The following is a 111,960-nucleotide window of genomic DNA, read 5'->3' as shown; positions in this document are numbered from 1 at the left end:
CCGGACCGGGCCGATGCCGGTGTAGTAGCGCAGGCCGAGCCCCGCGGCGAAGCGGATGCGCTCGTCGAAATCGGGCAGGCTGCCGGCGAAGGCCGTGCCGGCATCGACGAACGGCACGATCCCGATCGTGTCGGTGATCTTGATCCGGCCCTCGATCGAGCCTTCCAGCAGCGAACGGCCGCCGATGGGGAGCTGGAACGGCCCGATCGGCCCGACCGTGCGGTAGGAATAGCCGCGGATCGAGCCGCCGCCGCCGGCGAAGAACCGCAGCGAAGCCGGGATCTCGGCGAGCCCGGCGCCGCTGATCGAGCCGAAGCCGAGGCGGGCGGCGAGGATGTAACGGGCCTCGTCGTCGAAGGCGACGTAGGTCGAGCCCTGGGCCTTGGCGAGGAAGATCCCCGGATCGGAGCCGAGGAAGGCCGGGTAGGGCACCGCCGAGGCGGTCAGGCGCACGCCCTCGGTCGGGTCGAGCAGGTTGTCGGTGGAATCGTAGGCGACCGAGACCGGCAGGCCGACGAGCCGGTAGTCGACCCGCCCGAGGGCGTCGCGGGACGAGCCGACCTGACCCTCGATCCCGGCCTGGGCGGAAAACGTGTCGGAGAAGCGGTGGCGCAGGGCGATCGTGCCGCCGGCCGCATCGGTGAGGTAGGATTGCTGGACCTCGCGGCCGACGAAGGCGCTGACCAGGAGATCGTTGCGGGTGCCGAACAGGCCCGGCTTGACGAAGGTGGCGGCGAGCCGGCCGCCGAGGCCGTTGGTCTCGATGCCGGCGAGCTTGCGCCGGCGGGCGTAGAAGTCGTTGCCGAGGCCGAGATAGTACAGGTCGGCGTCGATGCGCAGGCTCTCGCCGCCACCGAACAGGTTGCGGTCGGCCCAGTAGGCGCGCACGCCCGGCCCGTCGACGGTGGAGTAGCGGGCCGAGACCCCGACGAGGTGGCGGGCGCGCTCGGCGACCTCGACGAAGACCGGCAGGTTGCCGTCCGGATCGAGCGCCGTGCCCTCGCGCACCCGCACCGAGCCCAGGGCCTCGATCCGCGACACCGAGCGGCGGATGCCGGCCAGCGCCTGCGGCGAGTACGGGTCGCCGGGCTCGGCGTAGATGAACGATCGGATCACCGCCGGGTCGACGCCCGGGGCGCCCGAGACCGTGACCGCGCCGATCCCGGCCTTCGGCCCCGGGTCGATCGCGAAGGCGACGTCCATCGCCTGCGCGGCGTGATCGACCACGGGATCGCGCCGCACGACCTTGACGAAGGGGTGCCCCTCGGCGCGGAAATGATCGACGAGCTTCGCCTCGCGGGCGAGCACGGTGGCGGAGCGGGCCGGCACGTCCGGGCCGACCCGGGTCAGCCGCTCGGGCAGGATGTCCGGCGGAAACGGGCGCCCGGCCGGATCGGTCACGGTGAGGCTGCGCAGGTGGTAGAGCGGTCCCTGCTCGACCGCGATCCGCACCGGAACCAGGACGCGGTTGCGCGCCGCCTCCGCCGCCCGCACCGCGGCGCGCGCCGCGGCATCGCCGCCGAGGCGCACGTCCTCGATGCGGATGCCGACGCTGCCGCCGTAATAGCCGTAGCCCCACAGCACCTCGGTCAGGCGGGCGGGGTCGGCCTCGGCCCGGCGCAGCAGGCCCTCGCCGTCCGGCGGCGGGTCGAGGCGCAGGCGGTAGAGCGAGGAGGCGTCCTGGAGCGGCCGCAGCAGATCCTCGTCCTCGACGCCCTGGAAGCGCAGGCTGTAGGGCAGGGCGGCCGGGCTCGGCGGCGGCGGCGCTTCCTCGCCGCCGAACAGCCCGAACAGGTCGAAGGCACGGGCGGGCGTCGATTCGCTCCCGAGCATGGCGCAGGCGAGCAGCGCCGCCGCGAGCCGGCGGATCCTCGGGTCACCCTGTTGCCGCCGCGCCGGCGGCGCGCCGTCCCCGTCCGTCCCCTGTCCCGCCATGCCCCCCGGCTGCCATCTGCCCCCGTCCTGCCCCGAGGGTCGGCGGAGTCGGTGTCCAAAGCGTGTCCGGGCCGCAGCGCGGCCCTGCGTCATTTAGGGAAGCTGAGCCGCCGAGGGCAAGTCCGGCGGCCTCCCTTCGTGGCGTTGCCCCCCGGCGCCTCCGACCGCTTCCGGGAGAGGATCCGCCGGCCGGCCGTCAAAGGGACAGCGGAGGAACCTCCACGCCGCCGGAGGCCGCGCAGGCTTCGGCGAGATCGATGGCACGGCCGATGGAGGACAAGCGATAGTGCTGGACCTCGACCCCGTCGTGATGGGCGAGTTCATCCGGATGAACGGTGATGAAATGGTGGTCGCACGCGGAAGCGAGTTTCTCCTGAACGTCGCTGATTCTCGACAGCGACACCACCACCGTACCCGGACCGGAGAAGACGGTGTTGTGAAGTGCCGACCCGCCTTCTCCCGCAACGATCCGGGCGTCGTCGAAGAGAGCGATCTGCTGGCCGAAACCGAGATCTTCGGGACGAACGATCTCGAAGCCCCGGGACACGAACAGCGCCTCGATGTCGGCTTCCCCGGCGAGCATGCGGCGGACGCTCCGGGAGCCCGCGCGATACTGCTTGCGGGACAGAAAGATCCTGCGCTCCCGCCGGCCTGCCGCGATGCGGAAGTGCCGCTTCATGTGGGTGACGAACCCGGCGAATTGCGGATGCAGGCAATAGCTGTTGTGCAGCAGGGACGGCGCGATCAGCGAGGGCGACGTGACCGCGTGCGTGTCGGCGTCGTAACGGACGACTTGTTGCGGCCCGACGCCGAGAACATCATGCAGCACGTCGAAGGCATAGGCGGGACTATCCTGCGGAACCAGAACCTTGTAGCGGCTGAAATGCTTGCCGAGCACCAGCCGGGCGCTCCAGCATCGCGGCCAGATGTCGAGCAGCCAATGTCCGTAGACCCAGCGCGAGATGCTGTTGAGGAGGATCGCAGGAGTGGACAAGGCGAGGAGGTTGGTGCGCTGCCGCCGTTCCGCAGCGACATCGAACGCACCGGAGGCGATTTCGGCGGCGATATAGATCGGCATCAGGTCGTGCTGGGTGAGCAGCTTTCCGGCGTGCTCGACGTACAATCCCCCATAGGCGAGACCGTTCGGCACGACGTAGAGCCCCGAGCTGTCCATGAGGAACGGCGGCTCCGCCGCTCCCGCCTCGCACCCCATCGAGCGCACGTCGATCCGGGCACCCTTGGCAGCAGCGGACCGAACCCGCCCGGAATGCGTCAACTTGAGAACGTCATCGAGTTGGACGGCCTGTCCGGATTTCAAGTCGAATTCGAGCATCACGCGGCCGAAATCACCGATTCGATGCGCATACTCTCTTGAGGTAGGGCAGAGCAAGGCTAGACAGGGATGCGTCCCCAGCGGCCGGGACTCGTGCGGTTCGACCATGCGCCCCCGCGGCGCGCGGTCGCGCCGGATATTTCCGGTGCTCGCGCGTTGGCGCCCGCGAGGAGACGCACAGCATGGTCCCGGTCGTGTTCCACCCCGCCTACGAGGCGGAACTGCCGGACGGCCACCGCTTCCCGATGCGCAAGTACGGGCGCCTCGCCGCGATCGTCGCCGAACGCGGCCTCGTGCCGGACGGGTTCGTGACGCCCGAGCCCGCCTCGCCCGACCTCGTGGCGCTCGCCCACGACCGGACCTACGTCGAGCAGGTCGCGACCCAGACCGTGCCGCGGGCGGTCGAGAAGGCGATCGGCCTTCCGGTCGACGCCTCGGTCGCCCGGCGCTCCTTCGCGTCGGCGGGAGGCACGTTGCGCGCCGCCCGGCTCGCCCTGGCGCACGGGCTCGCCGGCAGCACCGCCGGCGGCAGCCACCACGGGCGCCGGGCCGGGGGCGGCGGCTTCTGCGTGTTCAACGACGTCGCGGTGGCGGCGCTCGCCCTCTACCAGGAGGGCACGATCCGGCGGGCTCTGATCGTCGACCTCGACGTGCATCAGGGCGACGGCACCGCCGACTGCCTCGCCCACGAGCCCGACCTGTTCACCTTCTCGATGCACGCCGAGAAGAACTACCCCGCCGACAAGGTGCCGGGCGATCTCGACGTCGGGCTGCCGGACGGGCTCGGCGACGACGACTACCTCGCGGCCCTGGACCGCCACCTGCCCCGCCTGCTCGACGGCCTGCGCCCCGACCTCGTGTTCTACAATGCCGGCGTCGATCCCCATCGCGACGACCGCCTCGGACGCCTCGCCCTCAGCGACGACGGCCTGCGCCGGCGCGAGGCCACGGTGGTCGGCGAGGCGCACCGGCGCGGCATCCCGCTGGTCGCGGTGGTCGGCGGCGGCTACGCCACCGACGTGGAGGCGCTCGCAGTTCGCCACGCCCTGGTGTTCGAGGCGATGGCCGAGCGCGGCTGAGCCGGCGGAACGGCGAAGCCTGTCCGGCCGTTGTCCCGGCGATACGCGGCGTGCCGCCCCTCGCGAGACCCAAGGAGACCGCCATGAGCCTCATCGGCCGGATCGTCACCAAGATCCTCAACAACGACGACCCCGCGTCGCGCCGCGACGACCGCTACTCCCAGCCGCAATCGGGCAACCTCATCGGCCGGATCGTCACCAAGATCCTCGGCCGCTGACCGTCGGCGCTGCACCGCACCACGCGAGGACCCGCCCGGCATCGCAACGAAACCGGGATCGGGTCCTCGCACGCGTTCGCCTTTCGCCCGCGAACCCCGACCGAAGCGAAAGCGAAGAATTCCGGTCCGATGTGCGTTTTCGCACTTGCGAAATGATCCGGATCCGCTATCTCTGATCGTGCAGGGCGGCGATGGCGTCGCGGTCCTGCTGCCCTCCTTGGGCGTTTCCTCCCTAGACTTCGGGCCGCTCGCAAGAGCGGCCTTTTTTCTTGGCGCCGCCTGCATCCTCCCCTCGAGTCAAGCGTTGCCGTTGGGCCATGGCCCGAAGCGTGCATTGCGGTGCGGGATGCGGCTGCGGACGGGGGAGAACAGATGCGGCAATTCACCCTGCGGATCGAGGAGACGGGCAACGGCCTCGTCTGCATCACGAGCCCGGAGATCAAGAGCCTGTTCGTCGCCGACGAGACCCTCGACGGCGCGCTCGAAGCGGTGCCGAGCCTCGTCAAGGCGCTGACCGGCGACGAGGGCCGCGGGACCGAGGACGCGGCCGAGTAGAACCGGCTCAGCCGCGGGCGCGGGCCCGGATCATGAAGTTGTCGTAGGTGTATTCCGCCACCTGGAACCAGAGATATTCCTCGTTGCGGAACGCCTTGAGCGAGTCGTAGACCCGCTTGAAGTCGGGATTCTTGGCCGACAGCTCGGCATAGATCTCGTTGGCGGCCTTCAGCGCCGCTTCCATCACTTCCTGCGGGAACGGCTTGAGCTGGGCGCCGCCGCCGACGAGGCGCCGCAGGGCGCCGGGATTGCGGGCATCGTACTTGGCCTGGAGGTCGACATTGACCTGAGCGGCTGCCGATTGGGCAATCGCCTTGTAATTCTTGGACAGTTCGCCCCATTTCTGGGCATTGAACCAGAAGTGCAGCATCGCGCCGCCCTCCCAGAAGCCCGGATAATAGTAGAACGGAGCCACCTTGTTGAGGCCGAGCTTCTCGTCGTCGTAGGGACCGATCCACTCGGCGGCGTCGAGGGTCTTGGCTTCCAGGGCGGCGTAGAGGTCGGGGCCGGGGGTCGATTGCGGCGCCACCCCGAGCTTGGCCAGCACCTGCGCGCCGAGACCGGCGATGCGGAAGCGCAGGCCCTGGAGGTCGGCGACGCCCTTGATCTCGCGGCGGAACCAGCCGCCCATCTGGGTGCCGGTGTTGCCGCCGGGCAGGACGTAGAGCTGCTGGCGGGCGAAGATCTCGTTGAACAGGTCGAGGGCGCCGCCCTGCAGCATCCAGGCGTTCTGCTGGCGCGCGTTGAGGCCGAAGGGCGCCGCGGTCGCCAGTCCGTAGACCGGGTCGCGGCCGGCCTCGTAATAGGCCGGCGCGTAGGCCATCTCGACGCCGCCGGCCCCGACCGCGTCGAGGAGCGCGGGGGCCTGGCTGCCTGGCGCCGAGGTCTCGATCTGGAACCGGCCGTCGCTCGCCTCGCCGACGAGGCGGGCGAACATCTCGGCGGCGCCGTAGAGTGCGTCGAGGTTGCGCGGAAAGGCCGAGTGCAGCCGCCAGCGCAGTTCCGGCGCCGTCTGCGCCAGGGCCGGCGCGGCGAGCGGCAGGGCGGCGCCCACGAGGCCGGCGGTCAGAACGTCGCGACGCTTCATGCTCTCTCCCACGCCGGCATCCGGCACGCCGGCGGCCGGGGTGATCTAGCGCAGGGATCCCGCCAGGGTAAGCCGCCGGGGGGAATCCCAGCCTTCCGCCACCTCGAAACCCCGCCCGTCCCGTGCTACGACCGGCCGGTGAAGCCCGAACCGATCTCCCTCCACACCGTCTGCGGCCTCGAGGAGCTGGGTCACCACTCCGCGCGCGGCATCACCCACGTCCTGTCGATCCTCGATCCCGGCTGGCCGGAGCCCGAGGCGTTCGGCGGCTACGACGCCCATCACCGCACCACCCTGCGGTTCCACGACGTCACCGAGCCGGGGCCGAACCTCGTCCTGCCCCAGGCGACCCACGTCGAGGAGATCCTTGCCTTCGGGCGCGACCTCACGGCCGAGCGGGGCCGCGAGCGGACCCATCTGCTGATCCACTGCCACGCCGGCATCTCGCGCTCCACCGCCGCGATGACGATGCTGCTCGCCCAGGCCCGTCCCGACCTCGACGAGGCGGCGATCGTCGCGCGGGTCCATGAATTGCGCGAGAAGGCGTGGCCCAATGCCCGCATGATCGGCTTCGCCGACGCGGCGCTCGGGCGCGACGGCCGGCTGTCGGAGGCGGTGCGGCGGCTGCACGCGCTCCAGCTCAAGGTCCGGCCGCATCTCGATCAGCTCATGCGCGACCTCGGCCGGAGCGCCGAGGTCGAGGCCGCCCTGCGGCCCTGAGGGGTTTCGCTAACCGGCCTCGCCGAGGACGTGGCGGGCGATCGCCCGGGCGAAGCCGTCCTCGGCGTTGGAGGCCGTGACGGCGCCGGCCCGGCGTTTCACCGCCTCGTCGGCGTTGCCCATCGCGATGCCGAGGCCGCTGCGGGCGAACATCGCCACGTCGTTGGCCATGTCGCCGAGGGTCACGACCTCGTCGGTGGCGAGGCCGAGCTCGGCGGCGAGCCGCGCCACGAAGCGGCCCTTGTCCTCGCCCGGCGGCGTCACGTCGAGGTAGTAGGCCTGCGAGCGGTGCACCGCCGCCCCGTCGCCGATCTCGGCCGCGAGGGCCGTCTCGCAGGCGGCGAGCCCGGCATGGTCGCGGCTGACCCCGACGAGCTTGGCGGCCCGGCCGAGGAACGGCGCGAGGTCGGCGACCACCCGCGGCCCGGCGCCGATCGTGCGGCGCTCCAGGTCGGTATAGGGACCGTCGGGGTCGCGCAGGATCCAGTCCCCCTCGGCGAACACCCACAGGTCGATGCCCGCCGCCGCGAACCGCTCGGCGGCGGTCCGGGCGGCGGCTTCGGGAATGAAGCTCTCGCGCACCGGGGTCAGGTCCGGCCGCACCACGGTCGAGCCGTTGAAGGCTCCCATCGGCAGGGTGAGGCCGAGGGGCTCGACGAGTCCGCGCAGGCCCACCGGCGGCCGGCTCGACGCGACCGTGAAGGCGATGCCGCGCTCGCGCAGCCGCGCCACCGCGGCGATCGCCGCCGGCGTCAGCGCCTTGTCGGGCGTGACCAGGGTTCCGTCGACGTCGGTGACCACGAGACCGATCGACAAGGGCGCCTCCTTCGCGTCGCCCGCGCCGCGGATGCGGCGGGGCAGGGGCCGGGCGCGCGGGGCGGGCCGGCCGGGGATCCAGCGGTCTTGCCCGATTTCCGCCGCCGGCGCGACCGGGGCCGGCTCGCAACGGTCATGCGGCCTTCGATCGATCCGTCGGGGCTTCCTGCGGGATCGCTTCGCGATGCGAAAGCCGACGCGGCGGCGATCAGGGCGTCTCGGTCCTCAACCCGAGGGCGCGCACCGTGCCGCGGTCGAGGCTCGTCGCGCCGTCCTCGCTCACCAGCGCCATGCCGCCGGTGCCGCCGAGCGCCCAGAACGCCCACGCGAAGCCGCGCCGTTCCGCGGCCTCGCGGGTGTCGGAGAGCCACGCCTCGTAGGAGACCGGATCGGAGGCGCGGTAGCGGCCGTAGGTCCGGGTGGCGCCGAACTCGCCGAGAAGAACCCGCTCGGGCCCGATCCCGTGGCGGACGGCCCAGTCGCGGATCTCGTCGAAGGCCCGGGCGATGTCGGCGGGGCCGAATCGCGTCGCGAGGTAGGCCGAGGCCCGCTCGCGCGCCTGCGACAGGGCGCGCCGGCGCGCGAGCGGGTCGAGGCCGGGCGCGGCGGCGACGGCGGCCGCCACCCCGTCGAGGACGAGGGCGGCCGGAACGCTGCCGGCCGGGTAGGGCATCCCCGAGAAGTAGCGCCAGGAGGCGGCGTCGCCGTTCTCCGCGCTCACGCCCTGGTGGGTGAAGGCGTAGGGCTCGTAGTAGTGGAACGAGAACCGGACGCGGCTCGCCCGGAACGGCGCCGGATCGAGGGCGAGCAGCCCCTGCCGGCTGCCGCCGCGGGCGCCGGTGAGGACCAGCAGCATGTCGGGCGCGGCGGCGCGGGCCTCGGCGTGCATCGCCTCGCACATCGCCTGCCAGCGCCGGACGCTGCCCGAGTCGTAGCCGTAGGGCGGCTCGTTCAGGGGCTCGAAGGCGACGGCGGGGCTGCCGATCGCGGCCAGCACCCGGGCGGTGCGGCCGACGAGGGTCAGGAAGGCGCGGTAGGTCGGATCCTCGGTCGAGACCAGCCAGCGCACCGGATCATAGGCGGCGACCTGGCTGTTGGGGTGCAGGTTGACCAGCACCGCCAGCCCGGCGGCGAGGAACCGCCGCACGGTGGCGGCGAGGTGGCGGTCGAGGGCGTCCCGCGCCGCGCCGTCGAGCTGGAGGAACGGGCCGGGATCGACCGTGAGACGCACGAAGTCGAAACCCGCCGCCGCGACGTTGCGGATCGTCGCCTCGGGCAGGTCGTAGGACGGCCCGTCGAACGGCGCCGGCAGGTAGGCGGTGCGCTCCGGGTTGGTCCGGGCCCAGTTCAGCATCGTATGGACGCCGAGGCCGCGGCGGAAGCCGGTGCCGGGCTCGGGCGCTGCCCGGGCCGGCACGCCGAGCGCCAGGACGAGGAGGGCGAGGACGGCGGCGAGGCGGCTCACGCCGGGCGCGTCCCGGCGGCGGGCGACGGCGCCGGCGCCCTGGGCGCCGCGGTCTCCAGCGCGGCGACGTGGGAGCCGAACCGGGTCCGCAGGGCGAAGAACGGCCGCTCGACGACGCGGTAGGACAGGGCCGCGAACAGGAACGCCGCCACCCAGCCGATCAGCATGGCCGCGACGAAACGAAGCCCCGTGCCCGGCACCAGCGCCTCGCCGGCGGCGAAGCCGGCGAAGTGCCAGAGGTACAGGGAGTAGCTGTGCTGCCCGATCCACCGGGCGGCCGGCGCGTCGCACAGCCGCCGTAGCCGTCCCCAGCCCGGCGCGACCGTGGCGGCGAGGACGACGGGCGCGAGGGCGAGGCCCTGGAGCGTGTAGCGCAGGGTGTTGCGGAAGAGGTCGTCGCGCACCGCGAGGCTCGCCAGCAGCACGCCGAGGGCGACCGCGACCACGATGGGCCGCGTCGCCCGGGCGACGAAGGCGGGCCCGGCCGGGGAGCGCCAGACCAGGGCGGTCACCGCGCCGTAGAGAATCGCATCGATCCGGCACTCGGTGGCGATGCCGGTGTAGAGCGTCGCGAAGTCCACCGGCTGCGTCAGGCTCACGCCGATCCGCAGAAGGAGCGAGCCGGCGCAGATCGCGAGCAGGACCGGCACCGCCCATGGCCGCCGCGGCAGCAGCGCGGCGAGGAGGAGCGGATAGATCAGGTAGAAATGCTCCTCCACGGCGAGCGACCAGAGCTGGCCGCCGATCCCCGCCAGCGCCTCGCGGTGGAAGACCGCGAGGTAGTTGGTGAGGTAGGCCAGCGCTCCCAGGACCCCGACCGGGTCGAGGTGGCGCCCCTGGAGCACCCAGACCGCTCCGGTGATCGCGATGAACGCCACCAGCGGCGGGTACAGCCGCAGCAGCCGCCGGGCGTAGAACGCGCCGATCGCGATGCGGCCGCGTCCGGCCTGCTCGTCCACCAGCAGCGCCGTGATGAGGAAGCCGCTGATGAAGAAGAACACCGTGACGCCGAAGACGCCGGGAACGAGGGCGTGCAGGCCCGAATGCGACGCCATGACGACGAGGATGCTGAACGCCCGCAGGCCGTCGAGGCCGGGAATCCGGCCCGCCGGCCCGGTGCCGACGCCGCTCGTCCGGCGGGGCTGAGAGGAGAGCGTCATGGGGCGGCAGGGGTCCGTTCGGTCGGCGGCAACCTCGCGTCCACGACTCCCCGCAGCAATGCGTGAAGACTACGTGAGGATTCCGACGGCCGGTCGTCAGGCCGCGAAACTTGCCTGTGGCTTGCGGGGATGGCGGGGGCATCCGGGCGGTGCGCCGGCTCCCGGCGCGACTGTGACCGCCCGGCCACGGACAGGCCGACCGACACAGGATAGAGGCTCAGGTCAGAGTCCAGGACGAGCCCCCCTTGCGGATGCGCGCATTGCCGATCGCCCTCTGCACCGCCCTGGCGGTGTCGGGCTGTTCCAACTTCCTGCCGAGCGCGGGTCCGACCACCCGCGCCGTCGCCGAAGGCGCCGACATCCAGACCGATCAGGGCCTGCTGGCCCGCTACGAGATCATCGACGTCGATCCCACCGTCGTCGAAGCCCTGCGCGGCCGTCCCCTCGACAGCCTGCTGGCGTCGTTCGGCGACCGCCGTCCCTCGGTCGAGCCGCTGATCGGCATCGGCGACACGGTCTCGGTGACGATCTGGGAGGCGAGCTCCGGCGGCCTGTTCTCCGGCGCGCTGACCACCGACCGGTTCACCGCCGGCTCCAAGCAGGCGCTGATCCCGCCGCAGGTCGTGGCGCGCGACGGCACCATCATGGTGCCGTATGCCGGCCGGGTCCGGGTCGCCGGACGGCGGGCGATCGACGTCCAGACCCAGATCGAGGCGGAACTCGCCGGCAAGGCGATCGAGCCGCAGGTGATCGTCAACGTCGTGCTGCCGACCAGCACCGCCGTGACGGTGACCGGCGAGGTCACGGCGGGCGCCCGCATCCCGCTCTCGACCAAGGGCGACCGCCTCCTCGACGTCATCGCCAGCGCCGGCGGCGTCCGGGCCCCGGTCAGCGAGACCTTCGTGCGCCTGTCGCGCGGTCCGACCACCGCCACCGTGCCGCTCACCGCCGTGGTGTCGAACCCGCGCGAGAACATCTACCTGCGCCCCGGCGACACCCTGACCCTCGTGCGCGACCCGCAGACCTTCATGGCGACGGGCGCGACCGCGGCGAACTACGAGATCCCGTTCACCGGCGAGGGCATCACGCTGGCCCAGGCGATCGCCAAGGCCGGCGGCCTCGCGGACTTCCAGGCCGACCCGGCCGGCGTGTTCCTGTTCCGGTTCGAGCCGTCGTCGCTGGTGCGCCGCCTGCGCCCGGGCAGCCCGCTGCTCGCCGCCCCGCAGGTGCCGGTGGTCTACCGGCTCAACCTGCGCGACCCGAACAGCTTGTTCGTCACCCAAGCGTTCCGGATGCGCAACCGCGACGTGATCTACGTCTCCAACGCGCCGTTCACCGACGTGCAGAAGGTACTCAGCGCGTTCTCGACCGTCACCGGCCCGCTATCGGCCGGCGCCAGCATCTACGGCGCCGTCCGGTAGCCGGCGCGCGCGGTCAGGCAGCGGGCGGCGCCACCACCCGCACCGGCGCCCCCCGCCGCCACGCCGCGATCGCCTCGACGGTGTCGCGGTAGAAGATCCGGTAGGTGTCCTGCGTGACGTAGCCGAGATGCGGCGTCAGCACGGCGTTCGGCAGGCCGCGCAGGGGATGGTCGGCGGGGAGGGGCTCCGCGTCGAAGACGTCGAGCCCGGCGACGAGGCGCCCCTCGCGCAGGGCCGCGACCAGTGCCGCCTCGTCGACCAGCGGGCCGCGGGCGGTGTTCACCAGGATCGCGCCGGGCTTCATCAGGGCGAGTTCCGGCGCGCCGAGGATGCCCCGGGTCGCCGGCGACAGCACCATGTGCAGGGTCAGCACGTCGCTCCTCCGCAGCAGCGTCTCGCGGTCGACGAGGGCGGCGCCGCCGGCCCGTGCCCGCTCCGCGGTCAGGTTCGGGCTCCACGCGACCGGATCCATGCCGAGGGCGCGTCCGATCGCGGCCATGCGGGCGCCGATGCGGCCGAGGCCGAGGATGCCGAGGGTCGACCTGTCGAGCGAGCGGCCGACGCTCTCCTGCCAGCGGCCCTCGCGCATCCCGGCGAATTCCGCCGGCAGGTGGCGGGCGCAGGCGAGGATCAGCGCCGTGGCGAGTTCCGCCGTGGCCGGCCCGCCGCCGCCGCCGGTGTGGCAGACGGTGACGCCGGCGCGCGCGAGCGCGGCGGCGTCGAGCGACGGGTTGCGGGCTCCGGTGAAGACGACGAGCCGCAGGTTCGGCAGACGCGCGATCAGCCCGGCATCGAGGGGCATGCGCTCGCGCATCAGGCACAGCACCGCGTAGGGCGCCAGCCGCGCCGCGGCCTCGGCCGGGGCGACCGGCTCGTGCAGGAAGTCGACCGCGACCCCCGCCCCGAGGCCCGCCCAGTCGGCGAGTCCCTCCGCCGCCCGCTGGTAGTCGTCCAGGACCGCGACCCGGATCGTATCGTCATGCGTCATGCCCTGGCTCCCCGTGGCGCTGCGCCGCGACCGGTCTCGCACGGGCGCATCCCGGCTTCCAGGCGCGGATCGGCGCGGCGGCTGTGAGGAAACCGTGCAGGGGCCCGGGCCCGGCCTTGCGCCGGACGGGCGGCATGGCCAGGATGCGGACCGCCGCGGCCTGCCGTCTCGCTGCTTGATTTCGCCGCATTTCTGAGACGAACCGTTGCCGCCCCGCCGGGACATGCTCTAAGCGCCCGCGGGGGGCCGCGACCCAGAACGACAGGGAGCCGGTGGTGAAGCACGCGGGAAGGCCGAGGATGACGTCGCCGGATGCCGCGGAGTCGCCGACCGTCGCCCGCGCCACGCGGACGCGGCTGGCCGGCCCGGTGATCGGCGCTCTCCTGGCCGCCGCGGCGGCGCTGCTCGCCTCCGGCCCCGCCCGCGCCGACGTCGTGATCGGCGTCGCGGTGCCGCGCAGCGGCGCGGTCGCAGGCATCGGCGAGCAGGTGGTGCAGGGCGTGCAGGCGGCGGCGCGCGACGCCAACGCCCGCGGCGGCCTCGCCGGCGAGCCGATCGTGCTCGACATCCAGGACGACGGCTGCGATCCCGGACGGGCGGTGGAGGTGGCCGAGCGCTTCGTCCGGGCCGGCATCCGCCTCGTCGTCGGCCATGTCTGTTCCAGCGCCTCGCTGGCGGCCTCGGACGTCTACGCGGCGGCCGGCGCGGTGATGATCAGCCCGGCCTCGAACGCCGCCCGCCTCACCGACCGCGGCCTGCCGACGATCTTCCGGGTCTCGGGCCGCGAGGACGACCAGGGCCGCCTCTCGGCGACCGTGCTGGCGGAGCGCTTCCGCGACAAGAGGATCGCGATCCTCTACGACGACACCCCGCTGTCGCGCAGCCTCGCCGACTCGACCAAGGCCAATCTCAACAAGATCGGCCAGAACGAGGCGCTGTTCGCCGCCATCGTGCCGGGCCAGACCGACGACGCCGCGCTCATCAAGCGCCTCCAGGGCGCCGGGATCGAGGTGGTGTATTACGGCGGTCACTACCAGGAGATGGGCCGGCTGGTGCGCAAGGCGGCCGAGCAGGGCTACCGGCCGCAATGGTTCGGCACCTCGGGCATCGCGACCCGCGAGTTCGGCGCCCTGGCCGGCCCGGCGAGCGACGGCGTGCTGATGACCTTCAACCCCGACCTGCGCCGCAAGCCCGAGGCCGCCGCCGCCGTCAAGGCGCTCCAGGCCGACGGCGTCGAGCCGGAGGGCTTCACCCTCTACGGCTACGCCGCGCTCCAGGCCCTGGTGGCGGCGGGCAACTTCGCCAAGTCGACCGACCCGCGGGCGATCGCCGAGGCGCTGCACAGCGAGCGCTTCCCGCTCATCCTGGGCAATGTCGGCTTCGACCAGAAGGGCGACGTCACCGCCCCGGGTTACGTCCTCTACGTGTGGAAGGACGGCGGCTTCACCTACGCCAACTGATTCCGACGCGGGACGGTCAGGCGGTCAGCATCCGGGCGAACCAGGAGCGCGGGGCGACCCGGTCGCGGGTGTCGCGGGGCACCGGCGCGACCGCGCCGACGAGGCGCCCGAGGGCGGCTCGGGCCCGGGCGAGATGGTCGGGCGTCGGCTCGCTCCGGGCCCGCACCAGCGCGGCGGCCGCCTCGTCCCACAGGTGGCGGCAGGGTCCCGAGCGGGCGTCGCCGAGATCGTAGCGGTGGAGGGCGGCGAGCCCCTCGGCGACGGTGCGGATGTCGCGCAGCCCGAATTCCGGGTGCTCGGGATCGAGCCAGACGACCACCGGCTCGCTGAACCGCGTCTCCATCGGGACCTCCGGGCGGTTGCTCAACAGCCTGGAAAACCCGGGTCTTTCCCGAGGGTTGCGCCGTTCGCGGCGCCGGGAGCCGATGCGGTTCACAGGTCGTCAACGACGTTCGCGGCTTTTCTCGGATGGTTGCATTTCAAATGCAAATACAACCATAGGTCATTGTGCGGCGCAGCAAGCGGCGCCCGCTCAATAGGCGTTCTCGGTCTTGAACAGCGCGAACGGCGTCATGGCGAGGATCTGGATGTCGAGGAACACCGACCAGTTCTCGATGTAGTAGAGGTCGTGCTCGACGCGGCGCTGGATCTTCTCGCTGGTGTCGGTCTCGCCGCGCCAGCCGTTGATCTGGGCCCAGCCGGTCACGCCGGGCTTGACCCGGTGGCGGGCGAAGTAGCCGTCGACGACCTGATCGTAGAGGGTGTTGGCCGCCTTGGCCTGGACCGCGTGCGGCCGCGGTCCGACGAGGGAGAGGTCGCCCTTCACCACGTTGAGGAGCTGGGGCAGCTCGTCGAGGGAGGTCTTGCGGATGAAGCGGCCGACCGGGGTCACCCGCGGATCGCCCCGGGTGACCAGCCGCGACGCCGCGGCGTCGCCCTGGTCGGCATACATCGAGCGGAACTTGTAGACCTCGATCAGCTCGTTGTTGAAGCCGTAGCGCTTCTGGCGGAAGAGCACCGGGCCCCGGGACGTCAGCTTCACGGCGAGCGCGACCACGAGCATCACCGGCGCGAACAGCAGCAGGAGCAGGCCCCCGACGACGCGGTCGAACAGGCCCTTCACCACCACGTCCCAGTCGGCGATCGGCTTGTCGAACACGTCGAGCACCGGGACCGAGCCGAGATAGGAATAGCTGCGCGGACGCAGGCGCAGCTTGGTGGCGTGGGCCGAAAGCCGGATGTCGATCGGCAGCACCCACAGCTTGGCGAGCATCTGCAGGATGCGCGCCTCGGCCGAGATCGGCAGGGTGAACACGATGAGGTCGAGGCCGGTGTTGCGGGCGTAGGCGACGAGGTCGCTGACGGTGCCGAGCTTGGGGTAGCCGGCGACCACGCCGGCCGAGCGGGTGTCGCCGCGGTCGTCGAAGATGCCGACGATGCGGATGCCGGAATCGCTCTGGGCCTCCAGCGCCTTGATGAGGGTCTCGGCCGGCGGGCCGCCGCCCACGATGGCGGTGCGCCGGTCGAACCGGCCGCGGCGCATCTGCCCCGAGATGACGAGGGAGAGGATCAGCCGCTCGGCGAGCAGCACGACGAGGCCGGCGAGGTAGTAGCCGGCGAGCCACAGCCGCGAATAGTGGTCGCCGAGCTTGGCGAAGAACAGGATCGTGGCCGAGAGCAGGATCACCAGCGACCAGCCGAGCACGATCCGCAGTCCGACGCTGAAGAACGCCCGGAACGCGCGGATGCCGTAGGTGCCGGTCGCCTGGGCGACCGCGAGGTTGAGCCCGGCGAGAACCAGGATCGCGACGGCGTAGACCGGCTTGAACGGCACGAGGCCGTGCAGGAGCCACAGGTGCATGCCGAATCCGACCGCCGCAACCAGGAACGCCTCGATCAGCCGGACCGAGCCGACGAGCACGACCGGGGACAGCACCGGGCCCCGGCGCGGCGGCACGAGGTTCTCGGCCGGCGGCACGGCCGCGGGCGCAGCCCGGGACGGCTCGGCGGTCGCGGCGTCCGCCTGGGCCGCCGCACTCTTGAGGATGTCGCGAACGTCGAACGCACTCATGGCACGCCTTCTGGCACGCAGTCCCGGTTGGAGGTCGGCCGGCCTTGCGTCGGTGCGCGGGCCGGCGTCACGAACGCTTCACGCCTGCGCCGGCACCGGCGAGGGCGGGCGGGCCGCCGCGTAGCCGGCGAGCCCGTCGTCGGTCATCTGCCGCATCGAGAAGCGGCAGCGCACGAACGCGGACAGAGCCGCCGCCTCGCCGGCGCGGGCCTCCGGCGACTGGTCGAGCTTGCGGGCGAGCGCGCCGGCGAGCGCGATGAAGTCGTTGGGCGGCACCAGGGCGTCGGCGGCCGGGCCGAGGATCTCCGGGATGCCGCCGACGTCGGTCGAGACGAGGGGCTGGGCCGCCGCCACCGCCTCCAGCACGACGTAGGGGAGCGATTCGGCGAGGGACGGCACCACCATCACCGTCCCGCGGCTCAGCGCCTGCCGGATCGGCTGCGGCGGCTCGAACGTCACCGCGCCGTCGAGGCCGAGTTCGGCCACCCGCGCCTTCAGGGTCGCCTCGTCGGGGCCGGAGCCGACGACGAGGAGCGACAGCACGCGGCCGTGGTCGCGCAGGCGGGCGAGGGCGTCGAACAGCACCGGCACGCCCTTCGCCTCGCGCAATTCGCCGATATAGACGAGGTCGTGCCGTTCGGCCGCCGGGGCGATCGGGGCGAACTCGGCGGTATCGAGGCCGTTGTGGACGATCCGCACCAGCCGGTCGGTCGGGCCGACGAAGGCGCGGTGGCGCCCGGCGATGTAGGCGCTCTCGAACAGGAAGACGTCGGTGCGCAGGCTCAGCAGTCCCTCGACCGCCATGTAGAGCCGGTGCAGCGGCGTGCCCGGGTGGTAGTTGAAGCTGCCGCCGTGCGGCGTGTAGGCGCGCACCGGCGCCGCCACCCCGAACGGGCCGGGGACCAGCCTCGCGTAGAGCCCGCCCTTCGAGCCGTGTCCGTGCAGCACCGTCGGGCGGATCCGGCGCACGAGGCCGTGGAGCCGCACGAGCGCGGCGAGGTCGGTGGCGTGGGGGTTGCGCCGCATCGGCACCCGGGTCAGCCCGAGGGCGAGGCGCGGCGCGAGGCCGGCCAGGGCCGCCTCGGCCCGTGCGCCGCCGGTGAGCGAATCGCAGAACAGCCCGACCTCGTGCCCGGCCTCGGCCTGCATCCGGGCGGCATCGACGACGTGGCGGAACAGGCCGCCGACCGGCGCCCGGAAGACGTGGAGGATGCGCTGGCGCAGGACCGGCTCCGCGACCGGAACGGTCTGCGGCCGCGTCTCCGGAGGGGCCTCCGGAAGGGGCTCGGCGACGCGCAGTAGGGACACGGCCACGATGCTCTCCCTCGACCTCTCGGCGGGCGCTCGCCCGCGCCCCGGTCGTGGGATCTGGCCGCAAGAAGATCGCTGCAGGGTTAAGCCGGGCCGCCGCGGCCCGGGCGTCCGGTCGGGGTGGTTAACCTGGGCCGGCCGCGGCCGCTCGATTTGCGCCGATCTCGGCCGGGACGGCGCACCACGATGCCGCTGCGCGCGGGATCGCCGACGGGTCAGAACCAGGGCAATCGGGTGAAACCCGATTGTCGATCCGCCGGGCGCGAAGAGCGCCCCGCGCAGCGGGTCCGGGAGGACGAATGTCCTCTCGGACGCAGAGCGGAGCGAAGCCAAGTGAGCGGATGCGAACGCCGGCGCCTGAGGCCAGGCAAGAAACCCCGGGCAATCGGGTTTCACCCGATTGCCCGGGGCTCAGAACCAGCGTTCCTTGATGACCACGGTGTCGCCGGGCCGGACCGGATAGGTCATCGGCACGATGCCCGAGACGAGGCCGCCCGGCCCCTCGCGGGTCACCACGGCGTAGTCGCGGGCGGCCCGGGGCCCGAAGCCTGCGGCGATCGCCACCGCGGTCTCGACCGTCATGCCGTTGACGTAGGGGTACTGGCCCGAAGTCGTCACCTCGCCGAGGATGAAGAACGGCCGATAGCCGTCGACCTCGACGGTGACGTGCGGCTCGCGCACGAAGCCGTTGCGCAGGCGCGCCTCGACCGCCCGCGCCGCCTGGAGCGTCGTGGTGCCGCCGACCGACACCGCCCCGATCAGCGGCATGATGATCCGCCCGGCGCCGTCGACGGTGTAGATGTTGGACAGGTTGTCCTGGCCGAACACGATCACCCGCAGCCGGTCGCCGGCCGCGAGGGTGTAGGACGCCCCGACCGAGCCGGTTCCGGTCTCGTCGAGCAGGGCGGTGCGGTAGGCCGGACGCAGGCAGCCGCCGAGGGCGAGAGCGGCGGCTGTCGCGGAGAGGAGGGCGCGTCGGTTCATCGCTGCTGCCGGTCGGGTCCGATGACCGGGCAGTAAACAGAGATGGTTAAGGAAGCCTCACCGGTCCCGGCGGGGCACGCCGGGCGGCTTGCGGGCTTTAACCGACCGGCAATCTTAATGAGGTGTGTTCGGGGTCCGGGCCGCCCGCGGCTCCGCCTCCTCGAGACCGACGCCCCCATGTCCCGCGCCTTCTCCTCCGCCATGGACGACGCCGCTCCGGCCGGCCGGAGGGCCGGGCGGCTCCCGACGAGCCGCAGAGCCCCGGACGAGGAGGGCGCGCCCGGCGAGCCCGCACCGGAGGGGCTGGCGCTGGGCGATGTCGGCCGGCTCCTGCGCCGGCACTGGCTCGGCCTCGTGGTCCCGACCCTCGTCGCGGTCGGGCTGGCGGTGGCCTTCGTGCAGCTCGTGCCGCCGCGCTACACCGCCGAGACCAAGCTGCTGCTGGAGAGCCGCGACAGCGCGTTGACCCGGCCGCAGCAGGAGCGCGGCGAGGGCACGACGAACCCGATCGACGAGCAGGCGGTGGCGAGCCAGGTCCAGGTGGTGATGTCGCGCGACATCGCCCGCGAGGCGATCCGCCGGCTTCACCTCGTCGGCAATCCGGAATTCGATCCCCTGGTCGACGGCGTCGGGCCGGTGCAGCGGCTGCTGATGATGCTCGGCCTCGTGCCCAACCCCCTCGACCGCGAGCCCGAGGACCGGGTGCTGGAGCGCTATTTCGACCGGCTGCTGGTCTACGCCGCCGGCAAGTCGCGGGTGCTGACGATCGAGTTCCGTTCGCGCGATCCCGACCTCGCGGCCCGCGCCGCCAACACCATCGCGGACCTCTACATCGCCTCGCTCGCCGCCGCGAAGGTCGACACGGCGCGCTACGCCTCGACCTGGCTCGGCTCGAACATCGAGACCCTGCGCAGCCGCGTCGCCGAGGCCGAGGCCAAGGTCGAGGCGTTCCGCGCCCGCAACGGGCTGATCGGCGCCGGCGGCACGACGAACCAGCCCCTCGGCGCCCAGCAGCTCGCCGAGTTGTCGACCCAGCTCACCCAGGCCCGCGCCGCCCAGGCCGACGCGGCGGCGAAGGCCCAGCTCATCCGCGAGATGCTCAAGGACGGGCGCGCCTTCGAGATCCCGGACGTCGCCAACAACGAGCTGATCCGCCGCCTCGTCGAGCAGCGCATCACCCTGCGGGCGCAGCTCGCGCTGGAATCGCGCACGCTGCTGCCGCAGCACCCGCGGATCAAGGAGCTGAACGCCCAGCTCAACGACCTCGAGGGCCAGATCCGCGGCGCCGCCGACCGCACGGTGCGCACCCTCGAGAACGACGCCCGCATCGCCGGCGCCCGGGTCGACACCCTGCGGGCCGCCGTCGACAGCCAGCGCGAGGTGGTGGCCAAGGGCAACACCAGCGAGGTCGAACTGCGCGCCCTGGAGCGCGAGGCGCGGGCGCAGCGCGAGCAGCTCGAATCCTATCTCGGCCGCTACCGCGAGGCCTCGGCCCGCGATGCCGCGAGCGCGGCGCCGGCCGACGCCCGGATGGTGTCGCAGGCGGTGGTGCCGGAGACGCCCTCCTTCCCCAAGAAGCTGCCGATCGTCGCGCTGGCGGGGGTGCTGACCTTCCTGCTCGCCGCCGGCGTGATCGTCGCCCGCGCGCTGCTGTCGGACGGGCCGCCCCGCCGCGGCCAGCCGAACGGCCGCGAGCCGTCCGGCGGGGCCGACCTCTCCGGCCCGGTGCCCGCGGTCGCGGTCCGCCGGGCGCCCGCCGCCCCCCGGGTGCCCGCGGAGCCGGCCGCGGTGCCGGCCCCGCCCGAGACCGCGGCGGTCCCGGCAGGCCCGGCGGCACCGGCCTACGACCTCTCGGCGCTGACCGGACGGCTGCAGGGGCTGGCGACCGCCGGCGACGGCCGCCGGATCCTCGTGGTCGCCGACGGCGACGGGCTGGCCGACCTGGCCGCGAGCCTCGCCCGGGGGGCGGCGGCCTCCGGCGAGCGCGCGGTGCTGATCCGGCTCGGCCGCGGTCCCGCGGTCGGCGCCCCCGGGCTGACCGACCTCATGGCCGGGACGGCCTCGTTCGACGAGGCGATCCAGCCGGACGGTGCGTCGCGGCTGCACGTGATCGGCCGCGGGCGCGGCGGGACGGCGGCGCTGCTGGCGGAGGGCGACGGGCTCGGCCTGACCCTCGACGCCCTCGGCCAGACCTACGGCTGGGTCGTCTGTGCCCTCGACGGCCGCGATCCGGCCCGGCTGCGGGCGCTGACCACCGCGATCGGAACCTGGATGGACGCGGTCGTGATCGCCTCGAACGCGGCGGCGGACGATCCCGGCCTGCTCGCCCTGTTCGAGGCCGCCGAGGAGGCGGGCGCGCCCGAGGTGGTGGTCGCCCGCGACGGGGAGGCGATGCCCGCCGTGACGATGCCGGCCTATCCCCTGCGGCGCTCGGCCTGATCGCTCCGGAGGGCGGCGCTGCCGTCACCGCGGAGCCGTGGCATCGAACCGGACGCGGTAGGCCCGTGGCGACAGTCCGACGGCGCGCCGGAAATGCTTGCGCAGGTTGACGGCTTCACCGAACCCGGTCGCCCGGGCCACGGCCTCGATCGACAGGGACGTTTCCTCCAAGAGCTCCCGCGCCTGCCGGACGCGTTCGGCGATCAGCCACGCTCCGGGCGACAGCCCGGTGGCCGCCCGCACATGCCGGTGCAGGCCGGTGAGGCTGAGGCCGGCCTCGTCCGCCATGCGTTCGATCGTCCAGGCTTCGGACACCCGCAGTCGGACGCCGTCGAGGAAGGCGCCGAGCCGGGTTCCCGCGCGGACCGGCACCGGCCTGTCGATGAACTGCGCCTGCCCGCCCTCCCGGTGCGCCGACAGGACGAGGCGGCGGGCGACCCGATTGGCTGCCTTGGCGCCGAAATCCTTGCGCACGACGTGAAGGCACAGGTCGAGGCCCGCCGCACTCCCCGCCGAGGTGAGGACCGACCCCTCGTCGACGTAGAGAACGTCCTCCACGAGTTCCGTGTCCGGGCTCGCCGCCGCGAGGCGCCCGATATGGGCCCAGTGCGTGGTGGCGCGCCGGCCCCGCAACAACCCGGCGGCCGCCAGGACGAAGGCGCCGGCGCAAAGGCCGACCAGCCGGACGCCGCGGGCGTGGGCCGCCGCGAGGGCGTGCGCAAGGGCGGCCGGCACCTCGGCCGTCGGGCCGCGCCAACCCGGAACGACGATCGTCGCGGCTTCCGCCAGGAGTTCGAGCCCGCCATCGGCCTCGACCCGGACGCCGCCCAATCCTCGCAGAGCCCCGGCTTCGGCGGCCACCGTCGCGCAGCGGTACCAGTCCCGGCCCATCTCCGGGCGAAACTGACCGAAGACCTCGACGGCGCAACCGAACTCGAAGGTGCAGAGCCCGTCATAGGCCAGGATGGCGACCAGCGGCCGGTTTGGCATGATCGGAACGATAGTGGCCGTTTCTTCCACTGGCAACGCGCCGGGCCGGCCGCGATGCTGAGGCCGCCGCCCGGGCGGGTCCGGGGGCCCTCGATCGAGCCGGAGACCGTCATGCGACTGATCGGAATGCTGGATTCCCCCTACGTCCGCCGGGTGGCGATCTCGATGCGGATGATGGAACTGCCGTTCGCGCACGAGCCGCTGTCGGTGTTCCGCGACTCCGACGCGTTCGCATCCGTCAACCCGGCGGTGAAGGCGCCGACGCTCGTCATGGACGACGGGACGGTCCTGCTGGATTCGACGCTGATCCTCGAGGTCCTCGACCGCGCCGTCGCCCCCGACCGGCGCCTCGCACCGAATGCCACGGCCGACTTCCACCTCTCACAGCGTCTGATCGGCCTCGCCCTGGTCGCTTGCGAGAAGAGCGTCCAGATCGTCTACGAACGCAACCTCCGCCCCGCCGAGAAGCAGCACCAGCCTTGGCTCGACCGCGTCGAGGGCCAGCTGCTCGCGGCCTACGACCTCCTGGAGGCGGAGTTCGCCGGACCGGATGGCTGGCGGTTCGGCGGGCGTCCGATGCAGGCCGACGTCACGGCGGCGGTCGCGTGGCGGTTCACGCAGAGCGTATTGGCCGACCGTGTCCCGCCCGGCCGGCACCCGAATCTGCGCGACCTCTCCGGCCGTGCCGAGGCCCTGCCGGCCTTCGTCGCCTGCCCGATCGCTTGACAGCATCGTCGCGACCCCGACCGGCGGCGAGCACCGGCTCCGCCTCCGCGGAGACGGGGCAGGAGACGGGGCCCGCCGCGCCCCTCACCGAAGGATCCGGTCTCGCGCCGGCTGCGCCGGACGCATGACACCTCCCCGCCTGTCGAGCCCCGTGGGGCTTGATGCCGGAGAACCTTGCCGCCAGCCTCGGAGAAGAACGGAGCGGCGCCTTCCAGGAAGGGCCGCGGGACGCTATTTCCCGTGCTCCGCCGACGAGGAGAAGGTCGTTGTCGTCCAGTCCCGCCCCATCCGGCCGCCAGCCGGACCCGATCGCCGGCACGGTCGACCCGGTGTGGCGCCGCCTGCGCCAGGAGGCCGACGCCGTGGTGCGCGAGGAGCCGCGCCTCGCCTCGTTCATCATGGCGACGATCCTGAACCACGCCACGCTCGAATCGGCGGTGTCGCACCGGGTCGCCGCCCGGCTGGGCCATCCGTCGCTCTCGGCCGACCTCGTGGCGCAGAGCTTCCACGAGGCGGTCGCCGACGATCCGGGCATCGGCGGCGCCTACCGGGCCGATATCGGCGCGGTGCTCGACCGCGACCCGGCGACCAGCCGGGCGATCGAGCCGGTGCTGTACTTCAAGGGCTTCCACGCCATCCAGGCCCATCGGCTGAGCCACTGGCTGTGGACCCGCGGCCGGCGCGACCTCGCGCTCTACCTCCAGAGCCGGGCCTCGGAGGTGTTCCAGACCGACATCCACCCGGCGGCCCGGATCGGCCGCGGCATCTTCCTCGACCACGCCACGGGCCTCGTCGTCGGCTCGACGGCGGTGATCGAGGACGAGGTGTCGATGCTGCACGACGTCACCCTCGGCGGCACCGGCAAGCACGGCGGCGACCGCCACCCGAAGATCCGCCACGGGGTGATGATCGGCGCCGGCGCCAAGATCCTCGGCAACATCGAGGTCGGATCCTGCGCCCGGGTCGCCGCCGGTTCGGTGGTGCTCCAGCCGGTGCCGCCCTGCACCACCGTCGTCGGGGTGCCGGCCCGGGTCGTCGGTTCGGCCGGCTGCTCCGATCCGGCCCGCGCCATGGACCAGTTCGTCCACATGATGGAAGGCATCTGAGGGCGGCCCGGCCACCGGCGTCGGCGGCCCGCGGCGCCTTGCCCGTCGCCGGCCGCCGTGGCAAGGCGGGGCCTTCGACGGGCACCGGCGGCTCCGCGGGGACGCGGCCGCTGCCTCCCGACCTCCAGCCGAAGAGATCACTCGTGAACAAGACCGAGATGACGAAGGTCGAGGGCTACCTTCGCCGCACCTTCTCCAACCACTCGATCCGCCTCGTCGGCCGGCCGAAGAAGACGGACTCGGCCGAGGTCTATATCGGCGAGGAATTCGTCGGCGTCCTGTCGGTGGACGACGAGGACGGCGACCGGTCGTTCAACTTCTCGATGGCGATCCTCGACACCGATCTGGAGGGCTGAGCCCGCTCAGGGAGCGCCGCCCGGACGGCCGAAGATCCGCTCCAGCCCGGCCAGCGCCTCGTTCCAGAACGGCAGCCGGGCCTCGGCGAAGCGTACCCGCAGCGCGAGGTCGCCGACCCGGACCTCGCTGAGGCAGGCGCCCTGCGGATCTGGCAGGGCGGTGGCGCAGCGGGCGGCGAAGCGGTTGCCGTCCGGCTGGGCGAGGTAGAGGTCCTCGCCCTCGAACGGCGAGCCGGTCCGGAAGCGCCGCTGCATCAGCCCGTCCGGGGTCGCCCGGACCTCGGCGGTGAGGAAGCGGGCATAGCGCCGGGCGGGGCCGAGGGGCGCGGCGGTGTCGGGGGCGCGGGTCGCCGTGACGTGGAGGCGGTCGTCGCCGCCGGAGGCCGACAGGGCCGACCAGGGAATCGCGAGATCCAGCCGGTCGGGCGTCGCACCGGCTGCGGCCCCGGGCCGGACGAACCACGCCGCCGGCAGGGTCAGGGGTGCGCCGGAGAGAGTGCTCACGGTGCGGGTCTGCGCCGGGGCCGGCGGCCGGACCATCCAGGCGGTCGCGAGGCCGGTGAGGGCCAGGGAGCCGGCGAACAGGGCCGCCGCCGCGACGCCCGCCCGGCGGTCTATCGCCACCCGCCCGGAGGCCGCGCCCCGGGGCACCGCCGCCACTGCGCCGAATCCAGGCTTCATCTGCCGTGCCTCACCTGCGCCGCCATCGGGCCGCGGGGAGGATGATCGTGAGTGAGAGTTAAGGTTCGTTTAAGGGCCGGGCGCGAATCGCCGCGGAGTCCCGGCGCGGGACGCCAGAGCAAGGCCTGTGGATAACGCGTCGTTAACCATAACAGATCGTTACGGCTCGGGCAGAGTGGCGGGCGATGCTGGCGCATCCTCCGCCCGGACGACGGGGGAGGGGAGCGGCGGCGCCCCGACCGGAGACCTGTCGCGATGGCCCTGAGCCCCGCCGCCCTCGAAAACCTTCAGACGCTCGTCCTCGGGCTCGCCTTCGCGGGCCTGCTCGCCAGCGCGTTCGAGCTGCTCACCGCCCGCCGCGCGAGCTTCGGCCTGCTGCGGGACGGCGGCCTTGCCGCCTTCGCGTTCGTGCCGGTCCTGGCGTTCGTGGCGCCGTTCATCATCCTGCGCAACACCGTGCGGGGACGCCGGATCGAGGGCCGGCCGATCCCGTTCGTGATGCTGGCGACGATGATCGCGTGCGGCTGGAGCCTGGTCTCGGGGCGCGTGGTGCTCGACCTCGCCCACATGGTCGCGGGTGCCTGAGGGCGCCCCCCGCTCGGGGGCGCCGCCCGTCAGCGGTTGGCGGTCGTGACAGGGGAGGCGACGCCGTTGAGCGAGACCCAGGCGAGGCCGTCCTGGCCCTCGCGCTTGACGTAGGTGTAGCCGGTGCGCTGCCAGGGCAGGATCGCGTTGGTCTTGTTGTCGAGGATGTAGTCGCCGCGGTCGGTGCGGACCATCAGCACCGCGTGGCCCTCGCCGATCTCGTCGATGACCACGGTCATCCGCAGCGCCCGGCGCGGGATGCCGCGTTCGACCAGCATGCGCCGCTTGAGGAGCTGATAGTCCTCGCAATCGCCGTAGCCGTCGTCCGGGAAGTCCCAGCGGTCGACGACGCCCCAATGCGCCTGATCGACCATCGGCTTGATGCGGCTGTTGACCCGCCGGTTGACCGCCGTGAGGCTGCGCCACAGCGAGGGGGTCATCTCGACGCTGGCCGGCTCGCGGGTATCGACCGCGCATTCGGCCGGATTGCGGTTGCAGAAATCGGTCCAGGCGGTCACCGGCTTCGCGCTGCCGCCGCGTTCGATCGCCGCGCTCGCGTCGGGCAGGGCGGCGAGGGTCTGGGTCTGCGCCTGGGTGGTGGCGCCGCCGATCAGCAGCGTGGCGCCGACGAGAGCGACTTGCGCCACCCGGGCGCCGCGGGTGAGGACCCCGCGCCGATCGACATGGCTTGACCGGCCGAGACCGTCCAGAACTGCCCGCATTGCCCCATCGACCTGTGTGCTTGGTTCTTGCATCCAAGCTGCCACGGGCCCGGGCGGGGCTCAACCGAAAAATTTAAACCCCGATTAACGTCCACGCCAAACTTCGGTTCCAATTCGAGACGCAGAAATCGAAGGCCGCAAGCGCGGCCGATTCGAGGCCGCCCGCTACTGATTCGCCGTGACGGTCGGCGTGGTGGCGCGGCCCAGCGAGACCCAGGCGGTCGAGGTCTGGCCCTCGCGCTTGATGAAGGTGTAGCCGGTGCGGTGCCAGGGCAGGATCGCGCTGGTCTTGTTGTCGAGGATGTAGTCGCCGCGGTCGGTGCGGACCATCAGCACGGCGTGGCCCTCGCCCTTCTCGTCGATGACGACCGTCATCCGCATCGCGCGGCGCGGCAGGCCGGTCTGGGCCAGGAGCTTGCGCTTGAGGAGCTGGTAGTCCTCGCAATCGCCGGCGCCGTCCTCGGCGAGGTCCCAGCGGTCCGGCACGCCCCAGTGCTCCTGGTCGGTGACCGCGCGCAGGCCGGCATTCACCGAGCGGTTGACGTGGGTGATCGTCTGCCAGACCCGCGGCGTCAGGGCGATCGTGTCCGGCTCGGACGGGTCGACCGCGCACTCGCTCGCGTACTGGGCGCAGAAATCGACCCAGGCCACGATCGGGCGGGCCTCGCCCATCGCCGCCGCTGCCGCGGAGGGCGCTGGCAGGGCGGCGAGGGTCTGGGCCGCCGCCGGCCCGGCCACGAACGCCGCCGCCGCCGCGATCCCCGCCGCGATCCCCAGGGCGACGCCCCCGAACCCTGTCCCGCTCCCGATCCGCATCGCAACCATCCCCGTCGTTGGAGACACGATGGCCGCGCAACCGCTCGGCCGCCCTGAACCGGATCCGCGCAATTTTACGCAAAACGGGGCTCGCCCGGTCGGACCGCCGCCGATCGGCGCTCAGGCCCAAGACCACGCTCAACAAACCGGTCGAATTTCACCGATCGACTTCAGGAAGTCGAAACCAAGACCGGTGGAGTCTCCGCGCTCAGCCCCGGCCGCCGCGGTGGACGACGAAGCGGCGGCGGCGCTCCATGCCGGGATCGTTGGCCGGCTCGGGCGGGGCGGCGAGGGCGGCCTCGCCCTCGCCGGCGTTGAGGATCCGCAGCGACACGGTGCGCACCGCCCGGATCGGCCGCAGGCCGAGCCAGGACGGCACCACCCGGGGCGACAGGGCGCCGATCACCCGCGCCTGGGTCTTGCCGCGGTGGCGCAGCGGCAGGAGCAGCAGTTCGAGCTCGATCTCGTCGCCGGCCTCGGTCACCCCGACGAGCCCGACGACGACGCCGACGGTCTCCTGGACCACGACCTCGATCAGCCGCCAGGGATCGGCGGCGGGCGCGGCGCCCCACAGCCCGGCGAAGGGCTCGCCGCGCAGTTCGCCGCCGAACAGCGCGCACAGGCGGGTGCCGGCGAGCCGGATCGTCGCCCGGCGCCGGGGCACCTCGATCTCGAGGATGAGGCTGTCGGCGAGGACGTGCCGGATGTCGCCCGGCTCGATCTCACCGCGCTCGGGCGCGGCGCGGGCGCCGCGCAGGCCGTTCCAGTAGGCGTGGAGCATGCTGCTGGTCGGGTGCTTCATGGTGTCTCGAAATGGGCCAGTGCCGTGCGGCAACGTGTCGTTCCGGCGGTGATCCGTCCCATCCCGGGGGAGGTGCGGGACCGCCGTGATTCGATGAGCAGAGCCTATGCCGAGATCGCGAAACCGCGGAGCGCAACGTTCTATTAAGGTTACCGCGGCAAACTCGTTGCTTTTGTCACACGGCCGTTGAATTCTGCATCCGTCGATGATTTTCCGACTGGCGGAGCGGCCGACGCCGCCCTATCGCCGTCAGCCATCAGGGGCGAGGATCCTCAGCGGTCCGCGTCGTCACGGTCCAGACGTCGTTCGTGCCCGGTCTCCGGACCGGGACCGATCGCCTCGCCTCGGGGAGAGCGGTGACGCTCTCCCCATTTTTGTTCGACCCGACCCTGCCGCGGACGCCGCCGGGCGCGCCCGGCGGCTTGCGGTCCGGCCCTCCGCGCCGCCATGGTGGCGGCATGGACGCCACCCCCGACCTTCCCCGGCCGCCCCATGTGCCGGTCTTCAACATGCCCACCGTGGTCACCGCCTCGGTCGGGCTCCTCGTGCTCATCCACGCCGTCCGGGCGCTGGTCCTGCCCGACCTGTGGGACGTCACGCTGCTGGTGCACCTCGCGCTGATCCCGGCCCGGATCACCGCCTTCCTCGCGCCCGACAGCGCCGGCGACATCCTGCGGGAGGCGGCCTCGGCCGGCACGCAGCTCGAGATCGAGGCCCGCAGCGCCTTCGCCAACTACATCCTGGCCGACAGCCAGCCGATGCCCTGGACGCTCGCGAGCTACGCGCTGCTGCACGGCTCGTGGACCCACGTGCTGCTCAACAGCGTCTGGCTCGCCGCCTTCGGCACGCCGGTGGCCCGCCGCTGCGGCCCGTGGCGCTACGGGCTGATCGGCCTCGCGGCGACGGTGGCGGGCGCCGCCGTGCACGTCGCGATCGATCCCTACAGCACGATGCCGCTGGTCGGCGCCTCCGCCGGCGTGTCCGGGCTGATGGCGGCGGCGACCCGCTTCGTGTTCCAGCCGCCGGCCGATCCCGGCTTCGCCGCCGGCCTGCTGCCCTGGCAACGGCCGGCACCCGCGCGGCTGCAGACGATCCCCGAACTGATGCGCAACCGGCCGGCGATGCTGTTCCTCGTGATCTGGCTCGCGACCAATCTCCTGTTCGGATTGGCGGCGGTGCCGTTGGGAATGAGCGATGCGAGCATCGCCTGGGACGCTCATCTCGGCGGCTTCGTCGCCGGCTTCTTCCTGCTCCCGCTGCTCGACGGCCGGCGCCGGCACTGAAGAGTTGCGCTCGATAGTTGCGCCTGGGCCGCGTCGACTTCCGTCCGACTTGCCATCCCTCGGCGCCCGTCCCACACTGTGCAGCCACATGGACGCGCGCCGGGCTCCGCGCGGTCCGGGCGGGCGCGGTCGCCCGCCCGGCTGTCCCGCAGGGCCGGTTCGCTCGTCCCAAAACCCGGGAGGAACAGATGACCGTCGCTCGCATCCTGTCGCAGAAGGGCCGCACCGTCGTGACGGTCCAGCCCCACCGCACCCTGTCCGAGGCCGCCACGCTGCTGGCGGAGAAGGGCATCGGCGCCCTCGTGGTGAGCGATGCCGGGCAGACCGTGATGGGCATCCTGTCGGAGCGCGACATCATCCGGGCGGTCGCCCGCCACGGCGCCACGGCGCTCGACAACCCGGTCTCGCGCCACATGACCAGCCGGGTGCAGACCTGCACCCGCGAGACCGCGGTCGACGAGGTGATGGAGATGATGACCGACGGCCGCTTCCGCCACGTTCCGGTGGTGGAAGAGGGCCGCATGATCGGGCTGATCTCGATCGGCGACGTGGTCAAGACCCGCATCGAGGCGGTCGAGGCCGAGCATCAGGCCCTGCGCGAGTACATCGCCACCGCCTGACCGCAAGCACCCGGCGCGGACGGACGTGCCGTGCCGGGGCGCGAAGGCGGTTCGGACGACGCCGGGAGGGAGATGGTACGGACCTGCGACGTTCGGCTAAGGGGCGGAGCAAGCCCGGAAGGCACGTCCGGGCCGAGGGCCCTGTCGGGAATCGGAGGGCCCGGTCCGGATAGCGGCGATCCAAGTCTCCCGGTCCGCGTCCATCATGACCGACCGGCGCGACACGGGCGCGAGACGGGAAAACAGCCGACGATCGAAACGTGCAAAACGGGGGTCGGCGTCGTCGCCACCACCCTGGCGTCCATCCTGATTTCCTCTGGAAGATCAGGATGGTGCGGCCGAGAGGACTCGAACCTCCACTGGTTGCCCAACTAGCACCTCAAGCTAGCGCGTCTACCAATTCCGCCACGGCCGCGGAATGCTTCTTCGTCTTTGGCGCTGGGCCGGCGAACCCGGGGGTGAAACCCGCTGAAGCTGCGCAGCATCTAACAGATCGATTCCGGGGCCACAAGCGTCCGGTTCGGAAATTTTGGCCGCCCGGCGCCGGGCGCTCAGAAGCCGTCGAAACCGCCGCCACCGGCCGGGAGGACCGCGCCTTCCCCGATGGTGACGCCGGGCTCGCGCACCACCTCGGCCCGGCGGATCAGTTCGGTGACCTCGACGGAGATGCGGTTGCCGGTGACGATGATCTGCCCGCGGGCGATCGGGTGGTCGTTGGCGAGAATCTCGACCATATCGGTGTCGGTCGATTCGAGCTCGATCACCGCCCCGCGGCCCATCCGCAGCAGCATGTGGATCGGCATGCGGGTGCGGCCGAGGATGACCGTGAGATCCACCTTCAGATCGTCGAGTACCGCCACTTGGCCCGCCCGCTCCAACGCCGTCACGCCGCGCCGAACCCCGGCCGGCGCCTCCCGCAGCTTTCCGCCGTTATGGTGAAGCCTTGGTAAACGATCGTCTCGCCGTCGCGCCCGAGGACCTGCGGGCGGGCCCCGGGGCGGCGCCGGTCGCCTGGGCGGTGCACGAGGGGCTGCTCGACTACCGCGAGGCGGAGGCCGCCATGGAGGCGCGGGTGGCGGCGATCGCCGCGGGCGCGGCGCCGGAGCTGGTCTGGCTCGTCGAGCACCCGCCGCTCTACACCGCCGGCACTTCGGCCCGGGACGAGGATCTGGTCGCGCCGGACCGCTTCCCGGTGCATCGGACCGGGCGGGGCGGCCAGTTCACCTATCACGGCCCCGGGCAGCGGGTGGCCTACGTGATGCTCGACCTCGACCGGCGGCTGCCGGACTTGCGCCGCTACGTGGCGGCGCTGGAGGCGTGGCTGATCGCGACGCTCGACGAGTTCAACGTGATCGGCGAGCGCCGCGAGGACCGGGTCGGCGTCTGGGTGCGCCGGCCGGAGAAGGGAGCGGGTGTCGAGGACAAGATCGCGGCGATCGGCATCCGCGTCCGGCGCTGGGTGACGTTCCACGGCATCAGCCTGAACGTCGAGCCGGACCTCGGCCACTTCGACGGCATCGTGCCGTGCGGGGTGCGCGCGCATGGCGTCACCAGCCTCGTCGATCTCGGCCGGCTCGTCACGATGCCGGAGGTCGATTCGGTGCTGCGCGCCCGCTTCGAGGAGATCTTCGGGCCGACGGTGGCGGCCGGGTCGCCGGTGTGAGGCCGGGGCTCAGCCCCCGGCCTTCTTGGCCGTCACGTCGATGTCGACGCCGACCTCCACGGCGACCCACTGGCCCGAGGTCCACGGGCCCTGGCCGACGCCGAAATCGGTGCGCACGAGGTCGAGATGGCCGGTGGCGCGGGCCTCGTCGCCCGTGGTCGAGAGGCGGAACGGCAGGGTGACGTCGCGGGTGACGCCGCGGATCGTCAGCGTGCCGACCGCGTCGTAGGCATCGCCGCCCTTGGGCACGAAGCGGGTCGCCTCGAAGCGGGCCTTCGGGGTCTTCTTCGCGTCGAACCAGTCGGCCTGCGGCAGCGCCTCGTCGCGCTGCTTGTCGCCGGATTCGGCGCTGGCGAGGTCGACCAGGACGACGGCGCGGCCGGATTCGGGCTTGGCCGGGTCGAAGCTGATCTGGGCCTCGTAGCGGGTGAACCGCCCCTTGAACGGCGCCCCGACCTGGGTGCCGGAGAAGCCGATGCGGCTCTTGGCCGGGTCGACGGTCCAGTCGGCGGCGGAGGCCGCCGCGGGGGCGAGGAGCGCGAGGACGACGAGAAGGGGGCGGGCGGCGTTCATCGGGCCGATCCTGACGGCTGGGGGAGGGGGGCGGCCTGCGGTCGGCGAAGGCCGGGCAGCATGCGCCACAGGGTGTCGTCGCGCAGCACGAGGTGGTGGCGAAGGGCCGCCGCGACGTGGAGGACGACGAGGGCGCCCAGGATCCACGCGCCGTAGGCGTGGACGAGCTTCAGCGCGCCCTCGACCGCGGCCTTGTTCGACAGCTCGGCGAAGCCCGGCAGGTGCGGCCAGGGCACGACGCCGTAGAGCACGGTCGGGATGTTGAACGGCGAGGCCGAGACCAGGGCCCAGCCGACCAGCGGCAGGCCGAGCATCAGCCCGTAGAGCACGAGGTGGGCGGCCGACGCCGCCCGCCGCTCGGCCGCCGGCATCGTCGCGGGCAGCGGCGGCGGGCGGTGGAACAGCCGCCAGACGAGGCGCAGCAGCGCCAGCATCAGCACGGTCAGCCCGACGGACTTGTGCCACTGGTAGAGCTGGAAGCGCTGCATCGGCGGGATGTCGGCATGGGCCATGACGAGCCCCATCGCGATCAGCGCGAGGATGCCGAGGGCGATCAGCCAGTGCAGCAGGATCGCGACGGCGGTGTAGCGGCGGGGCGCGGCGGGGCTCGTCATCGGGGTCGTCTCCGGGGAGCGGGCGTTACTCCTTGCGCTCGAAGGCGCCCGCGATGGTGAGCTGCACGTCGTCGCCGATCATCGGCACGTAGGTCTTCACGCCGAAATCCGAGCGCTTGATCGTGCCCTTGGCGTCGAAGCCGACGGTGTAGCGCTTGTTGAGCGGGTTGGCGCCGGCGCCGACGAGGGTCACGTCGAGGGTCACGGGCTTGGTCACGCCGTTGAGGGTGAAGTCGCCGGTGACCTTGGCCTTGCCGTCGCCCTCGGGCACGATCTTGGTCGAGACGAAGGTCGCGGCCGGGTGCTTGCCGGCGTTGAGCCACTTGTCGTCCTTCAGCTCGCCGGTGAGCTTGGCGCTGGTGGTCATCACCGAGCCGACCGGGATCGAGACCTTCAGGCTGCTGGCCTCGGGCTTCTGCGGCTGCAACTCCAGGGTGCCGGACACCTCCGAGAACGAGCCGTAATAGTGCGAGAACCCGAAATGCGTCACCGCGAAGCCGACCTGGGTGTGGCCGGCATCGACCGCGTAGGTGCCGGCCTGGATCTGGGCGGCGTCGCGGGTCGGCGCGGTCTGGGCCAGGGCGGGAGCGGCGAGGCCGAGGGCGAGTGCCAGGGCGGGAGCGACGGACAGTTTCACCGAGGGCCTCCGAAGGTGGGCTTGAACCGGGGTAAGCTCGAAACGGGCCCCTCCGGTGCCGGAGGGGCCGGGCGGGACTTACGGCGGTTTCGCAACGCACAGAAGACGGTGATTTGGCGACCCATGGTTGCGAGTTCGGAAACCTTCCGCGGTCATCTCGGCGACGTGCGGGCGTTCTGCGCCATCGTCGACCTCGGCACGATCACCCACGCGGCGGCCTCGCTGCGGGAGACCAAGGGCAGCGTCAGCCGCCGTGTGTCCCGGCTCGAACGCGAACTCGGCGTGACGCTGCTCGCCCGCACGCCCCGGGCCGTCTCGCCGACCGCCGAGGGGCTGGCCTTCTACGCCCGGGCGCTGGAGGGGCTGGCGCTCCTCGACGAGGCGCTGGAGACCGCCCGCGACGGGCGCAGCCAGGCGAGCGGTCACCTGCGGGTGACCACCTCGATCGATTTCGGCATCGAGGTGATGCCCGACCTCGTGGCGGGCTTCCGGGCCCTGCACCCGCGTATCACCATCGAGCTCATCATCACCGACGAGCGGCTAGACCTAGCGGCGAACCGGATCGACCTCGCCCTGCGGCTCGGCGGGCGCGAGGCCGACGACGGCGGCTACCGGGCGCCGCTGCTCGCCGACCTCGTGATCGGCCTCTACGCGGCGCCGGGCTACCTCGCGCGCCATCCGGCGCCGGCGAGCCTCGATGCGTTGTCCGAGCACGACGTGGTGCTGACGCGCGAGCGCCCGGGCGGCGCGCCGATCCTGCTCTCGGACGGCGACGGGCGCGAGCACCCGGTGGCGGTGCGCCCGGCGATCCGCGCCACCGACTACGCCACGGTGCTGCGGCTCGCGGTGGCCGGGGCCGGGATCGGGCTGATCCCGAGCCTCGTCGCCGCCCGGGCGGTGCGCGACGGCGCATTGGTGCGCATCCTGCCCGACTGGGCCCGCCGCGGCGGCACCCTGCGGGCGGTCAGCCTCGCCGGGCGCGAACTGCCCGCACGGGTGCGGCTGTTTCGCGAGCACGTGCGGGGGGAACTGGCGGCGCGGGTCGCGGGGGAGGGGGCGTGACGGGCCCCGCCCTCACAACCCCGCCGCGACCTCCCGCACCACGTCCCAGGCCGCGAGCACGTCGTCGCGGGTGGTCGCGGTCTGGCCGACCTGGAACCGGATCACCGCCTGCCCGCGGTGGCGGGTCTGGGTCAGGTAGATCCGGCCGTCGTCGTTGAGCCGCTCGACGAGGCGCAGGTTGAGGTCGTCGAGGTCGTCGCGGCCGGCCGGCACGTAGCGGAAGCTGAACAGCGACAGCACCGGTGCGGTCACGACCTCGAAGCCCGGCTCGGCGGCGACGAGGCCGGCGAGTTCCCCGGCCCAGGCGACGTGGCGGCAAATCATCGCCCGCAGTTCCTCGACGCCGTAGGAGCGGATCACGAACCACAGCTTGAGGGCGCGGAAGCGCCGGCCGAGGGGCACCGACCACTCGTTGTAGTCGGTGACGCCCTCGCGCCCGAGGGTGCGCAGATAGCTCGGCTTGAGGCCGAGGGTGTCGGTGAGCGCCTTCGGGTCGCGCACGAAATGCGCCGAGCAGTCGAAGTGGGTGAACAGCCACTTGTGCGGGTTGAACACGAGGCTGTCGGCCCGCTCGGCGCCCTGCATCAGGCCGCGGAACTCGGGGCAGATCATCGCGCTGCCGGCCCAGGCGGCATCGACGTGGAGGTAGAGCCCGTGGCGCCCGGCCACCTCCGCCACGGCGTCGATCGGGTCGCAGGCGCCGATCCCGGTGCCGCCGAGGCAGGCGACGACCGCGGCCGGCAGGAGGCCGGCGTCGCGGTCCGCCCGGATCGCCGCGTCGAGGGCGGCGGGGTCCATGCCGTGAAGCGGCCCGGCGACCGGCACCCGCACGAGGTTCGCGTCGCCGATCCCGGCGATCCGCACCGCCTTGTCGACCGAACTGTGCACCTCGGCCGAGGCGTAGATTCGCACCGGCGCCTGCCCGGCCAGCCCCTCGGCGTTGCCGCGCCACCCGAGCGCCCGCTCGCGGGCGGTGAGCAGTGCCGCCAGCGTCGCGCCCGAGGCCGAATCCTGGATCACGCCGGCAAACCCCTCGGGCAGGCCGATCATCTGGCGCAGCCAGTCGAGGACCCGGGTCTCCAGCTCGGTCGCAGCCGGCGAGGTCTGCCAGAGCATGCACTGCGCCGCCAGCGCCGCGGTGACGAACTCGGCCACCACCGAGGGCGGGCTGGCATTGGCCGGGAAGTAGGCGAAGAAGCGCGGATGCTGCCAGTGGGTCATGCCCGGCAGGATGATGCGGTCGAGGTCGGAGAAGATCGCCTCCATCGCCTCCCCCCGGTCGGGCGGCGTCTCCGGCAACTGACGGAACACCTCGCCGGGGGCGACCTGGGCCCGCACCGGCCGGTCGGCGACGCCGGCGAGGTAGTCGGCCGACCAGTCGGCGGCGCGATGCGCCCAGGTGCGGAAGCTCTCGTCGTCCATGCCGGTCTCCTCCCGAATCGTCGTCGTGCAAGTCCTTATCGTAGAGGCCGGGATAGCATTCCGGCGGGCGCGAGGGGATCGGGCGGGCCGCCTGGGCTCAGAAGCGGTAGCCGAGGCCGGCGCCGACGATCACCATGTCGAGCGCCACCGTCGCGCTGCCGGGCCCGATGCGGGAGACCAGCGTCGGCAGGAAGAACCGCTTGATCTCCATGTTGGCGTACCAGCGGCCGCCGAGGTGATAGTCGAACCCCGCCTGGAGCATCGGCCCCACCTGCGGGTCGGCCTTCATCGGGGTCACGAGCGGCTTTGCGGGCTGATAGGCGATCGGCGCCGTGTAGCCCACGCCCGCGCCGAGATACGGGTTGAAGGCGGCGTGCGGCAGGACATGGACCTGCACGGCGCCGTTGAGGCTGGCGCTCCAGGTGGTGCCGACCGGCAGGTCGCCGACGCGTGAGCCCCGGATCGAGGTTCGGGTCGGGAGGATGCCGCCCTGGCCCGCGATCGCGATGCGGTCGGTCAGGAAGTAGGTCGCGTCCGCATCCGGCAGGGCGCGGGTCGGGGTGATGATCCGGCCCCCGATCGGCTCGATCCGGGAATGCTGTCCGACCGGGATCGACCCGATGAGCCGCCCGCGGATCAGCAGGCTCCCGGCGGTCAGCCCGCCGGAGGGCGCCGCGTCCGGCCCGGGCTCGGCCGCCCGGCCGGGCGAGGCGGGCCCGACGACCCAGAGCGCCGCCGCGAGCGCCCACGCGATCCGGGACGCGGCGTGGAAGAGCGAACGACGGTCTCTCGTCATGGTCTGGATCATCGTCCCGGCACTGTCCTGTAAAGCCATGAGGGCGTCCGGTCCGGCGCGTCCGGAACCCGCCCTGCGATCACGCGAAGTCGGAATGCGGCCGGGCGGCGGCGCGGATCGGCGCCACGGCGCTGCGTAGGCCGGCGGTCTGGTCCGCCCGGCGCCCGCCGGATTCCGGCTTCGAAGGCGGCCGCAGCACGACCCGGTCGCGGCCGCCGTTCTTGGCCGCGTAGAGCGCCGCGTCGGCCCGGGCGACGGCGGCATCGATCCGCGCCTCGTCCGCCGCCAGGACGGAGACCCCGAGGCTCGCCGTCACCACGAGCGCACCGCCGTCGATCGCGAACGGCTCGCCCGCCACCGCGACGCGCAGGCGCTCCGCGACCGCCACGGCCGCGGCGGCGTCGCCCGTGCCGAGAACGGCCAGGAACTCCTCGCCGCCCCAGCGCGCGACGACGTCTCCCGGCCGCAGCGCGCCGCGCAGCCGCTCGGCGACGCCGACCAGCACCCGGTCGCCGCTCTCGTGACCGTGGGTGTCGTTGATCGCCTTGAAGCGGTCGATGTCCACCAGCACGACGGCGCCGGCGACCGGGCGGCCGATGCCGGCTCCCCGCGCCAGCGCCGCGACGAGGCCGCGCCGGTTCGCCAGCCCGGTCAGCGAGTCGGTCTCGGCGAGGCGGCCGAGCCGCACCTGCGCCCGCTCGCTCACCATCGCGAGGTATCCGACCTGGATGAAGACGCCGCAGAACTGGTCGACCAGCAGCGAGTAGACGCCGCTCTCGGGCGCGGCGAGGCGGTCGCCCGCGAACTGGACCACGACGATCGACAGCAGGAAAACCGTGAGGTACCCGCTGAACCCCGACAGGACGACGTATTGGGTCCAGAGGCGGAACCGGGCGGGAGTCCGCAGGATCTCGGCGACGCAGAGCCCGGTGCTGACCGCGATCGACGCGAACACGGCCTGGAGGGCCCAGACCGTCGCCCCCTGCACCGACAGGCCGCCGAAGAGCAGGCCGGGGGCGGCGGTCAGCACGGCGATCCGCGCCGGAGCGACGGGCCGGCCGTAGAACAGCCGCAACCCGCCCCAGGACAGGGCCATGCTCGCACCATAGAGGGTGTAGACGATCATCCCCTTGCCGAGCGTCACGGCGAGTGCCGACGGATCTCCCACCGACGCCACGCTGGCCGTCAGCGAGCAGCACAGGGCCCCGGCCCAGAGCCCGAAATAGACCTCGCGCGGATCCCGCAGCAGCGTGATGAGGAACACGGACACGAACGCGACGCGGCTGACGATGCTGGCGATCTGGAGCGTGACTAAATCAAGCGCCATCCCGCGCATCCTCCCCCGTACCTGCCGCCCAGGCCGGGTGGGTCCTTCCAGCCGGTCCGGCGGAATCGTCCATCTCACGGCTCGTGCAGGCGTCGGGCCCGAACCGAGGTCGCGACCGGAAGGTTCACGGCGTCAATCGACGGGACACTCGCGTCGCCCGCTCGACCGCGGCAGGATCCTGCCTCGCCGATCCGTGGGTTCGAACTGTACGAACGAGATGCTAATGGATCGTTATCAACACGGATCGATTTCGTAGAGTTCGATTGCAATCGAGACTATTTTTGGTTGAGTACGCAAGTATATCAGGTTGTATCGACCGCGGACCGCGGTCGATGCCTCTGTTCCTGTAGTGGCATCGGCGATTGCTGCCGACACGCGTCCTGGCGGCAGGTCGGTGCCGGCACGGACCGCGACGATGGGAGGGTCCCGGTTCTCGGATCACCGGGTCTCCCGGCCGCAGGGTCGATCGCACGAGGCGCTCCTCCCCGGAACGGCATCCGCCGACGCTTCGAACGTTACGGGGGCGAGGGGCCAGGGTCATGCCGGACCCTGCCGAATCGGCGTCGTACGGTTTTTGAACGAACCGTCCAAAATCCGTATCATACGATTTCCGATTGATCGCTTCGCGATGCGGAAATCGACTCCGCTCAGGCGCCGCGCGGGCTGATGATACGGAATCCGGAAGCAATCTTCCGGATTCCGTATCACACGGGTGGTTCAGAACCGGGCCGCGGCCTCGCGACGGCCGGGCTCGGCGGTGTCGGTCACCGTGACGGCGTCGCCGCTGCGGCGGAGCACCACCGAGACCGGGGCGGCGCCGGGTTCGCGCGGCACCGACAGGGTCACGGCCTGATCGGGCGCGAGCACCGCCTCGACCCGGACCGGCCGGCCCGACGGTTCGGCGAGGGTGACGACGACGCGGTGGCCGGCGGGTTCGGCGGTGTAGTAGGCGACGCCCTCGAGGTCGCCGAGGCGCAGGCTGCGGCCGGCGGCGGGGGCGAGGGGTTCGGCGGTCGCGGTGCCGGCGAGGGCGGCGAAAATGGCCGCGAGCGAGAGAGTGAGACGTGTCATGATGCGGCTCGTTCCGATGTCGTCGGGGCCGCGCCGGCCCCGTTCCGACTCCCGATCTATTTTGCGTCGCAACATGAATCAAACCGATTGAATCGATAGTGACTATTGATCATGTCGATCTTGCTCGGGTCGATCTCAACCTTCTGGTCGCCCTCGACGCGCTGCTGACCGAGCGCAGCGTCACCCGGGCGGCGGCACGAATCGGAATCGGCCAGTCGGCGATGAGCAGCAGCCTCGGGCGCCTGCGCGGCCTGTTCGACGACGAGCTGCTGACCCGCTCCCCGGAGGGCATGCGCCCGACCCCGCGGGCGATGGCGCTGGCCGGGCCGGTGCGGGCGGCCCTGCGGCAGGTGCAGGCGCTGGTGCGCCGGGACGACGCCTTCGATCCGGCGACGGTCGAGCGGGTGTTCACCCTGGCGATGCCCGACAGCATCGAGGTGCTGCTCGGCCCGCGGCTGCTCGCCTTCCTGCGCGAGACGGCGCCGGGGGTGCGCCTGCTGCTGCGCTCGGTCGACCGCGACCGGATCCTGCCCGACCTCGACGCCGACCGGGTCGATCTCGGCCTCGGCCTCTTCCCGGACGGGCAGGCGCACCACAAGCGCCGGCTGCTCTACCGCGAGCACTACCTGTGCATGTTCAACGCCGCCCTGGTCGGGCTGGAGCCGCCGATCAGCCTCGACGACTACCTGCGCTTCCCGCACGTCCTGACCAGCCTGAAGGAGACCGCGCACGGGGTGGTGGACGACGCCCTGGCGCTGATCGGCCGCCGCCGGACCCTCGCGGTGACGACGCCGCGCTTCCTCGCGGTGCCGTTCCTGGTCCGCAGCGCCCCGGTTCTGACCACGATGCACGCGCGGCTGGCGACCTCGTTCGCGGCGGCGCTCGGCCTCGCGGTGAGCCCGGCGCCGGTGGCGCTGGACGAGGTCGCGATCTCGATGCTGTGGCACGCCTCCTACGACGACGACCCGGCCCATCGCTGGCTGCGCCGCACCCTCGTGCGCCTCGCCGCCGAGCCCGACGACGACCCCCTCGCCCTCGGGGCGCCGGGGTGAGTCCGGCCCTTGCCGAGGCGGGGCCGGCCGGTGTTGATGCGGGCATGCCCGACCTTTTCGCCTCAGCCGGGGGCGATGCGCCCCGCCCGCTCGCCGACCGCCTGCGTCCGACCCGCCTCGACGAGGTGGTCGGCCAGGAGCACCTGACCGGGGAGGGCGGGGCGCTGACCCGGCTCCTGCGCGGGCGCAGCCTCGGCTCGCTGATCTTCTGGGGACCGCCGGGCACCGGCAAGACCACGGTGGCCCGCCTGCTGGCGCAGGGCACCGACCTGCATTTCGAGCAGATCTCGGCGATCTTCTCCGGCGTCGCCGAACTGCGCAAGGTGTTCGAGGCGGCCCGCGGCCGGCGGGCGGCGGGCCGGGCCACCCTGCTGTTCGTCGACGAGATCCACCGCTTCAACCGGGCCCAGCTCGACGCCTTCCTGCCGGTGATGGAGGACGGCACGATCACGCTCGTCGGCGCCACCACCGAGAACCCGTCCTTCGAGCTGAACGCGGCGCTGCTGTCGCGCGCCCGGGTGCTGGTGTTCCGCGCCCTCGACGAGGCGGCGCTGGCCGGCCTGCTCCACCGGGCCGAGGCCGCGACCGGGCAACCGCTGCCCCTCGACGCGGAGGCGCGCGCGGCGCTGGTGCGGATGGCCGACGGCGACGGCCGGGCGATCCTGACCCTCGCCGAGGAGGTGTGGCGCTCGGCCCGCGACGGCGAGATCCTGGACGCGGCCCTGCTGCAGGATCTCGTCCAGCGCCGGGCGCCGGTCTACGACAAGGCGCAGGAGGGGCACTACAACCTCATCAGCGCGCTGCACAAGACGATCCGCGGCTCGGACCCGGACGCCGCCCTGTACTACCTGTGCCGGATGCTGGATGCCGGCGAGGACCGGCTGTTCATCGCCCGGCGGCTCGTGCGGGCGGCGGTCGAGGATATCGGCCTCGCCGACCCGCAGGCCCTGGCGGTGGCCAACGCCGCCAAGGAAGCGTTCGACTTCCTCGGCTCGCCGGAGGGCGAGTTGGCCCTGGCCCAGGCCGCCGTCTACCTCGCGACGGCGCCGAAATCGAACGCGCTCTACACCGCCTACAAGGCCGCGACCCGCACCGCCAAGGAGCACGGCTCGCTGCCGCCGCCGCGCACCATCCTCAACGCGCCGACCAAGCTGATGCGCCGGCTCGGCTACGGCGAGGGCTACCGCTACGACCACGACGAGCCGGACGCCTTCTCGGGCCAGGATTACTGGCCCGAGCGCCTCGGGCGGCAATCGTTCTACCGGCCGGGCGAGCGCGGGTTCGAGCGCCGGGTCGCAGAGCGGATGGCGTGGTGGGCCGAGGAGCGGGCCCGCCGCGAGGCCGACGAGGGGTGACGATGCGGCCCCGCCGCACCGTGACGCTTCCGTGACGAACGCCGAAACGACCGTTGACGCCGGCCTCGGACGGCCCGCACATTGGCCGCCATGACGCGCGTTGCTCGCCCTGTTCTGCCATGACCCGGGTTCTCTCCATCGCCAACTGCAAGGGCGGGACCGGGAAATCCACCACCGCGGTCAATCTCGCGGCCGAACTCGGGGGAAGGGGGCACCGGATCCTGGTGGTCGACCTCGATCCGCAGGGCCATGCCGGGCTCGGCTTCGGGATCACGGCGGATCCCGGCGCGCCCAACGCCCACACGCCGCTGCGGGGCCGGCGCGGCGCCTTGGGCGACGGGTTGCGCGCCACCGCCGCGGACGGCGTCGACCTGATCCCGGCCGACCGGCACTTCGACGGGCAGATCGTCGCCGGCGATCCGCGCTGCCTCGCCGAGGCGCTCGGCCCGCTCGCCGCCGGCTACGATCTCGTGCTCCTCGACGTGCCGCCCTCCGCCGCGGCGCTCGCGGTCTGCGCCCTGATGGCGAGCGACGGGGTGATCGTGCCGACCACCCTCGACCCGCTCGGGCTGGAGGGCGTGCGCCAGTTCGCCCGCGCCTATCACGACGTGATGCTGCGCTTCGACGCCGCCCGGCTCGGCCTCGCCGTGGCGCCGATGCGGATCGACCTGCGCACCAACGTCGAGCGTGGCGTGCTCGGCCGGCTGCGGACGGATTTCGGGCCCGGCCAGATGGTGCGCGGCATCCGCACCGACGTGGCAGTGAGCGAGGCCTTCGCCCTGCGCCGGCCCCTGCGCGGCGCGCGCCCGCGCAGCCGCGCGGCCGAGGACTTCGCCGCGCTAGCCGACGACGTGGTGCGCCGGTTCCAGATCGACCAGCGGGCGGCGCTGCCGGGCCCGCCGCGGGGGCGGGCGGAAGGGTTCTCACAGGTGATCTGGGCCTGACCGGCCTCGCGGCCGTTTGCCGCCGGGCGGGGCCGGTGCTACCAGCGCCGCATGACGGGCAAGCCTCCCCACCGCGGCGGTCCCGGGCGGTCGCGGACCGGCCCGGGCGGACGCTCCTTCGCACCCGTGGGACGCCGCGACGACGGCCGTGCCCGCACCGGGCCGCGCAATACCGCGCGCGACGCCGCCGAGCGCGCCGCGGCCGGGCGCGACCTCGGCGACGCCGCCCCCTGGGAGCAGGGCGCCCCCCCGGCCCCGCGCCCTCCCGCCGGGCGGCCGGCGGGTGCCAAGTCTGGGGGTGCCAAGCCTCAGAGTGCCAAGTCTGCGGGGACCAAGCCCACGAGGGACAAGCCGGCCGGCCTGAAGCCCGCCGGCCCGCGTCCGCCCCGGGAGTCTGCGGCCCCACGCCCTCGCGCGGCCCCGAACCCGGCCGCGCCCCGCCCCGAGGGCGCCCCGACCCGGCGCGAGGTGCGGGCGGCGACCGCCGCGGCGCTCGCCACCGGCGTCCAGACCCTCGAAGTGACGCCCGACGAGGCCGGGATGCGGATCGACCGCTTCCTCGCCGCCCGCTTCCCGCAACTGCCCTTCACCCGGATCCAGAGCCTCGTGCGCAAGGGCGAGCTGCGGGTCGACGGCAAGCGCGCCAAGGCCGCAGACCGGGTCGAACCCGGGGCGAGCGTGCGGGTGCCGCCGCTGAAGCTCGACCAGCCGCGTCCGACCGGCCCGAGCCCCGCCCGGGCCGAATCCGACCTCGCCTTCCTGCGCTCCCTGATCCTCTACGAGGACCGGGACATGATGGTGCTCAACAAGCCGTTCGGCCTCGCGGTCCAGGGCGGCTCGGGCACCACGCGCCACGTCGACGGCCTGCTGGAGGCGATGCGCGACGGCGACGGGCAGAAGCCGCGCCTCGTCCACCGCCTCGACAAGGACACCGCCGGCTGCCTCATCGTCGCCAAGACGCGGCTGGCCGCCGCGACGCTGGCCAAGACCTTCCGGTCGCGGGCGGCGCGCAAGATCTACTGGGCGCTCGCCGCCGGCGTGCCGCGGGTGCGCCAGGGCCGGGTCTCGACCTACCTCGCCAAGGAGGAGGTCGGGGAGGCCGACGCGCGGATGCGGGTGGCGCAGCACGGGGACGAGGGGGCGAGCCACGCGCTGACCTACTACGCCACCGTCGACCAGGCCGGCCAGAAGCTCGCCTGGCTCTCGCTCAAGCCGGTGACCGGGCGCACCCACCAGTTGCGCGCCCACGCCGCCCATATCGGGCACCCGCTGGTCGGCGATCCGAAATACTTCGACATCGAGAACTGGGAGCTGCCCGGCGGCATCCAGAACCGGCTGCACCTGCTCGCTCGGCGCATCGTCATCCCGCATCCGCGCACCGGTCAGCCGGTGGACGTGACCGCGCCGCTGCCGCCGCACATGGCGCAGAGCTGGAACCTGCTCGGCTTCGACGCCTCCCGCTACGACCCGATCGTCGAGGCGCCGGAGAACTGACGGCGCCCGGTGCCGCTTGGCAACCTGCGCCGTCGCCTTATTCTGGGGGCAGGCCGTCCGGCCGCGTCGATCCACCAACGAGAGCCCGCCCGATGAGACCTGTCGCGCTCGCCTGCCTCGGCCTGCTCGGCCTCGCCGGAACGGCCCTATTGGCGCCGACCTCCCGGGCCCAGCAGCCGGCTCCGGCGCCCGCCGCCGCGCCCGCCCCCGCCTCGCCGGCCGAGGCCGGGCGGGCGGGCGGAAAGCCCGCCGACCGGACGCCGGCCGAGCCGGGACGCGGCGCCGATGCGGCGCCTCCCCGCGGCGACGGCAAGGCGGCCGGCCAGCGGGTGCGACGGCGGACCTCCTACGCCGCCTGCAACCGGGCCTCGCACCGGCGCAACCTCCATGGCGGGGCGCGCCGCCGCTTCCTCACCCGCTGCCGCCTCGGCTACGAGCGGATCCAGCCGCCGGCCGGACAGCCGGCGCGGGGGCGCCCGTGACGGTGACGGGGAGCGTCAGGCCGTGATCCTCGTCGTCTTCGACATCGACGGCACCGTCGTCGACAGCCAGCACATGATCGTGGCCGCCCAGGCCGAGGCGTTCGCGTCCGTCGGGCTGCCGGCGCCGGGGCGCGAGCGGGCGCTGTCGGTCGTCGGCCTGTCGCTGGCCCAGGCCTTCACCGTCCTGGTCGGGCCGGACGGCCCGGTGGCGGAACTGGCCGAGGCGTACAAGGGCGCCTTCTCGCGCCTGCGCGCCGAGGCGGCGATCCGCGAGCCGCTGTTTCCCGGCGCGGCCGACCTGATCGCGCGCCTCCATGCCGGTCCGGCGGCCGTGCTGGGCATCGCCACCGGGAAATCCCGCCGCGGCGTCGACCACCTCGTCGCGACCCACGGCTGGGACGGCTGGTTCGCGACGATCCAGACCGCGGACGACGCGCCCTCGAAGCCGCATCCGGCGATGCTGGAACAGGCGATGGCCGAGACCGGGTCGAGCCCGGCCGACACCGTCATGATCGGCGACTCGACCTACGACATGGCGATGGCCCGCGCCGCCGGAGTCACCGCCCTCGGGGTGACCTGGGGCTACCACACGCCCGAGGCGCTGATCGCGGCCGGCGCCGACCGGATGGTCGCGTCCTACGCCGAGCTGGAGCGGGTGCTGGTGGAGCGGGGCATCTGATCCTCCCCGAGGACCGCCGCGGCGCGCGACGCAGGCCCTCCAACGAGGTCCCAGTCGACTCGCAACCAGAACTCTCGTTCCCTATCTCCCTCCCATGACCGACGCCCCCGCACCCACCCCCGCCGACGATCCCCTGCGCGTTGCCCGGGCTGCGGGACGGCCGAGCCTGCCGAAGCGCTTCTACGAGCAGGCCGGCGTGGCCGAGGAGGCGGGCGGGTGGCGCCTCGTGCTCGATGGGCGCGGAGCCAACACGCCGGGCCGGCGCGCGCTGCGGGTGGCGCAGGCGGCCCTGGCCGAGGCGCTGGCGGCGGAGTGGCAGGCGCAGGTCGCGGTGATCGACCCGACCCGGATGCCGCTCACCCGCCTCGTCAATTCCGCCCTCGACGGCGTCGCCGAGCGGCGGGCCGAGGTGGTGGACGACCTCGTGGCCTATGCGGGCAGCGACCTGCTGGTCTACCGGGCCGGCGATCCGGGGCGCCTCGTCGCCGAACAGTCGGCGGCCTGGGATCCCGTGCTCGACTGGGCCCGCGACGCGCTGGGCGCTCGCTTCATCCTCAGCGAGGGAGTGATGCACGTGACCCAGCCCGAGGGCACGATCGCGGCCCTGCGCCGGGCGATCGAGTCGGTGGAGAGCCCGACCCGGCTCGCGGCCCTGCACGCGATGACGACCCTGTCCGGCTCGGTGCTGCTGGCGCTCGCGGTCGTCCACGGCGCCGCGACACCGGAGGCGGCCTGGGCGGCCGCCCATGTCGACGAGACGTTCCAGGCCGGAATCTGGGGCCGCGACGCAGAGGCCGAGGCGCGCCTGGAGGCGCGCCGGGCCGAATTCGAGGCGGCGGCGCGGGTGGCGTCGCTCGGCTGACGGGGCGCCCCAGTGCTTGCCGGGGCGTGATCGCCCTACTTCATCGGCCGCACCGACCCGGTCGCGATATCGGCATTCGGGTCGAAGCCCGGCATCGTCGGCGCGAAGGCGACGAGGCCGCTGGTGTCGATGCTGCGCAGGTCGAGTTCGGCCCCGGGCGCCATCTTCGGTAGGGCCGCGAACATCGGCAGCCCGGCGGGAATCGCCGACTGGAACCCGACGACCTCGACCGGCATCAGGCCGGCCTCCTCCAGCGTCGCGCCGTCCCGGGCCGCGGCAGCGCCCGTTCCGGCCGCCAGCGCGCCAGCCACCAAGATCACCTTCAGCATGACCGTCTCCGGATCGTGAGCTTGTCCTTGCGTATCAATGCGTGAACCTGCGGTTGGTTCGCGGCTTACCGTCGCCGTCCGGATACGCGCGCGGCCCCGGAGGCGCCCAGGGCGCTCGAAGATCTTGAAAAGGTTCCTGGCCTTGCCAGAAAGTACAAGTCCGTCTTCGCCAGAAAGTACGACTTCGAAATTTCTGAATGTCCATCCAAGTTTTTTCAGTTTTCCTTCTCACCGGCGGGCTCGCATAGTCCGGCTCACGGTGATGCCGGGCCGCGAGCCGGGGCCGTCGGACGATCAAACGGGGCGAGCGGCGGAGGCTGCTCTTGCACGGACCGGCCGGACCACGCCGCGGACACGAGGGGTACGACGGCCGGCGGATCGCCGCCGCGCCGGCCCCCCGGTCACCCTCCCGCCGCCCCATCCCGGGCGCGGGCCACGAGACAGGATCTTTGGAGGACACCATGGCAGCTCCCTGGGCAGGATCGCGTCGGCCGGGCCGCAACTTCCTCTTCGTGCCGGGCCCGACCAACGTGCCGGACCGGGTCCAGCGCGCGATGGTGGTGCCGATGGAGGACCACCGCTCGTCGTCCTTCCCCGAACTGACCCTGCCGCTGTTCGAGGACCTGAAGAAGGTCTTCAAGTCCCGCGACGGACAGGTCTTCATCTTCCCGTCGAGCGGCACCGGCGCCTGGGAGGCGGCGCTGACCAACACCCTGTCGCCCGGCGACAAGGTCCTGGCCTCGCGCTTCGGCCAGTTCAGCACCCTGTGGATCGACCTCGCCCAGCGGGTCGGGCTCGACGTCGAGGTCCAGGACGAGGAATGGGGCCGCGGCGCCGATCCCGACCGGATCGAGGAGGCCCTGCGCGCCGACCGCGAGCACCGGATCAAGGCGGTGCTGGTCGTCCACAACGAGACCGCCACCGGCGTCACCAGCGACGTCGGCGCCGTGCGCCGGGCGATCGACGCCGCCGGCCACCCGGCGATGCTCTACGTCGACGGCGTGTCGTCGATCGGCAGCATCGACTTCCGGGCCTCCGAATGGGGCGTCGACTGCGCCATCACCGGCTCGCAGAAGGGCCTGATGCTGCCGGCCGGCCTCGGCATCGTCTGCGTCAGCCCGCGGGCGCTCGCCGCCGCCAAGACCGCCGAGTGCCGGCGCTGCTACTTCGATTTCGCCGACCAGGCCAAGGCCAACGCCACCGGCTACTTCCCCTACACGCCGGCGCTGCCGCTGCTCTACGGCCTGCGCGAATCGATGCGGTGCCTGTTCGAGGAGGGGCTGGAGCAGGTCTTCGCCCGCCACCGCTTCCTCGCCGACGGCACTCGGGCGGCGGTGAAGGCCTGGGGCCTGACCCTGTGCGCCCAGGACCCGAAGTGGAACTCGGACACGGTGAGCGCCATCATGGTGCCGGAGGGCATCAACGGCGCCGAGGTGATCGACATCGCCTATCGCCGCTACAACATGGCGCTCGGCGCCGGCCTGTCGAAGGTCGCCGGCAAGCTCTTCCGCATCGGCCATCTCGGCGACCTCAACGAGCTGATGCTGCTCGGGGCGCTGGCCGGGGCCGAGATGGCGATGTGCGACGCCGGCATCCAGGTCCAGCCGGGCAGCGGCGTCGCGGCGGCGCAGACCCACTTCCGCGGCGCGACGCAGACGGCCGAACAGCGCGCGGCGGCCTGATGAGGCGGGGACGGGCCGCGGATCCGCTCTGGACCCGTGGCCCGCAACCTGATGCTGTCGCGAACGGGCCGTCGTCGGCCCGGCCGGAGCCAGAACCGATGTCGCATCGTATCGTCTTCCTCGACCGAGAAACGCTGGACGCCCGCTTGAGGGCGCCCGGCTTCCCGCACGAGTACCGGGAATACGACGTGACCGCGCCGGGCGAGATCGTCGAGCGCCTGAAGGACGCCGACATCGCCGTCGTCAACAAGGTGCCGATGCGGGCCGAGACCCTGCGGCAACTGCCGAAGCTGAAGCTGATCGCGGTCGCGGCCACCGGCACCGACATCGTCGACAAGGCGGCGGCGAAGGAACAGGGCATCACCGTCGTCAACATCCGCAACTACGCCTTCAACACCGTGCCCGAGCACGTGGTCGGGCTGATCTTCGCCCTGCGGCGGGCGATCGTCCCCTACGCGAACTCGACCCGGCGCGGCGATTGGAACCGGTCGCGGCAGTTCTGCTACTTCGACTACCCGATCCGCGACATCGCCGGCTCGACGCTCGGCATCGTCGGCTACGGGGCGCTCGGCAAGTCGATCGCGAAGCGCGGCGAGGCGCTCGGCATGAAGGTGCTGGCCTACGACGTGTTTCCCCAGGACGGACTGGTCGATCTCGACACCATCCTGCGCGAGAGCGACGTCATCACCCTGCACGCGCCGCTGACGCCGGAGACCCGCAACATGATCGGGCGGGCCGAGCTCGCCAGGATGAAGCGCGACGCGATCCTCATCAACACCGCCCGCGGCGGCCTCGTCGACGAGGCGGCGCTCGCCGAGGCGCTCCAGAGCGGCACCATCGGCGGGGCGGGGTTCGACGTGCTCACCACCGAGCCGCCGGTCGAGGGCAACGTGCTGCTCGACCTCGACCTGCCGAACCTCATCGTCACCCCGCACGTCGCCTGGGCGAGCAAGGAGGCGATGCAGATCCTGGCCGATCAGGTGGTCGACAACATCGAGGCCTTCGTCGCCGGCCAACCCGTCAACGTGGTCGAGTAGCCGGCCGCCGTGCGAGACAGAGGCCGGGCGGTCCCGCCCTGGGCCCCGGCAGGCAGAGGATGCCATGAAAAAACTGCTTTTCCTGTTCGACACCGACCCGGTCCCGAGCGTGTTCGACACGGTCGTCGGCTACGACGGCGGCGCCGACAACATCGCCGGCTACGGCAACGTGACGCCCGAGAGCGTCGGCGCGCTGGTCGACGGCACGATCTACACCCGCGGCGGCTCCGAGAAGAAATCGACGGCGATCTTCGTCGGCGGCGGCAACATGGCGGCCGGCGAGGCGGTGTTCGCGGCGGTGCAGAAGCGGTTCTTCGGGCCGTTCCGCGTCTCCTCGATGCTCGATTCCAACGGCTCCAACACCACCGCGGCGGCGGGCGTCGCGCTGGTCGCCAAGGCCGCCGGCTCGCTCAAGGGCAGCCGCGCCGTGGTGCTCGCCGGCACCGGCCCGGTCGGGATGCGCTCGGCGGCGCTGCTCGCCCGCGAGGGCGCCAGCGTCGTGCTCACCGGCCGCTCCCGGGCCAAGGCCGAGGAGGCCGCCCGGGCGATCGAGACGCGCTTCGGCGTCGCCGTCGAGGCCCGGGAGACGCCGGATGCGGAGTCCCGCGCCGCCGCGGTGAAGGGCGCCGACGTCGCGTTCGCGGCCGGGGCGATCGGGCTCGAACTGCTGCCCGAGGCGCAGTGGCGCGACGAGCCGGCCCTGCGTTTCCTCGCCGACTACAACGCCCAGCCGCCGCTCGGCTTCGGCGGCATCGAGGCGACCGACAAGGGCAAGGAGCGTCACGGCAAGCGGGTGTTCGGGGCGCTCGGCATCGGCGGTCTGAAGCTCAAGCTGCACCGCGCCTGCGTCGCCCGGCTGTTCGAGAGCACCGAGTCGGTCCTCGACGCCGAGGAGATCTACGCGCTCGCGAAAGAGATGGCGTGATGACGACCGACACGACGCCGATGGAAACCATCGGACACTTCCTCGACGGCCTCGCCAGCGCCCAGCCGACGCCCGGCGGCGGCGGCGCGGCGGCGATCTCCGGCGCCATGGGGGCGGCCCTCGTCTCGATGGTGTGCAACCTCACCATCGGCAAGAAGAAGTACGCCGCGGTCGAGGACGAGCTGCGGCAGGTCCTGGCCCGGGCCGAGGACCTACGGGCGGCGCTCACCGGGATGATCGCCGAGGACGTCGCCGCCTTCGACGCGGTGATGGGCGCCTACGGCCTGCCGAAGGGCACCGACGACGAGAAGACGGCCCGCGCCGCCGCGATCCAGGTGGCGCTCCGGCAGGCGACCGACGTGCCGCTCGCCTGCTGCCGGGCCTGCCGGGCGGTGATCGACCTCGCCGAGATCGTCGCCGACAAGGGCAACCTCAACGTCATCAGCGATGCCGGCGTCGCCGTGCTGTCGGCCCATGCCGGCCTGCGCAGCGCCGCCCTCAACGTCTACGTGAACGCCAAGGCGATCGAGGACCGCGCCTTCGCGCAGTCGCGCCTCGACGAACTCGAGGATCTGCTCGCCGGTGCGGGCGATCTCAACGAGACGACCTACGCGGTCGTGAAGAACAAGCTGGTCTGAGTTCGGGACGGGGCGGACAGGTCTTTCACTGTCCGCCACCCGATCCGGACTGTACCGACAATCGACCCGGGACGCTCTGCGCCCCGGGAACGGGGAAGCTTTGCCCGGTCGGCTAGGGGCAGCAGCGCGAGTGGGCAACCCCGTCCGCGAAAGGATCTCCGCCCTTTTCCCGGACGACTGAAGCGTCAGCGGAAGGAGATCCGGGATCCAGCGAAAGAAGCGCCGAGAAGCGGCTCAGTCTGCCGGCACTGTTGTTCGATAGGGACGCTTCGCGACTTATTGTGCTGGATCCCGGATCTCCTTCCACTGCGTTTCAGTCGTCCGGGAAAGGGGTGCCGACCCGACGACACCCTCGAAACGGCATCGAACAAGTCCCGGTCGACACCGACTCCCGCATCGTGGGGCGAACGATCGGCCAATCACACGAGGAGGCATCCATGGACGTCCACGAGTACCAGGCCAAGGAACTGCTCGCGAGCTTCGGCGTGCCGATCCCGAAGGGCGCGGTGGCGTTCAGCCCGGATCAGGCGGTCTACGCCGCGACCGAACTCGGCGGCTGGCACTGGGCGGTGAAGGCCCAGATCCATGCCGGCGCCCGCGGCAAGGCCGGCGGGATCCGGCTGTGCAAGACCTACAACGAGGTCCGCGACGCGGCCAAGGACCTGCTCGGTCGCCGCCTCGTCACCCACCAGACGGGCCCCGAGGGCAAGCCGGTGCAGCGGGTCTACATCGAGACCGCCGACCCGTTCGACCGCGAGCTGTATCTCGGCTTCGTCCTCGATCGGAAGGCCGAGCGGGTGCGGGTCATCGCCAGCCAGCGCGGCGGCATGGACATCGAGGAGATCGCCGCCACCGAGCCGGAGGCGCTGCTTCAGGTCGTGGTCGAGCCGGCGGTCGGCCTGCAGCAGTTCGAGGCGCGCGAACTCGCGTTCCAGCTCGGCCTCGACATCAAGCAGGTCGGCGGCGCCGTGAAGACGATCATGAGCGCCTACCGGGCGTTTCGCGACTGCGACGCGACGATGCTGGAAATCAACCCCCTCGTCGTCACCAAGGACGACCGGGTGCTGGCGCTCGACGCCAAGATGTCGTTCGACGACAACGCGCTGTTCCGGCGTCGCGCCATCGCCGACATGCACGACCCGTCGCAGAGCGACCCGCGCGAGGCCCAGGCCGCCGAGCACAACCTCAACTACATCGGCCTCGACGGCGAGATCGGCTGCATCGTCAACGGCGCCGGCCTCGCCATGGCGACGATGGACATGATCAAGCATGCCGGCGGCGAGCCGGCGAACTTTCTGGACGTCGGCGGCGGCGCCTCGCCCCAGCGCGTCGCCACCGCGTTCCGGCTGGTCCTGTCCGACCCGAACGTGAAGGCGATCCTCGTCAACATCTTCGCGGGCATCAACCGCTGCGACTGGATCGCCCAGGGCGTCGTCCAGGCGGCGCAGGAGGTGAAGATCGGCGTGCCGCTGGTGGTCCGGCTCGCCGGCACCAACGTCGAGGCCGGCAAGGCGATCCTGGAGAAGAGCGGTCTCGACCTCATCACCGCCGACACCCTGACCGAGGCCGCCGAGAAGGCGGTCCGCGCGGTGGAAGCCGCGCGCACGACCCACTGAGGAGCGACGCCATGAGCATCCTGATCGACGAGACGACCCCGATCCTGGTCCAGGGCATCACCGGCGACAAGGGCAGCTTTCACGCCAAGGAGATGCTGGAATACGGTTCCAAGGTCGTCGGCGGCGTCACGCCGGGCAAGGGCGGGCGCAGCCATCTCGGCATCCCGGTCTTCAACACCGTGAAGGACGCGGTGCGGGAGACCGGCGCCACCACCAGCATCACCTTCGTGGCGCCGCCCTTCGCCGCCGACGCGATCATGGAGGCAGCCGACGCCGGCATCCGGCTGATCTGCTCGATCACCGACGGCATCCCGGCCCAGGACATGATGCGGGTCAAGCGCTACCTCAAGCGCTACCCCAAGGAGCGCCGCTCGATGGTGGTCGGCCCGAACTGCGCCGGCATCATCTCGCCGGGCCAATCGATGCTCGGCATCATGCCCGGCCACATCTACCTCAAGGGCAATATCGGGGTGATCTCGCGCTCCGGCACGCTCGGCTACGAGGCCGCCTCGCAGATGAAGGCGGTGGGGCTGGGCATCTCGACCTCGGTCGGCATCGGCGGCGACCCGATCAACGGCTCGTCGTTCCTCGACCACCTCGCGCTGTTCGAGGCCGACCCGGACACCGACGCGGTGCTGATGATCGGCGAGATCGGCGGCCCGCAGGAGGCCGAGGCCGCGGCCTGGATCCGGGACAACATGTCGAAGCCGGTGGTCGGCTTCGTCGCCGGCCTCACCGCCCCGAAGGGCCGCCGGATGGGACATGCCGGCGCGATCATCTCGGCCGCCGGCGACAGCGCCGCCGAGAAGGCGGAGATCATGCGCTCCTACGGCCTCACCGTGGCGCCGAGCCCGGGCGAGTTCGGCACCACCATGGCCGAGGTGATGGCGACCCGCCGCAAGGCGGCGTGACGCTGCCGTCGCAGTCAAATCCTCCCCCCACTGCGCAGGGTTGTCCGGGGAGATGAATAGCGCGGGTTTCCCCTCTCCCCGCGGGCGGGGAGAGGGCTGCGTCTCCGTTCAGGAGATGCAGCAAGCGCGATCCGTCAGGATCGCCGCGAGGGTGAGGGGGTGTTTCCGGAAGAGACTCCTCCGGCACCACCCCCTCACCCTCGCTCCGGCTTGCGCCTGCGCTCACTGCGGACCCGACAAGGGGTCCGCAGTCCTCTCCCCGCCCGCGGGGAGAGGAGAAATCCCGCGCGCTCCCTTCCCCGGACAGCCCTGCGCTGAGGGGGGAGGGTCACGCCGCCCCCGGCGTTCCATGCATCCCGCCACACGGGAATCCCGACCATGCAGATGCCCGCGCTCGACCTCGCCTTCGCGCCGCCGGTCATCACCGGCACCTCCTCGCGGGAGGCCACCGACATCCTGTTCGTCTCGCTCCTCGACGTGTGCCGGCGCCACGAGCCGGAACTGGAGGCGGTGCTGCACGGACGGGCCAACATCTCGGGCATGTCGCCCGAGCTGATGGCCCGCGCCCTCCAGGTCCAGGGGATCTGGTTCCAGCTCATCTCCATCGCCGAGCAGAACACCGCCATGCGCCGGCGCCGGCAGATCGAGCGCGGGCAGGGCCGCGACGCCCTCACCGGCTCGTTCAGCGCCGTGCTCGCCGAGGCGGTGCGCCGCCGCATCCCGGCCGGCGAGATCCACGCCCTGCTCAAGACCCTGCGCATCCGCCCGACCCTGACGGCGCACCCGACCGAGGCCAAGCGCGTCACGGTGCTGGAAAAATTCCGCCGGATCTACCTGCTGCTGCGCGAACTCGAACTGCCGCGCTGGACCGAGCGCGAGCGCACCGCCCTGATGGCCGACCTGCGCGACCAGATCGAGCTGGTCTGGATGACCGGCGAACTCCACCTCGAGAAGCCGAGCGTCGAGCAGGAGGTCGCCTGGGGGCTGCACTTCTTCGACGAGACGCTGTTCGAGATGCTGCCGGAGGTGCTGGTCTCCCTGGAGGAGAGCCTGCGGGCGCATTATCCCGACGAGACCTTCGAGGTGCCGGCCTTCTTCCAGTTCGGCTCGTGGATCGGCGGCGACCGCGACGGCAACCCGTTCGTCACCGCCGCCGTCACCCGCGCCACCCTGCGCCGCAACGCGCTCGCCAGCCTGCGCCGCTACCGCGACGGCGTCACGGCGCTCGGCCGCACCCTGTCGATCACCGAGCGCTCGCTGCGGGTGCCCGAGACCTTCCGGGCCGAGCTGGAACAGCGGCTCGCAGTGAGCGGCGATCCCCGCGGCATCGCCCGGCGCAATCCCGGCGAGCCCTACCGCCAGTTCCTCACCTGCATCCAGCGCCGGCTGGAGGCGACGATCGCCCGCAACGAGGGCGACGCCATCACCGGTGCGCCGGACTATTCCGACGCCGACAGCCTCATCACGGACCTGCGGGTGCTGGAGCAGGGGCTCGCCGCGGCGCGCTGCCCGTCGCTCGCCACCGACCTCGTGCGGCCGGTGCGGCGGATGGTCGAGATCTTCCGCTTCTCGACCGTGCGCCTCGACATCCGCGAGAACACCACCCGCACCACCCGGGCGCTCCAGGCGCTGTGGGCGCTCGGCCACGGCGACGACGCGCCGGCGCCCGACGTCGATTCGCCGGTCTGGCGCGCCTGGCTCGACGCCGAACTGGCCCGGCCGCGGGAGGGCGCCCGCTCGTTCCAGGCGCTGCCCGACGAGGCGCGCGAGACGCTGGAGACCTTCGCCCTCGTCGGGGCGATGCGCCAGGACCTCGACCGCGAGGCGTTCGGCGCCTTCGTGCTGTCGATGACCCACTCGGTCGCCGACATCCTCGGCGTCTACCTGCTGGCGAAGGAAGCCGGGCTGTTCCTCGACGCCGCCGGGGTCGAGATCTGCCCGCTGCCGGTGGTGCCGCTGTTCGAGACCATCGACGACCTGCGCGCCGCCCCGGCGATCATGCGCGAATTGCTCGCCGTGCCGGTGGTGCGCCGCTCGACCCGCTGGCAGGGCGGGGTCCAGGAGGTGATGATCGGGTATTCCGACTCGAACAAGGACGGCGGCTACGTCGCGGCGAACTGGGAGCTGGCGAAGGCTCAGGCCCGGCTGACCGCAGTCGGCGAGGCGGCCGGCGTGCCGATCGCGTTCTTCCACGGCCGCGGCGGCTCGGTCAGCCGCGGCGGCGCCCCGACCGCGCGGGCGATCGCGGCCCAGCCGCCGGGCTCGATCCGCGGCCGGTTCCGCACCACCGAGCAGGGCGAGGTGGTGTCGTTCAAGTACGCCAACCGCGGCACCGCCGCCTACCAGATGGAACTCCTGGCATCCTCGGTGCTCGCCCACGCGCTGACCTCGGAGCGGGACCGGGAGCCGCGGCCGGACTTCGACGACGCGCTCGAAGCCCTGTCGGGCGCCTCGCGGGCGGCCTACGTCAAGCTGATCGCGCACCCGGACCTCGTGACCTATTTCGGCGCCGCGAGCCCGCTCGACGAGATCGCGCTGCTCAACATCGGCTCGCGCCCGGCCCGGCGCTTCGGCGCCCGCAGCCTCGCCGACCTGCGGGCGATCCCGTGGGTGTTCGCCTGGGCGCAGAACCGCCACGTCATCACCGGCTGGTACGGCGTCGGCAGCGCGCTCCAGAGTTTTCTCGAGGTGCGGGGCGAGGCCGGCGAGGCGCTGCTGCGGCGGATGTTCGCGGAGTCGTGCCTGCTTCGGCTCATCCTCGACGAGGTCGAGAAGACGCTGCTCACCGTCGATCTCGCCATCGCCCGCGACTTCGCCGGGCTGGTCGAGGACGCCGGGGTCCGCGACGCGATCTTTCCCATGATCGAGGCCGAGTACCACCTCACCTGCGCGATGGTGTGCCGGGTCAGCGGCGACGCCACGGTGGCGGAACGCTTCCCCCAATACCGCGCCCGGCTCCAAAAGCGGCTGCCGGTGATCGATCAGGTGAGCCGCGAGCAGGTCGAACTGCTGCGCCGCTTCCGCCGCGAGGAGGATCCGGCCCGCCGCGAGGCGCTGAAGTCGGCCCTGCTCCTGTCGATCAACTGCACGGCGGTCGGGTTCGGGGCGACGGGGTGAGGGCGCAGCGCCCGACCCTCCCCCCTCTGCGGGCTACAGCATTCACACCTTCCCGAGAGAGGCGGGATCTCTCCTCGCCCCGCTTGCGGGGAGAGGGCTCTGCCGATCTTGTCGTCGGCTGAGCGAGGCGGCAGCCGAGGGTGAGGGGGCGAGGCCGGAGGAGCCTCTTCCGGCCTCGCCCCCTCACCCTCGCCCTGCGGGCTCCCTTCGCCCCCAACGAGGGGGACGAAGGCCTCTCCCCGCAAGCGGGGCGAGGAGAACCCGCACTACCCGTTGTGTGAATCTGCGAGCCCGCAAAGGGGGGAGGGTCCGCCCCACGTCTCCCCGCCACACCCGCCCCATATCCGTCACCGTGCGATCCGGCCCCGAACGCCGCATCCGTCACCTGGAGGAACCCCGATGAGCTTCACCCTGATCCAACAGGCCACCGCCCGGCTGCACCGCTCCGAGCTGGCCGTGCCCGGCTCCAACCCGACCTTCATGGAGAAATCGGCGCAATCGGCCGCCGACGTGATCTTCCTCGACCTCGAGGACGCGGTCGCGCCCGACGACAAGGAGCAGGCGCGCAAGAACATCGTCCAGGCGCTCAACGACCTCGACTGGGGGTCGAAGACGATGATGATCCGCATCAACGGGCTGGACACCCACTACATGTACCGCGACGTGGTCGACATCGTGGAGGCGTGCCCGCGCCTCGACATGATCCTGATCCCGAAGGTCGGCGTGCCGGCGGACGTCTACGCCATCGACGTGCTGGTGACGCAGATCGAGCAGGCCAAGAAGCGCAAGAAGCGGATCGGCTTCGAGGTGCTGATCGAGACCGCGCTCGGCATGGCCAACGTCGAGGCGATCGCCCAGTCCTCGAAGCGCCTGGAGGCGATGTCGTTCGGCGTCGCCGACTACGCCGCCTCGACCCGGGCGCGCTCGACGGTGATCGGCGGCGTCAACCCGGACTTCTCCGTGCTCACCGACAAGGATGCCGAGGGCCGGCGCGAAACCCACTGGCAGGACCCGTGGCTGTTCGCCCAGAACCGGATGCTGGTCGCCTGCCGGGCCTACGGCCTGCGCCCGATCGACGGCCCGTTCGGCGACTTCTCCGATCCCGACGGCTACCGCTCGGCGGCCAAGCGCTGCGCCGCGCTCGGCTTCGAGGGCAAGTGGGCGATCCACCCCTCGCAGATCGAACTCGCCAACGAGGTGTTCACCCCGAGCGAAGCCGAGGTGACCAAGGCCCGCCGCATCCTCGCGGCGATGGAGGAGGCGGCGAAGGCCGGCCGCGGCGCCGTCTCGCTCGACGGCCGGTTGATCGACATCGCGTCGATCCGCATGGCCGAGGCGCTGATCGCCAAGGCCGACGCGATGCGGTGAGGGCGGGGCGCCCCGCGGGAGACGGCGCTACGGCGCCTTCACCATCTGCCCGCGCAGCTCGCCGCCCGGATGGGCGGCGGTGTGGACGTTGAAGTAGACCCGGCCGCCGGTGAGTTCGGCGGCCTGGGCGTCGGTGAGGGTGGCGGTGCCGGAGAACGGGCTCTCGCCGGCGGGGGCGGGCACCATCACGCCGGCATTCTTGCCGGGCTCGGCCGGGCCGTGGAAATGGGACGCGGTGACAGGTCCGGTCAGTCCGGCATAGGTGCCGAGCCACGTCAGCGTCTTCGTTGCCGTGTCGTACTGCGCCTTGATCTCGCCCTTGCCGGGGCTGGTGTTCGGCGGCACCTCGCTCGCGCCGGTCAGCGGGCTCGCGAAGGTGAGGGTCTCGGCCCGGGCGGCGGGGGCCGCGAGCAGGACAAGGCCGGCGAGGCCGGCGCGAACGGCGTGCATCATGGCATCATCTCCCGTGCGCCGGCGCGGCACCGCGCGCCGGCTTCCCGCAAGATAGGGCGCCGCGCGCCCAAGCGTGCCCCTGATGCAGCCCGCCCGGGCGACCGGCGCAGGTCTCGCCAACATTGCAGAAACAGTCCGGTGACAGGGTGATCGTCTGCGGAGCCCCGCCAGGGCTCTTGATCCGCCGTGGACGAGATCCAGGTTGGTGGACGGACGTCATCCGATGGAAACAGGACGAACCCGAACGCCGCGACGCCGCGGCGGGTGGCTGATTCTGGCGGCCGTGCTGGCAGGCGCCGCGGGAACCTATGGCTGGCAGCGGCTGCACGCCCCGGCCGAGAAACCCGCCGCGCGGGCGCCGGCCCCGGTGCCGGTGACGCTCGCCCGGGTCGAGCAGGGCCCGTTCGGCGTGGTGCTGGGCGGCCTCGGCACGGTGCAGGCCTACAACACCGTGCAGGTGCGCAGCCGGGTCGACGGCGCGATCGAGCGGATCGGCTTTCGCGAGGGGCAGGTGGTGGCCAGGGGCGACCTCCTGGCCCAGGTCGATCCGCGGCCCTATCAGGCCGCCCTCGACGGGGCGCGGGCGAAGAAGACCCAGGACGAGGCCAACCTGAAGAACGCCCGGGCCGACCTCGAGCGCTACACCAAGCTCGGCGACTACGCTTCGCGCCAGCAGACCGACACCCAGGGCGCCCAGGTGAGCCAGCTCACCGCCCAGATCGCCGCGGACCAGGCGGCGATCGACAACGCCGCGACGCAGCTCTCCTACGCCTCGATCCAGGCGCCGATCGCCGGCGTGACCGGGTTCCGGCTGATCGACGTCGGCAACATCGTCACCGCCGCCCAGCAGACCGCGATCGTGACGATCACCCAGGTCGAGCCGATCTTCGTCGTCTTCACGGCGCCGGAGGACGAATTGCGCGGGATCGCCGGGGCGCTCGCCGCCGGCCCGGTCCCGGTCGAGGCGTGGAGCACCGACGGGCGGACCCGGCTCTCGGAGGGGCGGCTCGACCTCGTCAACAACCAGGTTGACACCGCGACCGGGACGGTGCGGCTCAAGGCGTCGTTCGACAACCGCGACCACGCCCTGTGGCCCGGCCTGTCGGTCTCGACCCGGATGCGGATCGGCACCGTCGCCGACGCCGTCACGGTGCCGGACGACGCCGTGCAGCACGGCCCGAACGGCCTCTACGCCTTCGTGGTCGAGGACGGGACGGCGCGGCTGCGGCCGGTCGCGGTCGGGCGCTCCGAATCCGGTCGCACCCGGGTGCTCAAGGGGCTCTCGCCCGGCGAGACCGTGATCTGGCGCGGGCAGTCGCGGGTGCAGGAGGGCGCGGCGGTGGCCGAGACCCGGCCGGCCGGCAGCGCCGCGCTGGCCCAGGACGAGGCGCGCTGAGGATGCAGGAAACGAGCGCCCCGGCCGGAGGCGGCCTGTCCGGATGGTTCATCCGCTTCCCGGTCGCCACCTCGCTCATCATGGCCGGGATCCTGTTCCTCGGAATCGTCGCCTACCCGCTGCTCGGGGTGGCGCCGCTGCCGCAGGTCGACTTCCCGACGATCCAGGTCACGGCGCAGTTGCCCGGCGGCAGCCCCGAGACGATGGCCTCCTCGGTGGCGCAGCCGCTGGAGCGTCAGTTCGCGCAGATCCCCGGGGTCAGCCAAATGACCTCGACCAGCGCGCTCGGCATCTCGTCGATCACCGTGCAGTTCGACCTGTCGCGCAACATCGACGCCGCAGCCAACGACATCCAGGCGGCGATCAACGCCGCCGGCGGGCAACTGCCCAAGACCCTGCCGAGCCCGCCGACCTACCGCAAGGTGAACCCGGCCGATTCGCCGATCCTGCTGCTCTCGGCCACGTCCGACACCCTGCCGCTGATCGAGGTCGACGACGCCGCCGACGTCCAGCTCGCCCAGCGCATCAGCCAGATCTCCGGCGTCGCCCAGGTGCTGATCGGCGGCCAGCAGAAGCCGGCGATCCGGGTGCAGATCGACCCGGCCAAGCTCGTGGCGAAGGACCTCTCGCTGGAGGACGTCCGCACCCAGCTCTCGCTCACCACGGTCAACAACCCGAAGGGCAATTTCGACGGCGCCACCCGCAGCTACACGGTCTACGCCAACGACCAGCTCACCGCCGCGAAGGACTGGAACGACGTCATCATCGCCTACCGCAACGGGGCACCGCTGCGGGTGCGCGACATCGGCCGCGCGGTGGCGGGGCCGGAGGACGCCAAGCAGGCGGCCTGGGCCAACGGCCAGCGCGGCGTGTTCCTGGTGATCTTCAAGCAGCCGGGCGCCAACGTCATCGAGACGGTCGATCGGATCAAGGCGGAACTCCCGCGCATCACCGCGGCGCTGCCGGCCGGAGTGGTGGTCAAGACGCTCAGCGACCGCACCCAGACCATCCGGGCCTCGGTCGAGGACGTGCAGTTCACCCTGGTCCTCACCATCGCGCTCGTCGTGGCGGTGATCTTCTGCTTCCTGCGCTCGCTCTGGGCGACGGTGATCCCGAGCGTGACGGTGCCGCTGGCGCTGCTCGGCGCCTGCGCGCTGATGTGGATCGCCGGCTACACCCTCGACAACCTGTCGCTGATGGCGCTGACCATCGCGGTCGGCTTCGTGGTCGACGACGCGATCGTGGTGCTGGAGAACATCGCCCGCCACGTCGAGGAAGGGATGGCGCCGATGCAGGCGGCGCTCAGGGGCGCCGGCGAGATCGGCTTCACCATCCTGTCGATCTCGGTCTCGCTGATCGCGGTGCTGATCCCGTTGCTGCTGATGGGCGGCATCATCGGCCGGCTGTTCCGCGAATTCGCCGTGGTGCTGTCGATGACGATCGGCGTCTCGGCCTTCGTGTCGCTGTCGCTGACCCCGATGATGGCGGCACGCCTGCTCAGGCCCCCGGCCGAGGAGCGCCACGGCCGGCTGTACCGCTGGAGCGAACGGGTCTTCGACGGGCTGCTGGCGGCCTACGCCTCCGCCCTCGACGTCGCCCTGCGCCACCGCGTCGTCACGCTGCTGAGCTTCCTCGCCACGGTGGCGCTCACCGCGTACCTGTTCGTCGTCATCCCCAAGGGCTTCTTCCCGCAGCAGGATACCGGCCTGATCGTCGGCATCACCGAGGGCGGGCAGGACATCTCGTTCTCGGCGATGAAGGAGCGCCAGGAGGCGGTCGGCCGGGTGATCCAGGCCGACCCCGACGTGGCGAGCGTCGCGATGTCGATCGGCGGCAGCGGGCAGGCGCTCAATTCGGGCCGGATGTTCATCACGCTCAAGCCCCGCGACGAGCGGCAGGCCGACGCCTTCCGGATCATCGGCCGCCTGCGGCCGCAGCTCGACCGTCTGGAGGGCGTGAAGGTCTTCCTCCAGGCGTCGCAGGACGTGCGCACCGGCGCGCGGGCCTCGCGCACCCAGTTCGAGTACACGCTCCAGGATCCGAATCTCGACGAGCTGAACGCATGGTCGCCCCGCCTGCTCGACAGGCTCAGGACCCTGCCGGAGCTGCGCGACGTCGCCACCGACCAGCAGACCAGCGGCACGACCCTGACGCTGGCGATCAACCGCGACGCCGCCTCGCGCTTCGGCATCACGCCCCAGCTCATCGACGACACGCTCTACGACGCGATCGGACAGCGGCAGGTCGCCCAGTACTTCACCCAGCTCAACAGCTACCACGTCATCCTGGAGGTGCTGCCGGCGCTCCAGGCGTCGCCCGATTCGCTGCGCAGCATCTACGTGAAGTCGCCGACCACCGGCGGGCAGGTGCCGCTCGCCGCCTTCGCGACGTGGAGCACCGATCCGGTGCGCCCGCTCTCGATCAACCATCAGGGCCAGTTCCCCTCGGTGACGATCAGCTTCAACCTCGCGTCCGGGGTGGCGCTCGGGCAGGCGACGGCGGCGATCGACCGGGCGGCGAAGGAACTCGGCGTGCCGCCGACCCTCGCCACCGGCTTCCAGGGCACCGCCCAGGCGTTCCAGCAATCGCTCGCGACCGTGCCGCTGCTGATCCTCGCCGCCCTGGTGGTGGTCTACCTGATCCTCGGCGTGCTCTACGAGAGCCTGATCCACCCGCTGACGATCCTGTCCACGCTGCCCTCGGCCGGCGTCGGGGCGCTCGCGATGCTGCTGGCCTTCGGCTACGATTTCAGCCTGATCGCGCTGATCGGCGTGGTCCTGCTGATCGGCATCGTGAAGAAGAACGGCATCATGCTGGTCGACTTCGCGATCGTGGCCGAGCGCACCGAAGGGATCGGCCCCGAGGAGGCGATCCGCCGGGCCGCCCTGCTGCGCTTCCGGCCGATCCTGATGACCACGATGGCCGCCCTGCTCGGCGGCATCCCGCTGATGTTCGGCACCGGCACCGGCGCCGAGATCCGCCAGCCGCTCGGCTACGCGATGGTCGGCGGGCTCGCGGTGAGTCAGGTGCTGACGCTGTTCACCACGCCGGTGATCTACATCTACCTCGACCACCTCGCGACGTGGCTGTCGGGGCGCGGGGCGAAGCCGGCGGAATCACCGCCGAAATCCGAGGAGCCGCCGCGGCTGCGGCAGGCGGCGGAGTAGGGGAGCGGACAGGCGCCGTGGCGGCTGCCGTCCCTGCGCTCACCCCATCCCGCGGAGGATGGTGAGCGCCGGACCCATCGACTTTCAGAAATTCAGCGAGCGAGGAAGGATGGTGGAGCCAGGCGGAATCGAACCGCCGACCTCTTGAATGCCATTCAAGCGCTCTCCCAACTGAGCTATGACCCCGTACCCATCCGCGGCCTTGGGGAAGCCGCGGGTCCTCATGTTCCCACGGGCTGCGGAGCAACCCGTCTCAACCCTCGATGAGGAGAGTTGGTGGAGCCAGGCGGAATCGAACCGCCGACCTCTTGAATGCCATTCAAGCGCTCTCCCAACTGAGCTATGGCCCCGGTTCCGCTGCGGCGCTTGGGATCGCCGCGGGACCGCCGGAGCGCCCCGAGAGGGGCGCCGCCGCCGGTGAGCGGCTGTATATGAGGGGCTTGGTCCGGACACAAGCCCCGGGGCGGGGTTTCTGCGAAGTTTTCGTGACCGGGCCGGATTCGCCTGCCCGATCAGATGCTTGCCCGCGCCGGGACGGCGCGGCGGCTACGATTCCTCGTCGTTCTCGATGTCGCCGTCGATGAGGTCGGAGACGTCGTCGCCGCTCTCCTCGTCCTCTTCCAGGAAGGTGTCGTCGTCGTCGCCGCCGGCATCGCCGACATCGGCGTCGTCGTCGGCCACGGCCTCGGCGCCCTCCTCCTCGGCGGCCTCGACCTCGTCGAGGGAGACCATCTCCGGCCCGCTGGTCTCTTCCTCCTCGTCGTCCTGCGCCGGACGGTTGGCGACCTGCGGGGCCGGGATCCGGGTCGTGGACAGGGCCGCGACCTGATAGACGGTGCCGCATTTCGGGCACACGGCAGGATCCCTGCTGAGGTCGTAGAACTTGGCGCCGCAGCTCATGCACTGGCGCTTCAAGCCGAGTTCCGGTCTGGCCACGGTGGAAAAGCCTCTCGATTTTCTCTTGAAGTGCGCCCGGTTAGTCGCGGGCGCGGTCGCTGTCAAATGGCGCCGAGGCGGTTGGCAGAGGACGCCCGAACAGGGCGGATGACGGCGCGGCCCCTCCCGTGGTAACGACCCGCCGCCCGCGCCTGCCCCCGGCGCCGCCCGCGCCCCGCCACCGCAACCGACGTCAGGCCGCCCGTGTCGCACGATTCCGCTCCGTCCCCCCTCACCGCCGCCGCCGGTGCCGCCTTGCGCGGGGCGCTGCGGCCGCCCGGCGACAAGTCGATCTCGCACCGGGCGATCATCCTCGGCCTGCTCGCCCTCGGCGAGACCCGGGTCGAGGGCCTGCTGGAGGGCGACGACGTGCTGCGCACCATCGCGGCGGCGCGCGCGCTCGGCGCCGGGATCGACCGGGACGGGGAGGGGCGCTGGCGGGTGCGCGGCGTCGGCATCGGCGGCCTGAGCGATCCCGAGGGCGTGCTCGATTTCGGCAATGCCGGCACCGGCTCGCGGCTGATGATGGGCGTGGTCGGCGGGCAGCCTGTCACCGCGACCTTCGACGGCGACGCCTCGTTGCGCAAGCGGCCGATGCGGCGGATCCTCGATCCGCTGGAGCGGATGGGGACGCAGATCGTGGCGCAGGCCGAGGGCGGGCGGGTGCCCCTGACCCTGCGCGGCCCGGCCGAGGCGATCCCGGTCACCTACGAGACGCCGGTGGCCTCGGCGCAGATCAAGTCGGCGGTGCTGCTCGCCGGGCTCAACGCCCCGGGCACGACGACCGTCGTCGAGGCGGCGGCGACCCGCGACCACACCGAGCGGATGCTGCGCCTGTTCGGCGCCACCGTCGCGGTCGAGCCCTGCGGGCCGGAGGGCCACGGGCGGCGCATCGCGCTCACCGGCCAGCCGACCCTGCGGGCGACCGAGGTGGTGGTGCCGGCCGATCCGTCCTCGGCGGCGTTCCCGCTGGTGGCGGCGCTGATCGTGCCGGGCTCGGACGTGGTGATCGAGGGGGTGATGATGAACCCGCTGCGCACCGGGCTCCTCACCACGCTGATCGAGATGGGGGCCGAGATCGAACGCCTGCGCGAGCGCGAGGAGGGCGGCGAGACCGTCGCCGACCTGCGGGTGCGGGCGAGCCGCCTCAGGGGCGTCGACGTGCCGCCCGAGCGCGCCCCGGCGATGATCGACGAGTACCCGGTGCTCGCGGTCGCGGCGGCCTTCGCCGAGGGCACGACGCGGATGCGCGGCCTGCACGAGCTGCGGGTCAAGGAATCCGACCGCCTCGCCGCGGTCGCCGACGGCTTGCGGGCGAACGGCGTCGCCCACGCGGTCGAGGGCGACGACCTCCTGGTCCACGGCGACGGCACGCCGGCGGCGGGCGGCGGCACCGTCGCCACCCATCTCGACCACCGCATCGCGATGGCGTTCCTGGTGATGGGCCTCGCCACGGCGGCGCCGGTGACGGTCGACGACGGGGCGATGATCGCCACGAGCTTCCCGAGCTTCCTGCCGACCATGCGCGCGCTCGGCGCCGCGATCACCGAATGACGCCGGCAGGGGGAGTGACGCCATGGTGATCGCGATCGACGGGCCGGCGGCCTCCGGCAAGGGCACCCTCGCGCGGCGTCTCGCCGTGCATTACGGGCTGCCGCACCTCGATACCGGGCTGCTCTACCGGGCGGTGGCGATGGCGCTGATCGACGAGGACCGCAGCCTCGCCGATCCCGACGCGGCGGCCTCCGCCGCCCGCACCCTCGACGCCGGCAGCCTCGACGACCCGCGCCTGCGCGACCGCCAGATGGGCGAGGCCGCCTCGATCGTCTCGGCGGTGCCGGCGGTGCGGGCGGCCCTCCTCGACTGGCAGCGCCGCTTCGCCGGCGCCCCGGGCGGGGCGGTGCTCGACGGGCGCGACATCGGCACGGTGGTCTGCCCCGACGCCCCGGTGAAGCTGTTCATCACCGCCTCGGCGGAGGAACGCGCCCGCCGCCGCCACCGCGAGCTCGGCGGCCGCGGCGAGGCCGCTGCCTACGAGGCGGTGCTCGACGACATCCGCCGCCGCGACGCCCGCGACGCCGGCCGCGACGCCGCCCCGCTGGTGGTCGCCGCCGACGCGGTGGTGATCGACACGACCGCCCTCGACGCCGACAGCGCGTTCCGCGCCGCCACCGACATCATCGACGGACGGCGGGCGGGGGCAGGCCAGGAGCAATAGGCCCTGCGGCGGGACCGGCCGGCACCAGGTCAGAGCGGCGCGCCGCTGAGATCGAGACGGGCATGAACGGATCGGGCGGCGACGGTCAGACGGCGGCCGTGCTGCTCTATCAGCCCCGCCTCGACCAGCGCGGTCACGTCGTCGTGGACGCGCCGGTAGTCCCGTCCCACGCTTCCGGCGAGGGCACGGATCGAGGGGGCCGGCTCGCGGGCGAGGTGCCTGAGCAGGTGGAGACGGGTCGACGACAGGACCGAGATCAGCGTCTCGAAATCGTGGAATACCAGCACCTGGCGGGGCTCGCTCGCCTCGCCCCGCTCCGCGGCTTCCCACGCGTCGACGAACCGCCGTCCCATCTCCTCGGCCGACGTCCCGATCTCGATATCGATGTCTCCGCTCATAGCTCACCTCCGCGCATCGTGCGCACCTCGTCGAGAAACACGCGGACCAGTTCGCGCACCGAAATGAAGGTGTACGGGGCCTCGACTGCGCCCCGATGAACGTGATCGCCCTTGCCGGCCTCATTGTCGTAGCTCAGGAGCCGGGTTCCCGGAACGCCATAGAAGAGGCGGTACTTGAACCTGTGCGTCGAACCACGAACGCACTCCGGGTCCGGTAGCCGCCACGCGACGAGTTGAAGAATCGCCCCATCCGGGTACGTCTTCTTCATGTTGAGGATCAACGAGGCAGCGGCCATCTCGCCCTGCGTCGGAATGGACATTCCGTAACGGCATATATAAAGATTTGGTCCGTCCGGTTCCAGTCCGCTGTCACGATCCGGGCGTGATGGCGCCACTCGAGCTGGCCACAGCGCTGCGGCTACGCTATCGCCCTCGGCAGACCTTCTCAGGAACAGGCCAGCCCGGGCTTGGCCCCTAAGCAAACTTGCGTTGGCGGCCCAACGCTTCATCCGCTTAGAGCATTTACCAACGAAGTGGATACCGGTTCGTCGTAGAAAATGCGGCAAGATCAGAGACCTAGAGAAGCTTCGCGATTGCAGCGCGATCGTGAAGTGTTCTAGAGCCTGTTTGAGCGACTGTTCCTCGCATCGATCGCGCGAAGACCCCCATTTTTCGGACGGCTGGAACACAGCGAAAGTCGATTCGGGATCCAGCACAAGAAGTCGCGAAGCGTCTATACCCGGCGACAGTGCTGACATATGGAGCTGCTTCGCGGCACATCTGACATCCGGACCACGGATCTCCTCCCGCTGACACTTCAGTCGTGGGGAAATGGGGCGCATAGTCTTTAAGTCTAGAGTCAACCAGGCTTTTGGATTCTTGGTTTGTCGCGGATTTTTGTCGCAAAAACGGGGGCCACTTCTGCGATATCCGCTTAGCTTCGCTCTGCCGGACCGAGGGGGCTCTCACGGCTTGAGCGAGGATTGCGCCGGCGGCCCCTTGCGGGCGGCGAGCGCCGCGGCCTCGCCGGCGGCGGCGTAGAGGTTCAGGCGGGAATAGAGACCGAAGGCCGAGCCGTCGTCGAGGAACCCGCCGCCGGGTCCCTGGGTGCGGGTCAGGATCGCGTTGGCCTCGTCGAGGCTCAGCGCCGGGAACGCCGCGGTGAGCAGGTGGCCGGCCTCCGGGGCGATCCGGCCGACATCCTCGGTCGTACCCGCTCGCTCGGGATGGACCACCGGCAGGCCGTAGGTCTGGGTGGCGTCGTAGAGCGCCTTGTTGGCGGCGGGGTCGCGGAAGCGGCCGTCGTCGGTGCCCGCGCAGGCCGCGAGCGTGTCGCCGCAGCCGTCGCGCAGGACGGCCTGCAGGTCGGCGCGGGCGGCCGCGACGGCGGCGCGGTAGTCGGTGATCGCCACCGGGTCGCTGGCGCTGGTGCTCATCGGGTCGAGCACCGCCGGGTTCTTGCGCACCTGCCCGACATAGGCCGGGTCGTTGGCGAGCAGGTGGGCGACCGCGTGCAGGGCGACGGTGCGCCCGCCGAGCACGTCCATGGCGTAGTGCGCGCCGACGACGATGCGGTTGTTGCCGTACTCGGCGGCGCGGGCGATCATCTGCTGGTAGCGCTCCGGCACCAGGATCGCGAGGACGAGCGACTCGGTGTAGCCGTAGGTGGTGTGGCCGCTCGGGTAGGACGGGCTGTCGGTGAGATCCTGGTTCGGCCCGTGCAGCCAGTCGAGGCTGTGCGACTGCCGGCCGAAATAGTCGAGGCCCCGGTAGGCGTGGAGCTGCGGCAGGGTCTGGAACGGGCGCGAGTTGCCGTAGGCGTCGGCGCCCTGGCTGCCGGCCGGGCGGTCGTAGGCGCGGCCGAACACGTCCGGCGTGCCGCCCTGCGCGGCCAGGATCGCGGCCGCGGCCTCGGAGACCGGCGCCTTGCCGTTGGTGGTCGCGTTGGCGAAGAAGAACTTGCCGGCGTTGGAATCCGACTTGGTGATGTTGTTGGTGTAGCCGAGGAGGTCGGCGACCGAGGGCGCGACGCTGGTGAAGGTCTTGTAGTCGGCGTAGCGCGCCTTGCCCTGGTAGATCCCGCCGAGCCGCGCGCCGAGCCCGTCGGCGAGTTCGGCGGCGTTGCCGTCGGTGATGAAGCAGTCGCGCAGGGCGAGCTGGCGCTGCTCGGCGAGCGGCAGCAGCAGCGGCTGGCCCGCTGCGCCGGACTGGATGCCGCCGGTCACCGCGAGGTTGGCGGCGAGCGCCGCCCGCCCCTCCGGCGTGCGCGCCAGCGCGCTGACCGGCGCCAGCCCCTTGAGCGCGGTCAGGTTCGGGCCGGTCTGGGCCCAGGACGGGACCACCGCCAGCCATGCTGCCGCGATCCCGAAACTCGTCACCCTGCGCATGGAGCCCCCTTCGTCTTTCCGTCAGAAGACGACGGGCGCCGCGCCGTGTCCAGGGCCTCCCGGCCTCGGACGGGTCAGGGATTGACCCGCACGCCGACCAGGAACGTGTCGGAGACGAAGTTCGAGAACGAGGCGGTGCTCTTCAGCCGCTCGTGGGTGTAGCTCGCGCGCAGACCGAGCCAGCGGTTGAGGCGGTAGTCGAGGCGCAGGCCGGCCGAGTAGCCGCGTTCGAGGATCGACACGCCCTGGTACTCGTTCTCGTAGGCGAGCCCGACGAGGCTCAGGCGCAGGTTGCGGCGCAGGTCGTGGGTCACCTCGGCGACCGCGGTGCGGTTGAGGATGCCGCTCGCCCCCGGCACGATGGTCTCGGCGACCCCGGTCGAGGCACCGACCCGCAGCGAGGTCAGGGCCGTCGCGGCCCAGATCACCGCCCCGTCGACCACCGGCCCGGTCAGCGTGCGCAGGCGCGGATCGACGTAGGAGCGGCTCAGCACGCCGCCGGAGACCTCGCCGCTGAGCAGCTCGCTGACCCGGAAGGTCGTGCCGAGCCGGGCGGTGATGCCGTCCGAATCGCGCCGGAAGCCGGAGAAATCCACCGCGCGATCGTGGATGCGGGTGTCGAGCAGCACGTCGACGAACGGCGTCAGGCCGGGGCGCAGCTCGTAGCCGGTGCGCAGGCGCAGGCCGTACTGGTTGGCGTTGCGGTCGCTCTGGGGCACCACCACCCCGTTGAGCTGCACCGCGTCCTCGTAGGTCTGGCGGTCGACGAGGCCGCGCAGCGAGACCTGGAGCCGGTTGAAGTCCTGCACCACCCCGACCGTGCCGCCATAGGCCGCCACGAGGGGGCGCTCGCGCACCGCGGTGTTGAGGTCCGGGCTGCCGGTGCGCTGGGTGGTGATGAGGTAGCGGCCCTCGACCTCGAACCGGGTGTCGCGGGCGGCGTCGATCCGCAGCCGCAGGGAGCCGTCGCCGTCCGGGCGGTTGGCCGCCTTGTTGTCGGGATAGTCGAGATAGCCGATGCGCATCTCGCCCGCGAGCTGGTGGACCGGCCAGTCGCTGAGCACGCGCAGCTCGCCGTCGGTGCGGAACGCCACCGAGGAGCGCGCCGTGGCCGCGCGGTCCGGGTTGGTGTCGTAGCCGACGCTCTGCTGCAGGGCCGGGTACAGCACGACGTTGCCGACCCGGATCCCGACCGGGCCGTAGGGATCGAGGGGGTCGATCCGGCGGCGCAGCAGCGGCGCCCCGGAGGCGACGATGTCGGGCAGGCCGGAGACCGGCACCTGCACGATGGTGCGCAGGGCCGCGCTCTCGGCCGGCACCTGCGTCACCGCCCGGATGATCGCCGTGGTGGGCGGGCGCGTGCGCCGCTGCGGCGGGGTGCGCGGACGGCTCCCGGACGGCGTCCCGGCCACGGAGGGCGTCCCGGCCGCCGGAAGGGCGCCCGGTGCGCCGGAGGCCCTGCCCGGAGCGGTCGGGGTGGTGCCCTGCGCGCCAGGGGCGGTGTTGCGCTGGGCGGACGTGGTCGCGGACGGAAGGCCGAGACGGAGCGCCGAGCCGCCATCGGCGGTCTGGGCCCGGGCGGCGCCGGCCGCGACGGCGAGGGCGAGGACGGCCGCCGGCAGGCGCCCGCGGCCCGCTCCGGCTCCCGGTCGCCTCTGGCGCCGCTCCTGTGGCCGCTCGTCCGTCACGGGACCGTGCTCCCCCCGATCGGACCCGCCCGGGGAACGACCGCCGCCTCATGGTTAAGAGAGCTAGAACGAACGCGGTTAATGACGGGTAAGCGTCGTCAGCGCTCCGGCGGCGTGCCGTCGCCCGGGCCGAGCGCCCGCTGCATCAGCACGGTGTCGAGCCAGGTGCCGTGCTTCCAGCCGACCGCGCGCAGCACCCCGGCGGGCGCGAAGCCGAGGGCGGCGTGCAGGCCGATCGAGGCGGCATTGCCGGAATCGCCGATCACCGCGATCATCTGCCGGTGGCCCGCCCGGGCCGCGGCGGCGATCACCGCCCCGAGCAGCCGGCGGCCGAGGCCGCGGCCGGTCGCGGCCGGGTCGACATAGACCGAATCCTCGACCGTGAACCGGTAGGCCGGGCGGGGCCGGTAGGGCCCGGCATAGGCGTAGCCGAGCACCCGGCCCTCCACCTCGGCGACGAGGTAGGGATGTCCGCCGGCGACGAGGGCCGCGCGGCGGCGGGCCATCTCGTCCTCGCCCGGCGGCTCGGTCTCGAACGAGGCCCGGCCGGTGACGACCGCGTGGGCGTAGATGCGGGCGACCGCCGGGATGTCCGCGGCCGTGCCGGGGCGGAGGAGGGGGTTCGGCATCGTCGTGCTCCTGACCCGGCCGCCGCGACCGCGGTCCCGGGTGCTGCGTCGTGTCTCAGCCGGAAGCGGGGCCGGCGCATGTCTTCCCCGCATGGCAACGCCGGCCCGAACGACCACCGCCGACAGTGCTGAATGCGCGGCGGTACTTTGCCTCGCCCACAACACAGCAGTCCTCGGGGAACTTGTGCAAGATATTGCATGGTTTGACGCAGCAGCCGGATGCCGCACGAAAACCCGTTTGCCGAGGGTTAGCAATTCGGCTACCCCTCGCGGCGCCGCAGCAGACGGCACCAAACTCCATTCGCCGCCGCACTTCGGGGTGCCCACGATGCCTCCCGCCACATCCGCGTCCTCGTCCAGCGCCCTCGAGCGCGACGCCCGCCTGGTCTCGACCGACCACAAGGTCAATCCCAACGAGATCGCGGCCGGCGTGGTGATCGGGCGGGCGTCGGAATACTTCGACTTCTTCGTCTTCGGCATCGGCGCCGCGCTGGTGTTCCCGAAGGTGTTCTTCCCCTTCGCGTCCAGCCCGCTGACCGCGATGCTGTACTCCTTCGCCACCTTCGCGCTGGCCTTCGCGGCCCGGCCGATCGGCACCGCGATCTTCATGGAGATCGGCCGCCGGCACGGCCGCGGGGTCAAGCTGACCATCGCGCTGTTCCTGCTCGGGTTCTCGACCGCGGTCATCGGCTTCCTGCCCGGTTACAACCAGATCGGCATCTCGGCGGTCTACATCCTGGCCGCCCTGCGGATCGGCCAGGGCCTCGCCCTCGGCGGCGCCTGGGACGGGCTGGCCTCGCTGCTCGCCCTCAACGCCCCGCGCGAGCGGCGCGGCTGGTACGCGATGATCCCGCAGCTCGGGGCCCCGTTCGGCTTCATGCTGGCGAGCGCGCTGTTCTCGTTCTTCGTCGTCAACCTGTCGGAGGAGGAGTTCCTCGCCTGGGGCTGGCGCTTCCCGTTCTACTGCGCCTTCACGATCAACGTCGTGGCCTTGTTCGCGCGGCTGCGCCTCGTCGCCACCGACGAGTTCGTGCGCCTGATGGAGCAGGGCAAGCTGGAGCCGGTGCCGGTCTCCGAGCTGCTGCGCCACCACGCCAAGGACGTGCTGCTCGGCGCCTTCGTGCCGCTGGCGAGCTTCGCGCTGTTCCACCTCGTGACGATCTTCCCGATCAGCTGGATCACCCTGTTCACCAGCCGCTCGGCCGGCGAGTTCATGATGGTGCAGTTCTCCGGCGCGATCGTGTGCGCCGGCGCCATCGCGGCCTCGGGGCTGATCGCCGACCAGATCGGCCGCCGCAAGGCGCTGCTCATCAGCGCCGGCCTGATCGGGCTGTTCGCCCTCGCCAGCACGCTCGCGCCGCTGATCTTCGGCGAGAGCGCGATCGGCCAGACCATGTACGTCACGACCGGCTTCGCGCTGCTCGGCCTGTCCTACGGCCAGACCGCCGGCGCGGTGACCTCGCGGCTCGGCGCGCGCTACCGCTACACCGGCGCGGCGCTCACCTCCGACCTCGCCTGGCTGTTCGGCGCCGGCTTCGCGCCGCTCGTCGCGCTCAGCCTGTCGGCGGAGTACGGGCTCGCCTGCGTCGGCCTCTACCTTCTGTCGGGGGCGGTCTGCACCATCGCGGCGCTGCTGATCGACCGGTCCGAGATGCGGCAGATGTGAGCGGCCGCGAGGCTCCCGGCGGGGCGCCGCCCCGCCCGTCCCGATCGCTCCGCGGCCCCTCCCGCGGGGCCGCCCGGCAGACTTCCCGGCCGCGCCGACCGCGCCGGCACCTTTGAACAGGTCAGCTCCCTTGGCCCACTCCCTCCACGCCCCGCCCCGCCCGCGCAGCCTGACGGGCCGCCTCGCGCGGGGCCTCGCGCTCGTTCCCCTCGCGGCGATGCTCGCCGGCTGCAACCTCGTCGTCATGCAGCCCTCCGGCGACGTGGCCGTGCAGCAGCGCAACCTGATCCTCGCCTCGACCGGCCTGATGCTGCTCATCATCGTGCCGGTCATCGCCCTGACCCTGGTCTTCGCCTGGCGCTACCGGGAGAGCAACAAGGAGGCGGTCTACGACCCGGACTGGCACCACTCGACCCAGCTCGAGGTCGTGATCTGGACCGCGCCGCTCATCATCATCATCGCGCTCGGCGCGCTGACCTGGATCAGCACCCACGTCCTCGACCCGTTCCGGCCGCTCCAGCGCATCGAGGCCGGGCGCCCGGTGCCGGAGGGGGTCAAGCCCCTCACCGTCCAGGTCGTCGCCCTCGACTGGAAATGGCTGTTCTTCTACCCCGAATACGGCGTCGCCACCGTCAACGAGATGGCCGCCCCGGTCGACCGGCCGATCGAGTTCAAGATCACCGCCTCCTCGGTGATGAACGCCTTCTACGTCCCGGCGCTGGCCGGCATGATCTACGCGATGCCCGGCATGGAGACCAAGCTCCACGCGGTCATCAACAAGCCCGGCGACTACAACGGGCTGTCGTCGCACTACAGCGGCAGCGGCTTCTCGCGCATGACCTTCCGCTTCCTCGGCCTTCAGGGCGGCGAGTTCGACCAGTGGGTCGCCAAGACCAAGGCCGAGGGCAAGGACCTCAGCCGCGAGGCCTATCTCGACCTCGAGAAGCCGAGCGAGCAGGTGCCGGTGACCTACTACAAGTCGGTCGCCGACGGGCTCTACGGCCTGATCGTCAACATGTGCGCGGTGCCGGGCAAGATGTGCATGAACGAGATGATGCGCATCGACGCCGCCGGCGGCGCCGGCCCCGAGAGCCACGAGAACCGCGAGAAGCTCCAGTACGACAACCGTCACGTCCGCGAGGGCCACGAGCCGCCGGGCGCCACCACCCCGGCCTCGCACCGGCCGCCCCGCGGTCAGGTCCAGCCCGAGGGCATGAAGCCCGACGGGAAGAACCCGGCCGTGCGCGGCTCCGACCCGCAGCCGGACCGCGGCGACGGACCTGCGGCCCCGCAGGACCCGGTCGCCCCGGCCCAGCGCAGCAACTGATTCCATCCTTTCCCGAGGGACACTCCTCGAACGAGGGTTCCATGTTCTCCGACAGCCTTCAGAAGTTCCTGTTCGGGCGCTTCACGCTCGAATCGATCCCGTTCCACGAGCCGATCCTCCAGGTCACCTTCGCGGGGGTGGCGCTCGGCGGCATCACGGTGCTCGCCGCGATCACCTACTTCCGGTTCTGGGGCCCGCTGTGGCGGGACTGGATGACCAGCGTCGATCACAAGAAGATCGGCATCATGTACGTCGTGCTGGCGCTGGTGATGCTGCTGCGCGGCTTCGCCGACGCGCTGCTGATGCGCTCGCAGCAGGCGGTCGCCTTCGGGGCCAACGAGGGCTTCCTGCCGCCGCACCACTACGACCAGATCTTCACCGCCCACGGCGTCATCATGATCTTCTTCATGGCGATGCCGTTCGTGACCGGGCTGATGAACTACGTCGTGCCGCTGCAGATCGGCGCCCGCGATGTCGCCTTCCCGTTCCTGAACAACTTCTCGTTCTGGATGACCGCCTCGGGCGCGGTCATCGTGATGATCTCGCTGTTCGTCGGCGAGTTCGCCCGCACCGGCTGGCTCGCCTACCCGCCGCTCTCGGGCGCCGACATGAGTCCCGGCGTCGGGGTCGACTACTACATCTGGGCGCTCCAGATCGCCGGCATCGGGACGCTGCTGTCGGGCGTGAACCTCATCGTCACGATCGTGAAGATGCGCGCCCCCGGCATGTCGATGATGAAGCTGCCGATCTTCGTCTGGACCTCGCTGTGCACCAACGTGCTCATCGTCGCCGCCTTCCCGGTCCTGACCGCCGTCCTCGCCCTGCTGTCGCTCGACCGCTACGTTGGTACGCACTTCTTCACCAACGACCTCGGCGGCAATCCGATGATGTACTTCAACCTCATCTGGATCTGGGGCCACCCAGAGGTCTACATCCTGATCCTGCCGGCCTTCGGCATCTTCTCGGAGGTGACCTCGACCTTCTGCGGCAAGCGCCTGTTCGGCTACGCCTCGATGGTCTACGCCACGGTGGTCATCACCATCCTGTCCTACCTGGTGTGGCTGCACCACTTCTTCACCATGGGCTCGGGCGCCGACGTGAACTCGTTCTTCGGGATCACGACGATGATCATCTCGATCCCGACCGGGGCGAAGATCTTCAACTGGCTGTTCACGATGTACCGCGGCCGGATCCGCTTCGACGTGCCGATGCTGTGGACCGTCGGCTTCATGGTGACCTTCGTCATCGGCGGCATGACCGGCGTGCTGCTCGCCGTGCCCCCGGCCGACTTCGTGCTCCACAACTCGCTGTTCCTGATCGCGCACTTCCACAACGTGATCATCGGCGGCGTGCTGTTCGGCATGCTGGCCGGCGTCAACTACTGGTTCCCGAAGGCGTTCGGCTTCAGGCTCGACCCGTTCTGGGGCAAGATGAGCTTCTGGTTCTGGCTCGTCGGCTTCTACGTCGCGTTCATGCCGCTCTACGTGCTCGGCCTGATGGGCGTGACCCGCCGCGCCCAGCATTTCGACGATCCCTCGCTGCAGATCTGGTTCGTCGTCGCGGCCTGCGGCGCCGGGCTGATCCTGCTCGGGATCCTGTCCTTCATCGTCCAGCTCTTCGTCTCGATCCGCAACCGCGAGGCCCTGCGCGACGAGACCGGCGACCCGTGGCACGGCCGCACCCTGGAATGGTCGACCTCGTCGCCGCCGCCGGACTACAACTTCGCCTTCACCCCGGTCATCCACGACCTCGACGCCTGGTCCGACATGAAGAAGCGCGGCTACAGCCGCCCGGTCTCGGGCTTCCGGTCGATCCACATGCCCCGGAACACCGGCACCGGCGTCATCCTGGGCGGCCTGAGCGTCGTCTTCGGCTTCGCGATGATCTGGTACATCTGGTGGCTCGCGGCGCTGTCGTTCGTGGCGATGCTCGCGGTGACGATCCTCCACACCTTCAACTACGACCGCGACTACCACATCCCGGCCGACACCGTCGTCCGGTCCGAGGACCGGCGCACGGCGCTGCTGGCGGGACAGGTCTGACCCCGATGATGCACACCGACACCGCTCCTCCCGGGACCGCCCCGGTCTTCCACCAGGAGGAGGACCACCACCCGGAGAACGGAACCCTGCTCGGGTTCTGGATCTACCTGATGAGCGACTGCCTCATCTTCGCGGTGCTGTTCGCCACCTACGGGGTGCTCGGCCGCAGCTACGCGGCCGGGCCGTCGCCGAGCGACCTGTTCGAGCTGCCGCTGGTGGCGCTCAACACCGCGATGCTGCTGTTCTCGTCCATCACCTACGGCTTCGCCATGCTGGAGATGGACAAGGGCAACCAGCCGATGACCCAGCGCTGGCTGGCCATCACCGGCCTGTTCGGCGCCGCCTTCATCGCCATCGAGCTCTACGAGTTCGCCCACCTCATCCACGAGGGGGCGGGCCCGACCCGCAGCGCCTTCCTGTCGTCGTTCTTCGCCCTCGTCGGCACCCACGGCCTGCACGTCACCTTCGGCCTCGTCTGGCTCGCCACCCTGATGGTGCAGGTCCACCAGCGCGGGCTGATCCCCGAGAACAGGCGCCGGCTGATGTGCCTGTCGATGTTCTGGCACTTCCTCGACGTGATCTGGATCGGCGTGTTCACCTTCGTCTACCTGATGGGAGTCCTGCAATGAGCGCGGCCGACTCGGCCCACCACGGCGACGGGCACGGCCACCACGAGGCGAGCCATGGCTCGTTCCGGGGCTACGTCACCGGCTTCGTGCTGTCGGTCATCCTCACCGCGATCCCGTTCGCCCTGGTGATGGCCCGCCCGATCGACAGCGCGCTGTGGACCGGCCTCGTCGTCATGGCGTTCGCGGTGGTGCAGATCGTGGTCCACATGGTCTACTTCCTGCACATGAACACCAGCTCGGAAGGGGGCTGGACCGTGCTGGCGCTGATCTTCACGATCGTGCTGGTGGTCATCACCCTCACCGGCTCGCTGTGGGTCATGCACCACCTCAACACCAACATGATGCCGCTGGCGCCGGGCGACGTCCTGCACCGCCATCCCTGAGGCGGACCGCCCGATGGCCTCCGGCCCCAGGCCCGCGCGGCGCTCCCGTGCGGGCCTCGTCGTGCTCAACCTCGTCGGCCTCGCCCTCGTGGCGGCGCTCGTCGGGCTCGGCACCTGGCAGGTGCAGCGCCGGGCCTGGAAGCTCGATCTGATCGCCCGGGTCGAGGCCCGGCTGCACGCCCCCCCGGGGCCGCCGCCCGGCCCGGCGGAGTGGCCGGCGATCGGCCCCGGCGACGCCTATCGCCGCCTGACCCTGACCGGCCGCTTCCGGCACGACCGCACCGCCCTGGTGCAGGCGGTGACGGCGCTCGGCGGCGGCTACTGGGTCGTCACACCGCTCCACACCCCGGAGGGCTTCGACGTGCTGGTCAACCGCGGCTTCGTGCCGGCCGACCGGCGCGACCCGGCCGGCTGGCAGCGGCCCGAGGGGCCGGTGACGCTGACCGGACTGCTGCGGCCGAGCGAGCCCGGCGGCGCCTTCCTGCGCAGCAACGATCCGGCCGCGGACCGCTGGTACTCCCGCGACGTCGCCGCCCTGGCACGGTCCCGGGGCTTGAGCGAGGTCGCGCCCTACTTCGTCGACGCCGAGGCGACCGCCCCCGGGATCCTGCCGGTCGGCGGCCTCACGGTGGTGGCGTTCCGCAACGACCACCTCGTCTACGCGATCACCTGGTACGCCCTCGCCGCGATGACGCTGGCGGCGGTGATCGCCCTGGATCTCGGCTACCCGCGCGGGCGCGCCGGCGGCTCGGACGACTGAGCGCGACGTTCAGTCGTCGCCCTCCCCGGCATCGGGGTCGTCGAGGAGGGCGGGGGCGTGGGTCGCCGCCCGCACGCCGCCGGCGGGGACGGGAGCGGCCGGGGCGGCGACGGCGAAGCCCGAGCCGGACGGGATCATGCCGACTCCGACCGCGATGAAGCCCGCCATCGCCCGCAGGTCGTCGGGCTGGCGCGGATCGCGGGAGATCAGCTCCGCCTCGCGCTGGAGCCGCAGGTTGCAGGCGCGGGACGGCAGGCCGCCGCGGGGCGTGCAGGCGTCGTGGCGGGCGCAGGCGGCGTCGAGGGCATCGACCGGCGGCAGCGGCGCGTTGTTGCCGGGCCCGCAGTAATTGCCGTGGACGAGCAGCGCCGGCGGCCGGCCGGACAGGCCGGGCTGCTGCGCGAGCGCCGGGGCGCTCAACCCGGCGAGGGCGAGGAAGGGCAGGGCGAAACGATGCATCGGGGGCCTCGTGGTCTGACGTGACGTTCCGCACCCGCGACCGACCGGAGCCGACCGGGCATTCGTCCGCGGGCGCGCCGCCCCCTCAGGCTTTGCGTCCGCCGCCATGACGGTGTCATGCTTGGCGACGTCGTGCGGCGGAACGGCCGACACCGGTGCGGGGCGCCTCCCGATCGGAGCCGGGCGGGTCCCCGGCTGCCGAGCCGTTCCAACCGCCAAGCCAACGGCCGGACGGGACCGGGGTTCCACGGCGGCGGATCCCCGGCGCCGCGGGCGCCTTCGCAGGCCAGACCGAGCCCCCTATATTCCGGTCATGTCCGCCCCGCCCCCCGCCCGCCCGGTCGTCCGCCGCCTCGACCCGGTCCTGGTCGACCGCATCGCCGCCGGCGAGGTGGTCGAGCGGCCGGCCTCGGCGGTCAAGGAACTGGTCGAGAACGCCATCGACGCGGGCGCGGGCACGATCGAGGTGACCATCGCGGCCGGCGGCCGGCGGCTGATCCGGGTCGTCGACGACGGCGCCGGGATGGGGCCGGACGACCTCGCCCTCGCGGTCGAGCGCCACGCGACCTCGAAGCTGCCCGACGGCGACCTCGCCCGCATCGACACGCTCGGCTTCCGCGGCGAGGCGCTGCCGTCGATCGGCGCGGTTGCGCGCCTGTCCATCACCTCGCGCACCGCGGAGGCCGCGAGCGGCCACGCCATCGTGGTCGATGCCGGGATCAGGGGACCGGTGCGGCCGGCCGCCGCCGGGCGCGGTACCCGGGTCGAGGTCACCGACCTGTTCTCCGCCACCCCGGCGCGGCTGAAGTTCCTCAAGGCCGACCGGACCGAGGCGGCGGCGGTCGCCGAGATCCTGCGCCGCCTCGCGGTGGCGCATCCGGGCATCCGCTTCATCCTCGGCGGGGAGGGCGTCGGCGGGCTGACCCTGCCGGCGGAGGCCCCCGGCGCCGGCTCGTGGCTGCGCCGCCTCGTCGCGGTGCTCGGACCCGAATTCGGCGACAATTGCGCGCCGCTGAGCCTGGAGCGCGAGGGCTTCGCCCTCGACGGCCATGTCGGCCTGCCGACCTTCCACCGGGCCGCCGCGACCCATGTCCACTTCGTGGTCAACGGCCGGCCGGTGCGCGACCGGCTGCTGCTCGGCGCGGTGCGCGGCGCCTACGCCGACGTGATGGCCTCCGACCGCCACCCGGTGCTGGCCCTCGCCCTCACCTGCGACCCGGCGGCGGTCGACGTCAACGTGCACCCGGCCAAGACCGAGGTGCGCTTCCGCGACCCGGCCCTGGTGCGCGGCCTGATCGTCAGCGCAATCCACGAGGCGCTGCGCCGCGCCGGCGGGCGCAGCGCCAGCACCGTCGCGGCCCGGACCCTGGACAGCCTGCGCCCGGCGAGCCTGCCGTTCCCGGATCCCGCCTCCGAAGCCCCGTCCTTCGCGGAGCGTCCCCCGGGGACGATGCCGGCCGGGCCGTTGCCCGAGCGGAGGGAGGCGCCGGCCCCCGGCTTCGCCGAGGCGGCGCAGGCCCGCTTCGACGGCGACCTCGCGCTGCCGAGCGCCGACCTGCGGCCGGAGCTGGCGGATCCCGAGCCCGCGGCGGCGGAGCATCCCCTCGGCGCCGCCCGGGCCCAGCTCCACGAGACCTACATCGTCGCCCAGACCCCGGACGGAATCGTCATCGTCGACCAGCACGCCGCCCACGAGCGCCTCGTCTACGAGCGGCTGAAGCGCGAACGGGCGGCCGGCGGCATCGCCCGGCAGGGGCTGCTGATCCCCGAGGTGGTCGAACTCGATCCCGCTGAGGCCGACCGCCTCGTCGGGGCGGTGGGCGACCTCGACGCCCTCGGCCTCGCCCTCGAGCCGTTCGGCCACGGGGCGGTGCTGGTGCGCGAGGTGCCCGCGGCGCTGAAGGGCGGCAGCGTGCGGGCGCTGATCGCCGACGTGGTCGACGCGCTCGCCGAGGGCGGCGCCGACCCGCTCGGCCGGAGCCTCGACGCGGTCCTGTCGCGGATGAGCTGCCACGGCTCGATCCGCGCCGGCCGGCGCCTGCGGCCCGAGGAGATGAACGCGCTCCTGCGCGAGATGGAGGCGACCCCGTTTTCCGGCCAGTGCAACCACGGCCGCCCGACCTATGTCGAGCTGAAGCGCGCCGACATCGAGCGGCTGTTCGGGCGGCGGTGACGCTGTCGGGACGGATGCCGCGGCGCTGACCGTTCCTTATTTCCCGCCGGTGCCGCTCGTTCCGCCGGCGCTGTTGGCGGCGGGCTTGTTGTTGCTCTCGGCGTTGCCGGAGGCGGCCGAGGACGAGCCGGCGGGCCGGCCCTGGGCCAGGACCGGGCCGGCGGCGAGCATCAGCACGGCGGCGATGGCGAGGGTTCTCATGGACGTCTCTCCCTGTAGCGAGCGGACAACGCGGCCGGGCCCCGGCCGATCCATGGCTCAGCCCCGCCCCTTCGGCACCGCGACGGTGCGGAAGTCGCGCGCGAGGGCGTGGAGGGCGGCGCGCAGGCCCGGCCCCCGGGCGGCGCGGCCATGGCCGGTGACGGCGAGATCCGGCTCCAGTGCGGCGAGGGCGCGCACCGAGCACTCCGCCGCCGCCCAGTCCGGGGTGAAGTAGGCGGGCGGCCCGTGCAGCTCGGGCTCCTGCACCGCGACCGCGTAGGCCGATTCCTGGGCGGTGGTGATGACGGCGTCGCCGGCGATCAGCGCCCGGTCGGCCTCGCGCCAGAACGAGACGTGGCCGGGCGTGTGGCCCGGCGTGGGGATCCAGCGCCAGCCCGGCAGGGGCGGCACCGTGCCGTCCTCGGGCAGGCGGTGCAGGCGCTCCGACACGTCGACGGGCGAGCGCGGAAACAGCGGCGAAAGCCGCGCCACCAGACCGCCGCCGGCGCCGGGATCGGCCGGCGGGTAGGCGGTCGAGCCGTCGAGATAGGGGATCTCGCGGGGGTGCGCCCAGACCGGGGCGTCCCAGTCGCGCGCCAGATCCTCCAGTACGCCGACATGGTCGAAATGGCCGTGGGTGAGGAGGATCGCCGCCGGGCGGGCATCGGCGCCGAAGCGCGCCGCCGCGGCCCTGCGGATCGCCGGGCCGGACCCGAACACCCCGGCATCGACCAGGACCCAGTTGCGGTCGCCGGCGCCCGGGGTCCCGACATAGGCCACGTTGACGAGAACGTGGCGCTGGTACGCGAGGTCGGCGGCGACCGGGTGGGTCCCGTCCGGATCGGACGCGACCGGGACCACGGAATCGGGCGACAAGGGGATCTGCTGGGCCATCGGCCGGCTGCCTCCGGGAATGCCGGACAATGCTCCCCCCGTGTATATGTTCCTCCCCGTCCTACCCCGCGCCGCCGGCTCACCAGCGGTAGATCAGGCTGCCGATGACGGTCGCGGGCGCGCCCCGGTAGCAGAAGCCGGCCTGGCAGTTGGTGTAGTCGCGGTCGAACAGGTTGAACGCATTGATCTGTGCCCGGAAGCCCTTGTACTTCGGGTCGAGTGCCGCGAAGTCGTAGGCGACCAGCGCATCGACCAGAGTCACGGCCTTGTTGCGGGCGGTGTTCTCGTCGTCGGCGAAGCTCGGGCCGGCATAGCGGATGCCGGCGCCGATCTGGAGGCCGGAGAGCGGCGAGCTCGGCGGGAACAGGTAGGTTCCGAACACCTTGATCGTGTCGCCGGGGATGCCCGAGAGGGCGTTGCCGTCGATCGGCGCCTGCGTGACCAGCGAGGTCTGGCGCACGAAGCGGAAGTCGAGGTGTGTGTAAGCGAAGGTCAGGTTGGTGCCGGGCCCGAAATTCGCCACGAGCTCGGCCTCGAAGCCCTTCGAGCGGACCTCCCCGGTCGCGACCTGGTTGGCGAAGCTGTTCGGGTCCTGGCGCAGGATGCTCGACTGCGTGATGTCGAAGCCCGCGAAGGCGGCGGTGATGTTGGTGTCGGGGATCTCGGCCTTGATGCCGGCCTCGATCTGGTCGCCGGTCGCCGGCTTGAAGGCGCGGCCGAAGAAGTCGGCGCCGACCTGCGGCGTGAAGGTGGTGGCGTAGCTCGCATAGGGCACGAGGCCCGGCGCCAGCCGGTAGTTGAGGCCGACGCGGCCGGTGAAGGCGCCGTCGGTCTGGTCCTGCGGCGTGCCCGGCACGCCGGCGAAGCTGCTGCGGGTGCCCGACGACACCCAGTCGTGCCGCCCCGTGAGCGTCAGGATCCACCGGTCCCACTTCGCCTGCTCCTGCAGGTAGAGGCCGACCTGATCCTGGCTCTGGTTCGCCGTGATGTTCAGGGTCGGCCGCGGGATGAACTGGCGGCCGTAATTGAGGCTGGCGAGGTCGAGGTCCGGCGCCGTGCCGAGGCCGGCGAGGCGGTCCCAGGTGTAGTGCAGGTAGTCGACGCCGCCGAGCAGCGTGTGGCTCACCGGGCCGGTGGCGAAGCGGCCCTCCAGCTGCGTGTCGAGCGCGACCGAGTGCAGGTTCTCGATGAACAGGCCGGTCGAGCGTTCCGCCGTCAGGCCGGTGACGCCGTCGATCTGGACATAGGGGAAGTCGCCGTTGACGCCGTAATAGCGAAAATTCTGGCGGAAGATCAGGTCCGGGCCGAACTTGTGCTCGAAGGCGTAGCCGACGCGGTATTGCTGCTGGGTAAAGGCGTTGAAGGCCGGATCGCCCTGATAGTAGCGCGAGACGCGATAGTTCGGGAAGTTGTAGAACGCCGAGGTGCCGGGCAGCTTCGAGTTCTGGAACTCGGTGAGGATCGTCAGGGTGGTGTCGGCCGAGGGTCTCCAGGTGAAGGCCGGCGCGATGTTGAACCGGTCGTCGGCGGCCCCGGGCAGGAAGGTGTCGGACCGGCGCACGACGCCGGTGAGCCGGTAGGCCATGGTGCCGTCCGAGCCCTCGACCGGACCGCCGAAATCGAAATTGCCCTGGAACCGGTCGTAGTTGCCGGCCTGGAACCAGGCCTCGCCGAACCGCGCGAAGACCGGGCGCTTGCTGGTCACGTCGACGATGCCGCCGGGCGAGCCGAGGCCGTAGAGGCCCGAGGCCGGCCCGCGCAGGATCGTCACCGCCTCGGTGCCGTAGGGCTCGATGCGCGGCACCGCCAGCCCGACCGCCGCCTGCCGCAAGCCATCGCGAAAAACGCCGTCGTAGGTGGCCGAGAAGCCGCGGATGTAGAAGGCGTCGAAGCGCGGGTCGAAGCCGAACACGTCGGTCGAGGTGCCGGGCGCGTAGGCGAGCGCCTGGTTGAGGTCCTGGACGTTGCGCTCGTCGAGCTGCTGGCGGGTCACGACCGAGACCGATTGCGGCGTCTCGATCAGCGGCGTGTTGGTCTTGGTCGCGGTCGGGCTCGCCTTGGCGGTGTAGCCGACGACGCCGCTCGGCCCCCCGCCGCCGCCGCTGGTGACGGCACCGTTGCCGCGGGCCGGGCCGGTCTCGGCCGGGCGGGCCCCCGCCACGTCGATCTCCTGGAGCTGGATGGTCGAGTCCTGCGCCGCCGCGGGTACGGTCAGCGCGACCGTGCCGAGCAGGACGGCGAGCCGGCGGCGGGCCGGCGGACGGTGGAGCGGGAACGCGGCAGGACGCAGGGGCACGGGCGAAGCCTCCGAAGACGACGACGATCCCCTCTGTCTATCCCCCGCGTCGCCGCGGACAAGACTGATGCTCCAGCAGCCTGGAACAGGTCTAGACTGTCGGTTTCAATTCTGTGGGCGGTTGTATTTATGCTGCACGGACGAGCGCTGCTCGAACGTGCCGCTTTTTATTTATTCGAAATCGATCCTGCCGGACCCTCACGCGCCCTCCAGTTCGGCGCTCAGCGCGAGCCACTCCTCCTCGGCGGTGGCGAGCGCGGCGGCGGCCTCGGCCCGCATCCGCGCGAGGTCGCCGGCCTTGGCCGGGTCGGACCGGAACGCGCTGCCGTCCTCGAGCGCCGCGTCGATCTTGGCGATGGCGCCCGACAGCTTCTCCATCCGGGCCTCGACCGCGTCGAGCCGGCGCCGCACCGGGGCGAGCGCCGCCCTTCGCTCGGCGTTGGAGCGGCGCTCGACCGCCCTGGCGCCGCCGGACGGTTCGGTCGCCCGCGCCGTCTCCGGTTCGGGGCCGGCGAGGACGAGGCGGCGGTAATCGTCCATGTCGCCGTCGTAGGGCTTCACGCTGCCGTTGCCGACGAGCCAGAGCCGGTCGGCGCAGGCCTCGACCAGGAAGCGGTCGTGGCTGACCAGGATCACCGCGCCCTCGTAGTCGTTGATCGCCTCGATCAGGGCCTGCCGGCTCTCGATGTCGAGGTGGTTGGTCGGCTCGTCGAGGATCAGCAGGTGGGGGCCGTGGAAGGCCGCGAGCCCCATCAGCAGGCGCGCCTTCTCGCCGCCGGAGAGCTGCGACACTGGCGTGTCAGCCTTGCGGCTGTCGAAGCCGAGGCGGGCGGCCGCCGCCCGCACCCGGGCTTCCGGCACGTCCGGCATCAGGTCGCGGACATGGGCGTAGGCGCTCTCGGCCGGGCGCAGCTCGTCGAGCTGGTGCTGGGCGAAATAGGCGACGTCCATCTTGCCCGAGCGGCGCAGCTCGCCCGCGAGCGGCGCGAGGCGCCCGCCGATGAGCTTGCAGAAGGTCGACTTGCCGTTGCCGTTGGCGCCGAGCAGCGCCACCCGGTCGTCGGGGGCGAGCGTCAGGTTGAGGCCGCTGAGGATGGTGCGGTCGCCGTAGCCGGCCGAGACCCGCTCCATGCTGACGAGAGGCGGCGACAGCACCCGGGGCGGGCTCGGCAGGTGGATCACCGGCACGTCGTCCTCGATCAGCGCCGCGATCGGCTCCATCTTGGCGAGCCGCTTCATCCGCGACTGCGCCTGCCGGGCCTTGGTCGCCTTGGCCTTGAAGCGGTCGATGAAGCTCTGGAGGTGGGCGCGCTCGGCCTCCTGCTTGGCCTTCGCCTTGGCCTGGAGGACCCGCTTCTCCGAGAGCTGGCGGGCGAACGAGGTGTAGCCGCCGCGATAGAGCGTGAGCCCGCCGCGGTCGAGGTGGAGGATGTGGTCGACCGAGGTGTCGAGCAGGTCGCGGTCGTGGCTGATGACGATCGCGGCGCGGGGATAGCGTTCGAGGTAGTCGTAGAGCCAGAGGGTGCCCTCGATGTCGAGGTAGTTGGTCGGCTCGTCGAGGAGGAGAAGGTCGGGCTCGGAAAAGAGCACGGCGGCGAGCGCGACGCGCATGCGCCAGCCGCCGGAGAAGTCCGCGCAGGGGCGTCCTTGCGCCGCCGCGTCGAACCCGAGGCCGTGCAGGATCGCGGCCGCCCGCGCGGGGGCCGAGTGGGCGTCGATGTCGACGAGGCGGGTTTCGATCTCGGCCCGGCGCAGGCCCTCGGCGGTCTCGGCCTCGGCGAGCAGGCGGGCGCGCTCGGTGTCGGCGGCGAGCACCACCGCGTGCAGGGTCTCGGGACCGGCCGGCGCCTCCTGCGCCACCGCGCCGATGCGGATGCCCTTGGGCAGGGCGATCTCGCCGCCCTCGCTGCCGATCTCGCCCAGGATGAGGCGGAACAGGGTGGTCTTGCCGGCGCCGTTGCGCCCGACGAGGCCGACCCGCGCCCGCTCGGGCAACGCGAAGCTGGCGCGGTCGAGGATCAGGCGCTCGCCGATCCGGTAGGTGAGGTCGTTGACGCGGAGCATGGCCGCCTTGTGCGGGTGAGCGCCACGGGGCGCAAGGCCCGCCGCCGGTTGAGGCCGGTGGCGGGCGGAACAACCCCAGATTTGCCAACGCCCTGCCGCGCCCTGCAAGGGGTTGTACCCCTCGCAGCGGCCCGGAGCAGCCCAGTGGACAGCGCCGATCGGATCCCCTTTTCCCGGCCCTCGCGGCGCACCGTTCTCGGCGCCCTCGGGGCCGCCGCGGCGGCCCCCGCCCTCGCGCCGGCCGCCGCCCTGGCGCAGCCGGCGGGATCCGCGGCCCTCGCCTTCAAGACCCTGCCGCGCTCCGGCGAGCGCCTGCCGGCGGTCGGGATGGGCACCTACCTCACCTTCGACGTGCTGCCCGGCCGCCCGCGCGAGCACCTGCGCGAGGTGATGCGCCGCTTCTACGAGGGCGGCGGCCGGGTGGTCGACACCTCGCCGCTCTATGGCATGTCCGAGGTCAGCGTCGGCGACTTCGCCACGGCGCTCGGCATCACCGACGACCTGTTCATCACCAACAAGGTCTGGAGCACCGGCGAGTATCTCGGCGACGACTCGCATGCCCGCCGCAGCCTGGAGCAGTCGCGCCAGCGGCTGTGGCGCGAGCGGATCGACGTGATGCAGGTCCACAGCCTCGTCAACGTCGACATCATGGTGCCGCTGCTCAATGCCTGGAAGCAGGAGGGGCGCATCCGCTTCGTCGGCGTGACCCACCACGAACTGCCCTACTTCCCGGCCCTGGCGCAGTGGGTCGAGCGCGGCGAGATCGACACCGTCCAGGTCCACTACTCGATCCACACCCGGCAGGCCGAGGACCGCATCCTCAAGGCGGCGGCCGACCGCGGCATCGCGGTGCTGGTCAACATGCCGTTCGAGAAGGCGCGCCTGTTCCGGATCGTCGAGGGCCGGCCGCTGCCCGACTTCGCCCGCGAGATCGGCGCCGACACCTGGGCGCAGTTCTTCCTCAAGTGGGTGATCTCGCACCCCGCCGTCACCTGCGTGCTGCCGGCGACCACCAACCCGGACCACGCCAGCGACAACATCGCGGCCTTGCGCGGCCCGCTGCCCGACGCCGAGATGCGCGCCCGCATGGTGCGCCACATGGAGACGATCCCGGGCTTCGCGGATCTCGCCCAGATGCCGTCCTATCCCGGCAAGCAGTTCGACGGCGCGGTCCGCCCGCCCCGCCGCCCGCCCCAGCCGCCGCGGACTTGATGCGATTTCCGCCTCGCTCATGCGCCGCGCGGGCTGCGATACAGAATCCGGAAGTCATCTTCCGGATTCCGTACGAGACGGGTTCGAGGAGCCGCGTCGGTGCCGGACGCATGTTGCAGTGCGGCATGTGGGCCACAGGTCCGAGGGACGGCGAAGTTGCGGCCGGAAACATCGGGACAAACTCGCCCGCGATGACTTAAGGGAAGCAGGAGGCTGTATTCTCGCAGCGAGTACCGGGAGTGAACCGCATGGCCGTCATCCGCGTCGCATCCGCCGCCGACGGCACATCGGCCAACGGGCCCAGCGACTATGCGTCGTTCTCGGCGGACGGGACCAGGATCGTCTTCGCCAGCCCGGCCGATAATCTGGTTCCGGACGACACGAACGGCGAAGCCGACATCTTCCTCAAGGATCTGGTCACCGGTGCGGTGACGCGCGTCTCCACCACCGCCAGCGGCGATCAGGCCAACGGATCCAGCATCGCCCCGTCGCTGTCGGCGGACGGGACGAAGGTCGCCTTCCGCAGCACGGCCGACAACCTCGTCGCCGGCGACACCAACGGCGCCCGCGACGTCTTCGTCAAGGACCTGAACACCGGCGCCGTCGTCCGCGCCTCCGTTGCCACGGACGGGACGCAGGGCAGCCTCGGGAGCTTCAACCCGGTGCTGTCGCCCGACGGATCCAAGGTCGCGTTCCAGAGCGACGTGCCCAACCTCGTCGCGGGCGACACCGCCGAAGACCTCGACCTGTTCGTCAAGAATCTGACGACCGGCGCCCTCACCCGCGTCTCGACCGCGGCCCTCGACCCCGGCTCCTCGCTGACGTGGTCGTCCGATGGAAGCAAGCTCGCCTTCTCGGCCACCAGACGCGACTTGCCTCCCGGCCAGCCCGGCAACAACAGCAACGTCTACGTGAAGGATCTGGGCAACGGCCGGCTGGACCTGGTCTCCAGGGATGCCGGAGGCCGGGCGGGCAACGGCGACAGTATCAGTCCCTCCTTCTCCGCCGACGGAACCAAGATCGCCTTCGCGAGCATCGCGACCAGCCTCGTCCCCGGCGACACCAACAACCGCGCCGACGTCTTCGTCAAGAACCTGAGCACCGGGTCCATCACCCGTGCCTCGATCGCGGGCGACGGGGCACAATCCAACGGCGGCAGCGTGAGCCCCGTGCTGTCGCCGGACGGAACCAAGGTCGCGTTCTCCAGCGACGCGAGCAATCTCGTCCCAGGCGATACGAACGGCCGTACCGATGTCTTCGTGAAGGATCTGACCACCGGGGCGATCACCCGGCTGCCGGGCACGGAGACCAGCGCCAAGACACCGTTGGCGGTGTCCGGTGACGGCACGAGGCTCGCCTTCCTCGAGACGGAGGACGCCACCTTCCGCCAGGACGTCTTCGCCACCGACGTCGCGATGTGCTTCGTCACCGGCACGCGGATCCTGACCACCCGCGGGGCGATCACGGTCGAGACCCTGCGCATCGGCGACCGCGTCGTCACCGCGTCCGGCGCCCGGCGCCCGGTGGTGTGGATCGGCCGCCGCTCCCTCGGCGAGGCCGGCCGGCCGCTGCCCTTCGACAGCCAGCCGGTCCGCATCCGCGCCGGCGCCTTCGGCGGCGGCCTGCCGGAGCGCGACCTGTTCCTCTCCCAAGGCCACCCGGTGCTGGTCGGCGACCACCTCGTGCCGGTGATGTGCCTCGTGAACGGCACCAGCATCGCCCGCATGCCGGTCGAGACGGTGATGTACTGGCACGTCGAACTCGACGACCACGACCTCCTGCTCGCGGAAGGGCTGCCGGCGGAGAGCTACCTCGATCTCGGCTCGCGGCCCTGGTTCTCCAGTTCCACCCTGCGCCTGTACGATCCCGACTTCGTTCCGGCGGGCAGCAACGGCCGCTGCCGTCCGGTCGCCCTCGACGGGCCCGTCGTCGAGGCCGAACGCCGGCGCCTCGACGCCCTGTTCCGCGCCGCCTATGCCGCCCCCGCCGCGTGGTCCGCGGGCGAGACGGCCTGGGTCGAGGCGTAGCGGCGTCCTGTGGTTTGACAGCCCGCCCTCCCGGCCGGCATCTGCCCCCGACGTGACGCGGAGCGGCGGATGACGGGGTTCGGGGCGGAGATCGGGACGCGGCTGCGGGAGCGGCGAGCGCTCGTCGGCATCGTCGGGCTCGGTTATGTTGGGCTGCCGCTGGCGCTGGCGGCGTTGCAGGCCGGCTTCCCCGTCCTCGGCTTCGACGTCGATCCGGGCCGGGTCGCGGCGCTCAACCGCGGCGAGGGAGCGTTCCACCACATTCCCGGCGACGCGCTGGCCGAGGCCCGGGCCGCCGGCACCTTCGCGGCGACCGGCGACATGGCGCGGCTCGGCGAACCCGACGCGGTGCTGATCTGCGTGCCGACGCCGCTCACCCGCCACCGCGAGCCCGACCTGTCCTACGTCGAGGCCACCGCCCGGGCGATCGCCGCCGCCCTGCGGCCGGGCCAGCTCGTCGTGCTCGAATCGACCACCTGGCCGGGCACCACCGCCGAGGTGATGCGGCCGATCCTCGAAGCCGGGGGGCTACGGGTCGGCCATGACGTCTTCCTCGCCTACTCGCCCGAGCGCGAGGATCCGGGCAACCCGGCCTTCGACACCGCCCGCATCCCGAAGGTGGTCGGCGCCGACGACCCCGTCTCGGCCGAACTGGCGCAGACGCTCTACGGCGCCCTCACCGTTGAGACCGTGCCGGTCTCGTCCGCCGCCGCCGCCGAGGCGGTGAAACTCACCGAGAACATCTTTCGATCCGTCAACATCGCGCTCGTGAACGAGTTGAAGCTCGTCTACGACGCCATGGGCATCGACGTCTGGGAGGTGATCGGCGCCGCAGCCACCAAGCCGTTCGGCTTCATGCCGTTCTGGCCCGGGCCGGGGCTCGGCGGCCACTGCATCCCGATCGACCCGTTCTACCTCGCCTGGAAGGCGCGGGAATTCGACGTGCCGGCCCGCTTCATCGAGCTGGCCGGCGAGGTCAACACCCGCATGCCCCACCACGTCGTCGAGCGCCTCGCCGCCGCCCTCGACGGGCGCGGGCGCACCGTCTCGGGATCGACCGTGCTGGTGCTCGGCCTCGCCTACAAGCGCAACATCGACGACACCCGCGAGAGCCCGTCCCTGCGCCTGATCCGGCTGGTCGAGGCGCGCGGGGCGCGGGCGCTCTACCACGATCCGCTGGTGCCGGTGCTGCCGCCGACCCGCGAGCACCCGGACCTCACCGGCCGCCGCTCGGTGCCGCTGACGCCCGAGACGCTGGCGGCGGCCGACGCGGTGCTGGTCGCCACCGACCACGACGGGGTGGACTACGCGCTGGTCGCCGCCCACGCGCCGCTGGTGGTCGACACCCGCAACGTCATGGCCCGGAACGGGCTGACGGGCGCGCACATCGTCAAGGCGTGAGTCGGCCCGCGGCCGTCATACGATTTTCGATTGATCGCTTCGCGATGCGAAAATCGGCTTCGCTCAGACGCCGCGCGGGCTTCGATACGGTTTTGTAAACGAATCGTTCAAAAACCGTATCACGGCTTGGTTGCCGCCGTCTCCGGCTGCTCCTCGCTGAGGTTGCGCTCCCAGGACGGGCGGTAGCGGATCATGCGGTCGAGGGACGGGATGTGGACGACGAACTCCTCCGGCACCCGGCCGCGGTGGCCGATCAGCTCGACCCGCATGCCGCAGCCCTTCTCCTTCCCGTTCTCCGACAGGTCGTGGATGATGCACGGCACGTTCTGGCCGTCGCGGAACAGCGCCCGGCCGGGCAGGGCCACCTCCGTCCGCTCGTAGCGCCGGCGGGCGCGAAACAGTTCGGCGAGATTCATGTCCCGGGCTCCTCGAATGCGGCGCGTGAACGCCCAGAGGACCATCCCGTCCTTAAGGTTGGCTTGCGCCGATCGTCGGTTCGCCGGGCGATCAATCGGAAACCGGGTAAGTGCGGCCCTTCCACTGCGCGACGCCCGCCCGGCGCGGGCGCAGCAGGGCGTTCCATTGCAGCGCCAGGGCGACGGCGACGATCGCCGGGTGCAGCGGGATCGTGCGCCAGTCCTCGCGCGCCGCCACGGTGATGGCGGTGCGGGTGCCGAAGGACAGAGCGAGGGCGGCGAAGGCCGGGCCGGCGGGCGCGGCGCCGGCGAGCGCCGCGGCGGAGACGAGGATCGGCAGGAGATGGCCGCCGGCGAGCAGCAGCGTCCAGACCGGCAGGGCGCGGGGCGTCGCCAGCCCCTCGTGGGCGTTCTTCGAGAACCCGGCCCAGGCCGGGGCGAAGCCGTCGTACATCCGGCATTCGGCGAGGCCAGCCCCGGCGACGAGGTCGGTGCGCAGGCCCGCGCGGCGAAACACCCGCGGCAACTGCACCCCGTCGTGCAGCCCGGCCCGGATCGCCCCGTGGCCGCCGGTCGCGCGGTAGGCGTCGGCCGCGATCAGCACGAGCTGGCCGCAGGCGGTGCCCAGCGACGGGTCGTGCGGCCGGCGGCGCATCAGCGGCACCGGCAGGTAGCCGAGGAGCAGCAGGTTGATCGTCGGCACGGTCAGCCGCTCGCCGGGGCTGGCGGTGACCTGCCGCGGCACGCCGCTGACGAGGGCGGCGCCGCGGCGCGTCGCCTCGCCGGCGAGCGCGGCGGCGGCGTGGGGCGCGAGGCGCACGTCGGCGTCGATGAACAGCAGGTGGCGGCCCCGCGCCGCCCCGGCGAGGACGTGGCAGGCGTGGTTCTTGCCGGTCCAGCCCGGCGGGAGCGCCGGCACCGCGACGAGGCGCAGGCGCGGGTCGCGGGCGGCGAGATCCGCGACGATCTCCGGCGTGCCGTCGGTGGAATGGTCGTCGGCGACCACCACCTCGACCGGGGTGCCGGTCGAGGCCAGGGCCGCCGCGAGGGTCGGCCCGAGATTGGCCGCCTCGTTGCGGGCCGGGATCAGGATCGAGACCAGATCCTCGCCGGTGGCGGGACGCGGCGGGCGCAGCACGACAAGGTTCACCGCCGCCGTCACGGCCGGCAGCAGCGCCAGCGCGAGGGCGAGCCACGCGAGCAGGGTCACGGCGCCCCCCCGCGATGGCCGGGCTCGAAGCGCTGCCCGTGCAGGCGGGCGGCGAGCCGGCGCCAGCCGTCGTAGATCCCGCCGACGCCGCGCCGCCCGTCGAGGAGCAGGCCGAACCGGGCGGGATCGCGGCTCCGCACGTCCCCGCTGAGGCGGTCGAGGGTCGCGGTCAGGTCGGCCTCCAGGCGGGCGAGACGGTCGGGGCGGGGCAGGGCGAGGAGGTCGCGGCCGGGGACAGGCGTCCCGAAGGCGGCGCAGGCCTCGGCGCCGCGCTCCTCCCAGAAGGCGTATTCGAGGGCGAGCGGAACGAAGGTCGCGTCGGGCGCCAGCTCGACCAGCCGGGCGACGCCGGGGCGTAGCCCCAGCGGGCGCTCGCGCACGTCGCTGAACCGCCCCTGCGCGGTGATCCACATCATCCGCCCGGGACCCAGGATGGTCTTCGAGGCGCGCAGGAAGTCCGCTCCGCCCCGCGGACTGTCGAGATCGACCCCGAACGCGCCCATCCGGGCGAAGACGCCGTAGCGCTCCAGCATGACCGCGTCGAACGGCGCGTAGCTCTCGAGGTTCGGGTAGTAGCGGTCGGCGAGCGCGATGATGAGCGCCGCGTCCCACCACGCCGGATGGTTGCTGTAGACCACCAGCGGCCCGGGGAGGGCCGGCGCCGCACCCCAGGCGCTCACCCGCACGGCGTTCAGGTGCCGGCGCAGGTAGCGGCGGAAATACGCCGCCATGAAGCGCCAGACGAGGGCGGAGCGCGCCGCGACCGGATCGGGGCGCGCCGGCCGGCTCACGAGGCGGTCCGCAGATCCTCGCCGCGGGCGTCCCGGTCGAGGGTGTCGGCGGCGATCCAGCCCGACATCATCACCATCGGCATGCCCGGGCCGGGATGGGCGGCGCCGCCGGCGAGGTAGAGGCCGCGCACCTCCCGCGAGCGGTTGCCGGGCTTGAACGCCCCCATGATCCGCCCGTGCGAAGCGAGCCCGTAGATCGCGCCGTTGAGCACCTTGTAGCGCGAATGGATGTCGGCCGGGGTCAGGTGGCGCTCGACGACGATGCGCTCCTCGATGTCCTCCATGCCGGCGGTGCGCTTGAGCTTGTCGAGGATCACCTGCCGGTAGGCCGGCAGCATCGTCGACCAGTCGTGGTGCGGGCGCAAGTAAGGCGTGTGGACGAGGACGTAGAGCGCCTCGCCGCCCTCGGGAGCGACCGATGGATCGGTGACGCTCGGTGCCGCGAGGTAGGCGGTCGGGTCCGGTGCCGGCTCGCCCCTGCGGTAGATCGCGTCGAACTCCTCCTCGGGGTCGCGCGAGAACACGAAGTCGTGGTGGGCGAGGTGGTCGTAGCGCTTGTTGAGGCCGAGATAGAGCACGACGCCCGAGCAGGCCGGCTCGAAGCTCTTCTTCTCGTAGGACCGGCCGACCTCGCCGCCGACGAGTTCGCGATAGGTGCGCACCGCGTCCATGTTCGAGATCACCCGGTCGTAGGGCACGAGGCCCGAGCGGGTGCGAAGCCCCGTCACCGCGCCCTTCTCGATCGCCAGCCCCTCGACCTCGTGGTCGGGCTTGAGCGTGGCGCCGAGATCCTGCGCCAGCCGCATCAGCCCTTCGGCGACGGCGCGGGTACCGCCCATCGGGTACCACACGCCCTCGGCCGCCTGCATGTGGGCGATGGCGCACAGAACCGCCGGGGCGCCGTAGGGCGAGGACCCGACATACTGCACGAAGTGGTCGAGCATCTGGGCGAGGCGGGCGTCCTTGACCTTGCCGCGGATCGTGCTCGCCACCGAGGCGTGCATGCGCAGGGACAGCACGTCCTTGAGCGTGCCCGGGTTCATGTTCTCCCGGATGTTGATGGTGTCGAACAGGTCCTGGACCGGCTTCCAGAAGAAGAATTTTTCCGAGACGCCGTGCAGGTGCTCGGAGATCGCCTGGAACCGCCGGTAGCCGTCGCCGGCGCCCTGGCCGGGGGCGAAGCGGTCCATCTCCGCCGCCATGGTGGCGACGTCCTCGCGCAGGTCGATGCGGCTGCCGTCGTCGAAGAAGCAGCGCCATTGCGGGTCGAGCCGGCGCAGGTCCATGTAGTCGTGAACCGAGCGGCCGGATTCGGCGAAGATCCGCTCCAGCACCCGCGGCACGGTGAGGATCGTCGGCCCCATGTCGAAGCGGAAGCCGCCCTCGTGCAGCACCGCGGCCTTGCCGCCGAGCCAGGCGTTCTTGTCGTAGAGCGTGACGTCGTGCCCGCGCGACGCCGCCACGCAGGCCGCTGCCAGACCACCCAACCCCCCGCCGACCACGGCGACCGAGGATCCAGACCTCTTCACGGCGACACTCCCGGGACGCGCCGGACGCGGATCCGCCACGGCTTGTTCAGGGCAAGCTAGGCGCCGGGAGGGGGCGGTCAACGGTGCGGGAGGTCGCGGGGGAGGGCAGTCAACCCCGGCCGCCGCGGCGTCTCTCTGGGGCGTCCCCTCCCGCATGCCGTCGACAGGCTCCACCAGCGTCAATCCATCGCGAACTCGATGTCGGCCAGGAACGCCGCAAGTTCCGTGTGAAGGCGGGCGATGCGAAGGACGCTCGCTGCATCGATTCGACCGGCAAGCCCGTCGGCCGGAAGGCCCTTGTGGTAGTCGGGCCAGCGGCGGGTGAGTTCGGTCAGGGCGTGCTCGGCGTCCGGCGGCCGGACGCGCTCACAACCTTGAAGATGACGAAGCAGAAACGCTTCATGGCAAGGTTCCTGCAAAATCAGGCGAAATCCGTGTTGCTTGGCAAGGGCCACGGCGCGTGCATCGCGCGCAGGCACCGCCCCAAGCCGATCGCTGTCCATCAGGATGGCCTGGGCGACTTAGCCACCCCGGTTCCTCGACCGTCGCTGCATCTCCGCCGCAGCACGCTCGACGAGTGCAAGCGGATCACCGCCACCCGGGCGCAGCAGCACCGTGTCGAGGTGCAGGCGGCGATGCCGCGCCTCGACCTGGCGGGCCAGGAAGGTCCCATAGCTCTGCTCGCTCTCACCCTCGCAGCCGAGAAAAACGCGGCGCCTCTGCGGGATGCGAGGCCGCCTCATCCGAGTTGCGGCACCGCACCGAACATGCCACCGAGATATTTCTTGTAGAAATTGTCCGTCCGGCGAACGCCCTGGATATCGCGCAAACCATAGACGTGGGTCTGTCCTCGAGCGTCCTTCTCGCAGAACAGAACCTCTTCCTTGGTGAGATCCTCGAGCAGGGAGGCCGCGTGGCAAGTCATCCAGAGCTGCGCGTCGTGCGGATTGCGCTCCGGATCATGGAACCAGCGGACGATTTCCGGCAGGAGCATCGGGTGGATGGCGGCGTCGAGTTCGTCCATGATGGCGATCCCGCCCGTGTCCAGCGTTTCCGCCAGCAAGGGGAAGAGCTTGAGGAACTGGCGCGTCCCATGGCTCTGATACTGAAGCGGCATCGGCACCGCGAGACCATGATGCGTGAACTTGGCCTCGGGACCCTGGCGTCCGAGACTGACTTCCATCGACTGGATTCCGAGATCGATCCGGCCGACTGTCTGGTTGAATTTATTGATGAATTCCGGTCTGTCTGCATAAAACCCGATCAACGCGTGTTCGTTGAATTCGACCCTGTCGAAGACGATGTTTCCTTGGATCGTCCCTGCCGCGTCCCACAACAAGCGCGAATAGGGATGGTTCAGGTAAGCCAACGTCGAGACGACACTGACTTCAGGTCGGAGAATTTTCGATAATGCCGGTCGGTAGCTCGCCAGGCCGAACGCCTTACCGGCTGTCACCGTCCCTTCGCCACGGCGCTCGAACAGCGCGACGCGTCGCGCGGTACCGCTCGGCCGGTAGTGCAGCGCCTCATGCAGTACGGAGGGAGTCGGACCGGGTCCGATCGACACTTCGTAGACGTAGCCGCATTGCGGCGCGTCGGCCTGATCGCTCCGGGAGATATCCTCGGGCCCGCCGAAATGAACCGCGAAACGTGTGGGCGCGCGCAAGGTCTCGGGATCGTTGAAACGATCGACCGGGAGCCGTGCTCCCGGCGCCTCTTTGAAGCTCTGCCTGATGAACCAGACGAGAAAGGTCAGCGCCTTCAGGACATTGGTCTTGCCCGCGGCGTTGGCGCCGAACAAGGCCACGACTTTCGGAGCGGCCTCGCCGGAGCCACGCCAAAGCGGCGCCAGACGACCCGAGGAGTCCTCGGCCGATCGGTTCACCCGAAGGTCGATCACCTGGGGTTCGCGGATCGAGAAGAAGTTCTCGATCTCGACGCGGTACAACATGATGCCGAGACTCTTGCTTCACCAGGAGAAGTAAGGCGCTCAGCAGGCCGAAACAACAAATTTTCGTCGCTTTCCGGTCCTCACGCCCCCCGCCGCGACACCAGGGCCACCGCCGCCGCCAGCCCCGCCGCCGCCAGCCCGGCGAGGACCATCCAGGCCGGCCACGCCGCCGCGGCGCCCTCGTTGAGGGCGTTCTGGAAGGCCTCGATCGCCCAGGCGTTGGGGGTAAGCCAGCCGAGGCTCTGGAGCCAGGGCGGCATCAGGAACCGCGGCACCATGCTGCCGCCGACCGCCGACAGCAGCAGCACCCCGAAGGTCGAGACGAGGTGCGCCTGCTGGCGGGTGCGGGCGGCGGCGCAGGCGGCGAGCCCGAGGCCGGCCGCCATCGCGGCGGCCAGCACCCCGGTGACGAGCCAGGCGGAGAAGTGTGGCCCGAGCACCACGCCGTAGAACAGGGCGGCGGCGGCGAAGATCACCGCGGTCTGGAGCACCCCCTGGAGCACCAGGAACAGGAACTTGCCGGCCACCACCACGGCGAGCCCGCCCGGGCCGGCGGCGAGGCGGTCGTTGAGGCCGGACTGGCGCTCCTCGACCAGGGTCAGGGCGCCCTGCATGGCGGCGAACAGCAGGAACACCGCCGCGATCGCGCCGGCGTAGTAGGCGACGCGCTCGTTGCCGCCGCCGCGGGCGGTGCTCTCGCGCTCGACCAGGGCCGCGAAGGAGAACGCCTCGTGGCGCTCGCGGCTCTCGGCGAAGGTGCGGTCGAGGAAGGCGCGCTCGTCCGGGCCGATCTTGCCGGCGCGCTCGACGTCGGCGACGACCCGCGACAGCACCACGTCGGGCAGGGATTCGTTGAGCACCCGCTGGAGCTGGCCGAGCACGATCGGCGTGGCGAGCGCCCGGGCCGGGTTCTCGATCAGCAGGATCGGGCGAGGGGCTTCGCCCCCCGAAGCGGTTTCGCCCGCCCCCGCGGGACCGGCCGCGAGGTCGGCGCGCAGCACCAGGGCGGCATCGACCTCGCCCCGGCGCACCGCCGCGACGGGGTCGCCGTCGAGCATCTGCACCCGCATCGCCGGGTCGGCCGCGAAGGCCGCGACGAGGCGGGCGGTGGTCGGCGTGCGGGCCTCGTCGGCGAGGCCGACATGCAGGCGGATGCGGTCGCCGACCGCCCCGGAGAAGATCGCCGCGAAGACGCAGAAGATCACCGCCGGCAGCACGAAGGCCATCGTCAGGGCGGCCCGGTCGCGGCGCAGGGTGAGCCACATCACCCGGAAGGCGGCGCCGATCATGGCGCCGCGGCCTCGCGGGCCCTGATGGCGTCGAGGTAGAGGGCGTCGAGGCCCGGCTCGCGCACCCGGATCTCGCGCACCGGCACGCCCTGGCGGCGCAGATGCGCCAGCAGCGCGGCGCCGTCGCGCTGCGGCCCCGCCCCCGGCGCCCGCGGGCCGCGGTGCCAGATCAGCGGTCCCGCCGGCTCGAAGCCGGCCCGCCGCAGGGCCTCGGCGCCGGCGGAGCCGGGGGCGTCGTCGAGGGCGACCTCGTGCTCGGGCGGGCCGGCGCGCAGGGCCGCCAGCAGGTCGGCGAGCCGTCCGTCGAGGCCGATGCGGCCGCCATGGAGCACCAGCACCCGGTCGGCGAGGCGCTCGGCCTCGGCGAAGTCGTGGGTCGCGATCAGGATCGCGGTGCCGTCCCGGCGCAGGCCCTCGAGGACGCCGTGAATCGCCGCGCGCGCCACCCGGTCGATGCCCTGGGTCGGCTCGTCGAGGAGCACCAGGGCCGGCCCGGCGAGGAGCGCGACCGCGATGTTGGTGCGGCGCTGGTAACCGCCCGACAGCAGCCCGACGAGGTCGCCCGCGACCGCGTCGAGCCCGGCGAGCGCCACCGCCCGCTCGACCGCGGCGGCGCGTTCCGTCCGCTTCAGCCCGGCGAGGCGGGCGAACACGTCGAGGTTCTCCCGCACGGTGAGGCGGCCGTAGAGGGCGATCTCCTGCGGGACCCAGCCGATCGCCCGGCGCGCCGCACGGCTGCGGAACGGGTCGCCGCCGCCCGCCCGCACGGTGCCGGCGGTCGGGCTGAGCCGCCCGGCGAGGAGGCGCATCAGGCTGGTCTTGCCGGCGCCGTTGGGGCCGAGCAGGGCCACCGCCTCGCCCCCCCGCACCGCGAGGTCGATGCCGGCGAGGACGGGCGTGCCGCGATACGACAGGGCGACGTCCGCGGCGGCGACCACGGCCGCCCCCGGGGGGGCCGGTGGCGCCGCGCGGAGCGGGGCCACCGCGAGGGCGTGGGAGCCGGATTGGTCGGCGGTCAGGTCGGTTCCTCCTGCCTTCACGGCATGCCCGGGCTGCGGCCGCGGGCGTCCTCCGTCCGATCATGCCCTGCGGTCACGGCAACTCTGCGGCAGGGCCGCCTCAGCGACCCCCGAGCGCCCGCAGCAGGCGGACCCGGATGCCGGCGCCGCGCTCGCCGAGGGTGAAGGCGGCGGAGGCGAAGTCGGGCCGGGCGCGCCGGCCGGCGCCGTTCGAGAGGCCGTAGGGCTCGACCGGCAGGCCGAGCGCGGTGCGGTCGGGCCGGCCGTTGCCGTTGGAATCCTGATAGGCCAGCACCGCGTAGGTGCCCGGCGGCAGGTCGAAGGCGAAGCGATGGGCGCCCGCCTCGGCCGGGGCGCTCTGCCCCTCGCCGCAGGACGCCTCGTCGAGGCCGCCGGCGCAGACCGCGACCCAGACCCGCCCGCCGCCCGGCGCGACGCCCTCGACCTCCACGGCGAGGGGCACGGCCGCCGCCGGCGCCGCGAGGAGCGTCAGCGCGGCGAACGCCGCCGCGGCGGGGCCGCCCCTCACGCCGGCACCTCGCCGCCGGTGGCGACGAGGGGCGCGCGGGCGGGAGCGCGGGCGAGATCCTCGACCGCGAGCCGGGCGGTGATGCGGGCGCCCTCGTAGATCACCGGCAGGCCCGATCCCGGATGGGTGCCGCCGCCGACGAGGTAGAGCCCCTTGCCGAAACGGTTGTGGGGCCGGAAGTACAGCATCTGCATCAGGTCGTGCGAGAGGTTGAAGGTCGCTCCCTCGTTGACGCCGAAATCGTCGCGCCACTGGGTCGGGTCGACCACGCGCTCGAAGCGGATCCGTTCCTCGATGTCGTCGAGGCCGAGGAGCTTGAGGCGTTCCAGCACCAGCTTGCGGTAGGACGGGCCGATCGTCGCCCAGTCGATGCCGGCGCGCAGGTTCGGCACCGGGACGAGGACGTAGAGGCTGGTATGGCCGGGCGGCGCCATGCCGCCGTCGGTGTAGCCGGCGTGCTGGACGTAGACCGAGGGCTGCATCGGCAGCACGCCCTCGGTGATCTCGCGGATGTTGCGGCGGTAATCCTCGGACAGCAGGATCGTGTGGTGGCCGAGCGCCTTCGGGACCGTGCCCTCGATGCCGAGATACAGCATGTAGGTCGAGCACGAGATCCGGGCGCGGTCGAGCTTGGCGTCGCGCCAGCGCGGCCGGTGGCGCTCGGGCACGAGGTCGCGGATCGCCTTGGCGAAGTCGCCGTTGACCACGACCGCGTCGGCGTCGAGCCGCTCGCCGCCGGCCTCGACCCCCACGGCGCGGTCGCCCTCGTACACCACCCGGTCGACCGCGGTGCCGAGGCGGAACACCACGCCGAGGCGCCGGGCGAGCCCGGCCATCGCCTCCGAGACCGCACCGCAGCCGCCGACCGGATGATAGACGCCGTGCTCGTATTCGAGGAAGCTCAGGATGGTGAACAGGCTCGGGCACCGGAACGGCGACATCCCGAGGTACTTGGTCTGGAACGAGAACGCGAGGCGGACCCGCGGATCCTTGAAGTAGCGGGCGAGATCCTTGTCGACGGTGGCGTGCGGGCGCAGCAGCGGCAGGGCGGCCAGCATCGCCGGCGAGACCATGCTGCGCAGGGTGTCGAAGGACTGCTCCAGCACCGGCCGGAAGGCGTCGAGCTTCGCCCGGTTGTCGTCGAGGAACCGGCGGACGTTGCCGGCATCCTCCGGCGACAGGCGGGCGATCTCGGCCTCCATCCCGGCGACGTCGGGCGTCGCCCGGATCTCGCCGCCGCCCTCGAACACGAGGTGGTATTGCGGGTCGAGCCGCTCCAGCTTGAGGTGATCCTCCAGCCGCTCGCCGCAGGAGGCGAAGATGTCGGCGAGGATGCGCGGATAGAGGAAGAAGGTCGGCCCGATGTCGAACTTGTAGCCGCCCGGCGCCGTGATGGTGCGGGTGCGCCCGCCGACCTCGGCCTCCTTCTCGACAACCGTGACGTGCACGCCCTCGCGCGCGAGGAGTAGTGCCACCGCGAGGCCGCCGGGACCGGCCCCGACCACCACCGCCTTCCGGCCCGTCAGGGCCCGGTACCCGTCCCGCGGCTGCAACAACGCCCGACTCCCCGAAAAGCTCCCCGCGGGACCGCCCCCCGGTCGCCCCGCCTAAGGTCAAGTTTTGGGGCGCCAACGCGAGCCGGCAACTGACGCGCTTTGTCGCGCGAGGAAAAAGTTTCGAGTCGCGCTGCGGAATCCGGAGATTTTCAGCCTCCTCCTCCGCCCAGCCGCCCCCCGGCGAGCCGGTGCAGCGCCACCGCGCCGGCCACCGCGACGTTGAGGGAATCGACCCCCGGCGCCATGGCGATGCGGACCCGGCGGGCGCGGGCCATCACCGCCTCGGGCAGGCCCGCCCCCTCGGTGCCGAGCAGAAGCAGGGCGCGGGGCAGGGGCGGCAGGGCGGCGAGGTCCTGCGCGCCGCCGGGGCTGAGCGCCACCGGTTCGAGGGCGTGGCGGGCGCACAGGGCGAGCAGGTCGTCGGCGCAGGCCACCCGCCCGAAAGGCAGCGTCAGGGCGGTGCCGGCCGAGACCCGGATCGCCTTGCGGTAGAGCGGGTCGCAGGTGGCGGCGTCGAGCAGCACCGCGTCGGCCCCGAAGGCGGCGGCGCAGCGGAAAACGCCGCCGACGTTGTCGTGGTTGGCGAGCCCCACGAGCCCGACGAGGAGCGCCGGGCCGTCCGGCACGAGGGCGTCGGAGTCGGGGTCGTCTCCGCGCCGGCCGATCGCCAGAACCCCGCGATGGATCGGGAAGCCGGCGACCGCCTGCATCACCGCCTGCGAGGCGACGTAGACCGGGGCGGCCAGCGGTTCGAGGAGCGGCGCGAGCCCCGGCAGGCGCTCGGGCGAGACCAGCACCGACTCGACCGGGAAGCGGGCGCGGGGCGAGAGCAGCACCCGCAGCACCACCTCGCCCTCGGCGACGAAGCGCCCCTGCCGGCCGACGAGGTCGCGCTCGCGCACCGCGACGTAGTCGGCGAGGCGTGGGTCGGCGGGGTCGTCGATCGGGGTCGGGGCGCTCACGCGCCCCCGGTTACCCCCTCGCGGGGCGGGCCGCCAGGGGGTCGGCCTCGGCCCTGGCCGGCACCTTCACCAGGGCCTCGCCGTCGAGGACGACCTCGGCCCCGACCTTGCAGGTGCAGGCGAGGCGGGCGCGGCGGCGCTCCGGCACCAGCTCGGCGACCTCGACGGTCACGTCGACGGTGTCGCCGATCCGCACCGGGGCCCGGAAGTTGAGGCTCTGGCTGATATAGACCGCGCCCGGGCCGGGCAGGCGGGTGCCGAGCACCGCCGAGATCAGCCCGGCGGTGTAGAGCCCGTGGGCGATGCGGGTGCCGAACGGGGTGCGGGCGGCGAAGTGCTCGGAGAGATGGATCGGGTTGCGGTCGCCGGTGATCTCGGCGAAGCCGACCACGTCGGAGGCCGCGATGGTCTTCGACAGGGTCTCGGCCAACCCGACGCTGAGGTCCTCGAAGTACAGAACGCGCAATTCGGGCAGCATCGGCGGTTCTCTCCCTTCGGACACGGGCGACAGCCATCGCACGGCCGGCGCGGTCGCAGCCAGTGGAGATTGGTCGGAGGGCGAGGCCATCGCTTCAGCGATTGTCCTGCGGTCGCCCGCAGGGCGACGCTGCATAGCGGGCGCGAAAAGCGCCCCGCGGAGCGGGTTCGAGGGGACGATTGTCCGCTCGAACACAGAGCGGAGCGAAAGCCAAAGTCACGGATGTGACTGCCGGCGCCTGAGGCCAAGCGGAAAACCAGGGTATTCGCTCCGAAGCGATTGCCCTGGGTCGGAGGGCGGGCCTTCCGGCCTCCGACGCGCGCCGCGATGCCCCCTTGCGCCCCGCAGCGGCCGGCCACCTGGACTTGCAGGCCCCGCGGGACCTCCTCTATCAAGCAGCCAAGGCTGACACACCCTCAGCCACGAGCCGGCCGAGCAAATTCGGAGACAGCATGACCGCGAGCGGGCCGACGACCGGGGATCGCCTCGACTGGCTCTTCGTCATGCCGGGCAAGCCGGGCTCGGGATGGATCCTGGAGGCCATCTGCCGGGAGATCGGGTCGCGCCAGCCCGGCTCGTGGCAGATCGTCCACCAGCTCAAGCGACTGCCTCCGGCTCGGAACTACTTCTTCGCCCACTACTCGACCTACGAGTTTCTTGCGCAGCGCAACCCCCACATCTTCGACAGTGCGACGCTGGTCTGGTATACTCATCCGCGCGACATCAGGGTGTCGATCGACGACCAGTTGGCCGCCTTCAACCGGGCGCACCGCGTCGTCTTCACCTGCTCGCAGCATGAACGCGCCTGGACGCGGATCGGCCTGAAACCCGGCCGCTCCTGCGTCGTCCTGGGAGGCGCCGACCCGGCACTGTTCCGGGCGCACGCGCGCGGAACCGGCGTCGTCGGCCTGTCCTCGGCGTTCTACGAGCGCAAGCGGCCGCGCGCGCTGCTCGATCTCGTCGAGCGGATGCCGCACCGGCGCTTCGTCCTCGTCGGCCGCAACTGGAGCGCGTTCGAGCAGTTCGACCGGCTCTTGGCCGCCCCGAACTTCTCCTATGTCGAGGCGACCTACGACGGGTATCCCGCGATCTACGACCGCTTCGACGTCTTCCTGAGCCTGTCGACGATGGAGGGCGGACCGATCCCGCTAATCGAGACGATGATGGCGAACGCGGTCCCGGTCGCGAGCCGGACCGGCTTCGCCACGGACCTCATCACGCACGGGGAAAACGGCTTCCTGTTCGACATCGACGCGGCGCCGGACGAGATCGCCGAGCTCGTCGAGCAGGCCTTCGCCCTGGAGGCCGACATCCGGCCGACCGTGATCGACCATAGCTGGGACAACTTCGCGGCTGCGATCGTCCGGCACGCGGAAAGCTTCTATGAATCACCAGACCCCGCCTTCCGCTGAGACGACCGGCAGCATCCCGGAGCCTCTGCACCTCTTCCTCAACCGCGGCGGCGCCGGCAACCCGATCCTCCACGCATTCGCGGGCGGCCTCGGCCGGACCGTCGACCGGCACGCCGAGGACGAGACCGGCCCGCGTGACGGGACGGTCGTCGTCTGGGGCGTCCTGCGGGGCAGCGACCGGGTGGTCGAGTACGCGCGAGCGAGCGGCGGCCACTTCCTCTACATCGACCACGCCTATTTCTCCCGCGGCCACTACCTCAACTACCGCATCACCCATAACCGCCACGAGGCGGGCCCGGTCAGGGTCTGCCCGCCCGATCGGATCGCCGCGCACGCCGTCGACCTGCGCCCGTGGAACCGCAACGGGCGCCACATCCTGGTCTGCCCGCCGACGGAGCACTTCGTGAAGGCCCATCGCTGCGAGGGCTGGCTCGACCGCACGCTGGAGGAACTGCGGCAGGTCACCGACCGCCCGCTGGTGGTCCGGGTCAAGCCGCAGAAGGGCATGGACATGCCGTCCCTGCCCGAGGCGCTGGCCGACGCGCACGCGCTGGTCACCCACTCGTCCAACGTCGCGGTCGAGGCGGTCACGATGGGAACGCCGGTCTTCGTCTCGACGACGAGCGCCGCCGCACCGGTCGGCCTGACGGCGCTCGCCGACATCGAGCGCCCGGTCTATCCCGACCGCCGGGCGTGGCTGTCCCATCTCGGCTACTCGCAATTCTCGATGGACGAGCTGAAATCCGGCGAGGCGTGGCGGCTCCTGCGCGAGTGGGAGACCCGCCCCTTCGCCCCGGTCGAGCGCGACGGCTGAACCACCGACCGCAAGGGAGCGTCCCGCATGCGATCCTCCGACGATCCGGCCGGCCTGCGCCGGGCCGTCGCCCTCGTGGCGGGGCTGAACCTCGGCTATTTCGGGATCGAGGCGGCGGTGGCGCTCGCCATCGGGTCGGTCTCGCTCATCGCCGACAGCGTCGACTTCCTGGAGGACGCGGCGGTCAACGGGCTGATCCTGGTCGGGCTCGGCTGGGGGGCGGCCGCCCGCGCCCGGCTCGGCATGGTGCTGGCCGGCATCCTGCTGGTCCCGGGCCTCGCGACGCTATGGGCCGCCTGGAGCAAGGTCCACGACCTCGTCCCGCCGGCCCCGGTGCCGCTGACCCTCGCGGGCCTCGGTGCCCTCGCGGTCAACCTCGCCTGCGCGCTGATCCTCGCCCGGCACCGCGGCGGCAGCGGCAGCCTGACCCGCGCGGCGTTCCTGTCGGCGCGCAACGACGCTCTCGCCAACCTGGCGATCATCGCCGCCGGCCTCGTCACCGCCGCGACCCTGTCGCCCTGGCCCGATCTCGTCACCGGACTCGGCATCGCGGCGCTCAATGCCGGCGCCGCCTGGGAGGTGTGGGAGGCGGCCCGCGAGGAACGGCGGGCCGCCGCCTGATGCGCGTCTTCCCGCTCTCCGACCTCCACCTGGAGCGGCGCGACCCGGCCGCGATCCCGCGCCCGACGCGCCCCTTCGACGTGCTGGTCTGCGCCGGCGACGTCTGGGAAGGTCGGCCCGAGGACGGTCTGTCGGTGCTGCTCGACCTCGCCGGCGAGCGCCCGGTGGTGCTGGTGCCGGGCAACCACGAGCATTACGCGCCCGACGGCGACCCGCGCACCGCGCCGGACCTCCTCGCCGCGCTGGAAGCCGAGGTGGAGCGGATCAACGCCGCGGCGGGCCGGGAGCGCATCGTGCTGCTGCGCCACGGCGCGGCGGCGGTGATCGGCGGCGTGCGCTTCGTCGGCGCGACCCTGTGGAGCGACTGGCGCCTCGCCGGGCGCTGGCTCGCCGCCGACGATCCCCGCCGTCCCACCGACCCGGTCGCCTTCGCGGCCGCCCGGATGACCGAGTCGGCGACCGGCTCGCGGGAATACCGAGCGATCCGCCGGGGCGGTGGCGCCCCCTGGACGCCGCAGGCCGCGATGGCGGCCCATGCCGAGGACCGCGCCCGCCTCGCGGCGGCCCTCGCCGTCCCGCATCCGGGTCCCACCGTCGCGGTGACCCACCATCCGCCGATCGCCGAGGCCGCCGACCGCTACCGCGACGCGCCGGGCGTGCCGTGGTGGGTGCCGGCCTTCTACGCCACGACGCTGCTCGCCGACCTGCCCGCGGCGAGCCGGCCGGCCCTGTGGCTCTCGGGCCATTTCCACGCCGCCCACGACCTGACGCTGCACGGCACCCGCTGCCTCGCCAACCCGGTCGAGGGCCGGGATTTCGACCCGACGCGGATCGCCGAGGTGGACTGAAGGCGGAGCCGCCGGGTCCTTGGCGCAGCGGCGCGCCGCACCATCCTGACCGCTCCGGGCGGAGGGATCGGGCGATGAACGGCTTCCTGGCGATCGTGCTGGTCTGCGCCGCCGCGGTGCCGGTGCAGGAATGCGACGAGGCGCACGCCCTCGACGTGCGGATGACGCGGGTGACCAACGAACTCGGCTGCGCGCTCGGCTGGCAGGAGATCGTCGCCCGCTCCGGCCTGCGCGAGGATCTCGGCCGCGGCGCCTACCTCAAGACCGCGTGCCGGCGGGTGCGCGCGCCCGGATGAGCCGCCCTTGCCCGCGGCGCCGGGCGGCCCTCTATCCCCGCAGCGGTCGCCCGGCGACCGCTGCGGGACGGGAGAGTGCGGCGTGGCCCGGCGGGTCCTCATCACCGGCGCGAGCATCGCCGGCAACACCGCGGCGTGGTGGCTGTCCCGCGCCGGCGTCGACGTCACGGTGGTCGAGCGGGCACCGGCCTTCCGCGACGGCGGTCAGAACATCGACGTGCGCGGCGTCGGCCGCGAGGTCCTGCGCGGCATGGGCCTGGAACGGGCGGCGCTGGAGCGCGGGACCGGCGAGGAGGGCACCGCCTGGATCGACGCGCGCGGCCGGGTCGCGGCGCGGTTCCCGGCCGGGGAGGGCGACGGGCCGACCGCCGAGATGGAGATCCTGCGCGGCGATCTCGCCCGCCTTCTCCACGACGCCGCCCGCGACCGCGCCGCCTTCCGCTTCGGCGACCGCGTCGCCGGACTCGTGCCGGACGGAGAGGGGGTGGAGGTCGCCTTCGCGGGCGGCGCCAGCGAGCGCTTCGACGCGGTGGTGGTCGCCGAGGGCGTCGGATCGGCGACCCGCGACCTCGTCTTCCGCGGCGAGGCGACGGCGCGCTGGATGGACCTGACCCTGGCGTATTTCACCATCCCCCGCGAACCGGGCGACGACCGGATGTGGCGCTGGTACCACGCCCCCGGCGGCCGCAGCGTGTCGCTGCGCCCCGACCGACACGGCACGACCCGGGCGATGCTCGGGATCCGCAAGCCGCCGGGCGGCGAGCAGGACTGGAGCACGGAGCGGCAGAAGGCGTGGCTGCGCGAGCGCTTCGCCGATGCCGGCTGGGAGGCGCCGCGGGTGCTCGCCGCGATGGACGGCGCCGACGACTTCTATTGCGACGTGCTGCGGCAGGTGCGGATGCCGCGCTGGTCGAACGGCCGCGTCGTGCTGACCGGCGACGCGGCCTGGTGCGCGACGCCCCTCGCCGGCATCGGCGCGACGCTCGCCGTCACCGGCGCCCGGGTGCTGGCCGGCGAGATGGTCCGCGGCGGCGACCTGCCGGCCGCGTTCGCCGCCTACGAGCGCACCATGCGGCCGATGGTCGGGCAGGCCCAGGGCGTGCCGAAGCTCGCACCGCGGCTGATGAACCCGGACAGCCGGCTCGGCATCCGCCTGCTCCACGCCGCCCTGTCCCTGGCGAGCCGGCCCGGACCGCGGGCGCTCGCCGCCCGGCTCTTCGGCGGCAGGAATGCCGGGCCCGACCTGGCGCGCTACGAGGCCCTTATACCAACGGTCCGGGATGCTGACGCATCATCTTCGATCTCGGGCAGGCCCGAGATCGACGGGGCCGTTGACCCATCTCGAATTTCCGACACTAAGCCAGAGGCTTAGCGGAAATTCGAGAGCAGAACCAAAGGTCATTTTCAATGACCGTTGGTATTACTTGTCGTACTTGATGTAGGCGAAGCGCGGGTCGGTCGGCGTGCCTTCGAGGGCGCCGCCCTCCAGGCCCGGCTGCCAGCCCACCACCTCCTCGATCTTGCGCGCCAGCGCGAGGTCCTTCTCGGTCACGCCCTTGGCCGAGTGGGTGGTGAGCCGCACCTCGACCCAGGCGTAGGAGGCGGTGAGGTCCGGATGGTGCCACGCCGCCTCGGCGAGATGCCCGACGGTGTTGATGACCATCAGGGTCCCCTTCCAACTCCCGGTCTTGTAGGTGCGCTTGATCCAGCCGTCCTCCAGGTGCCAGGCGGGCAGGTCGCGGGCGAGGCGCCCGGTGATCGTGTCGGCGTCGAGCACGGCGTCGCGCTGGGCAGTCATCCGCGGGTCCTCCCTGGGCGGTCGCCCGACCTTAGTTCAAGTGACGCCGCGATCCATGCCGGCCAAAGGGGGAAGGTGCGGTGGACGTGGCCGGCAGCGGCACCTAAGTGGGCCCGACAACGATCCGCCGGAGCCGGCGGGCAGGGAGGAGCGCCATGCTGACGCGGCGCGGAATGCTGGCGGCCGGCGCGGCGGCGCTGGTGCCCGGACCCCGCGGCCCTGCCGCGCAAGGCGGCGCGGGGCTGCGGCTCGGCCTGCTGCCGTTCGGCACCGTGTCGTGGGAGGCGGAGGTGATCCGCGCCCGCGGCCTCGACGCCGCCCAGGGCTTCGCGCTGGAGGGCGTGAAGCTCGCCGGAAGCGACGCCGCACGCATCGCGTTCCAGGGCGGGCAGGTCGACCTCATCGTCTCCGACCTGCTCTGGGCCGCCCGGCTGCGGGCCGAGGGGCGGGCGGTGCGCTTCCTGCCCTATTCCTCCAGCGAAGGCGCCCTGATGGTGCCCGCCGACAGCCCGCTGAAGAGCCTCGCCGACCTCGCCGGCAAGCGCCTCGGCGTCGCCGGCGGCCCCCTCGACAAGAACTGGCTGCTGCTGCGGGCCCGTGCCCGGGAGGCGGACGGCATCGACCTCGACCGCGACGCGAGGCCGGCCTTCGCGGCGCCGCCGCTGCTGATGCAGAAGCTCGAATCCGGCGAACTCGACGCGGCGCTCCTCTACTGGACCTTCTGCGCGCGGCTCGAGGCGAAGGGCTTCCGCCGCCTCACCGATGCCGACGCCATCGCCCGCGGCTTCGGGGTGACCGGCCCGGTGGCGCTGCTCGGCTATGTCTTCGACGACGCGCTTCTGGCGCGCGGGACCGCCGAGATGGCGGCCTTCACCCGGGCGTCGCGGGCGGCCAAGCAGGCGCTCGCCGACGACGCGACCGCGTGGACGCTGGTGCGCCCGCTGATGGCGGCCGAGGACGCGGCGACCTTCGACGCCCTGCGGCGGGAATTTCTGGACGGCATCCCGCGCCGGCCGGTCGCGGCCGAGGAGGCGGACGCCGCCCGCCTCGTCGCGGTGCTGGCGCGGCTCGGCGGCGAGCGCCTGCTCGGCGCCGCCACGACCCTGCCCGAGGGGCTGTACTGGGACCCCGGCCGGAATGGCTAGGCAGACTTGCGTCGGCAAGCCGCACGGTACACGACAGAGGAGGCTGGCGGGTGTGGGAGCGACGGCCACCGCGCATCGACCCTCCCCCCTCTGCGGGGGAGGGTTCACGCTCTCGGCCGTCGCTCCCGCACCGCGCAGCCCCCTGTGTCGTGGACTGTGGGCAAGCCGACGCTTCCTCCGCTCAGGTTGCTGTTGCGTCGCAGATTTCTGTCGCAGAACCGGGGGCCACTTTTGCGAAATCTGCTGAGGGCGGGACCGCGACGACCCGCATGACCGGCCTCGCCGCCCGCCTCGCCTCGGCCCTGGCGCTCCTCGCCCTGTGGTGGGTCGCCGCCCGCTTCGCCGAGGCCCGCACCCTGCCCTCGCCCGAGGCGGTCGCGGCCTTCCTGGTGCGGGAGGCGCAGTCCGGCGACCTGTGGCGCAACGTCGGCGCCACCCTGGCGCGGGTGGCGGTGTCGTTCTGTGCCGCCATGGCGGCGGGCAGCGCGCTCGGAATCGTGCTCGGCCGCTCCCGCGCCGCCGACCGCCTGCTCGACACGCCGCTCCTCGTCCTCCTCAACACCCCGGCACTGGTCATCACCGTGCTGGCCTATATCTGGCTCGGCCTGACCGAGACCGCCGCGATCCTGGCGGTGGCGCTCAACAAGATGCCGAACGTCGCCGTCATCATGCGCGAGGGCGCCCGCGGGCTCGATCCGGACCTCGAGGAGATGGCCCGCGCGTTCCGCTACGACCGGCGCACCTGGCTGCGCCACGTCATGCTGCCGCAGATCGCCCCGTTCGCCGTCGCGGCGGCGCGCTCGGGCCTGTCGCTCGCCTGGAAGATCGTGCTGGTGGTCGAGCTGCTCGGGCGGCCGAACGGCGTCGGCTACGCGATCTCGTACTACTTCCAGCTCTTCGACGTCGCCGCCCTGTTCGGCTACAGCCTCGTGTTCAGCGCCGTGATGCTCGCCGCCGACGCCCTCCTGCTGCGCCCCCTCGACGACCATGCCCGCCGCTGGCGCTGACCCCTCCGCCGCGCCGCTGCTGCGGCTGGCGATCCGGCGCAAGACTTACCGGGGTAGAACCTCCCGCGCCCGCGAGGAGGCGGTGGAGGCGGTGCGCGACCTCGCCTTCGCCATCGCGCCGGGGGAGACCGTCTGCCTCATCGGCCCCTCGGGGGCGGGCAAGACCACGACCCTGCGCATCCTCCTCGGCCTCGACCGCGAGTTCGACGGCGAGGTCGTGCCCGATCCCGGTTCGCTGCGCATCGGCATGGTCTTTCAGGAGCCGCGGCTGCTGCCCTGGCGCAGCGTCGAGGACAACGTGCGGCTGTCGCTGCCGCGGCCCGAGCGGGGCCAGCCCCTCGACGGGCTGTTCGAGGAACTCGGCCTGACGCCGTGGCGGCCGCGCTATCCGGGCGAACTCTCCCTCGGCATGGCCCGGCGGGTGGCGCTCGCCCGGGCGCTGGCGCTGGCGCCGGGGCTCCTCGTCCTCGACGAGCCGTTCGTGTCGCTCGACGACGCTGCCGCCGCCTCCCTGCGCGGGGCGGTGTTCGGCGCCGCGGCGCGACGCGGCGCCGCGGTGCTGATGGTGACCCACAACGTGCCCGAGGCGCTCGCGGTCGCCGACCGGCTGCTGCTGCTCTCGGGCCGCCCGGCGAGCCTCGTCGGCGACGTGCCGCTGCCGACGCCGCGGGCGGCCCGCGACCGGACCTGGGGCGAGGCGGTCCGGCGCGACCTCGCCGGGCGCTTCCCCGCCACCGTGGCCGAGTAGCGCCGCCGGAGGATCATCATGCGACGCCCGACCCGCCGCGCCGTCCTCGCCGCCCTGCTGCTGTCCGCCTCCGCCCGCGCGGAGGATGCGCCGGCGCCGCTGCCGGTGCAGGAGGTGGCGCCGGGCGTGTTCGTCTACGCCGCGCCCTACGCGCTCGCCGCCCGCGACAATGCCGGGGCGATCGGCAATGCCGGCTTCGTGATCGGCCGCGACGCGGTGGCGGTGATCGACACCGGCGGCAGCCTCGCGGCCGGGCGCCGGCTGCTCGCGGCGATCCGCGCCCGCACCGCCCTGCCGGTGCGCTACGTCGTCAACACCCACGTCCACCCCGACCACGTGCTCGGCAACGCCGCCTTCGAGGGTGCAGTCGTCGTCGGGCACCGCAACCTGCCCGAGGCGCTCGCCGCCCGGGCCGGGAGCTACCTGCAATCGAACGCCGCCCTGGTCGGGCCGGACTTCGCCGGCACCCGGATCGTGCCGCCGACGCTCCTCGTCGACGACGCCCGCGACCTCGACCTCGGCGACCGGGTCCTGCATCTCGAAGCCTGGCCGACCGCCCACAGCAACAGCGACCTCACGGTCCGGGACCGGGCGACCGACACCTGGTTCCTCGGCGACCTGCTGTTCGTCGGCCACGTCCCGGCCCTCGACGGGCGGCTCGCCGGCTGGATCGCGGTGCTGCGCCGCCTGCGCGACAACCCGGCGGCCCGGGTGGTGCCCGGCCACGGCCCGGCCGCGGTGCCGTGGCCGGCGGCGGCCGGACCGATCGACCGCTACCTCGCCGCCCTGGAGGCGCAGGTGCGCGCGATGGTGCGCGACGGGCGGCCGATCGACCGGGCCGGCGAGGCGGCGTCCGGCGAGGCCGGGCAGTGGCAGCTCTTCGAGGCCTTCAACGCCCGCAATGCCACCACCGCCTACCAGGAACTGGAATGGGAATAGCCGCCGGTCCGAGGCACTTTCCCGGTTCGCTACACAAGTCGTTGATGTTGCGTCGCAACAAATTCATGATGCAGAGCATCATCCAACGGAAATCGTACTTTAGTCCGCCCGATCGGACCGCCTGAACGACGTTCCGCCGCGGTTCCCGCGGTTGACGCAGCTCATTTTTCTCTTAGAGTTCCTTCAAGCTTCGGTTTCAACGATGCCGTCGGGGGAGGGCGGTGATCGGTTCGCAAACATGGCAAGGGGCCTCAAGGCAAAGCCGGGTCCGACCTCAACGATGCCTGTTGTGACACGCTGCCGAAGCACGTCGACATCCCCAAGCGCGAACAACAGGTGCCGTGCGCCGCGTGCCGTCCCGGCCCGTGGGGCAGAATGCACCTGTCGGAGGAATCCATGAGAGCGGTCCAT

The 111,960-nt window shown here is 72.3% G+C and carries 105 protein-coding genes and 3 tRNA genes (2 of these 108 only partly in view); 55 read left to right on the top strand and 53 right to left on the bottom strand.

Going from position 1 to position 111,960, the window contains the following annotated elements; all coding sequences use genetic code 11:
• Both EOE48_RS01285 and EOE48_RS01280 read right to left on the bottom strand, forming a co-directional pair.
• Positions 1-1,833: the 5' portion of an autotransporter assembly complex protein TamA gene (locus tag EOE48_RS01285; RefSeq protein ID WP_127727199.1), read on the bottom strand. Its footprint begins 87 nt before the window's first position; 1,833 of the gene's 1,920 nt are visible here — the first part of the coding sequence; it begins with the start codon at positions 1,831-1,833; its stop codon lies off the left edge, out of view.
• Positions 1,834-2,131: 298 nt separating this feature from the next.
• Entirely contained in the window at positions 2,132-3,268 is a 1,137-nt protein-coding gene (locus EOE48_RS01280) for a glycosyltransferase family 61 protein (RefSeq protein WP_246153910.1), read from the bottom strand.
• A 182-nt stretch (positions 3,269-3,450) separates the two neighbouring features.
• Here EOE48_RS01280 and EOE48_RS01275 point away from each other — a divergent pair, with 182 nt between their 5' ends.
• The 3 genes from EOE48_RS01275 to EOE48_RS01265 all read left to right on the top strand — a co-directional run bounded on the left by EOE48_RS01275 (position 3,451) and on the right by EOE48_RS01265 (position 5,120).
• Positions 3,451-4,347 (top strand): histone deacetylase family protein, encoded by an 897-nt coding sequence (locus EOE48_RS01275; protein ID WP_127726951.1) that lies wholly within the window; start codon positions 3,451-3,453, stop codon positions 4,345-4,347.
• 83 nt (positions 4,348-4,430) lie between these two features.
• Positions 4,431-4,565 carry a TFIIS helical bundle-like domain containing protein gene (locus tag EOE48_RS01270; protein WP_127726950.1) on the top strand — a complete coding sequence of 45 codons (135 nt, stop codon included), beginning with the start codon at positions 4,431-4,433 and terminating at the stop codon, positions 4,563-4,565.
• Positions 4,566-4,937: 372 nt separating this feature from the next.
• A complete protein-coding gene (locus EOE48_RS01265; RefSeq protein ID WP_127726949.1) occupies positions 4,938-5,120 on the top strand; it encodes a hypothetical protein in 183 nt (60 codons plus the stop codon).
• Positions 5,121-5,127: 7 nt separating this feature from the next.
• Here the strand turns inward: EOE48_RS01265 and EOE48_RS01260 are convergent, their stop codons facing one another.
• Positions 5,128-6,207 (bottom strand): TRAP transporter substrate-binding protein, encoded by a 1,080-nt coding sequence (locus tag EOE48_RS01260; RefSeq protein WP_127726948.1) that lies wholly within the window; start codon positions 6,205-6,207, stop codon positions 5,128-5,130.
• A gap of 138 nt (positions 6,208-6,345) precedes the next feature.
• Here EOE48_RS01260 and EOE48_RS01255 point away from each other — a divergent pair, with 138 nt between their 5' ends.
• Positions 6,346-6,927, top strand: coding sequence for a tyrosine phosphatase family protein (locus tag EOE48_RS01255; protein WP_127726947.1), 582 nt, complete (start codon positions 6,346-6,348; stop codon positions 6,925-6,927).
• 9 nt (positions 6,928-6,936) lie between these two features.
• On the opposite strand, the gene EOE48_RS01250 is transcribed toward EOE48_RS01255, so the two are convergent.
• The 3 genes from EOE48_RS01250 to EOE48_RS01240 all read right to left on the bottom strand — a co-directional run bounded on the left by EOE48_RS01250 (position 6,937) and on the right by EOE48_RS01240 (position 10,368).
• Positions 6,937-7,743, bottom strand: a complete 807-nt coding sequence (locus EOE48_RS01250; protein WP_127726946.1) for a Cof-type HAD-IIB family hydrolase — start codon at positions 7,741-7,743, stop codon at positions 6,937-6,939.
• A gap of 208 nt (positions 7,744-7,951) precedes the next feature.
• A complete protein-coding gene (locus tag EOE48_RS01245) occupies positions 7,952-9,208 on the bottom strand; it encodes a glycoside hydrolase family 5 protein (protein ID WP_127726945.1) in 1,257 nt (418 codons plus the stop codon).
• Positions 9,205-10,368 (bottom strand): acyltransferase family protein, encoded by a 1,164-nt coding sequence (locus tag EOE48_RS01240; RefSeq protein WP_127726944.1) that lies wholly within the window; start codon positions 10,366-10,368, stop codon positions 9,205-9,207. Before EOE48_RS01240 ends, EOE48_RS01245 begins: the two co-directional genes overlap by 4 nt.
• Before the next feature lie 251 nt (positions 10,369-10,619).
• On the opposite strand from EOE48_RS01240, the gene EOE48_RS01235 reads away from it, so the two are divergent.
• Positions 10,620-11,789 carry a polysaccharide biosynthesis/export family protein gene (locus EOE48_RS01235; RefSeq protein ID WP_127726943.1) on the top strand — a complete coding sequence of 390 codons (1,170 nt, stop codon included), beginning with the start codon at positions 10,620-10,622 and terminating at the stop codon, positions 11,787-11,789.
• A gap of 13 nt (positions 11,790-11,802) precedes the next feature.
• On the opposite strand, the gene EOE48_RS01230 is transcribed toward EOE48_RS01235, so the two are convergent.
• Positions 11,803-12,777 carry a D-2-hydroxyacid dehydrogenase family protein gene (locus EOE48_RS01230; RefSeq protein ID WP_127726942.1) on the bottom strand — a complete coding sequence of 325 codons (975 nt, stop codon included), beginning with the start codon at positions 12,775-12,777 and terminating at the stop codon, positions 11,803-11,805.
• Positions 12,778-13,076: 299 nt separating this feature from the next.
• Here EOE48_RS01230 and EOE48_RS01225 point away from each other — a divergent pair, with 299 nt between their 5' ends.
• Positions 13,077-14,237 carry a branched-chain amino acid ABC transporter substrate-binding protein gene (locus EOE48_RS01225; protein WP_127726941.1) on the top strand — a complete coding sequence of 387 codons (1,161 nt, stop codon included), beginning with the start codon at positions 13,077-13,079 and terminating at the stop codon, positions 14,235-14,237.
• A 16-nt stretch (positions 14,238-14,253) separates the two neighbouring features.
• Here EOE48_RS01225 and EOE48_RS01220 read toward each other — a convergent pair whose 3' ends face one another.
• The 4 genes from EOE48_RS01220 to EOE48_RS01205 all read right to left on the bottom strand — a co-directional run bounded on the left by EOE48_RS01220 (position 14,254) and on the right by EOE48_RS01205 (position 18,603).
• On the bottom strand, positions 14,254-14,580 hold the full coding sequence (locus tag EOE48_RS01220; protein ID WP_127726940.1) for a hypothetical protein: 327 nt from the start codon (positions 14,578-14,580) through the stop codon (positions 14,254-14,256).
• A gap of 189 nt (positions 14,581-14,769) precedes the next feature.
• On the bottom strand, positions 14,770-16,308 hold the full coding sequence (locus EOE48_RS01215; RefSeq protein ID WP_127726939.1) for an undecaprenyl-phosphate glucose phosphotransferase: 1,539 nt from the start codon (positions 16,306-16,308) through the stop codon (positions 14,770-14,772).
• Between the two features lie 78 nt (positions 16,309-16,386).
• Complete coding sequence (locus tag EOE48_RS01210; protein WP_425463608.1) at positions 16,387-17,622, bottom strand: glycosyltransferase; 1,236 nt, start codon at positions 17,620-17,622, stop codon at positions 16,387-16,389.
• Between the two features lie 408 nt (positions 17,623-18,030).
• The gene (locus tag EOE48_RS01205) at positions 18,031-18,603 is read right to left on the bottom strand and encodes a polysaccharide biosynthesis/export family protein (RefSeq protein ID WP_127726938.1); all 573 of its coding nucleotides are present in this window, start codon (positions 18,601-18,603) and stop codon (positions 18,031-18,033) included.
• A 201-nt stretch (positions 18,604-18,804) separates the two neighbouring features.
• Here EOE48_RS01205 and EOE48_RS01200 point away from each other — a divergent pair, with 201 nt between their 5' ends.
• A complete protein-coding gene (locus EOE48_RS01200) occupies positions 18,805-21,042 on the top strand; it encodes a GumC family protein (RefSeq protein ID WP_127727197.1) in 2,238 nt (745 codons plus the stop codon).
• 24 nt (positions 21,043-21,066) lie between these two features.
• Here the strand turns inward: EOE48_RS01200 and ftrA are convergent, their stop codons facing one another.
• Positions 21,067-22,032: a transcriptional regulator FtrA gene (gene ftrA / locus EOE48_RS01195; protein WP_127726937.1), complete on the bottom strand. Its 966-nt coding sequence runs from the start codon at positions 22,030-22,032 to the stop codon at positions 21,067-21,069.
• 54 nt (positions 22,033-22,086) lie between these two features.
• On the opposite strand from ftrA, the gene EOE48_RS01190 reads away from it, so the two are divergent.
• The 3 genes from EOE48_RS01190 to EOE48_RS01180 all read left to right on the top strand — a co-directional run bounded on the left by EOE48_RS01190 (position 22,087) and on the right by EOE48_RS01180 (position 24,220).
• Positions 22,087-22,758, top strand: coding sequence for a glutathione S-transferase (locus tag EOE48_RS01190; protein WP_342791803.1), 672 nt, complete (start codon positions 22,087-22,089; stop codon positions 22,756-22,758).
• A gap of 266 nt (positions 22,759-23,024) precedes the next feature.
• Positions 23,025-23,864, top strand: a complete 840-nt coding sequence (gene cysE, locus EOE48_RS01185; protein WP_127726935.1) for a serine O-acetyltransferase — start codon at positions 23,025-23,027, stop codon at positions 23,862-23,864.
• Positions 23,865-24,022: 158 nt separating this feature from the next.
• A complete protein-coding gene (locus EOE48_RS01180; RefSeq protein ID WP_425463613.1) occupies positions 24,023-24,220 on the top strand; it encodes a DUF3126 family protein in 198 nt (65 codons plus the stop codon).
• 6 nt (positions 24,221-24,226) lie between these two features.
• Here the strand turns inward: EOE48_RS01180 and EOE48_RS01175 are convergent, their stop codons facing one another.
• Entirely contained in the window at positions 24,227-24,901 is a 675-nt protein-coding gene (locus EOE48_RS01175; RefSeq protein WP_127726933.1) for a hypothetical protein, read from the bottom strand.
• A 255-nt stretch (positions 24,902-25,156) separates the two neighbouring features.
• On the opposite strand from EOE48_RS01175, the gene EOE48_RS01170 reads away from it, so the two are divergent.
• Positions 25,157-25,486 (top strand): DUF6949 family protein, encoded by a 330-nt coding sequence (locus tag EOE48_RS01170; protein WP_127726932.1) that lies wholly within the window; start codon positions 25,157-25,159, stop codon positions 25,484-25,486.
• 29 nt (positions 25,487-25,515) lie between these two features.
• Here EOE48_RS01170 and EOE48_RS01165 read toward each other — a convergent pair whose 3' ends face one another.
• From EOE48_RS01165 to EOE48_RS01155, 3 genes are all read right to left on the bottom strand, one after another.
• Positions 25,516-26,208, bottom strand: a complete 693-nt coding sequence (locus EOE48_RS01165; protein ID WP_127726931.1) for a transglutaminase-like cysteine peptidase — start codon at positions 26,206-26,208, stop codon at positions 25,516-25,518.
• A 165-nt stretch (positions 26,209-26,373) separates the two neighbouring features.
• The gene (locus tag EOE48_RS01160) at positions 26,374-27,024 is read right to left on the bottom strand and encodes a transglutaminase-like cysteine peptidase (RefSeq protein ID WP_127726930.1); all 651 of its coding nucleotides are present in this window, start codon (positions 27,022-27,024) and stop codon (positions 26,374-26,376) included.
• A gap of 208 nt (positions 27,025-27,232) precedes the next feature.
• The gene (locus EOE48_RS01155; RefSeq protein WP_127726929.1) at positions 27,233-27,826 is read right to left on the bottom strand and encodes a PAS domain-containing protein; all 594 of its coding nucleotides are present in this window, start codon (positions 27,824-27,826) and stop codon (positions 27,233-27,235) included.
• 458 nt (positions 27,827-28,284) lie between these two features.
• Between EOE48_RS01155 and EOE48_RS01150 the strand changes: the two genes are divergently transcribed.
• Together EOE48_RS01150 and EOE48_RS01145 are read left to right on the top strand one after the other, a co-directional pair.
• On the top strand, positions 28,285-29,109 hold the full coding sequence (locus EOE48_RS01150) for a rhomboid family intramembrane serine protease (RefSeq protein WP_127726928.1): 825 nt from the start codon (positions 28,285-28,287) through the stop codon (positions 29,107-29,109).
• A gap of 188 nt (positions 29,110-29,297) precedes the next feature.
• On the top strand, positions 29,298-29,729 hold the full coding sequence (locus EOE48_RS01145; RefSeq protein WP_127726927.1) for a CBS domain-containing protein: 432 nt from the start codon (positions 29,298-29,300) through the stop codon (positions 29,727-29,729).
• Positions 29,730-30,059: 330 nt separating this feature from the next.
• On the opposite strand, the gene EOE48_RS01140 is transcribed toward EOE48_RS01145, so the two are convergent.
• Both EOE48_RS01140 and EOE48_RS01135 read right to left on the bottom strand, forming a co-directional pair.
• Positions 30,060-30,144 (bottom strand) — tRNA-Leu (locus EOE48_RS01140).
• Positions 30,145-30,280: 136 nt separating this feature from the next.
• Entirely contained in the window at positions 30,281-30,589 is a 309-nt protein-coding gene (locus EOE48_RS01135) for a FliM/FliN family flagellar motor switch protein (protein WP_127726926.1), read from the bottom strand.
• 83 nt (positions 30,590-30,672) lie between these two features.
• On the opposite strand from EOE48_RS01135, the gene lipB reads away from it, so the two are divergent.
• Positions 30,673-31,392 carry a lipoyl(octanoyl) transferase LipB gene (gene lipB, locus EOE48_RS01130; protein WP_127726925.1) on the top strand — a complete coding sequence of 240 codons (720 nt, stop codon included), beginning with the start codon at positions 30,673-30,675 and terminating at the stop codon, positions 31,390-31,392.
• A 9-nt stretch (positions 31,393-31,401) separates the two neighbouring features.
• On the opposite strand, the gene EOE48_RS01125 is transcribed toward lipB, so the two are convergent.
• From EOE48_RS01125 to EOE48_RS01115, 3 genes are read right to left on the bottom strand one after another with little or no spacing between them, the layout of a single operon-like run.
• Positions 31,402-31,965, bottom strand: coding sequence for a YceI family protein (locus EOE48_RS01125; protein ID WP_127726924.1), 564 nt, complete (start codon positions 31,963-31,965; stop codon positions 31,402-31,404).
• Complete coding sequence (locus EOE48_RS01120) at positions 31,962-32,579, bottom strand: cytochrome b (protein WP_127726923.1); 618 nt, start codon at positions 32,577-32,579, stop codon at positions 31,962-31,964. The genes EOE48_RS01125 and EOE48_RS01120 overlap by 4 nt, the downstream gene beginning before the upstream one ends.
• Before the next feature lie 25 nt (positions 32,580-32,604).
• On the bottom strand, positions 32,605-33,216 hold the full coding sequence (locus EOE48_RS01115) for a YceI family protein (protein WP_127726922.1): 612 nt from the start codon (positions 33,214-33,216) through the stop codon (positions 32,605-32,607).
• A gap of 123 nt (positions 33,217-33,339) precedes the next feature.
• On the opposite strand from EOE48_RS01115, the gene EOE48_RS01110 reads away from it, so the two are divergent.
• Positions 33,340-34,278 carry a LysR family transcriptional regulator gene (locus tag EOE48_RS01110; RefSeq protein ID WP_127726921.1) on the top strand — a complete coding sequence of 313 codons (939 nt, stop codon included), beginning with the start codon at positions 33,340-33,342 and terminating at the stop codon, positions 34,276-34,278.
• A 12-nt stretch (positions 34,279-34,290) separates the two neighbouring features.
• Here EOE48_RS01110 and EOE48_RS01105 read toward each other — a convergent pair whose 3' ends face one another.
• The 4 genes from EOE48_RS01105 to EOE48_RS01090 all read right to left on the bottom strand — a co-directional run bounded on the left by EOE48_RS01105 (position 34,291) and on the right by EOE48_RS01090 (position 38,894).
• Positions 34,291-35,700 carry a pyridoxal phosphate-dependent decarboxylase family protein gene (locus tag EOE48_RS01105; RefSeq protein WP_127726920.1) on the bottom strand — a complete coding sequence of 470 codons (1,410 nt, stop codon included), beginning with the start codon at positions 35,698-35,700 and terminating at the stop codon, positions 34,291-34,293.
• Between the two features lie 97 nt (positions 35,701-35,797).
• The gene (locus EOE48_RS01100) at positions 35,798-36,535 is read right to left on the bottom strand and encodes an OmpW/AlkL family protein (protein ID WP_246153886.1); all 738 of its coding nucleotides are present in this window, start codon (positions 36,533-36,535) and stop codon (positions 35,798-35,800) included.
• A 40-nt stretch (positions 36,536-36,575) separates the two neighbouring features.
• Positions 36,576-37,823: a GGDEF domain-containing protein gene (locus EOE48_RS01095; RefSeq protein ID WP_127726919.1), complete on the bottom strand. Its 1,248-nt coding sequence runs from the start codon at positions 37,821-37,823 to the stop codon at positions 36,576-36,578.
• Between the two features lie 717 nt (positions 37,824-38,540).
• On the bottom strand, positions 38,541-38,894 hold the full coding sequence (locus EOE48_RS01090; RefSeq protein WP_127726918.1) for a hypothetical protein: 354 nt from the start codon (positions 38,892-38,894) through the stop codon (positions 38,541-38,543).
• Positions 38,895-38,992: 98 nt separating this feature from the next.
• Between EOE48_RS01090 and EOE48_RS01085 the strand changes: the two genes are divergently transcribed.
• The 7 genes from EOE48_RS01085 (at position 38,993) to EOE48_RS01055 (ending at position 45,762) form a co-directional block, all read left to right on the top strand.
• The gene (locus tag EOE48_RS01085; protein ID WP_127726917.1) at positions 38,993-39,946 is read left to right on the top strand and encodes a LysR family transcriptional regulator; all 954 of its coding nucleotides are present in this window, start codon (positions 38,993-38,995) and stop codon (positions 39,944-39,946) included.
• A 44-nt stretch (positions 39,947-39,990) separates the two neighbouring features.
• Positions 39,991-41,301 carry a replication-associated recombination protein A gene (locus EOE48_RS01080; protein ID WP_127726916.1) on the top strand — a complete coding sequence of 437 codons (1,311 nt, stop codon included), beginning with the start codon at positions 39,991-39,993 and terminating at the stop codon, positions 41,299-41,301.
• 119 nt (positions 41,302-41,420) lie between these two features.
• Positions 41,421-42,245 (top strand): ParA family protein, encoded by an 825-nt coding sequence (locus EOE48_RS01075; RefSeq protein WP_127726915.1) that lies wholly within the window; start codon positions 41,421-41,423, stop codon positions 42,243-42,245.
• A gap of 51 nt (positions 42,246-42,296) precedes the next feature.
• Complete coding sequence (locus EOE48_RS01070; protein WP_127726914.1) at positions 42,297-43,739, top strand: RluA family pseudouridine synthase; 1,443 nt, start codon at positions 42,297-42,299, stop codon at positions 43,737-43,739.
• 92 nt (positions 43,740-43,831) lie between these two features.
• On the top strand, positions 43,832-44,221 hold the full coding sequence (locus EOE48_RS01065) for a hypothetical protein (protein ID WP_127726913.1): 390 nt from the start codon (positions 43,832-43,834) through the stop codon (positions 44,219-44,221).
• Between the two features lie 22 nt (positions 44,222-44,243).
• Positions 44,244-44,900 (top strand): HAD-IA family hydrolase, encoded by a 657-nt coding sequence (locus tag EOE48_RS01060; protein WP_127726912.1) that lies wholly within the window; start codon positions 44,244-44,246, stop codon positions 44,898-44,900.
• A 94-nt stretch (positions 44,901-44,994) separates the two neighbouring features.
• Positions 44,995-45,762 (top strand): ATP12 family chaperone protein, encoded by a 768-nt coding sequence (locus EOE48_RS01055; protein WP_127726911.1) that lies wholly within the window; start codon positions 44,995-44,997, stop codon positions 45,760-45,762.
• A 35-nt stretch (positions 45,763-45,797) separates the two neighbouring features.
• Here the strand turns inward: EOE48_RS01055 and EOE48_RS01050 are convergent, their stop codons facing one another.
• Positions 45,798-46,091: a hypothetical protein gene (locus EOE48_RS01050; protein ID WP_127726910.1), complete on the bottom strand. Its 294-nt coding sequence runs from the start codon at positions 46,089-46,091 to the stop codon at positions 45,798-45,800.
• Between the two features lie 461 nt (positions 46,092-46,552).
• Here EOE48_RS01050 and EOE48_RS01045 point away from each other — a divergent pair, with 461 nt between their 5' ends.
• From EOE48_RS01045 to EOE48_RS01010, 8 genes are all read left to right on the top strand, one after another.
• Positions 46,553-47,773, top strand: coding sequence for an aminotransferase class V-fold PLP-dependent enzyme (locus EOE48_RS01045; RefSeq protein WP_127726909.1), 1,221 nt, complete (start codon positions 46,553-46,555; stop codon positions 47,771-47,773).
• A gap of 98 nt (positions 47,774-47,871) precedes the next feature.
• Entirely contained in the window at positions 47,872-48,810 is a 939-nt protein-coding gene (locus EOE48_RS01040; RefSeq protein ID WP_127726908.1) for a D-2-hydroxyacid dehydrogenase, read from the top strand.
• 64 nt (positions 48,811-48,874) lie between these two features.
• Positions 48,875-49,735, top strand: a complete 861-nt coding sequence (locus EOE48_RS01035; RefSeq protein ID WP_127726907.1) for an NADP-dependent methylenetetrahydromethanopterin/methylenetetrahydrofolate dehydrogenase — start codon at positions 48,875-48,877, stop codon at positions 49,733-49,735.
• Positions 49,735-50,373: a methenyltetrahydrofolate cyclohydrolase gene (gene fchA, locus EOE48_RS01030; RefSeq protein ID WP_187371281.1), complete on the top strand. Its 639-nt coding sequence runs from the start codon at positions 49,735-49,737 to the stop codon at positions 50,371-50,373. Before EOE48_RS01035 ends, fchA begins: the two co-directional genes overlap by 1 nt.
• A 437-nt stretch (positions 50,374-50,810) precedes the next feature.
• The gene (locus tag EOE48_RS01025) at positions 50,811-51,989 is read left to right on the top strand and encodes a malate--CoA ligase subunit beta (RefSeq protein ID WP_127726906.1); all 1,179 of its coding nucleotides are present in this window, start codon (positions 50,811-50,813) and stop codon (positions 51,987-51,989) included.
• Between the two features lie 11 nt (positions 51,990-52,000).
• A complete protein-coding gene (sucD, locus tag EOE48_RS01020; RefSeq protein WP_127726905.1) occupies positions 52,001-52,900 on the top strand; it encodes a succinate--CoA ligase subunit alpha in 900 nt (299 codons plus the stop codon).
• 378 nt (positions 52,901-53,278) lie between these two features.
• Positions 53,279-56,017 (top strand): phosphoenolpyruvate carboxylase, encoded by a 2,739-nt coding sequence (locus tag EOE48_RS01015; RefSeq protein ID WP_127726904.1) that lies wholly within the window; start codon positions 53,279-53,281, stop codon positions 56,015-56,017.
• A 399-nt stretch (positions 56,018-56,416) separates the two neighbouring features.
• Positions 56,417-57,385 (top strand): HpcH/HpaI aldolase/citrate lyase family protein, encoded by a 969-nt coding sequence (locus tag EOE48_RS01010; RefSeq protein ID WP_127726903.1) that lies wholly within the window; start codon positions 56,417-56,419, stop codon positions 57,383-57,385.
• Positions 57,386-57,412: 27 nt separating this feature from the next.
• Here EOE48_RS01010 and EOE48_RS01005 read toward each other — a convergent pair whose 3' ends face one another.
• Positions 57,413-57,838, bottom strand: a complete 426-nt coding sequence (locus tag EOE48_RS01005; RefSeq protein ID WP_127726902.1) for a CHRD domain-containing protein — start codon at positions 57,836-57,838, stop codon at positions 57,413-57,415.
• 223 nt (positions 57,839-58,061) lie between these two features.
• Here EOE48_RS01005 and EOE48_RS01000 point away from each other — a divergent pair, with 223 nt between their 5' ends.
• Both EOE48_RS01000 and EOE48_RS00995 read left to right on the top strand, forming a co-directional pair.
• The gene (locus EOE48_RS01000; protein WP_127726901.1) at positions 58,062-59,234 is read left to right on the top strand and encodes an efflux RND transporter periplasmic adaptor subunit; all 1,173 of its coding nucleotides are present in this window, start codon (positions 58,062-58,064) and stop codon (positions 59,232-59,234) included.
• Positions 59,235-59,236: 2 nt separating this feature from the next.
• On the top strand, positions 59,237-62,401 hold the full coding sequence (locus tag EOE48_RS00995) for an efflux RND transporter permease subunit (protein ID WP_127726900.1): 3,165 nt from the start codon (positions 59,237-59,239) through the stop codon (positions 62,399-62,401).
• 110 nt (positions 62,402-62,511) lie between these two features.
• On the opposite strand, the gene EOE48_RS00990 is transcribed toward EOE48_RS00995, so the two are convergent.
• The 3 genes from EOE48_RS00990 to EOE48_RS00980 all read right to left on the bottom strand — a co-directional run bounded on the left by EOE48_RS00990 (position 62,512) and on the right by EOE48_RS00980 (position 63,337).
• Positions 62,512-62,587, bottom strand: a tRNA-Ala gene (locus EOE48_RS00990).
• An 88-nt stretch (positions 62,588-62,675) separates the two neighbouring features.
• Positions 62,676-62,751 (bottom strand) — tRNA-Ala (locus tag EOE48_RS00985).
• Between the two features lie 196 nt (positions 62,752-62,947).
• The gene (locus tag EOE48_RS00980; RefSeq protein ID WP_127726899.1) at positions 62,948-63,337 is read right to left on the bottom strand and encodes a TIGR02300 family protein; all 390 of its coding nucleotides are present in this window, start codon (positions 63,335-63,337) and stop codon (positions 62,948-62,950) included.
• 204 nt (positions 63,338-63,541) lie between these two features.
• Between EOE48_RS00980 and aroA the strand changes: the two genes are divergently transcribed.
• Positions 63,542-64,891: a 3-phosphoshikimate 1-carboxyvinyltransferase gene (gene aroA / locus EOE48_RS00975; RefSeq protein ID WP_127726898.1), complete on the top strand. Its 1,350-nt coding sequence runs from the start codon at positions 63,542-63,544 to the stop codon at positions 64,889-64,891.
• Between the two features lie 22 nt (positions 64,892-64,913).
• Positions 64,914-65,555 carry a (d)CMP kinase gene (cmk, locus tag EOE48_RS00970; RefSeq protein ID WP_127726897.1) on the top strand — a complete coding sequence of 214 codons (642 nt, stop codon included), beginning with the start codon at positions 64,914-64,916 and terminating at the stop codon, positions 65,553-65,555.
• 29 nt (positions 65,556-65,584) lie between these two features.
• Here the strand turns inward: cmk and EOE48_RS00965 are convergent, their stop codons facing one another.
• The 5 genes from EOE48_RS00965 to EOE48_RS00945 all read right to left on the bottom strand — a co-directional run bounded on the left by EOE48_RS00965 (position 65,585) and on the right by EOE48_RS00945 (position 70,657).
• Positions 65,585-65,953, bottom strand: coding sequence for an HVO_A0114 family putative DNA-binding protein (locus EOE48_RS00965; RefSeq protein ID WP_187371280.1), 369 nt, complete (start codon positions 65,951-65,953; stop codon positions 65,585-65,587).
• Positions 65,950-66,273, bottom strand: a complete 324-nt coding sequence (locus EOE48_RS00960) for a toxin-antitoxin system TumE family protein (protein WP_246153885.1) — start codon at positions 66,271-66,273, stop codon at positions 65,950-65,952. Before EOE48_RS00960 ends, EOE48_RS00965 begins: the two co-directional genes overlap by 4 nt.
• Before the next feature lie 645 nt (positions 66,274-66,918).
• Complete coding sequence (locus tag EOE48_RS00955; protein ID WP_127726896.1) at positions 66,919-68,340, bottom strand: phosphatase PAP2 family protein; 1,422 nt, start codon at positions 68,338-68,340, stop codon at positions 66,919-66,921.
• A gap of 74 nt (positions 68,341-68,414) precedes the next feature.
• The gene (locus EOE48_RS00950) at positions 68,415-70,028 is read right to left on the bottom strand and encodes an outer membrane beta-barrel protein (RefSeq protein WP_127726895.1); all 1,614 of its coding nucleotides are present in this window, start codon (positions 70,026-70,028) and stop codon (positions 68,415-68,417) included.
• Between the two features lie 98 nt (positions 70,029-70,126).
• On the bottom strand, positions 70,127-70,657 hold the full coding sequence (locus tag EOE48_RS00945; protein ID WP_127726894.1) for a GNAT family N-acetyltransferase: 531 nt from the start codon (positions 70,655-70,657) through the stop codon (positions 70,127-70,129).
• Between the two features lie 328 nt (positions 70,658-70,985).
• Between EOE48_RS00945 and EOE48_RS00940 the strand changes: the two genes are divergently transcribed.
• The 6 genes from EOE48_RS00940 (at position 70,986) to EOE48_RS00915 (ending at position 77,464) form a co-directional block, all read left to right on the top strand.
• Entirely contained in the window at positions 70,986-72,323 is a 1,338-nt protein-coding gene (locus EOE48_RS00940; RefSeq protein WP_127726893.1) for an MFS transporter, read from the top strand.
• A 217-nt stretch (positions 72,324-72,540) separates the two neighbouring features.
• Positions 72,541-73,650, top strand: coding sequence for a ubiquinol oxidase subunit II (cyoA, locus tag EOE48_RS00935; protein ID WP_246153906.1), 1,110 nt, complete (start codon positions 72,541-72,543; stop codon positions 73,648-73,650).
• Positions 73,651-73,691: 41 nt separating this feature from the next.
• Positions 73,692-75,692 (top strand): cytochrome o ubiquinol oxidase subunit I, encoded by a 2,001-nt coding sequence (gene cyoB / locus EOE48_RS00930; RefSeq protein ID WP_127726891.1) that lies wholly within the window; start codon positions 73,692-73,694, stop codon positions 75,690-75,692.
• A gap of 5 nt (positions 75,693-75,697) precedes the next feature.
• Positions 75,698-76,321, top strand: coding sequence for a cytochrome o ubiquinol oxidase subunit III (gene cyoC / locus EOE48_RS00925; RefSeq protein ID WP_210249539.1), 624 nt, complete (start codon positions 75,698-75,700; stop codon positions 76,319-76,321).
• Complete coding sequence (gene cyoD / locus EOE48_RS00920) at positions 76,318-76,704, top strand: cytochrome o ubiquinol oxidase subunit IV (protein WP_127726890.1); 387 nt, start codon at positions 76,318-76,320, stop codon at positions 76,702-76,704. Before cyoC ends, cyoD begins: the two co-directional genes overlap by 4 nt.
• 13 nt (positions 76,705-76,717) lie before the next feature.
• Positions 76,718-77,464: an SURF1 family protein gene (locus tag EOE48_RS00915; RefSeq protein ID WP_127726889.1), complete on the top strand. Its 747-nt coding sequence runs from the start codon at positions 76,718-76,720 to the stop codon at positions 77,462-77,464.
• 9 nt (positions 77,465-77,473) lie between these two features.
• Here the strand turns inward: EOE48_RS00915 and EOE48_RS00910 are convergent, their stop codons facing one another.
• A complete protein-coding gene (locus tag EOE48_RS00910; RefSeq protein WP_246153884.1) occupies positions 77,474-77,923 on the bottom strand; it encodes a phospholipase A2 family protein in 450 nt (149 codons plus the stop codon).
• Positions 77,924-78,236: 313 nt separating this feature from the next.
• Here EOE48_RS00910 and mutL point away from each other — a divergent pair, with 313 nt between their 5' ends.
• Positions 78,237-80,096, top strand: a complete 1,860-nt coding sequence (mutL, locus tag EOE48_RS00905; protein ID WP_127726888.1) for a DNA mismatch repair endonuclease MutL — start codon at positions 78,237-78,239, stop codon at positions 80,094-80,096.
• A 36-nt stretch (positions 80,097-80,132) separates the two neighbouring features.
• Here mutL and EOE48_RS29060 read toward each other — a convergent pair whose 3' ends face one another.
• The 4 genes from EOE48_RS29060 to EOE48_RS00890 all read right to left on the bottom strand — a co-directional run bounded on the left by EOE48_RS29060 (position 80,133) and on the right by EOE48_RS00890 (position 85,551).
• Entirely contained in the window at positions 80,133-80,297 is a 165-nt protein-coding gene (locus tag EOE48_RS29060; RefSeq protein ID WP_187371279.1) for a hypothetical protein, read from the bottom strand.
• Positions 80,298-80,354: 57 nt separating this feature from the next.
• Entirely contained in the window at positions 80,355-81,191 is an 837-nt protein-coding gene (locus tag EOE48_RS00900) for an MBL fold metallo-hydrolase (protein WP_127726887.1), read from the bottom strand.
• Positions 81,192-81,270: 79 nt separating this feature from the next.
• Positions 81,271-83,481, bottom strand: a complete 2,211-nt coding sequence (locus tag EOE48_RS00895; protein ID WP_425463612.1) for a TonB-dependent siderophore receptor — start codon at positions 83,479-83,481, stop codon at positions 81,271-81,273.
• Positions 83,482-83,685: 204 nt separating this feature from the next.
• The gene (locus EOE48_RS00890; protein ID WP_127726886.1) at positions 83,686-85,551 is read right to left on the bottom strand and encodes an ABC-F family ATP-binding cassette domain-containing protein; all 1,866 of its coding nucleotides are present in this window, start codon (positions 85,549-85,551) and stop codon (positions 83,686-83,688) included.
• A gap of 144 nt (positions 85,552-85,695) precedes the next feature.
• Between EOE48_RS00890 and EOE48_RS00885 the strand changes: the two genes are divergently transcribed.
• From EOE48_RS00885 to EOE48_RS00875, 3 genes are all read left to right on the top strand, one after another.
• Complete coding sequence (locus tag EOE48_RS00885; RefSeq protein ID WP_246153883.1) at positions 85,696-86,763, top strand: aldo/keto reductase; 1,068 nt, start codon at positions 85,696-85,698, stop codon at positions 86,761-86,763.
• 248 nt (positions 86,764-87,011) lie between these two features.
• On the top strand, positions 87,012-88,790 hold the full coding sequence (locus EOE48_RS00880; protein ID WP_127726885.1) for a Hint domain-containing protein: 1,779 nt from the start codon (positions 87,012-87,014) through the stop codon (positions 88,788-88,790).
• A gap of 69 nt (positions 88,791-88,859) precedes the next feature.
• Positions 88,860-90,191, top strand: coding sequence for a nucleotide sugar dehydrogenase (locus tag EOE48_RS00875; RefSeq protein WP_127726884.1), 1,332 nt, complete (start codon positions 88,860-88,862; stop codon positions 90,189-90,191).
• A gap of 119 nt (positions 90,192-90,310) precedes the next feature.
• Here EOE48_RS00875 and EOE48_RS00870 read toward each other — a convergent pair whose 3' ends face one another.
• From EOE48_RS00870 to croR, 12 genes are all read right to left on the bottom strand, one after another.
• Positions 90,311-90,607: a PilZ domain-containing protein gene (locus EOE48_RS00870; protein WP_127726883.1), complete on the bottom strand. Its 297-nt coding sequence runs from the start codon at positions 90,605-90,607 to the stop codon at positions 90,311-90,313.
• Between the two features lie 91 nt (positions 90,608-90,698).
• Complete coding sequence (locus EOE48_RS00865) at positions 90,699-91,817, bottom strand: glycosyltransferase family 2 protein (protein ID WP_127726882.1); 1,119 nt, start codon at positions 91,815-91,817, stop codon at positions 90,699-90,701.
• A complete protein-coding gene (locus tag EOE48_RS00860) occupies positions 91,814-92,548 on the bottom strand; it encodes a lysophospholipid acyltransferase family protein (protein ID WP_127727190.1) in 735 nt (244 codons plus the stop codon). Before EOE48_RS00860 ends, EOE48_RS00865 begins: the two co-directional genes overlap by 4 nt.
• A 56-nt stretch (positions 92,549-92,604) precedes the next feature.
• The gene (locus tag EOE48_RS00855; RefSeq protein WP_246153882.1) at positions 92,605-94,137 is read right to left on the bottom strand and encodes a phytoene desaturase family protein; all 1,533 of its coding nucleotides are present in this window, start codon (positions 94,135-94,137) and stop codon (positions 92,605-92,607) included.
• 179 nt (positions 94,138-94,316) lie between these two features.
• Positions 94,317-94,640: a hypothetical protein gene (locus EOE48_RS29590; protein ID WP_210249538.1), complete on the bottom strand. Its 324-nt coding sequence runs from the start codon at positions 94,638-94,640 to the stop codon at positions 94,317-94,319.
• 236 nt (positions 94,641-94,876) lie between these two features.
• Positions 94,877-96,088, bottom strand: a complete 1,212-nt coding sequence (locus EOE48_RS00845; RefSeq protein WP_127726881.1) for an AAA family ATPase — start codon at positions 96,086-96,088, stop codon at positions 94,877-94,879.
• Between the two features lie 80 nt (positions 96,089-96,168).
• Positions 96,169-97,377: an ABC transporter permease gene (locus EOE48_RS00840; RefSeq protein WP_127726880.1), complete on the bottom strand. Its 1,209-nt coding sequence runs from the start codon at positions 97,375-97,377 to the stop codon at positions 96,169-96,171.
• Complete coding sequence (locus tag EOE48_RS00835; protein WP_127727188.1) at positions 97,374-98,315, bottom strand: ABC transporter ATP-binding protein; 942 nt, start codon at positions 98,313-98,315, stop codon at positions 97,374-97,376. Before EOE48_RS00835 ends, EOE48_RS00840 begins: the two co-directional genes overlap by 4 nt.
• A 181-nt stretch (positions 98,316-98,496) precedes the next feature.
• Complete coding sequence (locus tag EOE48_RS00830) at positions 98,497-98,925, bottom strand: DUF2141 domain-containing protein (protein WP_127726879.1); 429 nt, start codon at positions 98,923-98,925, stop codon at positions 98,497-98,499.
• On the bottom strand, positions 98,922-100,481 hold the full coding sequence (gene crtI, locus EOE48_RS00825) for a phytoene desaturase family protein (protein WP_127726878.1): 1,560 nt from the start codon (positions 100,479-100,481) through the stop codon (positions 98,922-98,924). The genes EOE48_RS00830 and crtI overlap by 4 nt, the downstream gene beginning before the upstream one ends.
• 149 nt (positions 100,482-100,630) lie before the next feature.
• Entirely contained in the window at positions 100,631-101,443 is an 813-nt protein-coding gene (locus EOE48_RS00820) for a TrmH family RNA methyltransferase (RefSeq protein WP_127726877.1), read from the bottom strand.
• 10 nt (positions 101,444-101,453) lie between these two features.
• On the bottom strand, positions 101,454-101,921 hold the full coding sequence (croR, locus tag EOE48_RS00815; RefSeq protein ID WP_127726876.1) for a 3-hydroxybutyryl-CoA dehydratase: 468 nt from the start codon (positions 101,919-101,921) through the stop codon (positions 101,454-101,456).
• Positions 101,922-102,256: 335 nt separating this feature from the next.
• Here croR and EOE48_RS00810 point away from each other — a divergent pair, with 335 nt between their 5' ends.
• The 6 genes from EOE48_RS00810 (at position 102,257) to EOE48_RS00785 (ending at position 107,284) form a co-directional block, all read left to right on the top strand.
• A complete protein-coding gene (locus tag EOE48_RS00810; protein ID WP_127726875.1) occupies positions 102,257-103,333 on the top strand; it encodes a glycosyltransferase family 4 protein in 1,077 nt (358 codons plus the stop codon).
• Complete coding sequence (locus EOE48_RS00805; protein ID WP_127726874.1) at positions 103,305-104,147, top strand: hypothetical protein; 843 nt, start codon at positions 103,305-103,307, stop codon at positions 104,145-104,147. Before EOE48_RS00810 ends, EOE48_RS00805 begins: the two co-directional genes overlap by 29 nt.
• Positions 104,148-104,174: 27 nt before the next feature.
• Entirely contained in the window at positions 104,175-104,768 is a 594-nt protein-coding gene (locus EOE48_RS00800) for a cation efflux transmembrane domain-containing protein (protein ID WP_127726873.1), read from the top strand.
• Entirely contained in the window at positions 104,768-105,616 is an 849-nt protein-coding gene (locus tag EOE48_RS00795; protein WP_127726872.1) for a metallophosphoesterase, read from the top strand. The genes EOE48_RS00800 and EOE48_RS00795 overlap by 1 nt, the downstream gene beginning before the upstream one ends.
• Before the next feature lie 74 nt (positions 105,617-105,690).
• Positions 105,691-105,912: a hypothetical protein gene (locus EOE48_RS00790; RefSeq protein ID WP_127726871.1), complete on the top strand. Its 222-nt coding sequence runs from the start codon at positions 105,691-105,693 to the stop codon at positions 105,910-105,912.
• A gap of 82 nt (positions 105,913-105,994) precedes the next feature.
• A complete protein-coding gene (locus EOE48_RS00785) occupies positions 105,995-107,284 on the top strand; it encodes an FAD-dependent monooxygenase (protein WP_127726870.1) in 1,290 nt (429 codons plus the stop codon).
• A 48-nt stretch (positions 107,285-107,332) separates the two neighbouring features.
• Here EOE48_RS00785 and EOE48_RS00780 read toward each other — a convergent pair whose 3' ends face one another.
• Positions 107,333-107,710, bottom strand: coding sequence for a 4a-hydroxytetrahydrobiopterin dehydratase (locus EOE48_RS00780; protein WP_127726869.1), 378 nt, complete (start codon positions 107,708-107,710; stop codon positions 107,333-107,335).
• Positions 107,711-107,865: 155 nt separating this feature from the next.
• On the opposite strand from EOE48_RS00780, the gene EOE48_RS00775 reads away from it, so the two are divergent.
• The 5 genes from EOE48_RS00775 to xoxF5 all read left to right on the top strand — a co-directional run.
• Complete coding sequence (locus EOE48_RS00775) at positions 107,866-108,855, top strand: ABC transporter substrate-binding protein (RefSeq protein WP_127726868.1); 990 nt, start codon at positions 107,866-107,868, stop codon at positions 108,853-108,855.
• A 269-nt stretch (positions 108,856-109,124) separates the two neighbouring features.
• Entirely contained in the window at positions 109,125-109,862 is a 738-nt protein-coding gene (locus tag EOE48_RS00770; protein ID WP_127726867.1) for an ABC transporter permease, read from the top strand.
• Positions 109,843-110,610, top strand: coding sequence for an ATP-binding cassette domain-containing protein (locus tag EOE48_RS00765; RefSeq protein WP_127726866.1), 768 nt, complete (start codon positions 109,843-109,845; stop codon positions 110,608-110,610). Before EOE48_RS00770 ends, EOE48_RS00765 begins: the two co-directional genes overlap by 20 nt.
• Before the next feature lie 18 nt (positions 110,611-110,628).
• On the top strand, positions 110,629-111,549 hold the full coding sequence (locus EOE48_RS00760; protein ID WP_127726865.1) for a quinoprotein relay system zinc metallohydrolase 2: 921 nt from the start codon (positions 110,629-110,631) through the stop codon (positions 111,547-111,549).
• Positions 111,550-111,945: 396 nt separating this feature from the next.
• Positions 111,946-111,960: the beginning of a lanthanide-dependent methanol dehydrogenase XoxF5 gene (gene xoxF5 / locus EOE48_RS00755; RefSeq protein WP_127726864.1), read on the top strand. 1,788 nt of this gene lie beyond the right edge of the window; the window shows 15 of its 1,803 coding nt (coding positions 1-15); the start codon lies at positions 111,946-111,948; its stop codon lies off the right edge, out of view.

It is taken from the genome of Methylobacterium oryzihabitans (genome assembly GCF_004004555.2).
Taxonomy (GTDB): Bacteria; Pseudomonadota; Alphaproteobacteria; order Rhizobiales; family Beijerinckiaceae; genus Methylobacterium; species Methylobacterium oryzihabitans.
Note: the sequence above shows the minus strand (reverse complement) of the source record. Positions and strands in the feature narration are given on the sequence as shown.

Excerpts from the sequence above, each read along its gene's own strand:
- EOE48_RS01280 (WP_246153910.1), bottom strand. The coding sequence starts at position 3,268 with ATGCTCGAATTCGACTTGAAATCCGGACAGGCCGTCCAACTCGATGAC.
- EOE48_RS01275 (WP_127726951.1), top strand. The coding sequence starts at position 3,451 with ATGGTCCCGGTCGTGTTCCACCCCGCCTACGAGGCGGAACTGCCGGAC.
- EOE48_RS01270 (WP_127726950.1), top strand. The coding sequence starts at position 4,431 with ATGAGCCTCATCGGCCGGATCGTCACCAAGATCCTCAACAACGACGAC.
- EOE48_RS01265 (WP_127726949.1), top strand. The coding sequence starts at position 4,938 with ATGCGGCAATTCACCCTGCGGATCGAGGAGACGGGCAACGGCCTCGTC.
- EOE48_RS01260 (WP_127726948.1), bottom strand. The coding sequence starts at position 6,207 with ATGAAGCGTCGCGACGTTCTGACCGCCGGCCTCGTGGGCGCCGCCCTG.
- EOE48_RS01240 (WP_127726944.1), bottom strand. The coding sequence starts at position 10,368 with ATGACGCTCTCCTCTCAGCCCCGCCGGACGAGCGGCGTCGGCACCGGG.
- EOE48_RS01235 (WP_127726943.1), top strand. The coding sequence starts at position 10,620 with ATGCGCGCATTGCCGATCGCCCTCTGCACCGCCCTGGCGGTGTCGGGC.
- EOE48_RS01230 (WP_127726942.1), bottom strand. The coding sequence starts at position 12,777 with ATGACGCATGACGATACGATCCGGGTCGCGGTCCTGGACGACTACCAG.
- EOE48_RS01225 (WP_127726941.1), top strand. The coding sequence starts at position 13,077 with ATGACGTCGCCGGATGCCGCGGAGTCGCCGACCGTCGCCCGCGCCACG.
- EOE48_RS01220 (WP_127726940.1), bottom strand. The coding sequence starts at position 14,580 with ATGGAGACGCGGTTCAGCGAGCCGGTGGTCGTCTGGCTCGATCCCGAG.
- EOE48_RS01215 (WP_127726939.1), bottom strand. The coding sequence starts at position 16,308 with ATGAGTGCGTTCGACGTTCGCGACATCCTCAAGAGTGCGGCGGCCCAG.
- EOE48_RS01205 (WP_127726938.1), bottom strand. The coding sequence starts at position 18,603 with ATGAACCGACGCGCCCTCCTCTCCGCGACAGCCGCCGCTCTCGCCCTC.
- EOE48_RS01200 (WP_127727197.1), top strand. The coding sequence starts at position 18,805 with ATGGACGACGCCGCTCCGGCCGGCCGGAGGGCCGGGCGGCTCCCGACG.
- ftrA (WP_127726937.1), bottom strand. The coding sequence starts at position 22,032 with ATGCCAAACCGGCCGCTGGTCGCCATCCTGGCCTATGACGGGCTCTGC.
- EOE48_RS01190 (WP_342791803.1), top strand. The coding sequence starts at position 22,087 with ATGCTGAGGCCGCCGCCCGGGCGGGTCCGGGGGCCCTCGATCGAGCCG.
- EOE48_RS01180 (WP_425463613.1), top strand. The coding sequence starts at position 24,023 with ATGACGAAGGTCGAGGGCTACCTTCGCCGCACCTTCTCCAACCACTCG.
- EOE48_RS01175 (WP_127726933.1), bottom strand. The coding sequence starts at position 24,901 with ATGAAGCCTGGATTCGGCGCAGTGGCGGCGGTGCCCCGGGGCGCGGCC.
- EOE48_RS01170 (WP_127726932.1), top strand. The coding sequence starts at position 25,157 with ATGGCCCTGAGCCCCGCCGCCCTCGAAAACCTTCAGACGCTCGTCCTC.
- EOE48_RS01165 (WP_127726931.1), bottom strand. The coding sequence starts at position 26,208 with ATGCGGGCAGTTCTGGACGGTCTCGGCCGGTCAAGCCATGTCGATCGG.
- EOE48_RS01160 (WP_127726930.1), bottom strand. The coding sequence starts at position 27,024 with ATGCGGATCGGGAGCGGGACAGGGTTCGGGGGCGTCGCCCTGGGGATC.
- EOE48_RS01155 (WP_127726929.1), bottom strand. The coding sequence starts at position 27,826 with ATGAAGCACCCGACCAGCAGCATGCTCCACGCCTACTGGAACGGCCTG.
- EOE48_RS01150 (WP_127726928.1), top strand. The coding sequence starts at position 28,285 with ATGGACGCCACCCCCGACCTTCCCCGGCCGCCCCATGTGCCGGTCTTC.
- EOE48_RS01145 (WP_127726927.1), top strand. The coding sequence starts at position 29,298 with ATGACCGTCGCTCGCATCCTGTCGCAGAAGGGCCGCACCGTCGTGACG.
- EOE48_RS01125 (WP_127726924.1), bottom strand. The coding sequence starts at position 31,965 with ATGAACGCCGCCCGCCCCCTTCTCGTCGTCCTCGCGCTCCTCGCCCCC.
- EOE48_RS01120 (WP_127726923.1), bottom strand. The coding sequence starts at position 32,579 with ATGACGAGCCCCGCCGCGCCCCGCCGCTACACCGCCGTCGCGATCCTG.
- EOE48_RS01110 (WP_127726921.1), top strand. The coding sequence starts at position 33,340 with ATGGTTGCGAGTTCGGAAACCTTCCGCGGTCATCTCGGCGACGTGCGG.
- EOE48_RS01105 (WP_127726920.1), bottom strand. The coding sequence starts at position 35,700 with ATGGACGACGAGAGCTTCCGCACCTGGGCGCATCGCGCCGCCGACTGG.
- EOE48_RS01100 (WP_246153886.1), bottom strand. The coding sequence starts at position 36,535 with ATGGCTTTACAGGACAGTGCCGGGACGATGATCCAGACCATGACGAGA.
- EOE48_RS01095 (WP_127726919.1), bottom strand. The coding sequence starts at position 37,823 with ATGGCGCTTGATTTAGTCACGCTCCAGATCGCCAGCATCGTCAGCCGC.
- EOE48_RS01090 (WP_127726918.1), bottom strand. The coding sequence starts at position 38,894 with ATGACACGTCTCACTCTCTCGCTCGCGGCCATTTTCGCCGCCCTCGCC.
- EOE48_RS01080 (WP_127726916.1), top strand. The coding sequence starts at position 39,991 with ATGCCCGACCTTTTCGCCTCAGCCGGGGGCGATGCGCCCCGCCCGCTC.
- EOE48_RS01075 (WP_127726915.1), top strand. The coding sequence starts at position 41,421 with ATGACCCGGGTTCTCTCCATCGCCAACTGCAAGGGCGGGACCGGGAAA.
- EOE48_RS01070 (WP_127726914.1), top strand. The coding sequence starts at position 42,297 with ATGACGGGCAAGCCTCCCCACCGCGGCGGTCCCGGGCGGTCGCGGACC.
- EOE48_RS01065 (WP_127726913.1), top strand. The coding sequence starts at position 43,832 with ATGAGACCTGTCGCGCTCGCCTGCCTCGGCCTGCTCGGCCTCGCCGGA.
- EOE48_RS01055 (WP_127726911.1), top strand. The coding sequence starts at position 44,995 with ATGACCGACGCCCCCGCACCCACCCCCGCCGACGATCCCCTGCGCGTT.
- EOE48_RS01050 (WP_127726910.1), bottom strand. The coding sequence starts at position 46,091 with ATGCTGAAGGTGATCTTGGTGGCTGGCGCGCTGGCGGCCGGAACGGGC.
- EOE48_RS01045 (WP_127726909.1), top strand. The coding sequence starts at position 46,553 with ATGGCAGCTCCCTGGGCAGGATCGCGTCGGCCGGGCCGCAACTTCCTC.
- EOE48_RS01040 (WP_127726908.1), top strand. The coding sequence starts at position 47,872 with ATGTCGCATCGTATCGTCTTCCTCGACCGAGAAACGCTGGACGCCCGC.
- EOE48_RS01035 (WP_127726907.1), top strand. The coding sequence starts at position 48,875 with ATGAAAAAACTGCTTTTCCTGTTCGACACCGACCCGGTCCCGAGCGTG.
- fchA (WP_187371281.1), top strand. The coding sequence starts at position 49,735 with ATGACGACCGACACGACGCCGATGGAAACCATCGGACACTTCCTCGAC.
- EOE48_RS01025 (WP_127726906.1), top strand. The coding sequence starts at position 50,811 with ATGGACGTCCACGAGTACCAGGCCAAGGAACTGCTCGCGAGCTTCGGC.
- sucD (WP_127726905.1), top strand. The coding sequence starts at position 52,001 with ATGAGCATCCTGATCGACGAGACGACCCCGATCCTGGTCCAGGGCATC.
- EOE48_RS01015 (WP_127726904.1), top strand. The coding sequence starts at position 53,279 with ATGCAGATGCCCGCGCTCGACCTCGCCTTCGCGCCGCCGGTCATCACC.
- EOE48_RS01010 (WP_127726903.1), top strand. The coding sequence starts at position 56,417 with ATGAGCTTCACCCTGATCCAACAGGCCACCGCCCGGCTGCACCGCTCC.
- EOE48_RS01005 (WP_127726902.1), bottom strand. The coding sequence starts at position 57,838 with ATGATGCACGCCGTTCGCGCCGGCCTCGCCGGCCTTGTCCTGCTCGCG.
- EOE48_RS01000 (WP_127726901.1), top strand. The coding sequence starts at position 58,062 with ATGGAAACAGGACGAACCCGAACGCCGCGACGCCGCGGCGGGTGGCTG.
- EOE48_RS00995 (WP_127726900.1), top strand. The coding sequence starts at position 59,237 with ATGCAGGAAACGAGCGCCCCGGCCGGAGGCGGCCTGTCCGGATGGTTC.
- cmk (WP_127726897.1), top strand. The coding sequence starts at position 64,914 with ATGGTGATCGCGATCGACGGGCCGGCGGCCTCCGGCAAGGGCACCCTC.
- EOE48_RS00965 (WP_187371280.1), bottom strand. The coding sequence starts at position 65,953 with ATGAGCGGAGACATCGATATCGAGATCGGGACGTCGGCCGAGGAGATG.
- EOE48_RS00960 (WP_246153885.1), bottom strand. The coding sequence starts at position 66,273 with ATGTCCATTCCGACGCAGGGCGAGATGGCCGCTGCCTCGTTGATCCTC.
- EOE48_RS00955 (WP_127726896.1), bottom strand. The coding sequence starts at position 68,340 with ATGCGCAGGGTGACGAGTTTCGGGATCGCGGCAGCATGGCTGGCGGTG.
- EOE48_RS00945 (WP_127726894.1), bottom strand. The coding sequence starts at position 70,657 with ATGCCGAACCCCCTCCTCCGCCCCGGCACGGCCGCGGACATCCCGGCG.
- EOE48_RS00940 (WP_127726893.1), top strand. The coding sequence starts at position 70,986 with ATGCCTCCCGCCACATCCGCGTCCTCGTCCAGCGCCCTCGAGCGCGAC.
- cyoA (WP_246153906.1), top strand. The coding sequence starts at position 72,541 with ATGCTCGCCGGCTGCAACCTCGTCGTCATGCAGCCCTCCGGCGACGTG.
- cyoB (WP_127726891.1), top strand. The coding sequence starts at position 73,692 with ATGTTCTCCGACAGCCTTCAGAAGTTCCTGTTCGGGCGCTTCACGCTC.
- cyoC (WP_210249539.1), top strand. The coding sequence starts at position 75,698 with ATGATGCACACCGACACCGCTCCTCCCGGGACCGCCCCGGTCTTCCAC.
- cyoD (WP_127726890.1), top strand. The coding sequence starts at position 76,318 with ATGAGCGCGGCCGACTCGGCCCACCACGGCGACGGGCACGGCCACCAC.
- EOE48_RS00915 (WP_127726889.1), top strand. The coding sequence starts at position 76,718 with ATGGCCTCCGGCCCCAGGCCCGCGCGGCGCTCCCGTGCGGGCCTCGTC.
- EOE48_RS00910 (WP_246153884.1), bottom strand. The coding sequence starts at position 77,923 with ATGCATCGTTTCGCCCTGCCCTTCCTCGCCCTCGCCGGGTTGAGCGCC.
- mutL (WP_127726888.1), top strand. The coding sequence starts at position 78,237 with ATGTCCGCCCCGCCCCCCGCCCGCCCGGTCGTCCGCCGCCTCGACCCG.
- EOE48_RS29060 (WP_187371279.1), bottom strand. The coding sequence starts at position 80,297 with ATGAGAACCCTCGCCATCGCCGCCGTGCTGATGCTCGCCGCCGGCCCG.
- EOE48_RS00900 (WP_127726887.1), bottom strand. The coding sequence starts at position 81,191 with ATGGCCCAGCAGATCCCCTTGTCGCCCGATTCCGTGGTCCCGGTCGCG.
- EOE48_RS00890 (WP_127726886.1), bottom strand. The coding sequence starts at position 85,551 with ATGCTCCGCGTCAACGACCTCACCTACCGGATCGGCGAGCGCCTGATC.
- EOE48_RS00880 (WP_127726885.1), top strand. The coding sequence starts at position 87,012 with ATGGCCGTCATCCGCGTCGCATCCGCCGCCGACGGCACATCGGCCAAC.
- EOE48_RS00875 (WP_127726884.1), top strand. The coding sequence starts at position 88,860 with ATGACGGGGTTCGGGGCGGAGATCGGGACGCGGCTGCGGGAGCGGCGA.
- EOE48_RS00870 (WP_127726883.1), bottom strand. The coding sequence starts at position 90,607 with ATGAATCTCGCCGAACTGTTTCGCGCCCGCCGGCGCTACGAGCGGACG.
- EOE48_RS00860 (WP_127727190.1), bottom strand. The coding sequence starts at position 92,548 with ATGGCGGCGTATTTCCGCCGCTACCTGCGCCGGCACCTGAACGCCGTG.
- EOE48_RS29590 (WP_210249538.1), bottom strand. The coding sequence starts at position 94,640 with ATGGACAGCGATCGGCTTGGGGCGGTGCCTGCGCGCGATGCACGCGCC.
- EOE48_RS00845 (WP_127726881.1), bottom strand. The coding sequence starts at position 96,088 with ATGTTGTACCGCGTCGAGATCGAGAACTTCTTCTCGATCCGCGAACCC.
- EOE48_RS00840 (WP_127726880.1), bottom strand. The coding sequence starts at position 97,377 with ATGATCGGCGCCGCCTTCCGGGTGATGTGGCTCACCCTGCGCCGCGAC.
- croR (WP_127726876.1), bottom strand. The coding sequence starts at position 101,921 with ATGCTGCCCGAATTGCGCGTTCTGTACTTCGAGGACCTCAGCGTCGGG.
- EOE48_RS00805 (WP_127726874.1), top strand. The coding sequence starts at position 103,305 with ATGAATCACCAGACCCCGCCTTCCGCTGAGACGACCGGCAGCATCCCG.
- EOE48_RS00800 (WP_127726873.1), top strand. The coding sequence starts at position 104,175 with ATGCGATCCTCCGACGATCCGGCCGGCCTGCGCCGGGCCGTCGCCCTC.
- EOE48_RS00795 (WP_127726872.1), top strand. The coding sequence starts at position 104,768 with ATGCGCGTCTTCCCGCTCTCCGACCTCCACCTGGAGCGGCGCGACCCG.
- EOE48_RS00790 (WP_127726871.1), top strand. The coding sequence starts at position 105,691 with ATGAACGGCTTCCTGGCGATCGTGCTGGTCTGCGCCGCCGCGGTGCCG.
- EOE48_RS00780 (WP_127726869.1), bottom strand. The coding sequence starts at position 107,710 with ATGACTGCCCAGCGCGACGCCGTGCTCGACGCCGACACGATCACCGGG.
- EOE48_RS00775 (WP_127726868.1), top strand. The coding sequence starts at position 107,866 with ATGCTGACGCGGCGCGGAATGCTGGCGGCCGGCGCGGCGGCGCTGGTG.
- EOE48_RS00770 (WP_127726867.1), top strand. The coding sequence starts at position 109,125 with ATGACCGGCCTCGCCGCCCGCCTCGCCTCGGCCCTGGCGCTCCTCGCC.
- EOE48_RS00765 (WP_127726866.1), top strand. The coding sequence starts at position 109,843 with ATGCCCGCCGCTGGCGCTGACCCCTCCGCCGCGCCGCTGCTGCGGCTG.
- EOE48_RS00760 (WP_127726865.1), top strand. The coding sequence starts at position 110,629 with ATGCGACGCCCGACCCGCCGCGCCGTCCTCGCCGCCCTGCTGCTGTCC.